Genomic DNA, 115,343 nt, shown 5'->3' on the forward strand with positions numbered 1-115,343 from the left:
TGTGGGAAGTGAAGCAAGAACGTGACCGCATTTATTCACTCGCAGAAATGAGTGAAGAAGACGGCATTAAAGTCGCTGAGCTTGAAATGGAATTTGCTGAGATGGACGGTTATACCGCTGAATCTCGCGCGGGTGATTTATTAATGGGCGTAGGTATTGGTGTAGACCAGCACTTTGGCCTAATGAGTGAAATCGCACCAGGTTTTAAACTGCGTGTACTTTTGGCTCAAGCCTTGTTCTCTGATCCAGATATTTTGCTACTTGACGAACCAACCAACAACTTGGACATCGACACCATTCGTTGGTTACAAGAAATGCTTAACCAACGTAACAGTACCATGGTAATTATTTCCCATGACCGTTACTTCTTGAACTCAGTTTGTACTCATATGGCTGACATCGATTACGGTGAACTACGTGTTTACCCTGGTAACTACGATGAATACATGATGGCAGCGCAGCAAGCTCGTGAGCGTTTACAGTCTGATAATGCTAAGAAAAAAGCTCAAATTGCTGAGCTACAAGGTTTCGTTGCTCGTTTCTCTGCTAACGCTTCAAAAGCTAAGCAAGCAACATCACGTGCCAAGCAAATTGACAAGATTAAGCTTGATGATATCAAGGCTTCAAGCCGTGTGAACCCGTTCATTCGTTTTGAGCAAGAAAAGAAATTATTCCGTAATGCCTTAGTGGTTGAGCAATTAGCGAAAGGCTTTGATAAGCCATTATTCAGCAAACTTGACCTGATGGTTGAAGTTGGCGAGCGTGTTGCTATCTTAGGTGATAACGGTGTGGGTAAAACCACCTTATTACGTACCTTAGTACATGACATTCCACAAGATGCGGGTACTGTTCAATGGTCTGAAAATAGTAACATTGGTTATTACGCGCAGGATCATGAAGCTGATTTTGCCAATGACATGACCTTATTTGACTGGATGAGCCAATGGCGTAAGCCAGAAGATGACGATCAATCAGTTCGTGGCATCTTAGGCCGTATGTTATTTGGTTCAGATGACATTAAAAAATCAGTTAAAGTGTTATCTGGTGGTGAAAAAGGGCGTATGTACTTTGGTAAGCTCATCATGCAAAAGCCAAACATCTTATTGCTTGATGAACCAACTAACCACATGGATATGGAATCAATCGAGTCATTAAACAATGCATTAGAATTGTACGAAGGTACATTAATGTTTGTTTCTCATGACCGTGCATTTGTATCGTCACTAGCAACACGCATCATTGAAATTACTGCTGATGGCATCAATGACTTTAAAGGTACTTATGATGAGTTCCTTGCGAGTAAAGGTGTTGAAGGATAATTAATGTTCTGCATTTGCTGTTAGCAATGTAACTCCATTTTTATCGATATCGTTATTTAAACAAGCCGACAATTTTTATTGTCGGCTTTTTTTTTTTTTTTATATCCGCAAGATACATTTTTAGGCATAATGTTTATCATTTGTTTGCTAACTGTGGCCTATTTGGTTGTAGGTTAAGCAGGCGCTAATTATAAAATTGTATATTTATAAAATACACAATATTAATAATGACTTACAAGGCTTTAGTAATGGATTATGTTTCAGTTAATAAGCATGCTTGGAATGAAAGAGCAAAAGTGCATTTTGATTCGTCATTTTATGATGTGGCCGGTTTTTTGGCGGGGAAGTCGTCATTAACCGAAATTGAAACTGCAGAGCTTACCGATGTTGACGGTAAGACATTGCTGCATCTTCAATGTCATTTTGGTCTTGATAGCTTATCTTGGGCCCGTAAAGGCGCCATAGTTACAGCAGTTGATTTATCGGATGTTGCCATTGCTAAAGCTAATGAGCTGGCATTGCAATGTGAGCTAAAAACCGAGTTTATTTGCGCCGATGTGTATCAATTTGGCGATCAAAGTTTACCTCAATTTACCGATAAGCAGGTCACTGATTTTGAAATTATATTTACCTCATACGGCACCATTTGTTGGCTGCCTTGTCTCGATCGTTGGGCAAATATCATTGCCAAGAGTTTAAAGCAGGGTGGCTGTTTTTATATGGCTGAATTTCATCCGCTACAGGATGTTTTAGAGGGCTATTCATATTTCCATAAAGCAGAGGCTGACGTCGTGGTTGAGGGCAGTTATACCGAATCACACGGTAATTCCGCGTCTGCATCTTCACCGCAATCAACAGCTTCGACACCACAAACTATGCTGACTTGGCCGCATTCATTAAGTGATGTTATTAATGCGCTAATCAAAGCAGGGATCAGAATTGATAGTCTTAACGAGTATCCATTTAGCCCCTATAACTGCTTTGAAAATTTGATAGAGCAAGCGCCTAATCAGTTTCATTCTATTGTTAAAGGTAACTCAGTGCCGTTAGTGTTTACAGTGAAAGGAACCAAAGTCTAAATGGTTTTTGCAAAGGGTAATAAACTTAAGGTCGTTACTGGATGGAGGGCACTATTTGCCAAAGTGTCGATATTATTATGCGGGCTTATTTTATTAATATATTGGTCGTACTTATATCTCAGTCCCAGTTTGACCATCAGTAATCAATCAGCTCAAGGTGTTGAATCCGCAGTGGTAAAACTTCCCCATAGCCGCTTAGACTTTGGTGACATTGCCGCGATGCATACTAACACCCTGTATTATGATTTAGCGCAGTTAGATGGCGCATATCGCTATCACATTGAGTTTGATAGTGGCGAGATCATCGCGGGTGAGTGCGGTTATATTACTAATTTTGAAATTCATAAAAGGGTGGTAATTACAATTTCAGAGGCTACGACAATGAGTTGCAGCGTTAATTAATAGCCATTTCTAACCATCGCGTCTCAACAAGGTTATTAGGTTTGTTACAGGTTTGTTTGTTTCTATGTTCAAAAACATTATGACTGTAAACCTGATGGAGAAATTGCGTATTAAGTGCTTATCTTTAAATGAATTTATTTTTATATTGAGTTTTTTTAATATAAATTTCAGTTTTCGTCTCTACTATGCGCAGCTTGCTATTTTTTGTACAAAATATCAACGCTTTATTGTCAATACACTATAATAGCTAAAGTTGAATTTATTCAGTTTATAGACTATTAATGAATCATGGTCATTTAAGGATATCCCTACATGATGTTAAGAGTTTTATCAGGAATTTTTTTAGGTATTACCGCTTTTGCCACTCAAGCAAACGTTAATGAGTCAGCAAATGAGTCGGTTAAAGAGTCTACGGATGAAGCTATCGAAATTCAGCCTAAATATGACCGCGTTTTTCCTATTTGGGCACAAGATGCCATTGATTTAGGCTATGAGTTACCTAAGCCGTATGGCATAGGGGTGACCTATATGAATATGGATCAGCCATTAGTGGTAGAAAATGTCAGTTTTTCGGGATTAGATCTGCTTGATGAAATTGTCTCAATTAAAGGCAGTGAAGCGATTCAAGAGTCAGAAACAATTACCTTTCGTGCTGATATGTGGGTGCTACCTTTTTTAAATTTATACGGCATTATTGGTAAAACCTCAGGCAGTAGTATTGCCAATGTCACGGTCAACTTAGATCTTCCACCTCCTTTTAAGCCCGTGGAAACAGCTCCTTTTGACTTCGCGTTAAATTTTGAAGGCTTAACCTATGGCGCCGGTGGCACCATTGTTGGCGGCATAGGTAATTGGTTTGCCTTACTTGATGTTAACTACACCAATACCGATTTAGATATTTTAGAAGGTGAAATCAGTTCAATTGTGGTTTCACCGAGAGTTGGCTACCGTTTTGATATCCGTGGTCACGACACTCAAGTTTGGATTGGTGGTATGTATCAAAATGTTGAGCAAACCTTCAGTGGTTTTTTACAAGATATTGGCGTGCCTATTGCTGGTGCTAAATTTGAAGTTAACCAGCATTTAGCCGATAAATGGAATGGCTTAATTGGTGGTCAAATCGAGTTGGGTAAAGGCTTTGATTTACTGCTTGAGGGCGGTATTGGTACCCGTACTAGTTTTATGGCCGGTATTGGATATAGGTTTTAATATTGATGAGACTCATAACCCTCAGTTTTTTTGCGCTATTGCTTAGTGGCTGCAGCATTGTTGCCATGGTAGATGATCACCAACAAAACAATTTGCTCAAAAACGGTTTTGAGCGTCATCAAATGTCATTGACTGAGGGAGGCGAGTTACATTACTGGCAAGGGGGAGATGCATCTAAGCCCACATTATTAATGCTACACGGTTTTGGCGGTAACGGCATGACCAGTTGGTATGAAATGATGCTTGACTTGAGCACTGACTATCAAGTGATAGTGCCAGATCTATTGTGGTTTGGAGACTCATATAGTTTTGCCCCCGTTAACATCAGCAGTGAAACCCAAGCCATGCAGGAATTAATCCGCCAACTAGAATTGAGCAGCGTTAATCTGGTGGGTATTTCCTTTGGTGGTTTTGTGACTTTTGATTTGATGATCCACGAGCCCAAAGTGAATCAGGTGGTGATGCTGGCAAGTCCAGGACTGATATTTTCAGATGAGGATATGCTAGCAATGACTAAGCGTTTTGGCGCCGATGCGCCTGAAGCGGTGTTTGTGCCTAAAAATGGCCCTGAAGTAAGACGCTTACTTGAAAAAACTTTCGTTGATTATCCATGGATGCCAGCGTTCATTGATCAGCAGGTTTATGAATATTACTTTGCCGACTCTTTGCCACAAAAAGAATCTCTTATTACCACCTTGCCGGCTTATCGGGATCAATTAAACCCCGACGAATTTGCCGACTCTTTACCGTCAACCATTTTAATCTGGGGGGAAAAGGACGTGGTGTTCCCATTAGATAATGGGCGTCGTTTTGCTGAGTTTTTAAATGCACCTATCATAGTTATACCTAACGGTGTTCACGGATTGAGTAATGACTTTCCTAAACAAATTAATAAAGAAATCAGGGCTTTTATTCAATGAAAATCATAAAAATTCCCCTAGCGATATCATTTTTAGGCTTAGTTATGACCTTAGGCGCTTGCTCCAGTAATGAGTGGCAAGTGCGCGCATTACCCACAGATATTGCGGTCAGTGCCGCTTTAGATGATATACCTGATAATGCGTTAGTCAGAGATATTACCCTTCCTGAAAATGCAGCACTTTCAATGCCCGCCAGTGTCAGACCTTGTTGTGCTTTTGGTTTTGACCAAAAAGTCGCTATGGGGTTATTACCGATCCCTTTTTATCGTCACGCTAACACAGTAGCACTTGAGGATATTGGCGCACATGCATTTGATGCCGGTACATTTAGTTATGAAAAAGGCTCACCTGATAGCGGTAAAAGCATGGAAAACAATGGCATGCTTTATACCCGTAAAGGCGGCTTTATTGATTTAGCCCATGTGCGTGATACCGCTGATAATGCAATTGCGCTGTTTTATCTTATTCAGCCTAAACTGGGTCAGGCACAGTCTATTGAATTACCATTAGAAATTGGCCATAGAACCATTGAACTCGCCGCTTTTGATGTGAGCCATTTATCGGCAGATGACCGTTGGGAGTTAGCGGCGGCCATGGCGGTACGCTTAGCCTTTACTATGGCTGAAGCCCATGAAATATCCCAGTGGCATGGTTATCGCAGCTTTGCCTTATGGACAGAAGCGGTATCGGCTTACTCGTTAGAAGATTTATATTCAAACATGCTGGGAGCCAAAATTGCGTTAGCAATACTGACCAATAATTTAGCCATGACCAAGCAGCAATATGATTATCATATGACGGGTTGGTTAGCGGCAACATTGGCTTGGTTAGAGCCTTTATCTAAAGAACAAACCAATGCACTCTTTAGGGCAATCGATGGTGACTGGTGGGACTCAAACGAGCCACTACCAAATAAATTCGTATTACTTAAACGTCATTACCTACTCGGCGACAAACAATCACCTTATTTGGTCAGTAAAGCGCAAGCTCAGGCAAGTGAGCAATGGAACAAGGTTGCAGCAGTTTACGACGCGCCAGCATCAGCGCAACACTTGTCATTAGCCGTTGAGCTTTTTGGGATTAACTTCGATGAAGTGGCAGTGCAGCACATTAGTGTAGATAAAAAGTTTGCAGGCTCATTTAGCCACGTACCAGAAGAATTATGGCTTGATGGCTTTACCCATTTGCAGTTTGTAGAGATTGCTAAATATGATGAGCGTGAGGATTATAAGTTGTTAAAGCAGCATTTAGCTGAAAAGCCTCATTTGACCCATCAACAAGCGCCGCTAGCTGACTTACCAGACACTCGCGAACAAACAGAGCCTCAAGGTAATGCAGCAGAAACTGGTGCAGCTATTAATGATGCTGCCACAATTGAACCAGCAATAGGTGCGCTGTTAAATGAAAATAATTAGCCCGTTTGTCACTCGCTTACTGATTGTAAATTGTGCCAGTTTTTTTGCCATTAATGTCGCTGTAGCAGCGCCGTTAACGGCGGCGAATGCTGCTATTGCTGCCAGTTCAGAAGTAAACTCACAAGTAAATTCAACAATAAAGCCTGAAACGTCAGCGCCAAAATCTGCCAGCGAAGACGCGGTATTGGTTGGCGCTGATCAGCTTGAAACCATAACCGATGAAGCTGAAGATCAGGGCTGGTTTGAAAACCTACTGACTAACCTCGGTGCCGATGGTGAGTTTGATCCAGATAAGGGCATTGATTTTAGCTATTTACCTGGGCCATTTTATAACCCAGAAATGAGTTTAGGTGTTGGGATATCTGTGGTTGGGCTATATCAAGTCGACCCAGAGGATACGGTCAGTGATTTATCTTCTTTGGTTATTAATGGTTTAGCCTCAATCAATGGCGCGCTAGGGGTCGGGATTGAAAATAAAACCTTTTTTAATGGCGATAACCAACGTCTTTATTTAAATGCCAATGTGTATGACATACCGGATGTGTATTACGGCGTAGGTTATGAATTTAACCAGCAAGACTTAAATCGGGTTGAATTTAATAGTCAAACATTTCAAGTTAACCCTATGTTCCTACAGCGCATATCCGCCCATAGCTTTGTGGGAGCAGGTTTTGATTTTATCTATGCAAAGGCCACGGATGTGGATGTGGCCTCAATTGATGTGGATGTTGACCCTTTACAAGAAGTTTCTCGCAATGTTGGGGTCAATTTATTAATTAACTATGATACCCGCGATCATGTGCTTAACCCGCAGCAGGGGAGCATTAGCCAGTTTGAGATTGGCGTGTATCGCGAAGATTTTGGCGGCAAGCATGACTTTGAAGTCTATAACGCTCTATACAGTGCCTATTATCCAATCCTTAATGATGACACCATAGCATGGCAAGTACGCGGACGCTTTACCCACGGCGATGTGCCTTGGGATCAGCTATCTAAAATCGGTGGTGGTAATTCATTACGGGGCTACACCACGGGTCGCTATCGTGACAAACAAATGCTGCTGGCTCAGGTGGAGTATCGGCAACATTTAACTGGCAGACACGGCATGGTTTATTGGGTTGGCGCAGGCAGTATTGCAGACAAAGTGGGTGAACTGTCCTTTGATGAGTTACTGCCTAATATTGGTGTCGGTTATCGTTTAGAGGTTAAGCCTAAAGTCAATTTACGCCTAGATTTAGCGTTTGGTGATGGTGATAGCGGCTTTTACTTTAACGTCAATGAAGCCTTCTAGCGGCGCTGAGCAGTGCTAACTCTGTTTGCACTGCTTTAATAAGGCTTCAAAAAAGTCGCTGCCTTTTCTTTCTGCAAAAGCAATATTACGCTCTGGTATGGTTTCAGGCTCGTTATATTCGGCTAAGGCGGCTTCCATACTGGCTTCGCGAATAATATGGATGGTTGGATAAGGCGCACGATTGGTATAGTTTGCTGCGCTGTCTTGGGGCTCACCCTCAAAACAATAGTCAGGGTGAAAGCTCGCTAACTGATATACCCCTTCATAGTCATGCTCAAGTAACTTGTCATTGGCCAAGTCAACAATATCAAGATAGCTGTAAAACCCTTCAAAGCCACGAGGCAAGATAAACAGTGTGGTTTCTGCTTGTGGATTTTCATCCAAATACTGACATTCAGTTAAAAAATCCTTCATTACCTGCTTTACTTTAGTTTGTTCACAAGTGAAATAGCGAATGCTATTGCGTTCGATTTCACGGCGGGCAAAAGGACAAATATTGTATTTCATGATCACTTTAGAAACCCAGTTGGCAGTTTCTAATTCGACTTGGTTAATTTCAGACATATAAACCTATTGTTACTACTTGGGTTAACTATTGGGTAGGATCATCGGAATGATCGACAGTACTAATAACACTGCCATCGAGACATTGAAAATGCGTTGCTGTCGTTGATTTTTTAATAACTTTTTCAGCCCAACCCCAAAACTTAGCCACACAGAGCCACAGGGCAGTGCGATACACAAAAATACCATGGCAATAGTGAGCACTTGAGGTGTTAACGGTTGCTCAATGGTAGTGAAAGTCGCAATGGTACCAATAGCAATAATCCAGCCTTTAGGATTGACCCATTGAAAGGCTGCTGCTTGTATAAAGCTAAAGGGTTTACTGGTTTGTTTACCTTCTAAATTACTGTTGCTGTTAGCAATTAGCCAAGAAAGGTAAAGTAAGTAAGTGATCCCAACAACTTTTATAATTTGGTGCATGATGGGGTAGCTTTGAAATAAGCTACTTAACCCCAGACCAATGGCCAGTATCATGGTCGGAAAGCCCAAAGAAATACCCATCAAGTGGGGAATACTGCGTTTAACGCCAAAGTTCACTCCAGAGGTCATCAACATAATATTGTTTGGCCCAGGGGTTATACCGGCTGAAAAGGCGAATAATGCAATAGTAAAAATTAATTCCATATATGGTTTTGTTTTGGAGTATGAGAGAAAAGATTTTGAACTGCATATTAGCCTTAATTTAAACAGTAACCTAGTGAAAATTAATCCCTGAATGATGCAATTGACAGCGCCAGTATTTTTTTGCTGGTTACATTGGTTTACTAAATGATGAGATTGGGTGGCACTGGCGTTGCGCCTATGTTTTATTTGATAAGTGCTTTGGTGGTGATTACTGGCTATTAAGCTTGTGATCTCGTTGAATTTCAGTCAGGTTAGGTTATGGTTTATATGTTAGTTTTATAATTATTAACAGGATTTCTGTTATGCAGCTTGGTAGGTTCGTCGGCTAGTTAAATAGAAAGTTGAGGCTTAAATGATAAAGAAACAACTGTTGTTATGGGTGAGTGTATTGGCAGTTTTATTGGCGGCTTGTACCAGTAAACCAGCCCCTGATATTCATGCACCAACAAGCATTACTATGGTGACCACAGGTGATTTAACCACAATAACAGCCAATGCAAAAACTTTTGCTTGGCACCCAACTATGTTTACAGTTCACACCAATAATAAGCTAGATGATGAAGAACTAATCCGCCATATGCGGCAGTCAATTACCAAAATTATGGATAAAAAAGGCTATTCTTTGGTGGATGAAAGCCAATTTCCCAATATCGTTGTGGGTTTTGGCATGACCTTGGAATCAGAAATGAGTGACCAAGAAATTTTAGAAAAAGCGGGCTTAGTCGCCGGGTTATCAACAGAAGGTGTTGATGACGAATTCGAAAAAGGCTCAGTGTTAGTTGCGGTGTTTAGCCCTCAGAGTCAGCAGCCTATATGGCGAGTGCTAGCCCAAGGGTTTACAGATACAGATAAACCGGTTAAAAATCGAGAACAACGTTTTGATAAATTAACCACTATGATGCTAAGCGCCATTCCTGCTCGCACAAGCTATTAAACTCATGCATGTAAAATGATGGCTTTGGATATGAGCGCAGTTAACAATCAGTGGCTAAAAAATAAAAACCGCCAACAGTGATGTTGGCGGTTTTTTATTAACTGTCTATAAGTGATTATTTATTAATTACTTGGCTTAATGAATCCGCTATACAGTGACATTAACTTCGTAAGATGAGAATTTACGGATATTGATCACCCCAGTGTCAAAGATTAAATATTGGCCTTTGATACCTTGTAGAGTCCCGCTAACCTCAGGGGTTTTATCAAAGTTATGTGATTTTACTTTTTTAGGAAACTCGCTCATTGGGAAGCGAATACTTTGAATTGCATTATCCAATCTTTCGATAATAAAGTCTGGGTTATCTTGTTTGATCTCCAGTAGTCGCTGTTCAACTTCAGGGATTAACTGCTCAGCCATTTCCACCAAATCAACATCGGCAGCATTGCCCTTTAACATGGCTTGCCAATTAGTTTTATCATTGATGAGTTTAGCAAACTCAACTTCCACTAAACCTGATAATTGGCGAGTTGATACCTTGAAAATAGGTAGCCCTTGGGTGGCACCTTGGTCAATCCAACGCGTTGGTATTTGGGTGTAACGGGTAATGCCGACTTTGATCCCTGACGTATTTGACAGGTAAACAAAGTGAGGCACAAAACAATGAGTTTGCGCCCATTCTGGCTCACGGCAAGTACCTTGATCAAAATGGCAGGTTTCAGGTTTCATGATACATAAATCACAGCTCGCCAGCTTTTGCATGCACACATAGCAGTGGCCCTGAGAGTAACTCTTCTTGGTTTTTTTACCGCAATTACAACAGAAAATATTGCCAGTATGGCTAAGGGTTAGGGTTTTACCAATTAATGGGTTTAGCGCAACGCTATTATCGCCAACCGGCAGTTCGTACTGCACTTCATCTTGTTCATTAAGGTGAGTGCGCATTTTTGATAAGGTGCCTAACATCGATATTCTCTTATATTGTGGTGTTATTGTTGATTATGTAATGCAGTCTACCAGATGAATGCCCGTTAGATTAACCGCTTTTTTAGATTGGCTTTAGGGAGAAATACTCATTAAATGCGCTCAAGCAGGGGATAAAAAAGTCATGGACTTGGCCATGACTCATTATTTAGCATCTCCAGCTTTCAATACTTATGAATATGCCGCTTAAATGCCTTGAAATATATTGATTATTAAGCGCTTTTACTGAGCTTATCTAATACCACATCATCACCTAATTCATACAAAGAATCAGTAAGTTGTTCTTCTTGGCATGGATCAGATAACCCCAAGCCCATTGTGGCTCTGAACAAGGCGATGCCTGTGTGGCCAGCGGTTTCTTGTTTGCTACTAAATTGCTCGATGTTGATCCCAAGGGCATTGATCTTATTTGAGATTTCCAGCACTAAGCCTTCACGGTCATAAGCGACTAAATTGAAGCTGAGACGTTTTATTGGTACAGGGGTTTGGCTGGTTTTATTAAAGCTACAGGTTAGGCCGTCAATGCATTCTAAAGCATCTAATAATGCGTCCCATTTAAGGGCCGATACTTCTAACTGTAATATTGCTGCAAAAATGCCATCAATATGGCGCATTTCTGAGTCCAGCCAGTTACCGTTATGACGACTTATTACATTGGCGATTTGTTCAACTAATCCTTTTCTATCAGGTGCTTGAAGTGTGATCAGGTAACGAAGCATAAAATAAACTCCCAAAATTTTAACAAATAAATCTGCTGTAACACTACTGTCATAAAGACGTCATATAATTCAGCTCAATAAAATATGGCATTTATAGCCTGCCATGAACACAAGCTAAATAGCTGTTTTTAAACTGGCAATTTGCTTAAATAAAAAACAGTTCGCTTAAGTAAAAAGCACAGTTTAGTTAGTAACACAGCGAATCAAACAATCATAGCGAAATATCGTTAACGATTAATTATAGAGGTTCTTAATGGAAAGTCAGGTAAGTCAGCCTGGTTCTGCGGCGAAGAGTTTGTTAGCAAACAGACAAACCAGTCGTAGAGCGTTTATGGATAAGGCAGCTGAAGTGGGTGTAACTGTGGGTGGCACCATGGTATTTGTCGCTTTGTTGCTGATTTTCTTTTATTTATTGTATGTGATTAAACCTATATTTGATGGCGCCGATGTTGAGCCTATTTCAACTATCAGCTATCAACAAACTGACGTCGCGACCTTAATGGTAGGCAGTGATGAGCAAAATGAAATTGCTTATCGGGTATTAGTCGATGGCCAAGTTGATTTTTATTCAGTTGCAGGGCGTCAGTTAATCACCAGCTTTAAACCTAAGCTTCCTAAGGGCGCAACGGTTGTAAGTAGCGCTAAAGCGAAACCTAACGAGCAACGTTTTGCCTTAGGCTTAAGCACGGGTGAAGCATTAATCGTTGGGGTGGATTTTGGAGTCACTTACCCAGATAACAAGCGCACCATTACCCCAAGATTACGTTATCCACTGGGTGAAACACCGATTATGGTGGATGAAGGCCAAGCCCTTAATAATCTGGTTTTTGATTATATCGATAATCGTGTTGGTTTTGCTTATCAAGATGACAATGGCTCGTGGAAGCTCAGTCGTCTTGAAGGCGAAGAAAACATGATGACCGAAGAAATTGAATGGTACTCAGATTTAACCTATATCAAAGATGCGCCCAATAATGCCTTTACGGCATTAATGACCCCCGATCATCGTCAATTGATCCTGCCAACATCGAATAAACTGTTTATTTATGATATTCGCGACAGTGACGAACCCAGCTTGTTGCAAGTTATCGATGTGAAAAATGGTAAGTCAGTGGTGTCTAAAGTGATGCTGCTAGCAGGCGCTAGTTCAATTTTAGTCAGTTATGATAATGGCTTAATTGACCAGTATTTCCAAGTCAGTGGTCGCAGTGGCCGTTTGTATCAAAAAATCAGACACTTTGATAATGACGCTAAAGTGGGAGCCATGACGACCGAGTTTTACCGTAAAAGTTTTGCGGTAGTCAGCCCTGAAGGTGAGCTATCACTGCTTTATACCACCAGTCAGCGCAACTTATTCACTGAAACATTTGATATCGCCAACCCAGGCGCGATGGCATTTAGTCCTCGTTCAAACGCCTTAGTGGTTGAAGCTAATAATAAGCTCAACATTTTCGCGGTTGATAATGCTCACCCTGAAGTGTCTTGGAGTGCTTTGTGGGAAAAGGTCTGGTACGAAGGTTACCCAGAGCCACAATATGTATGGCAGTCAACCTCGGGCTCAGATGACTTTGAAGCAAAATTAAGCTTAATGCCATTAGCTTTTGGCACCATGAAAGCGGCATTTTATGCAATGTTATTTGCCGTGCCACTGGCCATTGCTGGAGCGATTTATACTGCCTACTTTATGTCGCCAAAAGTGCGCGGCGTGGTTAAGCCGACCATTGAAATCATGGAAGCACTGCCGACGGTCATTTTGGGCTTCTTAGCCGGACTTTGGTTAGCGCCACTGATTGAAGATCACTTGCCGGGCATTTTAGTGTTACTCACATTACTGCCTACGAGTATTCTTGTCAGCGCATTTACTTGGAGTCGATTGCCAGCGAAATGGAAGCAACGCTTACCTGAAACCTATCAAGAGATCATGTTAATTCCAGTGATTTTGTTTGTGGGTTGGTTCTCATTTGAGATTAGTCCAGTAATCGAAATTGCTTTCTTTGATGGTAATACCCGCCAGTTCATTACCAATGATTTAGGCATTACATTCGATCAACGTAACGCCTTTGTTGTAGGCATTGCGATGGGCTTTGCGGTTATTCCAACGATTTTCTCTATTGCTGAAGATGCGATTTTCTCAGTGCCACGACATTTATCAAATGGTTCACTGGCACTGGGCGCGACTAACTGGCAGACATTAACCCGCGTGGTATTGCTTACCGCAAGCCCGGGTATTTTCTCTGCCATTATGATGGGTTTAGGCCGCGCAGTGGGTGAGACCATGATTGTATTAATGGCAACGGGTAACACCGCAATCCTTGAGTGGAGTGTGTTTGAAGGGATGCGTACTTTAGCGGCAAATATCGCCGTTGAGATGCCTGAGTCTGCCATTGGTAGTTCCCATTACCGTGTGTTATTCCTTGCGGCATTTGTGTTGTTTGTATTCACCTTTGTCTTTAACACCATTGCTGAAGTGGTACGCCAACGTCTACGTGAACGTTATAGCTCACTTTAAGGAATGAAGATGAACAGAGTTTTTAATATTTCGCCAATCGCCTTGAGAGGTTTGTGCAATGGGTAAGTGGTTTAAATCAGGTTCTCCATGGATTTGGATGACCGGCGGTGCGGTGAGCATTTGTTTGATTGCAGTACTGGGTTTGTTGTTATTGATCGCGTGGCGCGGCTTAAGTTACTTCTGGCCTGCCGATATTTATCAATGGCAGCTAGAAGACAATAATGGCGTTAAAACAACCCTAATTGGTGAAATCTACGACCGTGAAGAAGTGCCCACTGAACGTTTAATTGCAGCGGGTCATCAGTTTGACGAACATCCTGGCGAGTTTGTGACTCGTTACTTAGTTAAAACCGGTAACCGTGAATTTGTTGGCTTAGATTTTCGCTGGATCCTTGGCACCGATATTGTCAGCCGTGAAAAGCCAGCTGATGTGGCCATGCTCGAAAGGACTAAAAATGGTAACTTTTACGGGTATCCAATTGCAGTCATTGAAGACGGTAAGCGCTTAAATATTACCGGCGAGGACATTGAAACTTCGTTAGTCGCTCATATCAAGCGTGCAGTCGATATTGCTGATGAGGCGCTGGCACTGCAAAAGTCTGAAATTGGCTCAGTGAACTATGCCTTAGAGCGTTTACGCCTAAAAGAGCGTAAATATGAACTGGATGGCAAACTCACCCCAGCCATTAAAGCTGAGATGGACGCCCAAGCAGAGCAGTTAAACCAAGACTACTTAGTCATGGAAAAAGACTTATTTGCCCTGCGCGACAAAGCGGCTCGAGATTCAGTGGTTGTGCGTGATATGCGCGGTGAAGAGGTCACCTTAAAACTTGATAGCGTGCTTGATGTTAGCTATGTCAATCACATGAATATCGTTGATAAACTCGGTCATTGGTTTGTGGGCATGGGGCGTTTTATTAGCCAAGACCCACGTGAAGCTAACACCGAAGGCGGCGTGTTCCCTGCTATTTTTGGTACGGTATTTATGGTGATGCTGATGGCGGTTATCGTGACCCCATTTGGCGTAATCGCCGCAATTTATTTACATGAATACGCCAAAAAAGGGCCTATTACTAAGATGATCCGTATTGCGGTGATTAACTTAGCCGGTGTGCCATCAATCGTTTATGGTGTATTTGGTTTGGGCTTCTTTGTGTATATGCTTGGTGGCTCGTTAGATCAGCTGTTTTACCCTGAAGCATTGCCTGCGCCAACGTTTGGTTCACCAGGGGTGATTTGGTCAGCCTTAACATTGGCTATTTTGACTTTACCTGTGGTGATTGTATCTACGGAAGAGGGCTTAAGCCGTATTCCAAGTGCCGTGCGTCAAGGCAGCTTAGCCTTAGGGGCAACCAAATTTGAAACCTTATGGCGCATTGTTATTCCAATGGCAAGCCCTGCGATTATGACCGGACTTATTCTTGCCGTCGCCCGCGCAGCAGGTGAGGTAGCACCATTGATGTTAGTTGGCGTGGTAAAACTCGCACCGACATTACCGATTGATATGAACTTCCCGTTTGTGCATTTAGAACGTAAGTTTATGCATCTTGGGTTCCATATTTATGACGTTGGCTTTCAAAGCCCTAACGTTGAAGCGGCGAGACCATTGGTTTACGCGACTTCATTCTTATTAGTATCTGTGATTGTGACACTTAACTTAACAGCAATTAGTGTACGTAATCACTTACGTGAAAAATTCCGTTCGCTAGAACATTAATTAGCGATATCCTGAGGAAAATACAAACATGATTTCAATTGATCAACGCGCAACTAAATCTGACATTATTGATTTAGCAAACTTACCCGCACAGGATACTGCCCTAGAAATCCGTAACCTTGATTTACGTTATGGTGATAAGCAGGCGTTATATAACGTTGGAATGAAAATTCCTAAAAAACAAGTCACAGCCTTTATTGGCCCAAGTGGTTGTGGTAAATCAACCTTACTGCGTTGTATTAACCGCATGAATGACTTGGTTGAAACCTGTAAAATCAGTGGTGAAATCTTACTGAACGGTCAAAACATCTATGACAAAAAAGTCGATGTCGCTCAGCTGCGTCGAAATGTCGGTATGGTATTCCAGCGCCCAAATCCATTTCCTAAATCAATTTATGAAAATGTGGTTTATGGCCTGCGCCTCCAAGGGGTGAGTAATCGCCGCGAGCTAGACGAAGCTGCAGAAGTGTCATTACGTGGCGCTGCGATTTGGGATGAAGTGAAAGATCGCTTACACGATAATGCTTTTGGCTTATCGGGTGGTCAGCAACAACGTTTGGTTATTGCCCGCGCTATTGCCATTGAGCCTGAAGTGTTATTGCTTGATGAACCCACATCAGCACTGGATCCTATTTCAACCTTAACCATCGAAGAGCTGATCACTGAGCTTAAATCGAAATACACTGTAGTGATAGTAACCCATAACATGCAACAAGCGGCGCGGGTTTCTGATCAAACCGCCTTTATGTACATGGGCGAGTTGATTGAATATGCGGATACCAATACCATTTTCACCACGCCGCAAAAGCGTAAAACCGAAGATTACATCACAGGTCGTTACGGTTAATCATAACGAAGTGAGTAAGCTGGCGCTTATGGCAAGTCATTGGTGCGAAAGTTAGCGATAATTAAGGTAATAAAGTAATGGAAAACAAAAGTTTAAATAAGCATATTTCTGGACAGTTTAATGCTGAATTAGAAGATATTCGTAACCGTGTTTTGGCTATGGGTGGTTTAGTTGAGCGCCAACTTGAACAAGCCCTTGATGCTCTTGGTAGCTTAGATGCCGATCTTGCTCAAAAAGTGATTGATGGCGATCACCGCGTAAATGGCATGGAAGTGTCAATTGATGAAGAATGCACCCGCATTATTGCTAAACGTCAGCCTGCGGCAAGTGACTTACGTTTGATTATCACCATCACCAAAACGATTACCGATCTAGAACGCATTGGCGATGCTTGCGTGCGTATTGCTAAAGCGGCGTTAGATAAACGTTTGAACAATCAGCAGCCATTATTGGTGAGTATCGAAAACATGGGCCGCCATGCCACTCGTACTTTGCATGCCACCTTGGACGCCCTTGCGCGTATGGATGCTGATAATGCCTTAGAGTTACACAAAGAAGATGCCAAACTGGACAAAGAGTATGAAGGGATTATTCGTCAGTTAATGACCTATATGATGGAAGACCCTCGCTCAATCCCTGGGGTATTAGATGTACTTTGGGCTGCGCGGGCGGTTGAGCGTGTAGGCGATCGCTGTAAGAATATCTGTGAGTACATTATTTATTTCGTTAAAGGTAAAGATGTTCGCCATACTTCCTATGAAGAGATGGAAAAAGATCTAAACATGTAAGCTATGCTTACCTGCAAGCAAAAAATAACAGTCTCATTATGATTAATGGGACTTTTTTATTGCTGTCACTTTTATGCTGCTAGTGCTAATGCTGTGAGCCAACTCACAAAAGTTAATTAGCCTTTGCTCAACAAGGGGGCTAGATAGGCTGGATCAATAGCAAACTGTGTTAAAATTTCTGTAATTCCTCGCTCGTTTTGTAGGCTCAATGAAAAACACCCTTTCTCGCGGTTTAACTAACTTATTGCCAATGGCACTGAGTCTGTGGTTATTCTGGTCATTATTTATTTCTTTAGATGGTTTAGGCCATTTATTGCTGGATATTGTTGATTTAGAAAACAGCTTTGTTGGCGCCGGATTTATTTTGGTGGCAGTGCTAGTGTTTATTTCAGGACTGTTATTTTCATTTAGCCCATTTGCTTGGTTATACGCTTGGCTTGAACGTCAATTAATGAAGTTTCCGCTGTTTAAATCTGTCTATGGCAGTATTCGTGATATTGCGAACTTAATGAAACGAGACGGTAAGCCAAAGAATCAAAAAACCGTATTAATCAAGCAAGCCAATGGCGGTTATGTGGTTGGCTTTATCATGAATCAACAGGCGCCTAAGCCGCTCACTGATGCGCTACCGGAAGGTGATTGGGTACCAGTATTGTTTCAGCTTAGCTACCAAATGGCTGGGGTGACGAGTTTAGTCAAGCGTGAAGACTTAATTGAAGTTGATTGGTCATTTGAAGATGCAATGCGCTTTAATTTAACCGCGGGGATCTCGATTGCTAACGGCAATACTAATACAAACGCTAACGGCAATACTGATATCAACACGAATGCTAGCGGCAATGCGACTAGCGATGAAGCGTCAGCTAATGAAACGTTGGCGTCAGATAATCGCACTTCAGCAACTAAGAAATAGTGCTTTAAAATCCCAATGCGCGCGAGTACAAATTTACCCCTTAATGATTACGTTAAACGCAATCCAATAGAACAAGCCTATACTTATGCAATTGTCAGCGCAATTGTTACCTATGTAGCTGTGTTCATTATCCTATTTACAGGTCTCAATCATGTTTAAGAAAGCGAGTATTAACCCTCCGGTTTTCTTCCCATCAGTATTGCTTATTTTTGTCATGGTATTTATTTGTGCCGTTTGGCCAAATGAAGCGAGCCAATTTTTTAAAGCCATTCAAAGTTGGTTAGAAGTTAAAGCGGGCTGGTTGTATATTGTTGGGGTGGCTATTTTCCTCATCTTTATTATTTTTGTCATGATGAGCCGTTTTGGTGACATCAAACTAGGTCCAGATCATTCCGTGCCTGATTACAGCTTTAAAAGCTGGGTATCTATGCTGTTTTCAGCAGGTATGGGTATTGGATTAATGTTCTTTGGCGTGGCAGAGCCAGTGATGCATTATTTAGCCCCTCCTGATGCAACGCCTGAGTCATTGGAGGCTGCAAAAGATGCCATGAAGATTACTTTTTACCATTATGGCATCCATATTTGGTCAATCTATGCCGTAGTAGCCTTAAGCTTAGCGTACTTCTCATATCGCCATAAACTGCCATTACTGCCGCGATCTGCTTTATATCCACTCATTGGCGAGCGTATCTATGGTCCTATAGGGCATGCTGTTGATACGTTTGCGGTGATCGGTACCATGTTTGGCGTAGCAACCTCATTGGGCTTTGGGGTGCTACAGGTCAATTCAGGCTTAAGTTATTTAATCGATGGTTTGCCAAATAACATAACCGTGCAAATTATTATCATTATGGCGATAACAGCCATTGCAACGGTTTCTGTTTTTGCAGGCTTAGATAGAGGCGTTAAACGTTTAAGTGAGCTTAACCTTGCGTTAGCACTGCTATTGCTTGTGGCAGTTTTAGTTCTTGGACCAACGGTGCTGTTACTGCAAGCATTTGTACAAAATACCGGTGGTTATTTAAGTGATATTGTGGGTAAAACTTTTAACTTATACGCTTACGAGCAAAAAGATGATTGGCTTGGTGGCTGGACATTATTGTATTGGGGCTGGTGGATCTCATGGTCACCATTTGTGGGTACCTTTATTGCCCGTGTCAGCCGTGGGCGTACTATTCGAGAGTTCTTAGTCGGGGTGTTATTTTTCCCAACGGGTATCACTTTCCTGTGGATGACAGTATTTGGTAATAGCGCCATTGATATGATCAGAAATCATGGGGCGAGTTATCTATCGGATGCGGTTTCTAATGATGTATCGGTGGCCTTGTTTCGATTTTTTGAGCACCTGCCATTTTCATCAGTCTTATCCATCATTGCCATATTCTTAGTGGTAACATTTTTTGTTACTTCATCAGATTCTGGCTCATTAGTGATTGATAACTTGACCTCAGGCGGCAATGAACAAGCGCCAGTAGGCCAGCGAGTTTTTTGGGCGATACTGCAAGGGGTTGTCGCGAGCGTATTATTACTCGCTGGTGGCTTACAAGCGTTACAAACAGCAGCCATTGCCAGTGCAATGCCAATCATGATTGTGATGCTATTGATGTGCCTTGGCTTGTATAAAGCTTTACAAGATGATCGCTTGAAATTAGAAAGCGTGCAGCAACACAATACCAGTGTGCAATTTGCTAAAGCCAACATGAGCTGGGAAGATCGTATTGATGTACTGGTGTCTCATCCCAGTCAAGAAGATGCCCAGCGATTTTTGGATAACATAGCTAAGCCCGGACTTGAACAAGTCAGGCAAATATTTTTAGCCAAAAATATGCCAGCGGTTATCACCCAAGATGATGAAAGGGTACGTTTATTGATTGGTAATAACGAAACCCTGCAGTTTGCTTATGGGCTGCGTATTCGCGCATTTACCATGAATGGTGCCGATGTCGAAGGCTTTGCTAGTGAGCAAGATTATTATCGGGTGGAAGTATTCTTAGAGCACGGTGGTCAGCATTACGATGTGATGGGTTATACCCAAGAGCAAATTATTGCAGATATCGTTAATCAATATGAGCGCTATTTACACTACCAGCATTTATCTAACTCTGAGTTAGTGACTTACTAGCGACAGCTTGTTTTAAGCGGCGATAGTATTACTCAAGCAGTGTAATTGTGATAGAAAACATTGCCCCAACCGATAACAGCGCTTATCCTTGGGGTAATTTTGTAATGAAAGTAAATTGGAAAGTCGATGTCAGCTACTCAAAGTAAATTAGATAAAGTATTAGCAGAAGCCAGAGATTACAAAGCCACGCGTGAAAAAGGCTACCGTGAACAAGCCTTAAAACTATATCCTTGGATTTGTGGCCGTTGTACGCGTGAGTTTACCCATAAGAATTTATCTGAGCTGACGGTACACCATGTTGACCATAACCATGATAACAACCCGTCAGATGGCTCTAACTGGGAATTGTTATGCTTGTATTGCCACGATAATGAACATTCTCGATTTGAAGAGTTAATTCGTTATGGCAATACCACTGAAACCAAGCAAGAAGCGGCAACCTATAATCCATTTGCTGACTTAAAAGCAATGATGAAAAAGTAGCGTTGTTTGCTGATATTCAAATGAAAAGCCCATATTTATGGGCTTTTTTGTGCTTGGCTGAAAGCTTTATTGCTCCGCTTTACAATTCAAAGCTTTTCAATTTAAGGCTGTTCAATTTCCGCTTGGGCTTTTAACCACTTCTCACGGCTAATGATCTGGCTATTACTGCCGCCTTTCATTTGCGCCTTTCGCTGTGGCAGTTGTTGCCATACCGCTTGTTTTTTCTCTTCACTGGCTTGTCCCCAGCCGACAATTTCATTGATGTGGCGAAAACAGCCCATGCAGTAATCTGCTTCATTTAAGCCGCATTTGGCGACGCAAGGTGAGTGCATTGTTAATCCTTTATCGTGTCTAAAATCTCGCCATTTATTGATTAAACCATATAGACAAATTAATTAAATAAAACTAGGCTGAGACTAGCTGTAGTTTATTGAATTTATTAGGTTGTTTGTAAGTTTAATTGGTTGTAACTATGGCTTTGTTGTCAGTGTTTAGTTGGTTTTTTGCTATAATAAATAGCCAACTTGCTGCTTTATTGTGTCGCTATTGCGTGGAGAGTACCATGAAATCATGGTTTAATTTAGCTGTAAAAAATCTTGCTAGCCTGAGTCGTCATTGCTGGGTGGCTCAGCCTCAACCCCTTATTATCATCTCTAAAAAACTGCTCAGTCTTATGAGTATCGGCTTGTTATCTTTAAGTTTAACGGCATGTTCGCTGTTAGAAGTGAAGCTTGAAAGTGGTGTAGAGCCGTTACCTAAAGAGCAGATAAACATGCGTATGTTTAGCCGTGAATTTAGCTATAGTTTTTATGCTGAAATTGAAGCCACCGCAGACCGCATTGCAGCTAATAGCGATGATGACAACATTAGAGCCAACACCTTAATGTGGAAAATTTACGCTGAGCAAAGCTTGCAGCGAGCGATATTCCAAGCCTCTCCTGTCGCGGCAATGTTAGATACTTGGGTGCTGACCGAGCAGATGAAGCAATTTTATGAAACCGGTGCAGGCAGCGAGTTATTTGGTGAACAACAGCAGTTAGCCATAGATACCAGTGATAAATTAGCAGTTCAATTCGCATCAACGGTAAAAGGCTTTATTAGCAGCCAAAAATTCAAAAATAACCAAGCATTTGTGAGCCAATATGTGGCAGAAAACCCGCTTGAGGACATTACCTTTACCCGTACTACCGCCTTTAATGCCTGGTTAGCTTTTAGCAATATTTCAGAGTTTGAAGCCATTACCACTTTCGGTTCAATGCCTGAGGTGATGAGCGATATGTCTGATCGCATGGCGATGACCACAGAGCAGATGCCAAAAATTCTTGGCTGGAAAGCAGAGTTGTATGCACTGCATGCTGATGTGAGCGCCGCAGATATTGAATTAGCCCTTAAAAATATCAGTGAAACCACTAAAAAATTCCAGCAGTTAATGCAGCAAACCCCAGAAATGATGACCATGCTCGCCAGTGATATGCGCGTAGAGTTAGCGCCATTATTAGATCAACTCAGTGATGTCACAGATGATAAGCTACAGCAGTTATCAAAAGAGCGTGAGTCACTCGCCTTGATTATTGTTCACGAGCGAGAAGCTTTGGTGCAAATGATTGCTGATGAGCGCAGCGCTGCCATTCAAGATTTGGATGCACTAACCCAAAAAACCGTTGAATTAGTGTTTGCCCAAGTGATTGAGCTCATTAAAAGCGTGATTGTGTATTTCATTTTATTCTTAATTGCGATATTTTTTGCGCCCCTAGCGATAGGTGTTTGGTTAGGTAAACGCATGGCGGTTAGAAAGTCTGAGCCTAAATATGACCCTAAATCCAACCCTAAATCAGCTATCAAAGTCGCAGCGAGTGAGTAGTTACTGTGATTGATGATGGTGTAAATCATCAATCACATCAATAAACCATAGGATGCCAATGAGCACACAGATTGCCATGAACTGCGCGACAGACGCTAACAATTGTAGCGACAATAGCGCCAAGCTAGCCCAGCTTAGCGAGTGCTTATTAAAGCTAAATAGTTTGTGGCAAGTTAAAGCCTTTGATTGTCAGCAATTACCTTGGGCCGAGCAGTTTCCTTGCTTAGCCGCAAAGGTTTGGGCCATAGCTGATACTGATATAGAGGCATTAGATGTGGCTCAAGGGGCCTTGGTGTCAGCGTTACTGCCGTCATTAATGCAAGATATGCAGCTCTTAGGGATCAACATTGATGGCTTAGCCACGATGTTAAGTGCATCGGCAAATGGTGATGTATCACTCACGACATCAGAAGCCAAATTGTCTGGAAAAAACTGTGCCGAAATAGGCCTATCAGACACAGAGCTTAGCCATTTCAGCGCCCATATCAAAGGCCGAAAGTGGCAGCAAATAACTGCTTTTTCTGCGCATATCCCTAAAGGAAGCCCGATTGTTGAATGGTGTGCAGGTAAAGGCCATTTAGGGCGTTACATTGCTAAAACCCATCAAGTTAAGGTTAGCAGTTTAGAGTGGCAACAAAGCCTGTGTGAGCAAGGCCAGCAGTTTGCAGACAAGTGGCAATTGTCGCAGCAGTTTCATTGTGTTGATGTGTTTAACTTAGCCAGTAGTGCATTAGGGGCTAACCCGCTAAGTTCAGAGCAACATGCCATTGCCTTACATGCCTGTGGTGATTTACATGTAAGGCTGCTGGAGTTAGCCGCGCAGGCAAACACCAAACAAATCTCGTTTTCACCTTGTTGTTATCATCTTATTCAAGCTGACTACTATCAGCCGCTATCCCATGCTGCAAAAAGCAGTGGCCTTAAGCTATCGCGACATGATTTACAGTTGCCGCTGCAGCAAAGTGTGATTGCCAATGACAAGCAGCAAGCATTACGACATCAAGAAATTGCTTGGCGTTTAGGCTTTGATAGCTTGCAGCGTGATATTAGCGGCACAGATCGCTATCTGCCGATCCCCAGTGTTAAACGAAGCCAGTTATCGGCATCATTTAGCGAGTTTTGTTATTGGGCTGGGGCGCAAAAGCAAGTCAATATTGACGGCGTAACTGACTTTGATGCCTATCTTGCTAAAGGGGTCGCGAGACAAAGGCTAACTCAGCGCATTGATTTAGTCGCGCACCTATTTAGGCACGCTTTAGAGCAGTGGTTATTACTGGATAGAATGTGCTTTTTGCAAGAGCAGGGTTATCAAGTTGCAGCGGTTGAATTTTGTGCAAACGATATCACCCCCCGAAATTGGCTTATTCAGGCTGAAAAATTAACCTAATCAAATAATTCTGTTCGAATAGTTTCCTAAGGTACTGTTAAATAGTTTTTATTTTAAACCCTCTTGATTAACCCCTTTAGTGATACAGTTAATACGCCAGCAATAAACTGTGGCTTTGGTAGATTTATATACTGCTAATTGTGGTTTTGTATTGAATATTGAAGCTTTTCTTGTTCAAATGGCGGGTTAGTAGCAAATACCAATAAATTCGGTTGCCTAAGGCGACCTTAAAGTGAGCGATTGATACGGTTTCATGAAATATTCCCGCGTTTTTATTAATAGTATGGCCTATGAGTTAGCACCCCAAGTGGTGTCTAGCCTTGACCTAGAATCTCGTCTTGCGCCGCTTTATCAAAAGTTTCGTATTCCAATGGGGCAATTAGCCGCTTTAACCGGTATTAAGGAACGTCGCTGGTGGCCAAAAGGTTATCGTTTATCTGACGGCGCTATCAGTGCTGCCCGTAAAGCGGTTGCTGAAACTGGCATCAATGTCAGTGATTTAGGGGCCGTTGTTTACACAGGCGTGTGCCGTGATCAACATGAGCCTGCAACTGCGTGTCGCGTTGCTGCCGAACTTGGCGTGTCTAAAGATACGGCGATTTATGATATCAGTAACGCTTGTTTGGGCGTGCTTTCTGGCATTTTAGATATCGCTAACCGTATTGAGCTTGGGCAAATTAAAGCCGGTATGGTGGTGTCTTGTGAATCGGCGCGCGATATTGTTGAAGTCACTATCGACAATATGCTCAATGAACCGACAATGCAGAATTTTGCCCAATCGCTAGCGACCTTAACCGGTGGCTCTGGCGCGATTGCGGTTATCTTAACTGACGGTAGCTTACCGCTTAAAAATACTCGTAATCATCAGCTATTAGGTGCCAGCCACTTATCGGCGCCTGAGCATCACGAGTTATGTCAGTGGGGCCTACAAGAAACCAGTCAAAAGTTATATCGTGAGTTTATGCGTACCGATGCGGTCACCTTACTTAAAGAAGGGGTTGATCTGGCTAAGCATACTTGGGAGCACTTCTTAACTCAGCGTGAGTGGTTAGTGGATCAAGTTGATAAAGTGATTTGTCATCAAGTGGGCGCATCAAACCGCAAACAAGTGTTAAATGCTCTCAATATTCCTCATGAAAAAGAATTTCCAACTTATGAAACCTTGGGCAATATGGGCACGGTTTCGCTGCCTGTAACAGCGGCGATGGCCCACGACCAAGGCTTTTTAAAATTAGGCGATCAAGTGAGCTTTCTAGGCATAGGCAGCGGGTTGAACTGTATGATGCTGGGCATCAAGTGGTAATCATTTCGCTGGTTATAGAATAAGTATTATAAAAATTGTAGGAAGCATCATGTTAGAAAATCTGTTGCCTTTTGATAGCCATTATTTAGACCGCAGTGGTAATAAACTTCATTATGTTAATGAAGGCCAAGGTGAGCCAGTGGTTATGGTTCATGGTAATCCAAGCTGGAGTTATTACTACCGTAACTTGGTCAGCGCATTAAGCACCAATTATCAGTGTATTGTGCCTGATCACATTGGTTGTGGTTTATCGGATAAGCCTGATGACCCACAATACGACTACACATTAGCAAATCGTATTGATGATTTAGAAGCGCTGTTAGATCATTTAGATGTCAAAGAAAACATCACCTTAGTGGTTCATGACTGGGGCGGAATGATTGGTATGGGCTATGCTGCCCGTTATCCTGAGCGCATTAAGCGCTTAGTATTTTTAAACACTGCAGCATTTCACTTGCCTGAATCTAAGCCTTTTCCTTGGGCATTATGGGTTTGCCGCGAAACTATTTTAGGGACGTTTTTGGTCAGAGGCTTTAATGCCTTTTCATCGATTGCATCTTATGTGGGTGTAAAACGTCAGCCAATGGCCAAAGCAGTGCGCGAAGCCTACGTTGCGCCATTTAATAGCTGGAAAAACCGGATTTCGACCTTACGTTTTGTGCAGGATATTCCATTAAAACCTGAAGATCGTAACTATGAGTTAGTTTCAAATATTGCTGATAGTTTATCTAAGTTCTCTGAAGTGCCAACGCTGATTTGTTGGGGGCTACAGGATTTTGTATTTGATAAGCACTTTTTAGCAAAGTGGCGTCAATATATGCCCCATGCGCAAGTAAGAGAGTTTGATGACTGTGGTCATTATATTCTTGAAGATGCTAGCGAAGATGTCATTGGGCTTATTCAGAACTTTATGGCTAATAACCAGCAAAGCTAAACAGCGATCTTGGGCGTGATGAGATACTGATTAATCACGCCCAAGTTATAAACCAATGACATCAGGCTTATGACATTAAAAACGGCTAACATCTGTCGGCATTTACAAGATGCTGCAAATAACTTTCCTTCTCAATTAGCTGTCGCGGTGCAAACAGCGACATCTGCCAATCAAGCCACTCACGCTTTAACTTATCAAGACGTCGATTTTGGCTCCCTAAACCAACAATCTGATGATATTGCCTATCGTTTAAATGCCTTTGGCCTTCAAGCTGGCATGAAAGCTGTGTTGATGGTGACTCCAAGCATTGATTTTTTTGTGCTGACATTTGCGTTATTTAAAGCGGGCGTCATTCCTATTTTGGTTGATCCTGGTATGGGGGTTAAAAACTTAAAGCAATGCTTTGAAGAGTCACAACCTGATGTATTTATTGGTATCCCTAAAGCCCATATTGCCAGAAGAATATTAGGCTGGGGTAAATCGTCGGTTAAGCTTTGCTTAAATGTGGGCGGCAGTAAGATCCAGCGTTGGTTATCGGGCGCGGTGAGTATTGATGCCTTGCCGCAGCCTGATTCATCGGCGGGTAAAACTTACCCCATGGTCAAACTAAGTGATGATCAAATGGCGGCAATTTTATTTACCAGTGGCAGTACTGGCACCCCAAAAGGTGTGGTGTATTCACATGGCATGTTTGAAGCGCAAATTAGCGCCCTTAAACATGATTACGGCATTAAGCCCGGTGAGCGCGACTTAGCAACCTTTCCATTATTTTCATTATTTGGCCCAGCGCTGGGTATGGCATCGATTGTGCCCGCGATGGATGCCAGTAAACCGATAACGGCTAACCCTGAGTATTTGTTCGCAGCGATTGAGAAATATCAGTGCAGCAATATGTTTGTCAATCCAGCATTGCTGGAGCGCTTAGGCGCCGCTGCTGAAACTAAAACCGCAGCCCAAAACCAAGCATTTACATTACCGAGTGTTCAGCGAGTCATTTCAGCTGGCGCACCAGCAACCATTTCATCAATAAAGCGTTTTAGCAAAATGCTGGCAAGCGCAGTTGAGGTGCTCAACTCTTATGGGGCGACAGAGTCTTTGCCGATCAGCATGATGCCAAGCAGTGAACTGTTTAACACCACAGCCGCAACCGATGCGGGTAAAGGTATTTGTGTGGGCAAAGCCATTGATGGTGTTGAGATCAGCATTATCGATATTACTGAGTCAGTTATCAGCCATTGGGATGAAGCTGATATTTTGCCTGTAGCAAAGATTGGTGAAATTGTCGTCAAAGGACCTATGGTAAGCCGTGAGTATTATCATCGCGATAGTGCAACTAAGCTGGCCAAAATTACTGATGCTGACGGTATTCGACACCGTATGGGCGATGTCGGTTACTTGGATGACTTAGGGCAATTATGGATGTGTGGCCGCAAGGCCCATCGAGTTGATCAAACGGCAAAAGGTCGCCTAAGTAAACGCTACTTTTCAATTCCCTGTGAGCGGGTATTTAATACCCATAAGCAAGTAAAGCGTTCCGCACTGGTGAATATTGACATTAATGGCAATATCGAACCACTGTTATGTGTCGAACTTGATAAAGCCATGAGTTGCTCAAACACTAAAGCGCTATACCAAGAGTTACTGGATATCGCTGAAAAACATACACATACAATGGGTATTTCACGTTTTCTAATTCATCCGGATTTTCCTGTGGATGTCAGACACAACGCGAAAATATTCCGAGAAAAATTAGCTGTGTGGGCTCAAAAACAGTGGAAAGAATAGTGCAAAGCATTGGTAAGATGTTTGCCAACAATCAAATTTTATTAGCGTTCTCAATTAGGTAAATACATGCTTGAACTCGAAATGTTATTAAAGCCAGAACAGGCAGCCTTAGCTGCGCTTAAAAGTCGGGTTAACAAAGTATTTGTCACTGGCGCAGGTGGTTTTTTAGGTAAAGCGATTTGTACTCGCCTGCGAGCTGCAGGCATTGAAGTTAATGGTTTTGCTCGTGGCCAATACCCGGCATTAACGGTGATGGGCGTTAACATGTATCAAGGTGATATTAGCGATTCTGATGCGCTAGCAGCGGCGATGCAAGATTGTGATTTAGTGTTTCATGTGGCGTCAAAAGCCGGGGTTTGGGGCGACAGAGACAGCTATTTTGCCCCTAACGTTAATGGCACCGCGAATATTCTGCGTGCGTGTAAAGCATTAAAGATCAATCATGTGGTTTACACCAGTACCCCAAGTGTCACCTTTGCGGGTGAAGATGAAGCCGGTATTGATGAGTCTTATCCTTATGCCGCGAGTTTTTTAAATTATTATGGCCATTCTAAAGCCATTGCTGAAAAAATGGTGCTAGAAGCCAATGGGCCGCAGCTGAAAACCACCGCATTAAGACCGCATTTAATTTGGGGGCCTGAAGATCCACACTTGGTACCAAGAGTGATCGCGCGGGCGAAAATAGGCAAGCTAAAGCTGGTGGGTAAACAAGATAAGCTAGTTGACACCATTTATGTTGATAATGCCGCTTATGCGCATATTCTTGCGGCAGTAGACTTAACGCAACAAGCCAAAAGTGCAGGTAAGGCATATTTTTTAAGTAACGATGAACCTATCACTATGGCGGCAATGCTCAATAACATTTTAGCCTGTGTTGATATTGCTCCAGTGACGAAACGAGTACCTACAGGTGTGGCGTATAGCGCAGGCGTGGTATTAGAAACCATCTATAAAATACTTGGTAAACAGCAAGAGCCGATTATGACAAGGTTTGTCGCAAGACAATTATCCACCTGTCATTATTTTGATATTAGCGCCGCTAAAAACGATTTAGGTTATGAAGCGCTGATCAGCATTGACGAAGGTATGTTGCGCTTAAAAGCATCACTAAATTAAGTCGCTAAATTAAGTCGCTAATTTAAGTTGATATTTAAATTATCAAACGGGATTACCAGTATACATATTGTTGCTGGTGATCTTGTTTCACCACATCAGTTGTATGTTATCTGTCATTATCATTAAATCGCTGTGTAAATCACTAATCACTAATCACTATAACCACTATAACCACTAGAATCCTCGTTGAGCCATTGTTTATAACCGCAGTTATAATCTATTACTTTAATCCTTAAAAACAACCTCTTGCGCCCCATGCTTTGTTGTGATGTAACATTGTGTTTACAATGTGAGCAATATGAATAATCGCTAAACTATTGGTTAAAATTTTCAGCGCGCTATCTTAAATTCCTGTCCACACACATAGTAAAAATAATTTAAATTCATATGTGGACCTGGGAGAGCGAGATGCCAGAACAATGGAAACCTGCCACAGTAGCGATTCATGGTGGCCATATAAAGGAAGCTTTTGGCGCATTAGTCACGCCACTTTATCAAAGTGCCACCTTCGTGTTTGATAATGCCCAGCAGGGCGGTGCTAGGTTTGCTGGTGACGAGCAAGGCTATATTTATACGCGTCTTGGTAACCCAACTACCGCAGAGTTAGAACGTAAAATGGCCTTACTTGAGGGGGCTGAATCTGCCGCTGCATGTGCCTCTGGCATGGCTGCAGTTTCAGCGGCATTAATGACTCATCTAGAAGCGGGCGATCATTTAATTTCATCAAATGCGGTGTATGGCTGCACTTTTGCTTTGTTGAGTACCCAGTTAAAACGGTATAGCGTGGATACCACATTTGTAGACTTTTCAGATCCCTTAGCAATTGAAGCGGCAATTCAACCTAATACTAAACTGATATTTTGTGAGAGCCCAGTCAATCCGCATTTACAAGTATTTGATTTAAATGCGATAGCAGCTATTGCAAAGCGCAATAATTTGATAAGTATTGTTGATAACACCTTTATGACGCCTTTATTGCAACAACCGCTGACTTTAGGAATTGATATGGTGATCCACAGTGCAACCAAATACTTAAATGGTCATGGAGATGTGATTGCAGGCATTGTTTGTGGAACAGAAGCGCATATTCATCAATTAAAATACCAAATTCTTAAAGACTTTGGCGGCGTTATTTCACCCCATGATGCATGGTTAATTTTAAGGGGGTTAAAAACCTTAGATGTCAGATTAAGCCGTCATTGTGACAATGCTGAAAAGTTAGCTGATTATCTTAATCAACATCAAGAAGTGAGCCGTGTTTTTTATCCCGGACTTGAAAGCCATCAAGGCTTTAAATATGTCGGCAAACAAATGCGCCGAGCGGGTGGGGTAATCGCCTTTGAATTAATAGGCTCCAAACAAGATGCGATTAATTTTGTAAATCAATTAAAACTGTTCACGATAGCCGTGAGTTTGGGCGATGCGGAGTCACTTATTCAACATCCTGCATCAATGACCCATTCGCCCTATACGCCCGAAGCGAGAGCAGAAGCGGGGATAACCGATAATTTATTACGAATTTCTGTTGGGTTAGAAAATGTAGAAGATTTGATTATGGATATTGAACAAGCTTTATGATTTTTAATGGCAAACAGCGTTTCGAGAAACTGAGGATCTTAAAATAGACGCAATAACATTTTTGTTAAAATAAGTTTGAAATATAATTCTGAAATTTTAGAAGAGTAAAAAAATTGAAAGGTTTATTTAATGGTTGCGGGAGCTGGATTTGAACCAACGACCTTCGGGTTATGAGCCCGACGAGCTACCAAACTGCTCCATCCCGCGTCCGATTTAAATATTTTATTTACTTGTCATTGTGAAAATTGGTTGCGGGAGCTGGATTTGAACCAACGACCTTCGGGTTATGAGCCCGACGAGCTACCAAACTGCTCCATCCCGCGTCCGATTTAAATATTTTTATTTACTTGTCATTGTGAAAATTGGTTGCGGGAGCTGGATTTGAACCAACGACCTTCGGGTTATGAGCCCGACGAGCTACCAAACTGCTCCATCCCGCGTCCGATTTTAATGATTTTTACTATGACACATTGACTATAACTATAATACTAATTGGTTGCGGGAGCTGGATTTGAACCAACGACCTTCGGGTTATGAGCCCGACGAGCTACCAAACTGCTCCATCCCGCGTCCGATTATATAGTTCTATTAAGTCAAGTGGTTGCATTTGCTCTATTAGAGCCAATGAACTTTGCCGATTTATATGAATTGAGCCCGACGAATTGTCAGCTTAATCAAATAAATTGGTTGCGGGAGCTGGATTTGAACCAACGACCTTCGGGTTATGAGCCCGACGAGCTACCAAACTGCTCCATCCCGCGTCCGTACTTAATAGTTTGTTGTTTTTATTGGTTATGAATACTGATTTGAGTCAATAATATACTTCAATTTCATTAACTAACTGAATTAATCAATTCGCTAATTTATTGGTTGCGGGAGCTGGATTTGAACCAACGACCTTCGGGTTATGAGCCCGACGAGCTACCAAACTGCTCCATCCCGCGTCCGAATAAAAACAAACGTGCTTAAACTTCTTTTGCAACCAAGATTAATTGGTTTTGGGAGCTGGATTTTATCCAACGACCTTTGCCAGTTTATATTAGCTGAGCCCGACTATTTGTCTGCTAACTAAGATTAAATGGTTGCGGGAGCTGGATTTTATCCAACGACCTTTGCCAGTTTATATTAGCTGAGCCCGACTATTTGTCTGCTAACTAAGATTAAATGGTTGCGGGAGCTGGATTTGAACCAACGACCTTCGGGTTATGAGCCCGACGAGCTACCAAACTGCTCCATCCCGCGTCCGTTTAAGCGGGGCAGACTATAACGGCCAATCATGTTGTTGGCAAGTCATAATGACAACTTTATTACTGCTTGCTGACTTACTGAGCACCAATAGCAAAAAATAGCGGGTTTATATGGCAGATAGCCCTGTTATAGCCGTAGTTTTGAAACAGAAATGAAAGTTTACTCACCAATACAGGGCTATATCGGCAATGAATTGTATAAAATGTGGCAATTAACAGACATTTTCACACCTAATATCGGTTTAGGTATATAATGCATGCTTAATTATATCTGTGAGTTGATGACTGTCTATCCATGTTAAATTTTTTTGCTGCTGCCCCAAAGGGGTTTGAATATAGCTTATCCAATGAGCTTAAAGAGTTTGGTGCTACTGATGTTAAGGAAAGCGTCGCTGGTGTGTATTTTTCTGCGCCCTTAGAACTTGCCTATCGAATTACATTGTGGACTCGACTTGCTAGCCGCATTGTTGTGGTTATCTATAAAGGGGCTTGTGAATCTGCTGAGCAACTTTATAACGCAGCTTACAGTATTGATTGGCCGTCTCACTTTTCAAATGATAGTACCTTTAGTATCGATTTTCACGGTACTGGCGGCTTTATTAATAATACCCAGTTTGGCGCTTTAAAAACCAAAGATGCGGTAGTGGATCGTTTTCGCGATGATGGTCTAGATAGACCTGATGTTGGACGCGTCAATGCTGAATTTAGAATTGATGCCCATTATCGTAATAATCAATTAACCCTTTCAGTTAATTTTTCGGGCCCTTCTTTACACCAACGTGGCTACCGCTCAATCACCGGTGAAGCGCCTCTGAAAGAAAACTTAGCAGCTAACATGCTTATCAGAAGTGGTTGGCAAGCAAACCCTATTACGTTGTTAGATCCATTTTGTGGCAGTGGTACCGTTGTTATTGAAGCGGCATTAATGGCTGCAGATATTGCCCCAGCTCTTAAGCGCGCCCGTTTTGGTTTTGAACATTGGCATCAACATGACGATAGCCTATGGCAAGGGATTTTAAATGAAGCAAAAGCTCGAGCCAGTCTTGGTAAAACTCGCTGTGCATTGAAGTTTTTTGCCTCTGATATTGACGGTCACCTTGTGGCGCTTGCTAAACAAAACGCAGAAAACGCCGGTGTTGCTGATTTAATTGAATTTAGTGTTTCAGATGCACTTGATGTTACCCCACCAGTAGAAGCTGGTTTCTTAATCTCAAACCCACCATATGGTGAGCGTTTAGGTAGCATCACTGAATTATTGAAACTGTATTACAAGCTTGGCGATAAGTTTAAGAAAGACTTTGGCGGTTGGAAAATTGCTATGTTGTGTAGTGATATTGAATTGCTCTCAGCATTAAAGCTAAAAGCCGATAAGCAAATGAAGATGTTTAACGGCGCACTAGAGTGTGGCTTTAACTTATATACTTTGCATGCTAAAAGCACTCGCCGTGAAATGCCAGTGTTGCCTGAAGGCGTCGATATATCAGATATCTCACCAGCTTTTGCTAATCGTATTAAAAAGAATATGAAGCAACTAACCAAGTGGGCTAAAAAAGAAGGTATTGATAGTTACCGCATTTATGATGCTGACTTACCTGAATACAATGTAGCAGTTGATAAATATGTCGATTACGTGGTTATTCAAGAATACTCTGCGCCGGCGACTATTCCTGAAGCGGTGACAAAGCGTCGTTTAACCGATGTATTACTCTCATTGCCTGCTGCGTTAAACATGGATCCTGAGCGCGTTACATTAAAGACCCGTGAAAAGCAAAAGGGCACCAATCAGTATCAAAAGCTTGATCAACAAAAGCTGGAGATCATTACCCAAGAGTATGGCGCTAAGTTTAAGTTAAATTTAACCGGCTACCTTGATACGGGTTTGTTCTTAGATCATCGTTTGACCCGTAAATTAGTGGGTGAAAAATCCGCGGGTAAAAATGTGCTGAATTTATTCTCATACACAGGTTCTGCATCGGTACATGCGGCATTAGGTGGGGCTAAATCGGTCACTACAGTCGATATGTCAAACACATACCTTGCTTGGGCAAAAGAGAATTTTGATTTAAACAACTTATCAGGTAAGCAATATCAATTCATCCAAGCTAACTGTATTCAGTGGGTGAAAGATTGTGAAGAGAAATTCGACCTGATATTTATCGATCCGCCAACTTTTTCTAATTCAAAAAGAATGGAAGATAGCTGGGACGTTCAACGTGACCATGCGGCAATGCTGGTTGATTTGATTAAAGTATTAAGCCCTAATGGCGAAATTATTTTCTCAAATAATAAGCGTAAATTTAAAATGGATATCGAGCTTTTAAGCCAATATAAAATGGACATTAAAAATATCGATAACCAAACATTACCATTGGATTATAAGCGTAATCCGCACATCCATAATACCTGGTTAATTACCCATGCTAAGTCTCCTTACGCTAAATAAGCTTTAAGGCAAAAGCTATGAGTGCTAACCCAACAACAGACAGTGCAGGCCTAATTTTATATCACACAGATGGTTGTCATCTGTGTGAAATTGCTCAAGCGTTAGTTGAGCAATTAGGCATTGACTATCAACATATTGATATTTGCGATAATGACACACTGGCAAGCCGTTATGGCATTTCTATACCAGTGTTAGTTATGGATGAAAAAGAATTGTTTTGGCCCTTTGATGCCCAGCAGTTAACAGAATTTATTAGGAGCGTCGCTTGAGTTTAGTTCGTATTAATAATGGCTCTTTAGCCTATGGCTATACCCCGTTATTGAAAAATGCTGATTTCACTATTTTACCTGGTGAGCGAGTGTGTATCGTAGGCCGAAATGGTGCGGGTAAATCAAGTTTAATGAAAGTGCTGTCAGGTGATGTACTACTTGATGACGGTGAATTTAATATTGCCTCTGATGTGAATGTCAGCCGACTACAGCAAGATCCGCCTAAAGCTGAAACCGGCACAGTTTATAAATATATCTCTTTAGCATTAAAAGAAATTGGTGAAATGCTAGAGCGTTATCATAAGCTTTCACATGACGTTGCTACCGCTGAACCTGATGAAATGAACAAGATGCTCAATCAAATGCAGCGCTTGCAAGAGTCATTAGATCATAATAACGGCTGGCATTTAGATTCTCGTATTATTCAAAATTGTGAATTGTTAGGCTTAGATCCCGATAAACCCCTTAGTGAGTTATCAGGTGGCTGGCAGCGTAAAGTGGCATTAGCAAGAGCCCTAGTGAGCGAACCGGACTTATTATTGCTTGATGAACCGACCAACCACCTTGATATTGATACCATTGAATGGCTTGAAGAGTTTTTATTAAACTTTAAAGGCGCTATCGTGTTTGTCAGTCATGACCGTGGTTTTATTCATCGTATGGCAACACGCATTGTTGATTTAGATCGCGGCGTAGTGACATCGTGGCCGGGTAATTACCATGCTTATTTAGAAGGTAAGCAAGAGTGGTTGCGCGTTGAAGCGGAACAAAATGCCCATTTTGACAAAAAATTAGCAGAAGAAGAAACTTGGATCCGTCAAGGGGTAAAAGCCAGACGTACCCGTAATGAAGGCCGAGTGCGCGCCCTTAAAGCATTAAGAAACGAACGCAGTGAGCGCCTGAATCGTCAAGGTAATGCCAAGATGAACGTCAGTGATACTGAGCGTTCTGGTAAGTTAGTATTTGATATTAATAACCTTAATTACAATTTACCTGATAAAGATTTAGTTAAAAACTTCAGCTCAACGGTTATACGTGGTGACAGAATTGCCTTAATCGGGCCAAACGGTTGTGGTAAATCAACATTAATTAAGCTATTAATTGAGCAGCTTACGCCGCAATCAGGTGAAGTTAAAGTTGGTACCAAACTCGAAGTTGCCTATTTTGACCAATACCGTGAAGCGTTAGATCCAGAAAAAACTGTTGAAGAAAACGTCGGCGACGGTAAGAAAACCGTTACGATTAATGGTCAAGACCGCCATATATTAAGTTACTTACAAGATTTCTTGTTTTCACCTATGCGTGCACGTACCCCTGTTAAGGCGTTATCAGGTGGTGAGAAGAACAGATTGCTATTAGCACGCTTGTTATTGCGACCTGCAAACTTAATTATTCTCGATGAACCAACCAATGACCTTGATATTGAGACCCTAGAATTGTTAGAGTCCTTACTAACTGATTTTACAGGGACCTTATTGATTGTAAGTCACGACAGGGAATTTATTGATAATACCGTGACCAGTAGTTGGTGGTTTGCCGGTAATGGTAACTGGCATGAGTATGTTGGCGGATACAATGATGCTGTCTCTCAGGGCGCTAAATTTTATTCTGAGGAACAAGCAGCAACATCTGTTGTCCAAACTCCTGCGCCAGTAGAAACTAAGCCTGTAAAGCAGACGAAAGCTGCCAGTACAGCACCTAAAAAATTATCGTTCAAACTTCAACGTGAACTCGAACAACTACCGAGTAAAATGGAAAAGTTAGAACAAGAAGTAGAAGAAATACAAAATACTGTGGCTTCAGCTGATTTTTATAGCCAACCACAAGATACCGTCAACTCAGTGCTTAAAGCATTGGCGACAAAAGAACAGGAATTGGACACTTGCTTCGAGCGTTGGGAAGAACTCGAATCACTGAAGTAAGCGTATAATAATAATAGGAATTATAATGAAGTCGAAGTTTGATAAGGCATTATCTGTCGTTGCCTTGAGTGTGCTTGGTGCTATCGGAAGTGTGCATGCCGCTCCAGTATATGAAATTGTAAACATTGAAGATTTTGATCTTAAAGGCACAGTAGACGGCACCCGAAGTGGTTACGCTATGGGTGTTAATGCCAACAATGAACTTGTTGGTGTTTCTAAAGGTAAGAAAAAACTATCGGTCGATGATGACGAAGATGACAATGACGTTATTGATGTTGAAGACGGTATCGCACCTGAAGAAACCATTATTTATTCAGTATTCTTGCCCCTTGTGGCAAACAACTTTTCTTTCACCGCAGAAGAAAACGATGCTGAGTCAGCTTGGTATCCGAACTTCTTTAGTGTTAATGGCACTACAGCACCAACCGATGTTGATGATGAAGGCGAGTTAATTATCAACTCGGTTGATACCTTTTTCTATGGTATGAATGACAACAATTACAAAGTTGGTTCATATACCGCGCCTGAAAAAACGATCGACTATGTCGGTAGTGATGAAGACCAAGAGTTTTGGTACTACCGTGATTTTGAGCTTCGTGGTGTCGCTGTCACGCCTGACGGAGAAGAGCTTGAATTAGTACCATCTTACGAAACTTATATTCGTGAAGATGATGGTTTTGAAGTTGAGTTAGGTGGCTGGTCTGCGGCTGCGGCAATTAACAATAATAATTTGGTGGCAGGTTATGCCAGTACTGACATTATTGAATTCAGCTCAGATCGTATTGATAGTTGTATTGACGCTGATTTAGACGCAGATGAAGATTCGCCTGCGCCAGTTGAAATATGCGTTCAGGCAGATCAATTCCCATCAAATGGTCGTCGTAACATTCAGTATCAAACCCGCGCCCATGTATGGCAAATTGCTGATGATAATACTATTCCTGCAGAAAACGTGATTGAGCTAGAGTTAGGTTTAACCCCTGATGAAGACTCAACCTTAGTGTATACCGCTCAGGCTTTAGGTATTAACAACAATGATGTAGTGGTAGGGCGCTCACACGTTTACCGTAATGGTAAAGAAGATGACCTTTATCAAGACGCTGCCTATTGGGTGAAAAATGCCCAAGGTGAATATGAGTATCAGTGGATTGATACCGATATATTCAAAGATGATGTTTATAGTTCAATAGCTCGTGATATTAACGACAACGGCATCGTCATCGGTACTTTTTATAAATATGTCAGTGGATTTTTACGAGATAAGTTCTTCTATTACGATATTAACAACCCATCTGCTGAAATCGTAGTACCTAGTGACTTTCAAGATTCAGGTATTTCAGAGCTAAGTAGTTACCCGAAAGCCATTAATAATGCTGGTCAAGTGGTTGGTAATATTGAGGTCACTTACGATAAAGATAAGCCGCGTCCAAAAGCAGGTTTTCTTTATAACATCGCTGATGATGAATTTGTGAACCTTAATGCGACTTTAACCTGTGAGTCAAAAGGCTATGAGCAAGATGCTGATGGCGAGTGGACTCGTTATCCGGTTGAAGTTATTGATGGTGACGGCTCAATTTTAAGCTATGACAGTGAAATATATGTGGTTGAGGCCAATGACATCAATGAAGACGGCACCATTGTCGGTACAGCATTTATTCGTAAACCGTTATACCAATTTGATACCGATGGTAATTTGATTCTTGATGAAGACACTAACCTACCGTTATTTGAAATAAATGGTAATGGCGACCCTGTAACATCTTACTTACCGCGTATGGTGGTAATGAAACCGGTATCAGGTAATGAACAAGCCTGTACTGAAAGTGATGACGTAGAAGATGAGCCCTATGTCAGAAAAGGGGCGGCTAGCTTTGCTTGGTTATTCGCTCTGCCGTTACTTTGGTTACGTCGTCGCAAGCTTAAGTAGAGAGCATTTTTTGAACTAAAAGTCGAGGATTATTCCTCGATTTTTTTTTGCTTTTTATCTCAATATCTTAATCAAAAACACATAATTTTGTCATATTTTAGCATTGATCTTGGCTGAAATTTCACCTATTCCTAATGCTGAAGCGAACGCTTCTTGATTAACAAAATGAGGATGTGTTAATGAAAAGACAAAAAAGAGATAAGTTAGATAGAGCTTTTTCTAAGGGATTCCAGGCAGGTATTGCAGGGCGCTCTAAGGAGCTTTGCCCTTACGGAACTTTAGATTCTAAATCTCAATGGCTAGGTGGTTGGAGAGAAGGCGTAGATGGACGTATGAGTGGTTTGTTTAATAAATAAATGAAAAGGCATCATATTAATATTTTTGCCCTCAGGGTGTTGATTGAGGGCAAAATAATGCCGTTTAGCTAAGTTAGCCAAAAGCAACATTAGCTAACAGTGATTACTATTCATATTCAGTGAAATGCTTAAAAGGTCGAGGTATCCTTAAAAATACCGACTTTCAAATCAGTAGCCGAGTAAATCTCACGGCCATCCACTTCCATAGTGGCATCAGCAATCCCCATAACCAGCTTACGGTGAATCTTTCGTTTTAAAGTGAGCTTATAGGTGACTTTTTTTGCTTCGGGTAATACTTGCCCAGTGAACTTTACTTCGCCAACCCCAAGTGCACGCCCTTTACCTTCAGCGCCTTCCCAGCCTAAATAAAAGCCAACCAATTGCCACATGGCATCTAAACCTAAGCAACCGGGCATCACAGGATCGCCATTAAAGTGGCAGTCAAAAAACCATAAATCAGGGGTGATATCGAGTTCAGCGACTATTTCGCCTTTACCAAATTCACCACCGTCAGCATTAATTGTCGTGATCCTATCTATCATCAACATATTATCGACAGGTAGACGTGGAGAGTTAGGCTCAAAAAGGTTGCCATTGCCACATGCGATCAGCTCTTCTTTAGTGAAACTGTTAGCTCTTTTCATTTAAATATTTACCACTTTATTACGAATAGGCTGACAAGATAGCGAACACGTGTAAGCTAAACAACTCCGATCACTATAATATCTTTAATTTCATTAATATTTTTTGTAAAAAGCTTAATTCTAGCTCTTCATCATCGTGGCCAGCCATTTTTTCTAAACGGGTTTGCACCTGACCATAAATTGATTCAGCAGGAAAATCATTGTCTTCGTTTCTGACCCCTGCAGGAACTTTCATTAATAAATCGATAGCTTGATCCATATGCTCAATTGCATGAATATGAAACAAGCCTTTTTCAACGGCTTCAATGACTTCGGCTTCAAGGTTTAGTTGTAGCACATTCGATTTAGGAATAATAACGCTGTGCTCACCTGTTAGCCCACGTCGCTTACATAAATGATAGAAGCCTTCGAGCTTTTCATTCACGCCACCAATGGCTTGCACTGCGCCAAATTGATCAAGTGCGCCGGTAATGGCAAATGCTTGGTTAATTGGCTTCTCAGCAATGGCAGACATTAAGCAACAGTACTCCGCTAAAGAGGCGCTATCGCCATCAATCTCTTGATAAGACTGCTCAAATACTATATTGGCATTTAAATGCAAAGGTACATCGCGGCCAAATATACGGTACAAGGAAGCTGAAAGGATCATCATACCTTTAGTATGAATATTACCGCCCAACTCTGACTTTCTCTCAATATCAATTACTTCACCGTCACCATAATGGACAGATGTGGTGATCCTTGCTGGCTCGCCATAACTTGAATCATCAGTATCAATGACAGTTAAGCCATTAATTTGACCGATTATTTCACCGCTCGTTTGTAGGTTAATGAAATTATCATCAAAGTTTTGTGCTGAATAAACCTCAGAGCTGTCATGGCGTGACTTTGACTGTCTAAGGGCTTTTGCTATGGCAGTAGAATTGAGCGAAGCACTATTAGAGTATGCTTGAGCTTGTGTCAGTAGCTGAGCTATTTGCAGCATGGATAAACTCAATCGTTGCTGATGCTCGGTAAGTTTGGCGCTGTAATTAAATAGCGGCATTAAGCTTGATGGCTCTAATTGAATCTTATAGGCATCAGCCAAACTAGTTAGCCATTGCTGGTACTGAGTTTCATTATATTTCGTTAAATCAATTTCAGAGTTTACCTCGCCAAGCAGTGGGAAGTTTTTATAAAAAACTCTGTCATCAGCTCTTAAATGAGTAAACAAGTTAGCTGAGCCCATCAGCACAATTTTACAATTGAGTGGGATTGGCGCTATATCATTGCTAATTTTATATTGTTTATGCTCGAGGATTTGCATGACAAAATCCCACAGGCCTTCACGTTTCCATAAAGAGTTAGCATCAATAAAAACGAAATGGTTTGAGGCTAAAATGCCAGCTTTATACTGACTAGACTTGTCCGTCTTGTGCATTTTTCCGACTAGATCAGCGCGGCGAATAGAGCCACTAACATAGCTGTAAAGGTTTTTTTGATGCGCAACAGTGCCAACATTCTCTGCCGGTAACTCAGCCTGCCAGCGGAAATTAAAATTGTGATTTTCATCTTGGCTTTTCGTCGCAACCAAAAAAGAATCTGATGGCGTATCAGCCTGACTCACGAGGGCTTTAATAAACAGTTCACGCTCAATACCCGCAAAATCAGCGACAAATAAATGTTGGTGTGCAAGTTTAGTCATTAAATTAAATGCATCTAAACAACGCTCTTGTCCCAACAATAAATGGCTTAGATAAGCAGTAGAAGGTAAAGATTGAGGTAACGTAAACTGAGGTGCAAGTTTGGGTGTAGAAATTAAAGTTGTGGTCATAGCTTTAAGTATCAGAAATAGTTAAAGCGATTTTAGCATATATTATCGTCATATCATTGAAATGTTCGACGCTTTGCGGATTATCTATGGGCTTGCTGGAAAAATATGACGCTGGATTGCTCTATTCAAGGCCATTGCTGCTTCTGATTTGGGGGTTAGTGTAATCCTTGCAACGAAATATCATCACCAAAAGCGTGTTTGTTGATAGAAAGCTGAGTGAATACCAGTGGTGTAGAAGGTGATTTTTACTAACCTGATTAGCAAATGAGCCAACAAAGGTGGAAAAATGTCTTAAAAGCTTATTTGATGAGCATTTGAATATTTTTTTAAAAATTCCGGTTTACAACGAGGCCTGATACTTATATTATTCTCGGCGTTCGGAGAGATGGCAGAGTGGTCGAATGCACCGGTCTTGAAAACCGGCATGGGTTTGTAGCCCATCTAGGGTTCAAATCCCTATCTCTCCGCCATATTCAAGACGAAAGGCTCATCAGCAATGATGAGCCTTTTTTCGTTTATATGTGTCGTTAAAATCGTTTTAAATTCTACTATTCCTAATCTATTCCTATCTAATCACTGCAGTATCTTAAAATCCTTTTAAAAGTAGGCTTTTGGCTATCTGAAATGTTTGATTTTCTACAACTTTCGATGGAAAAATTTTTCATTTGTCGTTGTTGTTTTGCTCTAATTAAATTGTCATGTATTGTTAGGTAATTTAATCCGTCACTTAGTTGTTGAATATATTAACTTATATAGATAAACCCTAAAAAATTACCAAAGTTTTGGCAGGGGCGACTTGAGTTAACATAGAGAGACGATTTCATGTTTGGCAGGTTTTGCTCCTAAGGTTGGATTCGAGCCTGGTTAAAATTAGGTTAATATTGAACCTGGTTCAATGAAATGTGATGATTTGCGAATATCCGAAACTGACTTAGACTTAAATTTGTCATTTTTATGGCTTATTTTAATACTGGTTAGTATCTGTCTGATTCGTCTGTGGCTATCAATCAAATACTCTTAAATTGAATAAACATAAATTGAATAAACTTAGCTTGTCATGGTTAAAGGTAACTAAGTAAATTTTCAATTAAAAATTTGAATAGCTACTAAAAATGGACCTAAAAACTGCCTAGTTCCTTAGGTGTCGATTGAATAAGGCAGGCCAATGTCTGTGGTGGTTTTTTAGACTAGAATTTATCAAAACCTTTATAAAACTTAGTTATTTAAGGGTTGAACCTTCAAAGTGTATGTTTTGAAGCCTTAGACCATAATTTGTAAACATCGGAGGTTGCTATGAATTATAAGTCCTTTTGTGATTTGAGTGATGATATTAAAAATAATATTCACAAAATCAATCAACAAGACTTCGATTTGATTGTAGGTATTCCCAGAAGTGGAATGGTACCTGCATATATGGTGGCGTTATTGCTCAATGCTAATTGTATCGATTTACCTGCTTTTATTCGCAATGATAAGTTAGGTAAAGGCATTACTCGTGATGCTAAAAAAGCCTTGAACTTTCCCCATGAAGCAAGCAACATTTTAATTGTCGATGACAGTATTCTTACTGGCGGTTCGATGATAGATGCCTTAGCCAAAATACCTAGTAATTTCCAAGGCAAGGTGACAACAGCGGCGATTTATACCACTGCGCTTGTCAGTGACAAAGTCGATATCTTTTTTGAACATGTGGACTTTCCACGGGTTTTTGAATGGAATTTATTTCATCATCCTATCGTGACAGAGGCTTGTGTCGATATTGATGGCGTCCTTTGTCAGGATCCTACCGAGGAACAAAATGATGATGGCGAGAAATATATTCAGTTTCTCGCTGAAGCGACTCCTCGATTTATTCCAACCATGAAAGTTGATGTGCTGATAACTAATAGGTTAGAAAAATTTCGACCACATACTGAGCAATGGTTAGCAAAACATGGTGTTAACTATAACAAACTAGAGATGTTAGATTTGCCGTCAAAAGCCGCAAGACGGGCTCAGGTAGATTATTTTGCCCATAAGGCAGACTACTTTAAGCGAAGCCCAAATGTGTTATTTATCGAAAGTGATTATCAGCAAGCAATTGAAATTGCTAATCGGTCTAACAAGTTTGTTTATTGTGTTGATACAAATCAAATGATTGCGCCTACTGGTCTTAAGCGGTTTAAAAATAAAAAATACCTTGGCGAGACGATTAGAATGCAATTTTCAAAAATTAAGCCATTAAGAGCGATATACAAAAAAGTGAAAAGTCTGGCTAGGGCTTAATCTATAAGCTTTAAACCTTTATGTGGCGTGGAAAATGGGCAGACTATTACCAGCTGAAGATGTTAGATTTTTAGTGGTGAAATTAAGGTCTTAATTTGTCTAATTAGTATTTTTCATTCTGTAGAAATGACGTTTGAGTTGTTTTTTTTACTTGCTTTGCTTTTTTAATATTAGCTAATTTAAGCCAAAAAGCTTTTAAAGGATAAACTCAATTTAAACAAATGCTTGAGTAGTAATGGTAACAATATACATCGCAATTTAATGGTATTCCCCCAGCAAAGGGCCTTCTCAAACGGCCTTTCAATTCATTAGTTAAAATCAAAATGTTAAATCAATAACTTAAGTTAAGGGCTTAAACACAGCTGTCTTGCTTGTTAATTGAGCTAGAGTGTTGAGTTTTGAGCAAAAATAATCCTATACTGAAGTTAATGTAACAACTCTACTATTTATTAACATTATCAGCTCATGCAAGCCGTTAATTTAAAAAGTAATGCAATTGAATTCAATGCAAGGGAAGGGTATGGCAGATAAGCATAACGATATTTCATCCACTGAATTACCGGCAAATACAGCGGAGCAAGCCGTTTTAACAACGCCTTCTGATGACGCTAATGGCACAGCGGATAAGTCCAAAAATCAGAAAATAAGAAAAGCGACCAATATCATACTGATAGTGGTCGCTTTTTTGTTTGTATTCCATCTTATTGCCGATCGCTATATTCCTTCAACAGATCTCGGTCGTGTGCGCGGTTTTGTGGTCCCCATTACCCCGCAAGTCTCAGGGGAGGTAATTGAAATTTTAACCACGCCAAATACCTTGATACGTAAAGGGCAGGTGCTTGCGAGAATTAACCCACGAGATTATGAGATTGCATTATTTACCGCTGAGCAAAATGTGACTCAGGCTGGGCAAAATATGGGAGCTTTAACCGCTAATGTCACCGCTGCAAAAGCAAAGGTTGTTAATGCGGAGGCAAATTTTACTAATGCAAAAGTACAATCTAAGCGTATTTTCACCATGGTTGAGCAGCAGGTGATGTCAGAGGCTGATGCCGATAATGCTAGAGCAGAACTGGCTAGCGCAGAAGCGGGTGTCGCGAGCGCTAAAGCGGATTTAGCCAAAGCAGAAGAGAGATTGGGCTCAGAAGGTGAAAACAATACCGCGGTAAAATCAGCCTTATTGGCCTTAGAGCAAGCTGAGCTCAATCTTGCGCGCACCGAAATTAAAGCGCCCACTGATGGCGTGGCATCCAACTTTCGTTTAAAAGAAGGCTTTTATGCTAACGCAGGTCAACCGGTAATGACCTTTATTTCATCTGAAGATGTGTGGATTGAAGCTAACTTTAGAGAAAATAGCCTAGGCAATATGCAAGCAGGCGATAAAGTCGAGTTTGCACTGGATTATGCTCCGGGTGAGGTTTTTTCTGGCGAAGTGGCCTATATCGATTATGGTGTGGATTGGGGGCAAAGTGAACAAACCGGTAAGCTGGCCCAAACCACAGGTCAAACAGGTTGGTTAAGACAATCTCAGCGATTTCCTGTAACCATTCATTTTGATGTCGAAGAGGCTAAAGGGTTGCGACGTGTCGGCGGTCAAGCTGATGTCATGGTGTATACCGAAGAAAGTTCACTGATGAACTTATTTGGCAAGTTTTGGATCCGAGTCGTTAGCTGGTTCTCCTATGTCAGATAGCGAGCTCGCTTCTAAAGCTATGAATGCTCAATTTACTGAGGCGATATTTACCCGTCGAGTATTACGCTTCACTTTGGGCATAGGCATTGCAGTGGCCATAGCTGCGGTGTTTGATTGGCAATTAGCGTTCATACTGCCGGTGTTTGTGGCTAAGTTTTTAGTTGATCGAGTGGCGCCAACAGTGCAAACCATTTACGAATTGCTTATTTCAATGGTGGTCACGATTGCCATTGCGTGGATGGTGAGTTTTGGGCCGGTTCAATATCCATTTGTGCTGCTGCCATTATTAGCATTAATGATGCTATGGGCTTATTACTTGTTTTCTGATCCCAAATGGAATTTTTTCGCCACCATCTTAATTATCTCGACATTAGTATTACCCTATTTAGGAATTTTACATCCAGGTGCGGCGATATTTTTTGGGGTTGGCTTAAGCTTTTCGGGCGTGGTGGCGGTCATGATTTTTACTTTGTTGCATATTTTGTTGCCTGATTTAGCGCCAGAAAAAGAAACTCATTCTGAGTCAGAATTATCTAATGATGAGCGGCTTTACGAGTCCGTTAGGGCATTAATTATTTCATTTCCGGTGATCACCTTTTTCTTTTTATTTGAGGTGACGGGCGCATTATTGACCATGATATTTATTGCAATTTTATCTTTGCAAACGGCCGGCACAAAGAGCGTTAAAGTGAGTTTGTTTTTATTACTCACTAATGGCATAGGTGGTGCGCTGGCGATTATTTTTTATAACATGTTAGTTATCGTGCCTGAGTTAGCGTTTTATATCGGACTCACTATGATAACCGCGTTATTTTTTGCACAAAAAATTTATGATGATCCTGCTAAAGCGCCAATTTTTGCGGGGATATTTTCAGCCTTGCTGGTCGTTGTCGGCTCGACGGCTTCGTCAACAGATGCCGATGTCGCAACCAACTTTTATATTCGTATTGCGCAGTTATTTATTGTCGGTGTTTATATGGTTGTGGCTTCGTTTTTTTTAGAAACCAGAAATTGGAAGTTCTTACAAACTAATCATGATTAGGCGGTTTTTTTGTGGCCGCTAGGCTATATTTTATTGAACGCTAAGTGTTGATTTAATGGCGGAAATTAAATTTGCTCGTTTATCAATACTAGGTATATTAAAGCTAGGTTATTGAGCTAGGGTTACTGGACTAGGTTTCTGAACTAGGTTTACTGAAAAATCACCCATTGTTGTGATGGCTATTTACTGCAATAAGTTCGATGTTCATAAAGGTGTTAATACATAAACTAAGGTTTTATTTTAAAACGCAACAGCATTTAATTAGGGATAGATAAGTTATGAGTGATAAACCAATATCAACCTCGAAAGAGTTTACTCATGCGGCAGTGGATGCCGCGATTAAAATAGCCCTGATTTTTATCATGGTCATTTGGTGTTTTAAGATTATTCAGCCTTTCATTATGCCGATTTTATGGGGCGGTATTATCGCTATTGCGCTGTATCCAGTAGTGCTATTTATCAGTAGCAAGCTGCGATTGTCGGTGAGTAAATCTAGCCTGTTAATTACCTTGCTGGCCTTAGCCATATTATTGGTCCCTACCTACTTATTTTCTGGTGCGATTGTTTCAAGTACGCAGGACTTTGTCGCAGAAATACATGACGGCACCTTAGTTATCCCCGCGCCGAAAAGCGCTGTAGCTGAACTGCCGATTGTTGGTGAGAAACTCTATGATTTTTGGTCAGACCTCTCTGCAGATCTCGAGCATGTGGTAAAAACCTATGCAGATGAAATAAAAAGTTTTTCGACTAAGGCTGCCAGTGCTTTTGGTAGTTTTGGTATGACGATTTTGCAATTTTTAATTTCGATCATCATTGCTGGCGTATTTATGGGTAAAGCATCTGGTTCAAGCCAAATGTTCCATAAAGTCTCAGTCAGGCTTGCTGGCAAACATGGTGAAGAATTTTCGACGTTAGCTGTAGCAACGGTCAGAAGTGTGGTTCAGGGGGTTATTGGGGTGGCCTTTATTCAATCAATATTAGCCGGTGTTGGGCTTGCTTTAGTCGGGGTGCCAGGAACGGGGATTTGGATGTTACTGGTGCTAATACTCGCGATTATTCAATTGCCACCGATTTTGGTTTTAGGTCCTATTATTGCGTATGTATTTTCTGTTGAATCATCAACCACCGCGATTATTTTTATGATTTGGAGCATTTTAGTGAGTGCCAGTGATGCATTTTTAAAACCGATGTTGATGGGTCGTGGCGTTGATATACCGATGTTGGTGATTTTGTTAGGTGCTATCGGTGGGATGATCCTCTCGGGTATTGTTGGCTTGTTTGTTGGCGCGGTGATTTTAGCGTTAAGTTATAAATTATTTTCAGCATGGCTAGTGGTTGAAACGGCTGAAGTTGATGAAGTATTACCGAACTCAGAGAACTCACAAGGGTAGTTGTTGCAATGGTTAAACCTATGTCTGAAGAAGATAACTTTAGCTACCTACTGGGGTCGTTGGTGTTAGTGCTGTTGAGTTCAGCATTTGTGGAACAGTTTTTTGAACAGGGCCAGCTCATTGTTGTTTCGACAACTGTGATGAGTTTGTCTATTTCAGTGATTGGATTAGGCGCGAATAAACACTGGTTTCGCTCAAGTTTCGGGGTGATGTTTACTATCTTAGTGGTAGCCAGTATCGGCTCAGCTTTTGAATTGTTGAACCTTGATATTATCGCGTTATTTACCATTTTAACTTTTTTTATCATGGCCACCTGGCGCGCCGCTAAGCAGGTCTTGTTTAGCGGGGTTATTTCAACTAATCAAATTATCGGCTCTATTTGTATATTTCTGTTATTAGGGCTTATTTGGGCATTTATTTATCTATTGTTGATTGAGATTTTTGGTGTGGCTTTCAATGGTATTGAAGCCCAAAATTGGACCGATAATTTAACGACTGTGATTTATTACAGTTACATCACTTTGACCACAGTCGGTTATGGTGAAATATCACCAGCAGTGCCAATGGCGCGTTTTTTCGCTTTTTCTGAAGCGATTACAGGTCAGTTTTATATGGCGATCATTGTTGCTAGTTTAGTTGGGGCCAAAATGTCCAACCACGAACTGAAATAACCTGGAGTGACTTATCATCAACAGTAGGCAATATTTATCGCGATAACTGCAATAAAGCAGAGAGATTACACAACTCACTATTACTCAAAAGCATTCATTGCTACGTAATATTCAAGGTCAACCGTCTCGCGCAACAGTATGGGGAACAATAAACATGAATCTACTATTAAGCCTCGCCATTGTTGGGCTATTGCTATTACTAGGTTGGTGTTTTTGGCGTTTAAAGGCGCAAGTTAATCATGATATTGCCCGCTATTTTGAAGGCGATAAAAATAGGATTTACTTTAGCCTCATCATTGTTTCTTTCTTACTGCTCATCTCATCTATCGCTGCAATTAGTTTGAATGTTGCTCATAAGCATGACTTGCAAAAAAGTGGCTTAGCCTTAGAGTCGGTGTCTAAAACCACTGATGCAGCCTTGGCATCTTGGTTTTTAGGCTGGCAAAACCGAGTGAGTGCAGTGGCTACCAATCCTTTATTGCTTAAGCGCACCGAAATGTTAGCTAAGTTAGACTCAAAAAAAGCGCCACTTGTCGGAAATCAACATGTGCTTTGGTCTCGCGAAGCTTACGGGCGTTATAGTCAGGCCTTTGGCACCTTAGGCTTTTTTGTTATCTCAGTTGATGGAGTCAATATATCTTCAAGTCGTGACAGCAATTTAGGTCAAATCAATATCGTTAAACAACAGTATCCAATGCTATTTAATCAAGTATTGGCCGGTAATATTGTTATTACGCCACCTATGCCATCAGAAGTGGCGCTATCAAATCCATTTGGGTTGAAGCAAGCTGAAACACTCACCATGTTTGCCTTAAGCCCCATTACTCAAGATGATGGCAGTATCAGTGGCATATTGTCACTTCGTATTGACCCTTACATTGAATTTGCCAAGCTGACTCAAAGTGGCGCGGTGGGTGACACTGGTGAATCTTACTTTATTGATGCCCAAGGAAGAATGTTGTCTCACAGTCGCTATGAAAATGACTTAGTGTCAGTGGGTTTATTAGAAGCAGGTCAGGTATCAGTACTTAATTTGACTGTGACTAATCCGCAACGGTTACTGTCAGAAAAGCAACCTGCTAATGGCCGTCGGGGCAAGGGAGCGTTAACCCTAGCAGCTAAAGAAATTAGCCTTAAACACGATGGTTATAGTTATCAGCCTTATCGTAATTATTTGGGTCAATATGTTATCGGTGTCTGGAAATGGGATGAGCGCTACGGTTTTGGTGTTGTGACAGAAATGACCCTTGAAGAAGCCAGCCGAAACTATTTATTTTTTAGAAATATTGTCGTAATGCTGATTGGCATTATTGCCATTTCTTGCTTGCTTCTAACATTTGGTGGTTGGTGGCTGAGTCGCCATGTACATCGGCGCTTTAAAGCTGACAATGAAAGGCTAGAAAAAACTATTTCAATACGAACCCAAGATTTACAAGAGCGTGAAGAGCGCTTATGGGATTTATATGAAAACTCTGCAGTAGCTTATGCCACATTAGATCTTCAAGGCCGCTTCACTAAACACAATAAACAATTTGCACAGATTACTGGTTATGACCGCAAAGACTTCTCGTCGTTAACGTGGCGTGACGTACTCGCCACTAAGCACGCTAAAGGTGAGCAAATCTTTAGCCAAGCGTTGCAAGGCATTGATACGTCTGATGCACGTGTAGAGCTTGTTAATCATTCGGGCCATACCTTAATTGTTTCATTGTCGACCCGTATTGAAACCGATGTAGCGGGTAAATTTAGCGAGATCCGAGTATCACTATTAGATATTAATGAGCAGGAAACCGTTCGTGCTGAGATGTTACAAAATCAGCAGCAATACCAAACATTGGTTGAGAATATTCATGGGGCAGTATTTAGATATAAAGTCACCGATTTTGACATTGACCATTATCAGGTGCAGTACATTAGCCCTAATATTGAACCTATCACAGGGTATAAAGTTGAGGATTTTATAGGTGAGCACCCGGTTAGAACCCTTGGTGATATCGCCTATGAAGATGATGTAGAACATTTGAAAATGATGGTAAAACAAACCATCAAAGAGCAAGCTAAAGTGGTTGCAGATTTTAGAATTGTAAATCAATCTGGTCAGTTACGTTATTTACAAATGATAGCTCAGTTTGACTTTGATGACAGTAAAACATCAGGTTTTTTTGATGGCATAGTGTTTGATATTACCGAGCAAAAAATTGCTGCCAATCGGTTGCTCGCATCAGAAGAAAAGTTAGAAGTCGCCAGTGAAAGTGCCCAAATGGGGATGTGGGATTTTTATCCCAACGAGCAGCGAGTTGTGGTTAACCGTATGTATTCTAAAATGCTAGGTTATGCGCCGACAGACTTGTGTCAAGAGGATGATAAGTGGGCGCCATTAATAAATGGTGCGCAAACTTTTATTGGTTTAGTCCACCCAGATGAGCAAAACTTGATCTCCAATCCGCAACAAGCATTGGCTGAAAGTGACAATAAAATTTTGCGCCATGAACTGAGAATGCGCAGAAAAGATGGCAGTTACGACTGGATTTTAAGTGTCGGACAACCTTACTCTTTTGATAAGAATGGGGTCCCCGATCGGATCAGTGGGGTTCATATCAACATTAATGAAGCTCGAGCATTACAAACTAAACTTGCCGCGGCTATTTCAGCCGCAGATAGTGCAAATCAAGCAAAAAGTGACTTCTTAGCCAATATGAGCCATGAAATTCGCACCCCAATGAATGCCATTATTGGCATGTCTCATTTAGCCTTAGAAACGCAGTTAACCCGTCAGCAACGCAATTATATTGAAAAGACTCATCGCTCAGCACAATCCTTATTGGGGATTATTAATGACATCCTCGATTTTTCTAAAATTGAGGCAGGCAAGCTAGCGTTAGAAAACATCGAATTAGATATCGAAGCAGTACTTCACAATGTTAATAACCTCATTGGGATTAAGGTCGCCGATAAAGGTTTAGAGCTGCTATTTGATATTGATAATACTATTCCTAAAAACCTATTAGGAGACCCACTTCGCCTAGGGCAAGTGCTCATTAACCTCGCCAATAATGCAGTAAAGTTTACTGAACGTGGCAATATTATTATTGCAGTTAAACTCGAAAGATTAACCAGCCAACAGGCTTTCATTCGCTTTTCAGTAACAGACTCCGGTATCGGAATGAGTCAAGAACAACAATCAAGATTGTTTAAAGCCTTTTCCCAAGCTGATGCTTCAACTACCCGAAAATACGGCGGCACAGGTTTAGGTTTAGCCATTTGTAAGAATTTAGCCGAATTAATGCAGGGCAGCATAACGGTAACAAGTGAGCTTGAGCAGGGAAGTACGTTTAGCTTTTACTGCCCATTTGAGTTAAATATTTCACACCCTGTGACTCATACCGCCGTGGTAAACGAGCCTTTTGAAGGCAAAAGCGTATTGCTTGCAGATGATAACGATACCGCACGAGATATACTGGCTAATTTATTGGGCTCAATAGGTCTAAAGGTAGTTGCTGTTGCAAGCGGGCGTGAGGCGATTGATTACCTTGCTGCTGGAAATAAGCCCGATTTTGCATTAATCGATTGGCAAATGCCTGAGGTTGATGGTGCGGATGTTGCTAAATTTATTAGTGAGCTTACACCGGAGCTAAAACCTAAACTCATTATGATCACCGCTTTTGGTAAAGAAGAGCTATTGATGAGCCTCACCCACGTCCACATCGATAATATTTTAACTAAACCTTTAACCTTAACGACGTTAACTCAATGCCTATCTGCATTAGTTTCAGGCCATCATTTAGCAGATACTCGCACCAAACTGCAGAGTCAATTTACTCAGGCGCTCTCGGCTTTGGCGGGCTCTAAAATACTGGTTGTTGAAGATAATGATTTAAACCAAGAATTAATCGAAGAGTTATTAAATAATCAGCAAATTGATACGGTTATTGCGGCAAATGGCCAACAGGCGATTGAATGTCTATCGCAGCAAGATTTCGATGGGGTGTTAATGGATTGTCAGATGCCGGTGATGGATGGTTACACTGCCACATCTAGGCTGAGGCAACAGCCACAATTTAAAAGTTTGCCTATTATAGCCATGACTGCCAATGCGATGGCTGGGGATCGTGAAAAAGCATTAGCTGCGGGGATGAATGATCATATTCCCAAACCTATTGATGTGGAGTCGATGTTTATCACCATGGCTAAATGGATAAACCCTGCTGATACAGCAAAACCAATTAAACCATCTAAACCCATAAGAGCGGCTAGCGATGAAGGCCTAATTCAGTTTGAGTTAAATCTAAATTCGATTGCCAGCAAGCATATCGATTTAGTCCAAGGGCTGAATCGAACTCAAGGCGATTTGGGCTTATATCAAAAACTGCTGATCAGGTTTATTCGAGGGCAAAAAGCCTTTGTGCAACATTTTGAACAAGCGGATATCGCAAATGATACAGAGCTCTGTCAGCGTTTGGTGCATACCTTAAAAGGTGTTGCAGGCAGTATAGGCGCACAAGAGCTTGCTAAATTGGCTGAGGAATTTGAGCAAACACTTGGTGGCTTATCCAAGGCGCGATACGAGCAGACTTTTACAAAGCTATCCAAAGAATTACGACGGGTATGTGATGATATTGAACAGCTATTGTCAGAAACCCCGCAAGTAGCTGCGCTGCAGCAGATTGAACCACAGTTATCAAAACCAGCAGTGGCTGAGCAGCAAAGCTTGAATAAACCATTGGCGATTGAAACCTTAGCAGTGTTGATCTCAATGCTAGCGGATTTTGATATGAAAGCCACAGAGTATTTAATTAGCCATGGGCAATGCTTAAACATAAATCCGCTAAAAGCGGAGTTTCAACAGCTTGAGTATCAGTTATCTGAGTACGAACTGGATCGCGGCCTTGAAATCGCCAAACAAATGCTCGAAAAAATAACCGCGATGTAATTTAGGATCTAATAACAAAAATTCGATGTAATAGGAGTTTATATGGAAAGGCAAACCATTTTAGTGGTCGATGATACCGCTGAAAATATCGATGTGTTAGCCGGTGTATTAAAATCTGACTATCAGATTAAAATTGCCAAGAACGGCGAACTCGCGTTAAAAATTGCTAAGGCAATGACATTAGACCTCATTTTGCTCGACATTATGATGCCCGGTATTGACGGTTTTGAAGTTTGCAGGCAATTGAAACAAGATAAACGCACCCGGCACATTCCGATTATTTTTGTTACCGCAAAAATATCTGCGGCAGATGAATTAAAAGGGCTCGAGTTAGGGGCGGCAGATTACATCACCAAACCTTTTAATCCCCCCATAGTGCTTAGGCGAGTGCAAACCCAGTTAGCCTTAACCAGCCAAAGCCGCTTGTTGGCCTTACAAGTAAGGCAAAAAACAGCTGAAATTGCCCAAAATCAATTGAACGTGATCCGCCGTTTAGGGCGCGCTGCTGAATATAAAGATAACGAAACCGGCATGCATGTTATCCGCATGAGTTATTACACCCATATATTGGCCCTTGCAGCAGGGTTAAGCGAAGACGATGCAGAGCTGCTAATGCACGCGGCGCCCATGCATGATGTGGGCAAAATTGGCATATCGGATGCCATCTTAAAAAAAACCGATAAGTTAGATTTTGACGAATTTGAACAAATGAAAAAGCACTGTGAAATCGGCGCTGAAATTCTAGGTGAGCAAGACTCTGAATTAATGGATGTAGCGCAAATCATCGCCTTAACTCATCATGAAAAGTGGGATGGCAGTGGTTACCCCAATGGTTTAAGCGGTGAAGATATTCCGCTTTATGGCCGTATTGTGGCGGTGGCAGATGTGTTTGATGCGCTCACCAGTAAGCGTCCTTACAAAGAGGCGTGGCCCGTTGAAAAAGCCCTTGAATTACTTGAAAAAGAAGCTGGAACACACTTTGATCCACAGCTTGTGCCACTTTTTGTTGAAAAATTAGATCAAATTCTTGAAATAAAGGCTAAATTTAATGAAAGCGATAAATAATCTCAGTTTAAAAGTTTAGTGACTATGTGAACGAAACTGATGGATTGGGGATTATTTATCATTATTTTATTATGAATTTAGCGCTATTACCGCCAAAGTTAGGTGGATTCAGAAGCAGTTATTGGCCAACGGAGCCATTTGTGATTTTCTTCTAACAATAGCGAGTATCATCGGAGTATAACGCGCCTCATATGCTTGAGGTGTTGTTCGTCATAATCATTAAATATTATCGTTAAGTGCTATCGTTAAATGCTGTCGCTAAATGCATATTGCAATACTTGTTCAACAGAGGAAAAATCAATGTCTAATACGTTTTTCAGTAAAAAAACGCTGCTTGCTGCGGTAATGGTTCCTGCACTGTTAACCGGCTGTGCTACAGGTGATACGCCCGAGGCTAAAAAAGCCAATGCCCGCAAAGAAACCCAAGCAGCATTGCAAGAAATTTATGCTGAGCACAATGAAGCTAAAGCTGCGGTTGCCAACTCTGTGGGATATGTCGTCTGCACTGGCAGTAATAGTTACTTATTTGCATTATCAACTGGTGGCGGTGTTTGCGTACTCACCTCTAAAGGCCAAAACTCCTATTACCGTTTTGCAACCGGTGGCGTCGGTGCTGGTATTGGCTGGAAGCAAATGGCATTCGTGCAAGCATTTATGAATAATAATGCTATGACACGTTTTAAAGAGTCAGGCTATGAAGGCCAAGCTCAAGCAGAAGCGAGCGCTAAGTATGAAGACAGTGGCGATCAAGCTTCAGCTAACCAATCAGTTGATGTAACTGGTGTAAAAACCTATCAAGTTAACTTAATGGGCGCAGCAGCTCAGGCAACCGTACAAGGTTATAAGTATTGGGAAACCGATTTTTCTGATGATTTCATGGAAAATAGTGAAGACTAATTTTTCCTAATGGGCTGATGCTCGAATAAATTTAAAGCCGTAGCAGGCAACTGCTGCGGTTTTTGTTGGTGTTATCTTTGTACATCGCAATAGTCTAATAATTAACCGTCGACAGCGGTTAGTTGTTAGTGTTGCATAAGGAGTGAACAATTATGCCATTATTGTGGTTAATATTGCTTTGCGATACTCGTTCAATAGGCTAAATTACAACGGTAAGGATATGATAAAAATTCAGGAAGAATACGCTTAAGGTGGGTTGAAGTTGATTTCAGTATATTTAGTTGATGATCATGAGCTAGTGAGAACCGGTATTCGACGTTTATTGGAAGATGAGCGTGGTATAAAAGTGGTTGGCGAAGCGCCGGATGGCGAAACCGCCGTGCAGTGGTCACGTCAAAATGAAGCCGATGTTATTTTGATGGATATGAACATGCCCGGTATGGGCGGTTTAGAAGCGACCCGTAAAATTTTACGCTATCAACCTGAAGCTAAAATCATAGTATTAACCGTACAAACTGAAGACCCTTTTCCTACCAAAGTCATGCAAGCTGGCGCGTCTGGTTATTTAACCAAAGGGGCAACACAGCCTGAGGTATTAAGAGCCATTCAGCAGGTATCTCGGGGGCAACGCTATTTATCTCCAGAGATTGCCCAGCAAATGGCCTTGAGTCAGTTTAGTCACACAGACGAAAACCCTTTTAGCAGCCTGTCAGAACGTGAGCTTCAAATCATGTTGATGATCACCAATGGTGAAAAGGTCAACGATATCTCTGAAAAGCTCAATTTAAGCCCGAAAACAGTCAACAGTTATCGCTATCGCCTATTTGCCAAATTAAATATTGGTGGTGATGTAGAGTTGACCCGTTTGGCGATTCGCTACAAAATGCTTGATGCCAGTTCTTTTTAGTTAATAGGTGTTGAATCAAACTGGTATTTCACACCTATTTTAGGATAGTTGATGCCATCTCGTTTTAATCCAAAGTTATTTCTCAAGAATGTTTCTTCTTCGCCTGGTGTTTATCGGATGTACGATGACAAGGGCGAAGTCATTTATGTTGGTAAAGCAAAAGATCTTAAAAAGCGCTTATCATCTTATTTTAGAGCCAATATTCCCCATGTAAAAACTCAAGCATTAGTGGCACGCATTGCCAATATTGATGTCACTTTGACCCACAGTGAAACCGACGCGTTACTGCTCGAAAATGATTACATCAAGCAATACATGCCCAAATACAATGTATTGCTGCGTGATGATAAATCTTATCCTTACATTTTGCTCAGTGGCCATAAGCATCCTCGACTCGCTTATCATCGTGGCCCTAAGCGTGAAAAAGGCCATTATTTTGGCCCATATCCAAATGGTGGTGCTGTTAGAGAAAGCTTACATCTGATGCAAAAGCTGTTTCCCATTCGTCAGTGTGATGATCTTTATTATAAGTCGCGCTCTCGACCTTGCTTGCAGTATCAATTAGATCGCTGCAGTGCCCCCTGTGTTGGCCGCGTAAGCGATGATGAATATGCCGAGCAAGTGAAATTAGCCAGCCTGTTTTTAAAAGGCAAAGATCAACAAGTGATCAGTGAGCTAGTGGTGAAGATGGATAAGGCTGCCAATGAGCTAGAGTACGAACATGCAGCGCAATTTCGCGATCAAATCACCGCCCTAAGGCGAGTGGCTGAGCAGCAAGAAGTGTCTAATCACAAAGGCGATATGGACGTGATAGGGGTACATTACGCATCAGGTATCGTTTGTTTTCATTTATTATTTATTCGAGATGGAAAAATCTTTGGCAGTCGCAGCTATTATCCAACTGTGCCAGCACAAACTGAGCTTGAAGAAGTGCTCGTCTCTTTTATGGGGCAGTTTTATTTAAATGCCGACATCCAGCGCACAATTCCTAAAGAAGTATTATTAAGCCACTCCTTTGAAGAACTCGCGACACTGCAACAGACTATTTCAGCAGCCTTGGAGCGTAAGTTTGAAATCAAAACACATGTTAGAGGTGAGCGAGCAAACTTCTTACGCCTAGCACTAACCAATGCCACCAATGCGGTTAATACGCGCCTGTCTCACAAAAATACCGTTGAGCAGCGCTTTCAATTATTAGAAGAAGCATTAGAGCTAGGTCACCCAATCCAGCGGATGGAATGTTTTGATATCAGCCATACCATGGGCGAAAGTACCGTTGCCTCTTGTGTAGTGTTTAACCGTGAGGGGCCCCACAAGTCCGATTATCGCCGCTACAATATTAATGGCATTACCGGTGGTGATGACTATGCCGCCATGGAGCAAGCACTCAGCCGCCGATTTGATAAAATTGATAACAAGGGTAAAGTGCCAGATATTGTATTTATTGATGGTGGCTTAGGCCAGTTACGTATTGCGCAGCAAATAGTAGATGAAAAATGTGTGCATTTAGATAATGCGCCTTTACTGATCGGGGTAACGAAAGGCGAAGGGCGTAAAGCAGGGCTTGAAACCTTTGTGTTTGGTGGCTCAGAAGATACCTTTGAATTACCCAGTGATTCACCAGCATTTCATTTAATTTTGCATATCCGTGATGAGTCCCACCGCTTTGCAATTACAGGCCATAGAAATAAGCGCCAGAAAACCCGAAATACATCGACGTTAGAATCCATTGCAGGTGTGGGGCCTAAACGGCGCAAACTATTGTTACAACATTTGGGCGGTATTCAAGAAGTGAAGGGCGCAAGTGTCGCTGAATTAACAAAAGTTCCTGGAATTAGCCTAGAAATGGCACAAACAATCCATGATGCATTGCGAGGGGGATAAAATTAAGGCAAGATTGGCGCTGCTTCTGACTATTTGGTTTCGTTCATGCCTTTTAATTTACCTATAGCATTAACTTTATTTCGGCTTGTTTTATTGCCGGTATTTGTTGTTGTGTTTTATCTTCCCTATTCGTGGGCCCCTTTTGCTTCGGCATTTATTTTTTGGCTTGCTGCGGTAACTGATGCGTTAGACGGTTATGCGGCGCGAAAATTAAAGCAGTCGACTCGCTTTGGTGCTTTTCTTGACCCGGTTGCCGATAAAATAATGGTGACCACGGCGTTAGTATTGCTAGTGCAGCAAAATGATAATATTTATCTAACCTTAGCGGCATTATTCATGATCGGCCGAGAAATTGTGATCTCTGCGCTACGTGAATGGATGGCAGAAATCGGTAAACGCGGTGTTGTCGCAGTATCATGGATTGGCAAATACAAAACGGCGGCGCAAATGGCGGCGATTGTTGGTTTGATCTGGCAGCCGAATGAATTTTTGACCGATGTGGCTTATGGCTTGTTTTATATTGCTGCAGTGCTGACTTTCTGGTCGATGATGAGCTATATTTCAGCAGCATGGAAAGACTTAACGGCTGAGTAGCGCAATAAAACTTCAATAAGTTTATTTAGTGTTCACTCAGTTAATTTTGTTGAAAACAGCAATTGACACCGACACTGAAATCGGTAGAATGCACCCCCGTAGACAAGGATGCTTCGGCTTATAACCAAAAGGTTTGAGCTACAAGACATCAGGTTTATTTGAAAAGATAAACAAATGATTTACGCGACATTAGCTCAGTTGGTAGAGCGATACCTTGCCAAGGTATAGGTCATCGGTTCGAACCCGATATGTCGCTCCAAATCATGTTTATATCGGCGCGATGGCAGAATGGCTATGCTGCGGATTGCAAATCCGTCGACCTCGGTTCGACTCCGGGTCGCGCCTCCACAAATTTTGTTTAGTTGTTATGTTAACAATTAAAACAACACTTATGCCCGAGTGGTGGAATCGGTAGACACAAGGGATTTAAAATCCCTCGCTTAATAGGCGTGCCAGTTCAAGTCTGGCCTCGGGTACCATCATTTACATACGACTTTTAGTATTAAAGAGTATGGTGCGAAAAAGCCTCAACATTAGTTGGGGCTTTTTTGTGTCTGAAATTTGTTGTAATGAAAAGTTCTATTAGAAAATCCCTCGTCGTTTTTAAATACGGCGTGCCAGTTCAAGTCTGGCTTACACTTTTGCTTTGATCATTTCGCTCGCCTGTTGTCCCCAGTGGGCATAAATAACCTCACTGGGATGAAAACCGTCAATGGCCATTGGCGCGTCTGCTAGCGTCTGTTCCATATTAAGTTGTTCGCATGGCAGTGAGCTGGTGGTCACCCAATTAGAAAGAGCGAGATTGAACTCTCGACACCTTGCACCTAAAAACCACCTAAAAGGCTGCGGTAGCGCTGGAAATCTATCCATTGGAGGCACATTGGTTATGATAATTTGTGTGCTACCTAGCTCTGCCGTGATTAATGCACACAATTCACTTAATTGCTGCACCCATGTTTTTGCCGATATTGGGCTTAACACATCATTTACGCCTAGGGAGATCACAATAGCATCAGCTTGTGGTAGTCGATTTTGACGGAGCAGATGTTTGACTTGATTAAGACAATTTTGGGTGCTGTAACCACTTTGGGCAACCAGCTGCCAATTGAGCTGGTAATCTGCCGATAACCGTTTAACCATGTTTCCTGCGAGTGCTTGTTGCTGGTGGTTAACTCCAACACCAGCAGCTGCAGAGTCACCTATGATCAATAAAGACAATTGTGGCGTAAGGCATGAAGCATTCGCGCGCTCGCCGCTTGGCTCTGGTAGTTTAACAGTGGTTTTTTTTACCCAAATCGCCTGAACTAAATAAATAGGCCATAAAAATATTAGTGTTAGATAGTGCAATGTTACATTCCTTTGTTATGCGCTTATTTAAGGGGTTACGACCTTAAATTTGATTTCATAAAGCTGTTCAATCCCCGGATACACTTCCTGTATTAAGGCTTTTAATACTGCCAAGGGCATATTTTCTTGCTGAGCATGCAAGTCGGTTAATTGTGTAAATGGCACTGTATTAACCGAAATAACCTTGATGTCGCAAAACCATTTATCTTCCTCAAAGGTGGACACGGTTAACGTTTCACCTGCAATAAAGTGTGATTCACTGTCATCGCGCAAGGTAATTGTTTTAGCGCCTGACAGAATGTCTGTTTCAAAGCGGCTGAAAAAAGTGATGCTGTTAAGTGCTGACATAGTGGCTTTGAGCCTTTATTAATTGAAGGTTTATTGTGCGTTATAGTAAATCAGTTTACTGAGGTTTGCCTTAACTTGTTTATCGGTTTGGCTTATCATGAGCGCCATTTCGGCTTACTGCTTATTTTAGGATATTTCCATTGCATACTTTGGCTCAATTACAGTCTGGTGAATTACACCAAAACAAGATAACACGATTACAAATAGCTGAAGGGTTAACCAGCTTTCCCATGGAAATTATTGCGCTCGCAGATTCCCTTGAAGTGCTTGATTTGTCGAACAACCGTTTATCATCGCTACCTGATGAGTTTGAGCAGTTGCAACAGCTTAAAATTTTGTTCCTCTCGTTTAATTGTTTTACTGACATCCCAGCTGTCATTGCCAAATGCCCAAAGCTTGAAATGATCGGTTTTAAAGCTAATCAAATAACCACAGTTGCCGAAGACTGTTTTCCTGTCGATACCCGCTGGTTAATTCTCACTGACAATAACATTGCCCAATTACCTCAATCCATTGGTAAGCTGCATCGACTTAAGAAGTTTGCCATGGCAGGCAATAAGCTCAGCAATTTGCCGCAATCAATGAGTCAATGTACCTCACTCGAACTATTGCGTATTTCAGCCAATGAATTGACGGATATTCCCGATTGGTTATTCAAGCTGCCCAATTTAGCTTGGTTGGCATTTAGTGGTAACCCTATAACAGCGCCTGTTATCAATAGTGATGACGCTGCTGTTAATAGCGGTTGTGGGTTAACGCCAATGGCGCAGTTATCATTAGGGGAGCAATTAGGCCAAGGCGCTTCAGGGGTGATTTATCAAGCACAATGGCAGCAAGACTCAGGCACAGCACTGGACGTAGCGGTAAAAATGTTCAGAGGTGCGGTGACATCAGATGGTTACCCAAAAGATGAATTACATTGCTGTTTACAAGCAGGCTTCCATCCTAATTTAATTGGTGTGCTTGGCTTTATTGCTGAGGCTGACAATCTTGGTTTAGTCATGGAGCTCATCCCTCAGCGTTATTACAATTTGGGCTTACCGCCGTCACTGGAAACCTGTACTCGCGATACCTTCTGTGATGACATGGAGATATCCTTAAAGCAAATCGTCACCGTCATGAGTAGTATGGCAGCGGCGTTAGCTCATTTACATCAACACAAAGTCAGTCATGGCGATATATACGCTCACAACACCATGATTGATAGTGATGCCAATATGCTATTTGGTGATTTTGGCGCCGCAACGGACTTGTCTGCGTTATCAGCAGTGCAAGCAGGGTTTATGCAAGCCATTGAGGTTAGAGCATTAGGTAATATGCTCGATGACGTATTGGGGCATTTTAATGAACTCACAGCCCATGATGATAACCAGCTAAGGTTAGCAACTGCAGATAGTCAGATTATTAGTCAATTAAGCCAAATAGTGTCTAGTTGTTTGCAGGCTGACGTAGCAATGCGACCTCAGTTTAGTGATATCCAGCAGCAATTAGCCACCATTGAACGGCAGTTATTGAATTAACAATCGCCGCTTATATTGAGGTCTCAGCTTACGTTTAAACTCAAGTTTAGCTTTAGGCCCAGAGAGTAAAACTTATAAATAGGATAGGGGAGCGTTATGCCAGCAGCTTCATTAACGTCGTTAGTTGCACAGGTGCGGCAATGCCAACTTTGCCAGCATGCGTTGCCCTATGGCGTTAATCCTGTGATTCAAATTAATCAGCACGCGCGCATTCTCATTGCCGGACAAGCACCAGGCCTTGCAGTACATAAGTCTGGCATCCCGTTTGATGATAAAAGCGGTGACAGGTTGCGAGATTGGTTAGGCATCGACAAACACACCTTCTACGACCCTGAACAAGTTGCAATTTTACCCATGGGCTTTTGTTACCCCGGAAAAGGAAAAAGTGGTGATTTAGCGCCAATGAAAATTTGCGCCCAAACGTGGCGGCAAGCTTTACTGAATCACTTAACCGATGTGAAGTTAACTTTGCTTATCGGCAAGTATGCTCAAGACTATCATTTGCCAAACAGGCAACAAACGCTGACAGAAACGGTTAAACATTGGCGTAATTTACCTGCGGGCACCATTGCATTACCTCATCCAAGTCCTCGCAACAATATTTGGTTAGCAAAAAATCCATGGTTTGCTGAAGATTTATTGCCAGTATTACAATCGACAGTGCAGAATATTTTGCGGGCTTAAGTAAAATATTTAATTGAAAGGGCTAATTTAGCTATGTTTTTAGACGAATTGATTGCAAAGTCAGCACTTGAACAATAAGTTGCATTTTTTTATTGATCCATTCTGAAAAACCAGTAAAGTATGCACCAAGTTCAGCGGCAGCAAGCAATTGCGCTAATTGACATAGATTCTATAACTTGTTTCGACGAGTTATCACAAGTTTGCCCGAGTGGTGGAATCGGTAGACACAAGGGATTTAAAATCCCTCGCTTAATAGGCGTGCCAGTTCAAGTCTGGCCTCGGGTACCATCATTTACATACGTAAGTATGGTGCAAAAAAGCCTCGACATTAGTCGGGGCTTTTTTGTGTCTGAAATTTATGAAAATAAGGATATTTGCCTGCTTAACTCAATAGCCCTTGAAAGTGACCAGAGAAAAGTATGCTTTTTCTAAAAGCTTCGTGATCAGTTAGTCGGGGCTTTTTTGTGTCTGAAATTTACTGGAAAAATGATATTTAAGTTCAAGGCCGGTTTTTGCTGCACTACAATTGCCATATCTACTCGTATTAATAGTCCTTGATACTGTCCTTATAAAGGCCTAGAAGGCTCTATAAGCCTCGCCACTATTGAATCGGGGCTTTTTTGTGTCTGAAATTTATTGGGAATATGATATTTAAGTTCAAGGCCGGTTTTTGCTGAACTACAATTGCCATATCTACTTGTATTAATAGTCCTTGATACTGTCCATATAAAGGCCTAGAAGGCTCTATAAGCCTCGCCACTATTGAATCGGGGCTTTTTTGTGTCTGAAATTTGCGAAAATGAATAATGATATATAGCAGAAAAAAACTCGTGGTGTTTAAATAGGGCGAACCAGTTCAAGTCTAGCCTCTTTAGATTGAGACTTTGTGTTGAATTTCGTTCCGTATCAGGTGGTTTAAAACGACGTCATTAACAAGCTTCTTAGTCTATTTATGACGGACTCATTTGAATTTTTAGTATGATTTATTCCTGAATTTATCTATTAAATCAATTGGCCATATCGCTTATTTTACCAATGAAAAAACCTCATCAATAAATGTATTTAAGCCGTAGGGAGCTGTGTTAGCTATACCTCCGCATATTTGACAGTGCACATGCCTCTGCTAAGCTTTTTTAATACCCTGAAAGTAAACAAGGAATTATTTACAGGTATGGGAAAACATAGGAGCGACTTAAGTTACCTAGAACGCTTAATGAGAATTTTTACTCATGTGCAACCGGGAGAAGGTAAGTCCACCTTGATGCTCTCAGCCTACGCTTGTTTGCTACTGCTGCTGTACTACATTTTAAAGCCTATCCGTGAAGCTCTCATTCTCTCTGAACACACCGCTGAAATGCGCAGTTATACGATAGCGATTCAAGCTTTGGTATTAATGATATTAGTTCCATTATACGCCAGCTGGATCAGGACTCAGGGCGCAAATGAAATATTACCCAGAGTAACCTTAGCGGTGGCAATGAGCTTGTTGTTATTTTTGGGGCTCTATTTGTTTAAGGTGCCTATTTCAATTCCTTTCTTTGTTTGGCTAGGCGTGATTAATGTGTTGTTAATTGCCCAGTTTTGGGCTTATGCGGCAGATATTTACACTCCTGATGAGGGCAAACGTTTGTTTGCTTTTATTGCTGCCGGAGCATCTATGGGCTCATTACTAGGTGCACAAATTAGCAAACATTTATTTAAGCTTGTTGGCGCAGAAGGCTTGATGCTAGTGGCTGCGGTTTTACTGTTCGCGACGATGTGGTTACCCAAATTAGTTGGACTTAAATCTAAAAAAAAAAGCCGAGTGGCTATCATTGTCATTCATTCAAAGCAGGCTTTGATACCGTACTGAATAATCGTTACTTATTGGTGATTGCAGGGTTTGTGGTGTTACTCAACTGCGTGAATAGCACAGGAGAATACATTCTAGCCAAATGGGTACAGATTTATGCGCAGCAGGGAGTTGATGTCAAACTTATTATTGGTGAGTTTTACGGTGACTTTTACACTTGGGTAAATTTGTTCAGCATGTTAATTCAGTTATTGCTGGTGTCTAGAATATTCCAATGGATCCATATACATGGTGCCATTCTAATTTTGCCATTTGTCGCTTTTTTAGGCTACGGCTTAGCGACTTTTATCCCTATGTTTACCTTATTTAAGCTAATAAAAATTGCTGAAAATAGCATAGATTATTCGTTACAAAATACCGCTCGGCATGCGCTTTTTCTGCCTTTAAATCAGCAACAAATCTTTGAAGGTAAAACGGTAATAGACGCACTTTGTTGGCGTTTAGGAGATTTGGCTCACGTAGTGATCATCTTTATTGGCCTTAAAGTATTCAAGCTTGATCACTACGAGTTTGCGGCAGTTAATCTGGTTATTTCCCTATTTTGGATAATTTTGGCATTTAACCTTGCTCGCAAGCATAAACAGTTGGTCAATGAGCATGCTTAATGATTAAAAGGTGTCGATATTAATAAAAATGTTATTAGAAATATATTTTTGACAGCGTGTTAACTCATCGATTGAGTAGAAGGAGCGTAATATGCCATATTTGAAGATGACTTTTTTATTTACGATATTTCTAATCGCTTTTTTCTCTCATGCTGAAACAATTCCTTTAATTCGAGATGAAAAGATAATTTTTGACTTATTGTACACAGGGGATCTAAATCTTTCTAAAAATGTCGCTAAAGCGTTTGCTAAAAAAGAAAGTATTATGGAAATTAGAAGGGTTGGTTTAGTCAAAAATAGCCTACAGATACGTGCCGCCTTTCGAGATAAAGCCGTAAAAGGCAATGCTAGGGGAAGCATGAAGTTAGTATATTACGATAGCTACTACAACGAAGTGGCGGCATATATTATTTCAAAATATCTCGGCCTCAATATTATTCCTGCGACTGTGCTTCGAAGTATGCCTATAGGGCCCAAAGGACTAGTGTCGAGCAAACAATTGAGAAAAGGCAGTTTGCAACTATGGGTAGAAAATACGGTAGTGCTGTTCGACTTAACTTCTAGTAAGTTGTCTTACCCGGGTTCTGTCGAGTATAAAAAGCACCAAATAAGAGAAATCAAAGCATTCGATTGTATCATTGGCAATGTTGACAGGCATGCCGGTAACCTATTAGTTGATCTAAATGAAAGATTTGAAGCGTCAAATGAACTGACTGGAAATAAAAATGCTTATCTTGGTAAAATTTGGGCCATAGATCACTCGAGAGCTTTTTATCGAGGTCCTCGGCTAGACTCGCGAAGCTGTAAGTTAAGTAAGCTAAAGTCTCAGTCTATTAGCATACAATTTATGCAGGGAATGAGAGCATGGAAAATTGAAGAACTAGAAAAGAGGCTCCGAGCGAGTGGTTTATCGGAGCAACAATTAGCTCGTATAGAGCTGGACGCTCTTGAGCATCGCCTTCAAAAAGTTAAAAAACATTTTGAGGACGAGCAGCGAAATAGTGCTCTGGCTGATGAAGAATATTTTAGCTCAGGACTTTGGCATCGGGTTTGGTGAAAGTTAACCCAAGCTGATACATATAACCAAACTGAGGCGTTTCACTCGTTCTGCCAGCGTTTTAATAGCAGATCACGGCGTTTGAGTAGCGCCTTGAGCTGTTTTCTCTTAAGTAGGCCATCAGTGAGTTTATCTAGGCTTCGATAGTCTAGGTTTTTTAATTGTTGTTCAATTTTTAATGAATGACGTAAACGTGCGGCCTTTAAATATTTTGGTGCTTGTTTGCCAGTTCTAAAACTTCGAGAGTGATCTATCATCCACATCATCCACATCATCCAATCCGCTTCACTATAGAGAATATTACTTTGGGTTCTATCTTCATTGAAAATTAAAATATCAAACATATTCATCAGGCTGGCTTGGTAGGACAGGACGCAATGCTCACTTGGATAACGTTCATTCTCGATACGATTTTTTTCGTTAAAAGTGTCATCTATCCACAATTGTAGCGAGCCCTGCTTACTTTTGATGGTGCGAAGTACTGTTGGAGGGATCATATTCAATCCAAGATGACGGGCTATTTTGTACGCCGCTATTTCGTATTTATAACTGTCGGTATTGCGATATTTCTCATTTGAGGCAGTTCTAGGGATGATATTTTCAGTTTTAAAAATAGCTTTGAAACGCAGTCCGTTATGTTCTAAATAAGCTTTTTTCGACTTTGTCACACCAGCCCCTATAAGCTCAAGTTTAGTGATACTTGCCTGTGTTAATAGTTGTTCCCACTCCGGATAACTGTGGCCTTGGTACATTTCACGGTATTGACCATCATCAACTTCAAAAGGGCGCCAATCATTACCGTCAAATTGTTCAAGTTGGTCCTTGTTAATGGCTAATAACATTGGATTGCCCTGATAATATTTTCGATATAGCCCTGTGTCGGTATTGATCACCTTGCCCTTCATTCTGCTTTCAAAAACTCGGCTGCCAGTTGTAGTGTGGCCAATCACTAATTGGTTGGCCTTATAGTGTTGTAAAACGCGATCAAGTATTTCTTCCTCAAAGATAGGATGACAAAGGGCTGAGCCTCTATACCAGAATTGACTTTCTCCATCGAGATAAAAAGATTGGCTGAGATTAAGGAAACTTTGGTATAAGGATTTATGTTTGTCAGCTCCTGCGGATTGTAAACGGCGTGCTATTTTTTCTTGGCGACTAAAGAAATCATCATGGTGACTTAATGCACCTTGTAGTTTTAATTGTTCAAAGGCTTCCATGTAATCATGTATTACCTTCGTTGATTCATTGTTTACTTGGGCTAAGCTTGTCAGTGGGAACTTGGCAGAGAGTCCACCATGGAGAAATAGTACCTCATTAATCTTTAATATACTGGGCTTGCTTAGCAGCCATCGACCGTATTTACCCTTGGTAGAAAATAGCTGCATATGACCAAAGTAGCCGGGAGGGTATTCAGTGTTAAAGGTCGATAATAGAGAGTTCTGGCTAATTTCGGTATTGGATTCATTTGCATGTGAAAGGTATTGTTGCAAGTAATTTTCGCGTATGGCAGCAGATTCGTCATTCAGATAATGCTTATATTCATCAGTGGGTACGTAGTCAAGTTCACGGATAAGATTCATCAATTCGTGATTGCCTAACACAAGATGGACAGCGCCTCCTGCATCAGCGGCCTGTTTCTCTAGGCGCATAAACAAGTCCATCACTTTACGGGAGTCAGGGCCTCTATCCAGCAGATCGCCGACACTGACTAGCTGAGTATCGCCTGCTTGCCAGTTTTGTTGGTCATCGATAATTCCCGCTGCACGAATTAATTTTTCAAATTCACCATAGTCGCCATGGATGTCACCAACAACTATAATTTTTGCGGTTGTTGATAGCTCAAAGCTCTCGTAGGAGGCTGAGGCTTCCTGTAATGGAATAAAAGTGCATAGCAGTAGAACCACACTTATCACAACATGGTTAATGTTCATGGTTGAGCGCTGGGTAAGGTGACTTTGACTTTAAGTTTAGAAGATGATTATGAAATGGTGTAGTTATTGGTAAAAGCCTTGTTGCTATTGCTAGTCAAACAAGGCCTTTGAAATGAGGTAGGGGCTTTATTACTGGTTGATGAGTTTTTTCAATCCAGGTGCAGCTTTAAAGCTTGGTTGGTTGAAACCTGGGATTTCCATCGCTTCACCGGTTTGCGGATTGTAGCCATTTTTCGCTAAATGGTAGCGTAATTCAAATGTGCCAAATTGCGGAATGTACACTTTCTCACCTTCGGTAAGTGCTTTATGGATCTGAGAAACAATTTGATCGATTTGAATTTTAGCTTGAGATTGTGAGATACCGATGTCGGAAGCCATCACTTGCATGAGTTGTTTTTTATTCATATTAACTGCTGTGAAATTAACGTAATAAGTATTGCGGGGCCTGTTTATAGCAGTTATGCCAATCGTTTAACAGAGCTCAACTGACCGCGGTTCAACCATTGTCGAATCACTGTGCAAAATCTGCCATTTAACTCCAACTTTCGTATTATCTTTTAACAGTGTCATATTTTATGTAACACATGAATGGGTTTTCTTTGCCATACTCAAAAGCTCGTAGTCAGTATTTAGGAGGATAATTCATGGTGAGATGTTGTTGTCATCGAGTCGCGTTATCTTTTGCAGTGATATTATCCTTGTTTGTTATGCCGATCTCTAAGGCTGCGGCGTCAGATGTGGCTTATAACACCCTTGCACAACATGTATTGCTGATTTCGTTGACTGAGCCCAGTGTTCAAAGGCAAGCGTATTTAACGATTTTGCGCCAAGGTACAGAGTCAGAAAAGCTTGAGTATATCGACACAATACAAAATGAGGTCGATAGGTTTTGGGCTGATAAGTCTGTTGAACTGCAGTATCGCAATCTGGCTTCCAACGCTTCACTTCAAAACAAAGTTTTTGCTTTAGAGCCTCAGGTAGATGATTACTTAAGAGTCCTTAACCATATTAGGCGATTAATGTGGCTTGATAACCGCCATGAATGGCAGCCCATTGTCCCCGGCGGTTTTTTACGGCCTGGCGATAGTCATAAGACCATTAGTGCCATTTCACAGCGTTTATGGTTACTCGGTGACTTGTCATCCCGTTCAGAAGCGCAACATATTTTCGATGACACTATTGCGAGCGCAGTGGTGTCATTTCAGCAGCGTCATGGCTTAAAAGCCGATGCTGTGATTGGTCCCAATACCTTACATTGGTTAAACCAAACACCTAAACAACGCGCCATATTGCTTGCCAGTAATTTTGTGGCTAAAACCAGTTATCAACATCTACTCTCAGAGCGTTATTTATTGGTAAATATTCCTGCCTTTGAAATGGTGTTAGTGAATGATAATCAAATTGCCATGACCTCTAGAGTCATTGTCGGCAAGGCCTATCGAAGAACACCGGTAATGGCAGGGCAAATATCCAATGTGGTCATTAACCCTACTTGGACAGTCCCTAAAAAGCTGGTACGACGGGATATCTTGCCTAAAGTGGCTAAAGATGGTGATTATTTTCGTGCGCGACAATTTGATGTGTTTGATCGCACTGGGAATAAAATTGATAAAACCGCTGATGAATGGCAAATGGCCGCAACAACAGCCTTTCCCTATCGTTTAGTGCAGCGGCCCGGCGAGATTAATGCCTTAGGACGTTATAAATTTCATTTTAAAAATGATCTGAATATTTACCTGCATGATACCCCTGATAAATGGCTTTTTAATAAGTCTAATCGAGCACTGTCTTCTGGCTGTATTCGCATTGAAAAAGTGCAGCAGTTAGCTGAGTGGTTCGCCGAGAATGTGGTGATTGATAAACGCACTTGGGCGAGAATGCAGTCTAATCAAAAAAATACCCAATGGTTTTCCTTGTCGCAAACGATTCCTGTGCATCTGGTGTATTGGAATGCTTGGGTCGATGAAGATAACTTAGCGCAATATCGCAATGACATTTATCATTTAAATAACATAGATAAAACCGTGGTAGCTAATAATGCAGCAAGTTCGTCACAATTGACCTCGCGTTAAGTGTTTGACCTTATTAGTAGTTGCTAAATTACAGATGAATTCTGCAGCTTTTATGTGTTGTTGCGGTTGCTATTGTTTGCCATAAGCTTTAAATTCATTCTCGTTTGTGTGAAAAATGCACAGTTTGAATTTTTAGAAAGTGGTGAGTTAATGTCGTTAGTTTGTCCAGCACGTAGGCAGTTAATCCTTGGTATTAGTGGGGTGGCTGTCGCTTCAATGTTTTCCAATTCTGCTCAAGCAAGTCGTTCTACATTAGGGCACCGTGATCTGAGCTTTTACAACCGTCATACCGGTGAGCGCGGCCAAGGCAGTTTTTGGGTTGATGGTGAATACAGCAGTGATACCTTAACGCTTTTTAGCAATGTATTACGTGACCATAGGCAAAACCAAGCGGCGCCGATGGATAAGCGTTTATATGAAATCCTGTATAAGCTTCAACAGACACTGAATAACTCAGATGAAATTCATGTGATTTCCGGTTATCGCTCTCCGATCACCAATAATATGTTAGCGGCCAACAGTAATGGTGTTGCCAAGAAAAGTTATCATATGAAGGGAATGGCAATGGATTTAGCCATACCCGGCGTTGATCTTAAAACCTTACGTGATGCGGCAATGTCGTTAAAAATGGGCGGAGTTGGTTATTATCCTCGTTCTGGTTTTATTCATGTGGATAGTGGCCCGGTAAGAAGTTGGTAAACCCCGCGGGCTGATATTTAGCCTGATTTAAAGGCGATATAGTTAGTTCATGTGGATATAATCGCGGGGTGATGCTTGTTGACGCTATTTAGCTGTGTTAGAATCCGCGCGCTTAGTTTTATAACGAGCACGAGTTGTTATTGGTCGAAAATAACAACAAAAATTATTTTATATAAGTGAGAATTACATGTCTTATACTATCAATGCTGAAATCCGTACTGAAATCGGGAAAGGTTCGAGCCGCCGCCTACGTCATGCGAATTTAGTTCCTGCTGTAATTTACGGTCCAGGTAAAGAGCCTATTTCTATCAAATTCGCTCAAAAAGATATCATCAACCAACAGTTGAATGAAGATTTCTACACAAGCGAGTTAACTATCGTAATCGATGGCAAAGAAATTAAAGTTCGTGCACAAGCTGTACAGCGTCACGCGTACAAAATGCTTATCGAACACATCGATTTCAAATTTGCTTAATTGCTAATTTGAATGAAAAAAGCGCCTTAAGGCGCTTTTTTTGTAACTAAAATTTGCTTTGTAACGCTTAATCAATATCAAAGCTATAGTAAATATCTAAGGATTGATTTAAGTTGCCGGATACGGTTTCTAGGTAAAGCTGAGAAAAAATATAATACCTTACCGTCATTTCATAGCCGGGGTTAAAAACACCAATACCGTATTTCACCATCAAGTTTTCGCCAATATAACCACTTATGGCAAAACGTCCTTCATCGTTGGCATCAAGTTGCACATTAGAAAAGCCCATTTTTTCAATTAAGCCAGTCGCTGTTGAGCCAATGTTGTTCATTGCGCCGCCGCCAAACTGTGAGCCTAAGCTTAACGCCGCGCTCATCATTAAGGCATTATTTTGATCATTTCCAGAGTTTGCAAAGCCTGTGCCTGTGACTATGTAGGATAGAATTTCTGCTTGCTCTTTGGCAGGGCTTGAAAACAAGGTCACTACCGGCTGCATGGCTGTGCCTGTGACTCTCACGCCAGCGGTGAGATCTTCATCTTTGATTTCTTTTACCGCTTCAATATTTAAGTTGGGTACTGAACTTGGGCCAACAAACTGCACTTCACCGGTACTAATGGTTAGGGTTTGCCCCATAAATTTATAACTGCCGTTATTCACTTTAATATCACCAAATAATAGCGGTGGTTTGAAGGCTTGTTGCTGTAGCAATAATGTTCCTTCTAACTTGCCGTTTAAGCCCATGCCATCAATGTTAAGGTTCTTGCCCACATTAATATTGAGATCGGCCACAATAGCGTAAGGGCTGACTCTTTCTTCTTGCTCTGAAATTGAGTCTTTAAATACCACGTCGCTAGATATCGCTACGCCACCCTCAGCCAGTTGCACTAATGTAATTTTCCCGCTAGGAATATCGACATTGCCCGTAATTGCCAGCTGATTTTTACTAAAGTTAATTTTCACATCAGGAGTGATATCCAATATCGCGATAGGCGGTTGAATAAAAGCAAGCTTTTCGCCTTTTATATCTATGTCGCCATTGAAATTGCCTTCAGGCCAAGTCAGTTTGCCATTGATATTTGCCTGGCCTTTACCCATGGTTAAATCACCTTTGACATTGCCCTGTTGACCCGCCAACGCCATTACTAAATTGATATTTTCAATCAGAGTAGGGTTGTTTGTGGTGGCAATAGCGGCTTGCGATAATGTCATGTTACCGGCGACTTCAGGGTCGTTTAACGTGCCTAATAAGCTTAAATCAGTTGAAAACAGTCCTTGTAATGTCGCCAGCTCAGGGAAGAAACCCTGTAAGCCAGTTAAATCTAACTCGTCAATATTGATATGTCCTGACAGCTCTCTTGAAGGCTGGGTGCTGATGTTAACTTGGCTGCTGATATCTGAGATGCTATCTGCTTGCACTGATAATTGACCCGTTAGTTGCTGCTCATCTAATGTGACATGTAAGTTAACTAAGTCGTAAATGATATCGATGCGATCATTCTCTGAGCGCTTTAATTCTAATTTGCCCTCAGATAAGGTTAAATCAACATCTGCTTGTAACTTTTCAGCCTCAGACCAATTCACCTTGCCATCGAGGCTAGAGTCTCCGCTCCATTGTAAGCGCTCGGGTAATATAGGCTGTAGCAGTAGTCCCGGAGTACCTTTGGCAGTAATATGAATATCCCCTTGTTTGCCAAAACTTGCAGGTTCAATCAGGCACAGGCTATTGCTGGGGTGATTAATGCAAAAAGGACTGGCACTGCCAAGTTGATTGAGTTGATCCCAAACGATAGTGATGGGCTTATCTAACTGCCAATCTCCGAGCATATTGGTTAAGGATAAGGCGTTAACTTCAGTATCAAAGCGCTGTGTATCGGCCGTGTATCTATTGCTCAATTGGGTGTTAATAGCTAGCTCGCCACCCGTAGACAGTTGCAATATTTGCTGGCCAAGATCCCCCGAGGCGGTTAGCTCTACGTCAGTTAGGTCCAGTTGGCTCCAGCTAAATGCAGTACTGGCGAGATTAGCGCTAAATTGATGCCCACTTAATGGTAAGTAGTGACCCGTTAATGTCAGCCTGTCGAGCTTCATATCAGCAAAATCAAAATCGGCCACTTGGGAGCTAATATCAACGATAGGTTGTTTGGCATCGCCAGTGACATCGATTTTTGCGGTAATTGACCCTTTACTATCAGGTAGCCACTGGCTGATGTCGGGTACGTCAAGTAATGCATCTACATCCCATACTTTATCTGCTTGACCATTGATAAGTAGGGTGGTGCCGAGGGCTTGTGCTTGTAGGTCTTTGGCGTTGATGGCGAAGTTATTATCAAATTGCAGCTGACCTTTAACGCTAAGAGGGTACTGATTTAAACTGCCGCTTAAATCACTGTCTGCAATATTAACTTCCCAGCTGGTATCAGTAACCTTACCTGTGGTGGTTAATGCCCCACTGATGTTGCTGCTAAGCTCGGTGAGTTGATAAAGATAATCGATTTTTTCTAGCTGTAAATCAGAGGTGTCTAGCTTGGCTTGCCAGCTAAAATCATTGCCCCAATCAAGGCTCGCTTGACCGCTAATATCACCTGCATCTGAGCTAATGACCATATCTTCGATATCCACATTGGTATGTGATAACTGCAGTGCGGCATTGACAGCAAGCTTAGGGTGATAGGGGCTGAGGAATTGCCCATCAAGGACAATATGTTGTTGGTTGAAGTCGCCTGTACTTGATAATGTTTTGATATCAGTTTCATAGTCAGGCTTAATTAAAGGCCATTGAATCTGGGCGCGACTTATCTCAATTTGGTAAGGCATTTCAGGCTTACTCAAGGTGATATTTGATTCAAAATCAATGGTAAAGTCACCTTCAGCGGCAAGGGTAACGGCTAAATCATCAAAGCCGTTATGAGCACTGATTTTGATTTTTTGCTGGGCTAGATCAGGGATTTCGGACACATTGTTAAGGTTAAAATCAGCGTTAATATTCATTGGGTAATCGTGATTTAGACGGATATCACCCTCTAATGTCGCTTCACCATAATCATGAGAGACGGCAAGTTGCTGCACATCAATTACGTCATCAACATAGCTGCCGGTTAAGGTGATTTTGGCGAAATTATCGGTTCTTGCTCCCAAGACCATCACGCTGTTATTGCTGATCAGTTGTTCAAGGTAAATAGGGAATGACATATAAACCACAGGTAATGCTGCCATAGCCCAGTCGTCATTTACCTCAGTCTCGTCAGTGCTATTGTTCGGCGCTGCAATATCTTCAACATCATCACTGCCAAGAGGAATATCTACCAGCAAATCGTCACTATAAAGGTAATTAACTCTTAAGCCTTTGCTATTCCATAGCGCTTTGCCTTGCAAACGACTGGCGTTATAGCGCATGTCATTTACGCTGACTTCAACTGAATTTAAGTCTAATTCGTTAAGGCCAATAACCACAGGTAAAATCAGCGCTTCAGGTACTTCATCTTTTTTGTCATTAGCTTTATTAGTATTGGTATTGGTATTGGTTTTATCTGTGTTAGCCAGCTGATTATCTGCTAATGCAGCTTGAGTGTTTTGAGCGGTATTTTCACTGGGCGCGTCATCGGCAAATTCATCAGTCGCTACTCGTACCCGCACGCCACTTGCATGTAACTTATCGACGCAGATTTGCTTATTGAATAAACAGGTGGGGAGCCAAGAAAGACTTAAATTATCGACCTCGACAGCCACGCCATCCATTGACCAGCTTGCGTGGTTAAATTCAAGTTGCTTATTGATGGTGCCAGAGCGTAAGTCTAATGCCAGATTGGGCACAAACTGATTGGCTAACATCACCGACATACGTGCGCCGAAAGGCGTGCCAATGAGCACTGCCAGCAAAATCAAGATCAGCAGTGGGATATAGATAATCACTCTGGTGGTATGTTTAAAATATTTCCACAACCGAGCCCCAAGGGTTAATGGCGGCTTTGCTGGCACTTTATCTAGTGGCATAGCGTCATGGGCTTCATGGTCGTTATGAGGCTGGGGCTGCTTGGATTTTTCTGTCATTACAAATCCGTCCCCATGGTTAAATGAATTCGCCAAGATCTATCGACCGTTTCTGTTTCTTTCAAGCCGACACCTAAATCAAATCTAATGGGCCCGATAGGGGAGATCCAGTGAACGCCGCCGCCGACGGAGGCGATAGGTTCAAATGTTTCTGTATCAAAAGCGTTACCCGCATCCACAAAGCTGGCAAGTCGCCATGTGTCAGTTAAATAAAATTGATACTCTAAACTGCCCACCATCAGATAACGACCGCCGACAACCTGACGTGAGGTGCTGCCGTCTTCGTTGGTGTATTCAATGAATGGCCCTAGCTCTTGGTAGCCATAACCGCGAATACTCTGATCGCCACCGGTAAAATAACGCAGCGACGGTGATATTTGGGCGATATTGTCACTGTCAGCAATGTTGGCGCCTAAGTCGAGCCTTGCCACAAAACGATGCCGCTCGAAAAAGGTATCAATCCATTTAAAGTTAGCTTCAAATTTTAACAGTCTAATTTCAGAGCCTAAATTGGGGTCACCATATTGCATACTGTAAATATGACGGTAGCCCGACTTGGGGTCTAAGGTATTATCACCGCGAACAGTTTTGCCAATACCAAAGCCTGCAAGAAGGAATTTTGAATCGTAATCAATATTGGATTGATTATAAAGCTCTTGGCTATATTCAAGTGAATAACCAAATAGCCATTGATCGGCTAGGGTTTGTTGTCTGATCACCCCGAGTAAACGTTTCTCTGACTCTAATTGGCCGGTGTAATCGTAGCTTCTATCTTCTTCATTATAATCTTGGGTAACGCCATATTTATCCCGCAGTAAGCCAATCTTAAATTGTAGCTGATCATCTAACGGGTGCTGTAACGGAATCGTATAGGTGGTTAAAAACTTAGGCCTGTCAGGTGACCATTCCATGGTGGTTTCTTGAGTATGGCCATAGCTGTTAATTTGCGGCATCCGCCAAGTGAGCCTGACCCTTGGCTCAATGGTTTTTTCGGCATTGGTGCCAATATCGGCACCCAAACCTAATTCAAATGAGTGTGTTGGTCTTGGGCTTAAGTCAACTCTGATGGGGACATCGACTTCGGTCATGGCGTCAACTTGTGGTAATACTTTGATATTACTAAAGTAGCCGGTATCGATAAGATTGCGGTTCAATCGATTTAATCGCCGGGTTGAATAATTTGAATTTGGTTCAAACGGGATGAGTTTTTTCATGAACTCATCATTGAGAGTATGACCATGAAACTCGACGTTACCCAGTTGATAGCGCCTACCTGAGTCATAATGCAAGTGGATTTTAGCGGTATTCACATCGCGATTAACCACCACTTCAGCCCGTGAGAATTTGCCATCGAAGTAGCCTCTGGCCATGGCTAATGTAACCAGCTGATTTTTTAACTCTTGATATACGCCGTGATCTAATACATCGCCAGGTTTGATAGTTAACTGATCAAGCCAACGATTAAAGCTGTTATCTTCAATCATTTGCTCACTGAATTTAATGTCTATCCACTGGACAATGGTAGGCGCACCTTCATCGATATCGATGTTAAGTTTCCAAGGGCCTTTGGCCGCTTCTTCAACGTTAATCGATACTTTTGCGTGATAATGGCCGATGGATTCCAGCGCGGCGTTAACATTGTCTTCTACAGTAAATAAATAGGCTCGGCGCTGTACTTCAGAATCAGGATTATTGCCTAAATGCGCTTGGATATTTTTGGTTAACCGTTTTGATGCGCCCGTTACCTTGACCCTTAACCAGTCATCTTTTGCCCAAGCGAGATTGGGAACCATCATGACAATGGCAACAAAAGTGATAACGCAAAATTGAAAAAATTTGAATAACAATTATAGAATGCTTATAAAGGCCATAAACTCATACTATATTGTCGCTAGAATATGTGAAACAGGCAAGTTGTGGAGTGAAATTAACTATTGGAAGCTATAGAAACAATCGCAGTATTTGGCAGTTAGCTTAAAAACAATACTTTTAATTACTTAGATAGAAGATATTTGGATGCTAGCCATGTTAGTTGCTATGTTGTTAGTTGTACTTGGAAAGTATCGTTTATTTATATCTAGAGATGCCGCAGCAACGGGTGTCATTGGCGACTCATATCCCCTATAAAATAGCGAATAATGTTAGTGAACAAGACAAAAAAGCAGACTCAAATATGTTTTGTAATCGTCATGGTCTTATCTGCGGTAATCACAACAATGGCACTTTATTTTTAGATGAAGCGGCTTAATTTAAAGTAAATAATACCTTCATTAATCTAAACGATTTAAGGATTTCTGTGATTTCAAAATTACCTCGTTGGGTGGAATATGGCGCATTTGTGCTGGCATTGGTGGCAGGATTTATTAATTCGGTTGGTTTTTTGGGCTTTAGCCATCAATCGATTTCGCATCTATCCGGCATAGCGACCATGATTGGTACTTCAATTGCTGATGCTTCCTTTATCAGCACTTTGCACTTACTGGGGGTGATACTTAGCTTTTTAGCGGGTTCAACCTTATCGGGATTTTTTCTACGTGGTGGCGCTTTAAGATTAGGCCGAAATTACAGTCGACTTCTGTTGCTGGAGGCGTTATTTATTTTAGGCGCCATTTATTTTTTAACAAAGGATGCCTTGTTTGGTCACTATTTAGCATCGGCGGCTTGCGGATTACAAAATGCCCTAGTGACGACTTTTAGTGGCGCTGTAGTGAGAACGACCCATGTTACTGGTATTTTCACTGACTTAGGTTTGATGATCGGGGCAAGGTTAAGGGGTGAGGCATTTGATAAGCGTAAAGCGCTATTGTTTATGTTAATCATATCAGGGTTTATTCTGGGTGGTGTGTTCGGCACATTTGCTTATAGTGCCTTGATGTTTGAAGCCCTATTTATACCAGCGGCTATTTGTTTAGTCTTGGCTGTTGCCTACTCAATCTTTAATGCCAAAGCTGGCAAACAGCATTCACAACATGAATTGTAAAATAGGATATTGAGCCATAAATTACATTACCAGCGAGATCCATGGGTTGTCAGCGAAGTTGATAATCGTGCTAGCACTTAAGGGATTATAATTATGGCTTAGTCACTATCATTATCTCAAACTGATGAGTTGCAGCTTTGATTAATATTACTTTTCCCATAGAATCAATTCAATTAGAGCATCATTCAGCGCTATAACTTAGCCTATAAGCCCCTTGATAAATATGAGAATAACAATGAATAAATTAACCATGTTGTCATGTATAACCTTGCTGGTTTCGTCTTTTGGCAGTGTTGCCAATGACAAGCCGTTTGCTATTGCGATACATGGCGGTGCAGGCACGATAAAGGCCAGTAGTTTTACCCCTGAACAAGAACAAGCCTATCGCGCTAAATTAAAAGAGGCCGTTGATACAGGTTATGTGGTGTTAGAAAAGGGCGGTTCAAGCCTTGAAGCCGTTACCAAAGCGATCAATATTTTAGAGGATTCGCCATACTTTAATGCTGGAAAAGGGGCGGTTTATACCCACAATGAACAGCACGAAATGGACGCCTCTATTATGGATGGTAAAACCATGAATGCAGGCGCTGTATCGGGTGTTAAGCACGTTAAAAGCCCCATCGATTTGGCGCGTTTGGTGATGGATAAATCAGTACATGTGATGCTCTATGGCGAAGGGGCAGAAGAGTTTGCCTTAAGCCAAGGGGTGCCGCTGGTTGCTAATGAGACTTTTAATACTCAACACCGTTATGAATCATTGCAACGGGCTAAAGCAAAAATGGAGCAAGCTAAGGCAGACAATAAAGACTATATAGCATCTCATAATGCACTTGATGCCGAATTTAAAGTGGGCACAGTGGGCGCGGTAGCGCTGGATAAAAGTGGCAATATTAGTGCGGGTACATCAACAGGCGGCATGACCAATAAGCGTTATGGTCGTATTGGTGATGCACCTATTATTGGCGCAGGCACTTATGCTGAAAATGGCGTCTGTGCAGTTTCAGCAACCGGCCATGGCGAATTTTTTATACGCTACCATGTGGCAGGTGATATTTGCGCCAAAGTGAAATACCAAAGTAAATCCATTATTCAAGCTGCTGATGAAGTGATTAATCAACGGCTTATTACTGCTGGTGGCACCGGCGGGGTTATCGCCATTGATCATCGCGGCAATATTGCCACACCATTTAATACTGAAGGTATGTACCGTGCGACCCGTAAAAAGGGTGAACAAGCCCAAGTGATGATCTGGCGCGATAAATAGTCGCTTAGGCTCAAGCATTCGCTTGGTGCCTGTTGATTTCAAGCCTTGTTTATTTCAAGTTTGTTTATTATAAGTATTATTTATTTAAAAGCTTAACCTAGTGATGCTTTTGCTTAATCAGCAGTCTGCCTCGTCATGGCGTTTTATTCTTATTGCCGTTCAGGTTTTGGATGGTAAATTCTGGATATTGTCTGTATTTCAAAAGGTTAATTTATTTCGGCTTTTTATCATCAACAAGTAATATAGATTAAATGCTGCGTGACAAGTACGAACTTGAAGTGGGTACACTTTACACTTAAGCTTTATAAGCTTGATTGAGTATCGAGCTGTTTCTTTATTTTTCACGGTGGAATTGAATGACTGTAACTGTGGCTTGGGTAAAAAAGACTGTCCGACTGATAGTGGGACGCAGGGAGTGAGTGACGCAATAATAAGGATTTAAGTTGCGATTTTTGGACCTTAAGGATTATTAAAAGGAAGTAGTTATATGAAAGCAGTTAAAGATGGTGTTTACGAAACGTCAAAAATGAAAGTTGTGATTGAAGCTAGCTCTGTCATTAAAACATTTAAAAAGGTGAAGGATTACAACAGGCGCTACTCAAGAGAAAAAATAGCCTTGCAACGATTAACCGGGCTCGATAATTTTCCCAAATTGCTACATTTTGACGATAAAAATACCACATTAACAATGAGTCGTTTAAAAGGTACTGCACCAGAAACCTTATCTGTTGAACAAACTATGATTTTACGTAGCATATTCAGCAATATGCTAGCTCAGGGGGTTGCGCGCCATGCAATGCCTATACGTGATTTACTAGCAGAAAATGACCAAGAACTAGCCATGGTTGATTTTGAAAGAGTAACGTTACGCAGTTTTGAGTGGTCGCCAATTTGGTTGATTGCCAAAAAGGTCAGCAATTACAATTTATATCGTTTAATACGAACCTATCAGCCACTGCAGTTATCTGAACAAGAACAAGTTTATCTAGCAAAAGCAGACACTATTCGTGATTACTTAATGAAGCTAAAACCATTAAAGGTAAAGCTAAAAAACATGTTTAAAAGCCGCAGTAATGAGTAAGTATTAACTTGCCCCGTGATATAGCGATTTATGCCAAGCTTTAGGTTTAATAATAGCGTGTCAGCAATAGAGGAGTCATCATGTCAGGTATGACAGAATTAAATGCACTATTAAAGTCTATGGAGCCACAATTACTCTCACCAGAGTTTGTGTTTTGTACGGTTTCAGGTGTGTTAGCTGATTATATCTGCCTTAATCCAGTGGCGACATTTTGTGAGGCAGAAGGATTAACGTTAGTGTTAGAAAAAACTGCTGCCCAGCAAGCGGGTTTAGCATTTGAAGGCGCATTTCGCCAAATCACTTTAACGGTGCATTCCAGTCTTGAAGCGGTAGGGTTAACCGCGGCGATATCAGCCAAATTAACGGCTTATGGTATTAGTGCTAACGTTATAGCGGCTTATTATCACGACCATATCTTTGTACCATCAGCTAAGGCCGAGCTAGCGCTTTCAGCGTTAAAAGAGTTTAGCGCAGTCACTTAAAGCAATGCTATCAACTTGCTTTAAGTGAATAGCTCATCGCTACTATAGTTAACTTAGCTGTAGTATTTAATTTAGCTATAGTATTTAACTTAGCGATAGTACTAAACTGTCGTGATAGGTTTTCAACAAACTGCAGCTAAAGTTGCAATTTATGATCTAGCTGCTAATGTTATTTTTCAATATTTGATTGGTATAGACCATAGCTTGAATTGTGATCATTCGAGCTTTGTTAAAAATGGATGAAGGCTGAGAAGACATCTTGCTTAGACGTTTTATCGCTTGTATTTAACTAAAGGATTAAGGCATTAATGATAGGTAAAGACAATAAAATGTCAGGGAATGATTATTTTCTTTTCTTTTTAGAAAGCAGCTCAGATTTTATTTATTTTAAAGACAGGGATTTTCGATTTACCTATGCCAGCAGACCTTTTCTGGATCTTCTGCAATTAAAAAACCTTGAAGATATTGTCGGAAAATCAGACTTTGATATTTTTGATGAGCAGCATGCCGCTCATTATCGACGCGTTGATGAAGAAATATTAGCGGGTAAAGTTATTGATTCATTACAAGAAACTTATTTTGATCAACATGGAAAGCTGTGCTGGATAAGCACCAGCAAAACCCCGATTTTTAATGACTCTAACGAAATAATAGGCATGTTTGGTATTAGCCGAGATATCACCCGAATAAAAGAATTAGAAGCGGAAACAACCAAGCTTGCTCAAACAGATAATTTAACCGGATTATGTAATCGTAACAGCTTTTTACAGCAGTCAATATATACACTCAACGCTTGCCCAGCGTAGCGGGAACCATGCTTATTTATTCTTTATTGATGTGGATAGGTTTAAAGGCATCAATGACACCTATGGTCATCCATGTGGCGATGTTATTTTAAAAGAGATAGCGAGTCGCTTGCAGCTTTCATGTCGAAAATCAGATTGTATTGCGCGATATGGCGGTGATGAATTTTTAATATTGGTGACCGAAAATGATAGTTTTGGCATCCAAACTTTAGCCCGCAAAATTCATGGGCTCAACAGTGAAACAATTACATACGAACAAACTAGTTTTAATTTGTCATGCAGTATTGGGGTAGCAAAATTCCCAACAGATGCAGAAGATATAGAAGGTTTAATAAAAGTTGCCGATGATTTGATGTATGAAGCTAAGAAATCTGGAAAAAATCGAACGGTGTTTTCACCTAAAATCGACTTTACTGCAAATGATAACTAATGGGACTTTAAAGTTATTGGTTGTTCTACCATAAATAAACGCTTGAAATAAAAGCTTGAAATAGAAAATTAAAAATAAAAGCTTGAAATAACACAGGCAGTCTTTATTAAAACTGAATAAGAAAAAGCAGATACCATAAATGAGATCTGCTTTTAGCTATAACTGACTATTAGTGGTAACTAGCTTTGAGGTGTAATTAAATACTTCTCTCCGGTCGCTTGTTTTGCATAGCCCGCAATCGTTTTTAAGTTTAATGCCTGCGCTAATGACACTTCATGTGTGTAGTGGCTAGCAAATGTGGTAGTGATTTCATCAGCAACACGCTTACGCATAGCAACCACAGTTTCAGTGCCTAGTTTACCTAGTGCATTGAATAATAAGAATCCATTTACACCCCAAGCAAAACCAAAGTTACGATTTAGCGTAATAGGACCACGGTCTAATGCGCCATAAATGTAAACTTGCTTGAAGGTGTCAGAGCCATAAACGCTGTGCTCTTTCATATCACGAGCGGCAGCCACTTCCATGCAGTTAAGAATATCACTGGTTAATCTACCGCCACCGATAGGATCAAACGCAATTGTGGCACCAGTTTCAATAATTGCTGCAGTTAAGTCAGCAAGGAAACTATCACTACTTGAGTTAACCACGTATTTTGCACCCATATCACGTAACAGTGTTTCTTGTTCAGTTTTACGTACGATGTTAATCAAATCCACGCCATCGGCAATACAAATTCGGTTTAACATTTGCCCAAGGTTAGATGCCGCTGCCGCGTGAATGATGGCTTTGTGGCCTTCAGCACGCATTGTTGCAACCATGGCTAACGCTGTAAGTGGGTTAACAAAAGAAGATGCGCCTTCTTTTGCCGTGGTGCCTTGTTTTAATTCTAAGCAGCTGCGCACATTAGCACTTATATATTGACGATAAGTGCCACCACCAATCACAGCAACAGTTTTCCCCATTAATGCTTGTGCAGCAGCGGATGAGCCCGCAGCGACAGCGGTTCCAGCACCTTCATTACCAACAGGAATTGCTTTACCAACACGGGTTTTAACTGCAGGCATAAACTTAGCAGGAACAGCCGCAGTAATGACAGGATTTTGCTCAGTACCTGATTGAGTCGCCGTTGTCATATCCGCTGCGCTGAACAGAACCGCTAAGTCTGAGGGATTTAATGGCGCAGCTTCAATGCGAATAACAACTTCATCGGCTGATGGCTGTGGCATATCGATATCGCGCAAAGTCAGGGTTAACTTATTGTCTTCGCTGATTGTTGAAGTCAGTTGGATATTGGTATCTGTCATGTCGTTTTGATCCTGCAAATAATTAAAACTGTTGCGCCCGCAATCTGTTGTATTGGCTGCTTTCATTGTCAACAGCATGCAATCTAAGTTGACGCATTATTACTGGTTTTAATTGGCTTATATATAAGGCTAAATGTGTATCACTATTGCTTTAAAGACAATAATGGGGCGAAAGCTCAGATTTTTTATATGCAGTCTCTATATCAGCAATTCATGCTATGACTGTTAGAGCCAGTCAGCGCTTAACTCAGCGCTTAACTTAGCGCTTAACTTAGCGCTTAATCGGCCTGATCCATTAACTGCTCCATGCTATTGCCAATTAATTTAAAAGCCCTATTACCGCAATCTAGTTATTCAATCTGCTGATGTTGTTAAATTTGACTACACTAAATAAGTAAACCGACAAATAGCAGTCACTGACGATATAATTTTAGCCTGTTGATTTTAATGAATTAAGCCTCAGTGGTTCGGTAAAGCGTAAGCGCATAAAAATGATTTAAGGGGTAAATATTATGGATTCAATAAAAATATCTGATTATATGGATCGACAACCCGTACTGTTAAAAGCCGATATGTCACTGGCTACAGCGGTGGAGCATTTATTAAGCAACAAAAAAGCGGGCGCCGCCGTGATTGATAATAGCGGCGCATTGGTAGGTTTTTTATCTCAGCAAGATTGTATGTCGGTAATGCTTAAAAGTAGTTATCACTGCGATATGACAGAAACCGTGAAAGATTGCATGCAAACAGAGGTACTAACCGCATCGCCCGATGGCAGTATTTTACAACTCGCAGAGCAAATGCTGGGGGCGAAACCTAAAATTTACCCCGTGGTAGAAGGCGGAAAAGTGATTGGCACCATTAACCGAACCAATGTACTCAGTGCGATGAATTTGTATATGCAGCAATGTTATTTAACCCCAGCATAGGCAGGAAAAGCCTAAACTAATACCATTCAGTCTAGTTCCTTGCTAGGATCGCATTTTTTGAAATACTTGCTAGGAATTAGATTTGAATTCAGATCAACACCCGCTCTCTAAAGCATACCTAAACTCATGTTATCAAACCGATGCGGCTAAAATTCGTCGTCGGTTGTTTCAGTTGAAAAAAGAGCCGCAATCTGAAAAGAAAGATCAACTCCTGGCTAAGTTATCAGAGCAAGCCGTTAAAGCGTTTGATAAAGCGCAATTTAGGCTCAATAACATTCCAAAAGTGAGTTACCCAGACTCGCTGCCAGTGTCGCAAAAACGTCATGATATTGCCTCAGCCATTGCTAATAACCAAGTGGTAATTGTGGCAGGTGAAACCGGCTCAGGTAAAACCACCCAGTTACCCAAAATTTGTTTAGAGTTAGGCCTTGGTACCCGTGGCTTAATTGGTCATACCCAGCCAAGACGACTGGCCGCAAGAAGTGTGGCAAACCGTGTCGCTGAAGAGATAAACAGCCCGCTTGGCGAGGTTGTTGGCTTTAAAGTCCGTTTTGCTGATGCCATTAGTCCAGACAGTTACATCAAGCTAATGACCGACGGTATTTTATTAGCGGAATTGACCTCTGATAAGTTCTTGAATCAATATGACGCCATCATTATTGATGAAGCCCATGAGCGTAGCCTCAATATCGATTTCATTTTAGGCTACTTAAAACAAGTGCTTAAAAAGCGTCCTGATTTAAAAGTTATTATTACCTCGGCAACCATTGATGTTGAGCGCTTCTCGAAGCATTTCAATAATGCTCCAGTCATTGAAGTATCTGGGCGTACTTTCCCGGTTGAAACCCGCTACAGGCCATTAGTCCGTGATACCGATGCAGACCTAGATGTCAGTGACGGTATTTTTTCTGCTGTTGATGAGTTAATGGCCGAAGGCCCAGGCGATATCTTGATTTTCATGAACGGTGAGCGCGAAATTCGCGATACCGCTGAAATGCTGCGTAAGCAAAATTATCGCGATACTGAAGTGCTGCCGCTATATGCACGTTTATCCTATGGCGAGCAATCTAAAGTCTTTAAAAGTCATGTAGGCCGCAGAATAGTATTGGCTACAAACGTGGCAGAAACCTCATTAACGGTACCGGGCATTCGCTATGTGATCGATCCCGGCACGGCGCGTATCAGCCGTTACAGTTACCGCACTAAGGTGCAGCGTTTACCCATTGAACCGATATCCCAAGCCAGTGCTAATCAGCGACAAGGTCGTTGTGGTCGTGTTGCGGCGGGTATTTGTATTCGTTTATATGACGAAATGGATTTTATGCAGCGTCCGGAATTTACCGACCCTGAAATCCTGCGTACTAACTTAGCATCGGTTATTTTGCAGATGTTAGCCATTGGTTTAGGCGATATCGCTGGATTCCCGTTTATTCAGCCGCCAGAAGAGAAACACATCCGTGATGGTTTCTTATTGCTTGAAGAGTTACAGGCTGTTAAAAAGCAGCGCAAAGACCTTGTACTCACCAACTTAGGTCGCAATCTCGCTAAAATCCCGTTAGATCCTCGCTTAGCCCGTATGGTGCTTGAAGCAAAAGATATGGGCTGTTTGCATGAAGTGATGGTCATTGCTGCTGGATTGTCGATTCAAGACCCACGCGAAAGACCCATAGAGAAGAAGCAAGCGGCGGACGAGTGTCATAAACGCTATAGCGATAAAGACTCTGATTTTGCCAGTTGGGTTAATTTGTGGAATTACATTAAAGATCAAAAAAGCGAGTTGTCGGCGAGCCAATTTAGAAAGCAGTGCCGTGAAGAATATTTAGCGTATTTACGGGTACGTGAATGGCAAGATCTATACACACAGCTTAAACAAGCCGTGCATGACTTAAAGTGGCGTTTAAATGATACCCCAGCAAGTTATGACAACCTGCATAAAGCCTTATTGTCGGGTTTGTTGAGTCATATTGGTTTTAAAGATGCCAATAACGAGTACCTTGGTGCCCGCAATCGTAAGTTCTTTGTGTTCCCGGGGTCGCCACTGGCTAAAAAAGGCCCTAAGTGGATCATGGCAGCAGAGCTAACTGAAACCTCGCGTTTATTTGCTCGCTGCTGCGCCAAAATTCAGCCTGAATGGTTAGAGCCTCTTGCTGCGCATTTGATTAAGAAAAATCATATTGAGCCGCACTTTGAAGCCAAACCCGCCAGTGTTATCGCTTTTGAAAACCAAGTGCTTTACGGCTTAACCGTGGTTAATCGTCGCCGTGTGCAATATGGCCCGATAGAGCCCGTAGAAGCGCGGGAGATCTTTATTCGTAGCGCCTTAGCAGAAGGGCAGTTACAAACCAAAGAGCCGTTTTTTGTTAAAAATCAGCAGCTACTTAATGATATTGAATCCCTTGAGCACAAATCACGTCGCCGCGATATTTTAGTTGACGAACAAGTACTGGTGGATTTTTACGAGCCGATAATTCCGCAAGGGATTTATAACGCGCCACTGTTTTTTAAATGGTGGAAAGAAGCCCGTAAAGCCTCACCTGAGTTACTGGACTTTAACCAAGAGCTGTTAATGCAGCGCAGCGCCGATCATATTTCTGCTTTAGATTTCCCAGAAGTGTGGCACAAAGCCAACTTAGGCTTAAAAGTGAGTTATCACTTTGAACCCGCCGCAATTGATGATGGCGTGTCTATTCATATTCCTGTGGCGTTAATTAACCAAATTGATACCGCAGACTTTGATTGGTTAGTGCCGGGATTACGCGAAGAAAAAGTGGTGGCGCTGATTAAGTCATTACCTAAAACCCTGCGTCGTAACTTTGTCCCCGCGCCAGATTATGGCCGCGCTTGTGTACAAGCGATGGAGCCGTTTGCAATGCCAATGCTTGATTCTATGTGCAAACAGTTATTAAGAATGACAGGGACCCGCATTAGCGCTGATGATTTTGATTTAAGCCAGTTAAGCGCGCATCTGACAATGAATTTTAAAATTGAAGATGATAAACATCGCTTGGTAGATCAAGGTAAAGATCTCGATGCCTTAAAAGATAAACTGCAAGGTGTGGTGGCTAAAGCCATTCGCAATGTGGCTGAAGATGGCATTGAAAAGAAAGAAATTACTACATGGTCATTTGGCGACTTACCTAAGCAATATCAAAAACGCAGGGGCAACTATGAAGTTAAAGCCTATCCAGCGCTAATTGACGAGAAAAGTCAGGTGTCGATTAAACTGTTTGATGATGAATTTGAGGCAGAGCGGCATCATAGAGCAGGTTTAAGACGCTTATTGCAGATTAACATTCCGTCACCGGTGAAGCATTTACAAAAAGCATTGCCTAACAAAGCCAAGCTTGCGATGTATTTTAATCCGTTTGGACAAGTACAGTTGTTAATTGACGATATAATTTCGGCATCAGTGCAGCAACTACTTGATGAAAAACAATTAGATGTGCGCAATGAACAGCAATTTGAGCAAGCTAAAGATTGGGTTAGACAAGAACTTAATGGTTATGCTGAACAGATCTCACTGCAAGTGGAGCAAGTGCTGACTATCTATCAGCGGATCAAAAAACGCTTAAAAGGCAAGATCAGCTTAGATATTGCCTTTGCGATGAGTGACATCAACAACCAGCTTGATAAGTTAGTGTTTAGAGGTTTTGTTGAGCATTGCGGTTGGAAACGGCTTGCTGATGTCGGTCGCTACCTTAAAGCGATAGAGAACCGCCTTGAAAAGCTGCCTGTTGATCCAACCCGTGATCGCTTACATATGGTGAGTATTAGCAAACTTCAGGACTTACTTTCAGCGCAATTAGCCAAGGTACCTAAAACTCAGCCAGTACCAGAAGCACTGCTTGAAGCCCGCTGGATGATAGAAGAATACCGAGTGTCTTGCTTTGCGCAGGTGCTAGGTACTGCTTATCCTATTTCTGAAAAACGGATCGTCATGCATATCAAGCAGGCATGATGGCTGATTAATCCTGTTTGTTAAGCTTAAATAGCAATAAAAGCGCGTAATTTATTACGCGTTTTTTTATGGGCAAATTTTGCGTTGCCGCGAGTGACAAGCGTTTAAATGCCCTGACAGTGAAATCTGTTGTTGAGGTTAAAATTTTAACGATTTAATGCTGAGTCGTGATCTTTTATGAAAGACTTTCAGTTTTAGGTGCGTGAAAACCGTATATAAACGAATATCTTGTATATTCAACATACAATTTGGTAAGTTTTTAGTAATTATTGGTATCATTAAAAGTATTAGCTTGCTACAATTAGCCTTAAGAAGACAGATGGTTACGCTTCTCTGTAATGGTAAATGTCACCCTAAATTATAGACATGCCATGCACCTTACAAACGACCTAAGATTGATAGGAGTTATTATGGAAGTTCATGAATATGATAATGCTTATTACCAAGTAAAAGACGATGTTTTAGAGTCGTTACCTACTGAAGAAGAATAAGCGGATCGAACTAATAGTATTAGCTCTTTCACAAGCATAAAAAAAGCAGCCTCAGCTGCTTTTTTTATGCTTGAAATTGGCGAGTCTAGCTAGCTTAACTCACTCTAGCTAAACTCAGTTTGGCTAAAGTCCGCTTACAGATCAATGCGGCCTTTTTCGGTTAATACGCCAGTGATAGTCCAACTGTTACCGTTTTTGACGAGTTTAATGGTACGGTCATCAACCCACGGGTTGCCGCCTTTTAAGCCTTCCATTTTAACTTTTACATCAACTTCATCGGTAAATTTGCGGAAAAAGTCGATATTGATATCGTCAACACGCATATTAACCTCTGTCATGGACAAGCCCAACACATGGCGCTGTACTGCTGAGGCAATATGGTAATGAGAGATGATATCTTTTAATTCTTGATTGACATAAATCATGGCTTGATTGATATCTCTATCAACATAAATAGCATTAAAGAATCCCAATGATACTTCTTCAGGGGAGAGTGGTTTTTCTAATCGGCCTTGAGGGTTTTGTTCTGAAGGACTGCAGGCACTTAAAAGTAATAGACAGATAATAACAACGATTTTATGCATGATGAGTTGATAAGGTAAAATAAGATGATTGAGTATCGCTATTTAATGGCTCAGACACAAGAATAACGCAAATATTCCAGAAAATATTAAATAGTTCTTGACTGAAAAACACAGCCGTGGCATATCTTAGTAACTCAATACATCGACTGCTATGTATAACTTCATGTTATCCACAAAATCTGTGGACAACTATGTTGAAGACTATAGTCGACCTACGTAACGTTATGAAAATTAACAGTTATTGGTGCTGGTTAAAAAATGACACCTTGATTTTGCCCTCGAATCTTTTTGCTTTTCTCCTGCTTTTATTATCATTTTATCCTTGCATTTGAGTAATAAACCCTTTTAGGTCGTTGAAAATTCGCCCCTTGTTTGATGCTAAAACCCTATGCAGATTCATGTCATAAATGCAGAGTGAATAGCGGCGTTCTTGCTGGGGATATTTAGTGGCTTACAGGCCATAACATACTTTTATTACTCGATGATGTATGACGTGCATGGATGAGCAATTTACTGATAATGGCATAGGGTTTTTACCATAGAAGGTTACTGAGGTATTTTTAAGGCGGTAGCGGTTAATGGCAGGGTATTTGAAGCTGGGGAATTGCGCCCAGCAAGTTGTAAACTAGCCTGCCTGTTAGCTTAAATTGTTAGCTTAAATTGTTAGCTTAAATTGTTAGCTTAAATTGTTAGCTTAAATTGTTGGCTTAAATTGTTGGCTTAAATTGTTGGCTTAAATTGTTGGCTTAAATTGTTGGCTTAAATTGTTAGCTTAAATTGTTAGCTTAAATTGTAGGCTAAAATTTTAGCTTTACAGCCTAGTAAAAGGGCTGTCACTGTTCAGCTTTTGTCATTACGGCTTAGTTTTAAATGAATTTGCCGCAAAAAAAAGCACTAGCGTTAAACGTTAGTGCTTTTCGACTTAAAACTTAGTGCGGCTTACATCGCGCGCCTTAAAGTCATTAAGCTTGTTCGTTTTGTTTAGCTTGAATCGCAGTCAATGCGATGGTGTAAACAATATCATCGACCAATGCGCCGCGTGATAAATCGTTTACTGGTTTGCGCATACCTTGCAGCATTGGGCCAATACTGATCAGGTCTGCACTACGCTGTACCGCTTTGTAAGTCGTATTACCAGTATTTAAGTCTGGGAATACGAATACAGTCGCTTTACCTGCTACAGGGCTGTTAGGCGCTTTAGAACGGGCTACATTCTCCATCACTGCCGCATCATATTGTAATGGACCGTCAATGACTAAGTCAGGGCGTTTTTCTTTCGCGATACGGGTTGCTTCACGTACTTTATCAACATCCGAACCGGTACCTGAAGTACCCGTTGAGTAGCTGATCATGGCAACGCGTGGCTCAATACCAAATGCAGCAGCAGATTCAGCTGATTGAATGGCAATATCTGCTAATTGATCAGGGTTTGGATCTGGGTTAATCGCACAGTCACCATAAACAAGTACTTGATCAGGCATCAACATAAAGAAGATAGATGACACTAAGCTTGAGCCCGGCGCAGTTTTAATTAACTGCAGCGGTGGGCGAATGGTATTGGCGGTGGTATTCACGGCGCCAGAAACGATACCGTCAACTTCATCTTGTGCCAGCATCATGGTGCCTAACACCATGTTATCTTCTAACTGCTCTTTAGCAACAACTTCAGTGAGGCCTTTGTGACGACGTAAATCAAGCATACCTTCTACATAGCGCTCACGTGCTTGCAGTGGTTCGATGATTTGTACGCCTTCACCTAATACTACATCTTGTGATGCAGCAATACGTTGAATTTCTTCAGCATTACCTAAAAGTACACAACGGGCAATGCCACGTTCAGCACAAATAGCGGCAGCTTTAATGGTTCTTGGCTCTTCACCTTCAGGCAGAACAATAGTCTTTTTCGCAGCGCGAGCAAGTTCAGTTAACTTGTATCTAAATGCTGGTGGCGATAAACGATGCTCTCTTGGCGAGTTTTCAGTAACGCTTTCAATCCAGCTTTGATCAATATGACTGGCAACATATTCTTGAACGTAGTCAATACGCACAGCGTCATCAACCGGCACTTCATGGTCAAAACGTTGAATATTAAGCGATGTTTGCCATGTGTTACTGTCGACTAGGAATACGGGTAATCCTGTGTCAAAGGCACGTTCACACAATGCCATGACTTCTGGTTCAGGCTCGTAACCACCAGTCAGTAATAAGGCACCAATTTTCACGCCGTTCATGGCGGCAAGACAGGCTGCGACAATCACGTCAGAGCGATCGCCAGAGGTGACCAATAATGAGTCGGTGCGCATATGAGTAACCATGTTTGGAATACTACGGGCACAGAAGGTCACTTTACGTAAACGACGGGTGTTCATTTCACCGGCATTGATGATTTTAGCATGTAAATGCTTGGCTAAATCAGATGCACGCGGAGACACTAAGTCCAAGTTATATGGCACGCTACCTAAAATGCGTAGTGGGCTCTTACCTGGCAGTTGGAACATCGCTGATGAATCAGCTTTGTTAATGTCGGTGTGATCAAATATCTCTGATAAGTCAGGACGTGTTGCGCCTTCTTCATCAACAGGTGCACCAATTTTATTGATGATAGAACCAATAAGACGTTTGTTTTTAACGCCGCCCCAAGAGTTATAAGCGATTTCTAAGCGGTTCATTAGACCGTTAGGTGAATCGTTACCTGGAGTTGCGATGAAAATGATATCCGCATCTAATGCTTTAGCAATTTCAAAGTTAATGTCGTCTGAGAAAGGGTGGTTACGCGTTGGCACTAAACCTTCAATAACGATGGTCTCAGTGTTTGATGCACATTCACTCGCGCGAGCAATGATTTGCTCCATAAGTACATCAATTTGCTCTGAACGGATCAGGTTCTCAGCATGTTCCATTGAAAATGGCTCAAGCGGGTTAACCGTTGGCGAATGACTTAAAATGGTGGTTGAACGTTCAGGGCCAGTATCGCCGTTACGGATTTGCGCGATAGGCTTGAAAAATTGAACCTTAACACCTTTGCGCTCTAAGGCACGTACCATCCCAAGGCTTAATGAGGTTAAACCTACACCGGTACCGATTGGAATTAACATGATATTACGAGACATAAAAACCTCTAATATAAATTGAACAAAGCCTGTTTAATAACAGGCTTTAAAAAGAATTAAGCATTTAACGATTAAGCAGTGATCAGCTTGATTGCATCTTCTGCGATAACCCATTCTTCGTTAGTTGGGATAACCATCGCCACAGTGCTGCCTTCTTCAGTGATAACGCCTTCATTACCGAAACGCGCTGCAGTGTTCTTTTCTGCATTCACTTGGAAGTTGAAAATTTGCAGCATGTTAAGTACTTTTTCACGGATGACATCTGAGTTTTCACCGATACCACCAGTGAAAATAACAGCATCTAAACGGCCCAATGGCACAGTGTAAGAAGCAATGTACTTAGCTAAACGGTAGCAGAAAATCTCTAATGCTAAGGTTGCGCCTTTATGGCCGTCTTTATAACCGTCTTCAATACCGCGGCAGTCGTTAGTCAGCTCTGAAATACCTAATAAACCACTTTGCTTATTGATTAAGTTATTAACTTCATCAAGGGTGTAACCTAATTGGTTTACTAAATGGAACACGATTGAAGGATCCATATCGCCACAACGAGTACCCATTACTAGGCCTTCAAGTGGTGTTAGACCCATTGAAGTATCAACGCTTTTTCCGCCTTTAATGGCTGTAACTGATGCGCCATTACCCAGGTGAGCAACGATAACATTAGTATCGGCAACGTCTTTGTTTAATACTTTAGCGGCTTCGCGGCTAACAAATAAGTGGCTAGTACCGTGCATACCATAACGACGAATACCATGTTCACGGTATAATTTGTAAGGAAGCGCATAAACGTAAGCACGCTCAGGCATGGTTTGGTGGAACGCTGTATCAAATACCGCAACTTGTGGAAGTTTTGGGAATGATGCAATAGCAGCGCGAATACCAATTAAATGTGCAGGGTTATGCAGTGGTGCCAGTGATGCACAGTCTTCGATACCTTTGATCACATCTTCAGTGATGATCACTGAACGAGAGTATTTCTCACCGCCATGAACAATACGATGACCAATTGCTTGGATTTGAGCAGCAAGTTCTGGCTGACCTGCAAGAATATCTTTAACAATAAATTCAACCGCTTCACGGTGAGCAGTAAATGCGCCTAAACTTGCTTCATTTTTAGCGCCGTTTACTTTCCATTTAATACGTGAATCTTCTAAACCGAAACATTCCGCAAGACCAGAGATATAATCATCACCTGAAACGGCATCAATAACGGCAAATTTTAAAGAAGAGCTACCACAGTTGAGAACCAATACGAGTTTTTCTGACATGTTGAGACCTTTATAATCTAAGCGAACAAAATTTTAAATTGATGTGAAACGGTGTTATTTCAACTATCAATCATAGTTAATGATTTACAAATCAGCCGATAAATTTAGCTGAAATTTGGGGCTAAATAGGGCTGTGTGCTATTGTGCATGTATCTATTAATTGATTTAGGGCATACCGTTGAACGTAAAAGTATTCAAAATCATCGGCGATGGTCGACGTTATATGAAAACGTGGCCAATGATCCGACAACTTGGGTTTTATTTCCCTGAATACCGCGTTGTAAGGGCAACCCATTTAGGCATCATGTTTATGCCTTTTTTTGCTATTTTGGCTGCAATGAGCCAAGTGTATGTCAATGGATGGGCGTTTTTGCCCCAAGCCATTGCCATTTTATTATTCTTTATCAGCTTACCTGTTCAAGGCTTGCTGTGGTTGGGCTGGCGTGCAAGGCACCCATTGCCACTGACCTTATTTGATTGGGGTAACCAACTTAGTGCAAAGCTAACCGCAATGGGTATTAGCAATAAACCGTTGGGCCCTAAAGCGTGTTACTTAGATATGGCAGTGATTTTAAAAGTGGCCTTTGACCGTTTAGATCGCAGTTACTGGGAAGAGCTATAGCCTTCAAGGTTTACACACTTTAAAAATGACTGAGATAATCGTAAGTTAGCGAAACTTAATAATTGGCACTTATACCACGCTCGACGAATACCGCTTTAATGGCTTCCATCGTTTCTTTACTTGGCGGCTCTACACCTTCTAACGGATAGGTTTCACCGAAAGCTTCCCACTTATGGGTACCAAGCTGGTGGTAGGGCAGTAATTCAACTTTCTCAACGTTTGTCATCGGCTTGATAAAATCTGCCAAGGCAATGGCTGAGTCAATATCTTCAGTAAAACCGTTAACCACTACATATCTAATCCAAGTTTTTTGCTGACGCTTGGCAAGGTGCTGTGCAAATTGCAGTGTGCGTTGGTTACTCACTTTGGTTAAATCGATATGTTTGGCATCATTCATTTGCTTGATATCAAGCAATACTAAGTCGGTGTTATCGAGTAGTTCATCGATAATCGGCGTGTATTTTCGAACGAAACCATTGGTATCGAGACAGGTATGCAAATCGTTTTGTTTACAAGCTTTAAAGAGCTCGTTTACGAAATCCGCTTGAAGAATCGCTTCTCCACCGGTTGCAGTGACGCCACCTGATTTTAAGAAAGGTTTGTAGCTGATGATTTGGCTCATGAGTTCATCAACAGTGACCTCTTTACCACCATCTAAATCCCAAGTGTCACGGTTATGGCAGTATTGACATTTCATTAAGCAGCCTTGCATAAAGGCAACGAAACGAATGCCTGGGCCATCAACTGTGCCAAAAGATTCGATTGAGTGAATGCGACCTGTGGTCATGAGAACTCCGAACAAACAAATGAAAAAAAGGTTGTGCTAATTAGCAATAGTGACATTACTTATATTAGCACAACCGATTTTAGTTGATATTACATGCTTTTAGTAAAGGTACGTGTAATAACATCTTGTTGCTGTTCAGGTGTTAACGCATTGAAACGTACCGCATAACCAGAAACACGAATGGTTAGTTGTGGGTATTTTTCAGGGTTAACAATCGCGTCTTCCAGCATTTCGCGGTTCATGACGTTAACGTTTAAGTGTTGACCACCTTCACTGTTAGCGTTGCTCATGAAGTAACCATCCATCAATGATGCAAGGTTAGCACGACGTCCTTCTTCATCTTTACCTAGTGCATTTGGCACGATAGAGAAAGTATAAGAAATACCGTCTTGTGCGTGAGCAAATGGCAGTTTAGCGACTGATGTTAATGAAGCGATTGCGCCATTTTCATCACGACCATGCATTGGGTTAGCACCCGGAGCAAATGGTGCGCCAGCTGGACGACCGTCAGGTGTAGTACCTGTTTTCTTACCGTATACAACGTTAGAAGTAATAGTAAGGATAGACTGTGTTGGGATCGCGTTACGGTACATTTTCATGGTACGGATCTTAGCCATGAAACGTTCAACTAAGTCACAAGCGATGTCATCTACACGTGGGTCATTGTTACCAAATTTTGGATATTCACCAGAAATATCAAAATCAATTGCAATGCCGTCTTCGTCACGGATTGGTTTAACAGTACCGTATTTAATTGCAGATAGTGAATCAGCTGCAATTGAAAGACCGGCAATACCACATGCCATAGTACGACGTACGTCACGGTCATGTAATGCCATTAATGATGCTTCGTATGAATACTTGTCATGCATGTAATGGATAGAGTTAAGTGCTGTCACATATTGTGTCGCTAACCAATCCATTAAGCCGTCTAAACGACCCATAACATCATCAAATTCTAATACTTCTGATGTAATTGCATCTGCTTTAGGTGCAACTTGGATTTTCAGTTTTTCATCAACACCGCCATTGATAGCGTAAAGCATGGTTTTCGCTAAGTTGGCACGTGCGCCGAAGAACTGCATGTGTTTACCCACAATCATTGGGCTAACACAACAAGCAATTGCGTAATCATCTGATTCGAAATCAGGACGCATTAAGTCATCGTTTTCGTACTGGATTGAGCTAGTATCGATTGATACTTTTGCACAGTAGTTTTTGAAACCTTGTGGCAGCTCATTTGACCATAATACGGTAATGTTTGGCTCAGGGCTTGGGCCCATGTTGTAAAGCGTGTGTAAGAAACGGAAGCTTGATTTAGTTACCAAAGTACGACCGTCTAAACCCATACCTGCAATTGATTCAGTTGCCCAAATTGGGTCGCCTGAGAACAATTCATCGTATTCAGGAGTACGTAAGAAACGCACCATACGAAGTTTCATTACGAAATGGTCAACCATTTCTTGTGCTTGTTCTTCAGTGATAACGCCGTTAGCGATGTCACGTTCAACGAAGATATCGATGAAAGTAGAAGTACGGCCCAATGACATTGCTGCGCCATTTTGGCTTTTAACAGCTGCAAGGTAACCAAAGTAAGTCCACTGGATAGCTTCTTTTGCATTAGTCGCAGGAAGAGAAATATCACAGCCGTATTTAGCGGCCATTTTCTTGATTTGACCCAATGCACGATGTTGCTCTGCAATTTCTTCACGCAGTTGCATTGTGTAAGTTAAATCTTCGCCAGCTTCAAAACCTGCTTGAAGTGAAGAGAACTGAGCGTATTTATCTTGCATTAGGTAGTCAATACCGTAAAGCGCGATACGACGGTAATCACCAATGATACGACCACGGCCATATGCATCAGGTAAACCGGTTAAAATACCAGACTTACGACAAGCCATAATTTCAGGAGTATAAATGTCGAATACACCTTGGTTATGGGTTTTACGTAATTCAGAATAAGTGTATTTAACGTCTGCGTTTAATTCGCGGCCATAAGCTTTACAAGAGCCTTCAACCATACGAATACCACCATTTGGTAGCATTGAACGCTTAAGCGGCGCATCTGTTTGCAAACCAACGATAGTTTCTAAATCTTTATTGATGTAACCAGCATCATGAGAAGTAATGGTCGAAACCATTTCTGTGTCGAAATCAACAGGTGCGTGAGTGGCATTTTCTTGCTTGATGCCAACCATCACTTTTTCCCAAAGTGATTCAGTCGCTGCGGTTGCGCCAGCTAGGAAAGATTCATCACCTTCATATGGGTTGTAGTTTTTCTGAATAAAGTCACGAACGTTGACTTCTGTTTTCCAGTCGCCAGCTTCAAAACCTTGCCACGCATTTGCAAATAACTCTGTTTTATCGGTCATGGTAATTTACCTTCTCGTCAATTAACTGCTGCTGAACTGCGACTTGATGTTAGTTGATGTCTATTACAAACAAGTTAGCAGAACAAAAATTGAGATCCCTATTGATGGATGATCGCAAGGGCATCTAATCCGTTGGCTTAACCGTTATCATAATAGCGATTAAGCTAAATTTCCCATTTATCTAAATTGGTAAGACCAATTTACCCTGCAAAGATTAACATAGCTTTGGGTTAACTTCACTTAAAAAAATAAAATTTGGCTATGTGAACAGTGAAACTGTTAAGTGCTTAACAGTTTTTGAGCAAAAAGTTTTTTATTTAATCAATTGGGTCTACTCTTGCTGACCTTTTGCAAGCTTACTGTGGTTGCCTGCTTAGCCCTATATTGCTTGCTATACTGATTTATAGCACCTTTTAGAAAAGCTGATACTTAATTAGTGGCTGTTAATCTAACTTAGTTATGTTGCTGGTTGATTTTTAATCTTTATTCTTGGTCATACCAATTTAATTTATAGTTCTACTCGGGGTTTTTATGAAAAATTCATCTGGCGATCAACAGCAAACTGCTGCTACGCCAACCACCTTCCAAAATGCTGAAGCATTTGGTTTAGCTAAAGTTGCTAAAAGCCCTTGGCAATCATTTATATTATCGATATTTGCCGGTGCATTTATTGCGATTGCCTTTGTGTTTTACATTACAGTGACTAACGGCAGTACTATGGGCTGGGGCATGACACGCTTTATTGGCGGTATTGCCTTTAGCTTAGGATTAATTTTAGTGGTGGTGTGCGGCACTGAGTTATTCACCAGTACAGTGTTAACCTCAATCCCTTGGGCGCAGAAAAAAGTCAAAACAACAACCCAATTACGTTGTTGGGCCAGAGTTTATGCGGGCAATTTAGTCGGCGCACTGTTGATGGTGTTTCTGATCATGAGTGCGCGCATGTTTGAACTCAATGATGGGCAATGGGGGCTAAGTGCAATGAAGCTTGCACAGCACAAAATTCATCACACTTGGTCACAAGCATTTACCTTAGGTATTTTATGTAACATGTTAGTGTGTTTAGCGGTGTGGATGACTTTTGCTACCAAAGATATTCTGACGAAATCCTTACTGATGATCCTGCCTGTAGCCATGTTTGTTAGCAGCGGTTTTGAGCATAGTATCGCCAACATGTTTATGGTGCCAATTGGGATTGCTATCCATTCATTTGCCCCGGATAGTTTTTATGTCGCACTTAACCTAGACCCGCAACAATTTGCCGATCTCACTGTGAGTAACTTTGTGTTTCATAACCTGATCCCTGTAACCTTAGGTAATATAGTGGGTGGCGGGGTGTTTGTTGGCATCGGCTTTTGGTTAGTTGAGCAAGGGAAATTAACCCTTGGCACTGACGGTGCAAGCCATGGCACTATTACAAGCCGTGTTGAGCCTAAAAACGATTAAGTATTGTAGAGGGGCTGCATAGAACTGCAGTCAGTCTTACTGTTAACGCCCAGCCTTTGCTGGGCGTTTTTGTAGCTAGCCATTGTTACCAAAGCAATTTCAAACTCAGCAGCGTTTGATATCAAGCACTAATATAATCAGGCTGTTATTGTTGACGGCTTTTTATTCGATTTTACTTTTTTAATAACAAACTAATATGCGTTAAGGCTACTTTTTAGGCGCTAATATATTGTTAAGTTGCCATTTTTAGATATTTTAACTAAAAGTCTGCAATATTTAAGACTATTTAAATGCTAGTATTTTATAAATAAATCCTACCTGATAATAACAATAACAGCGGTAATGAAATGTTAGAGCAACAAATAGCCAGTAATCCCTCCAAAACAACCAAAGCAATGCCTGATACCTTAGTGATCATATTCTTTGTTGCCTTTGCGGCAGCACTGTTGACCTATGTGGTACCCATTGGCTCCTTTACCACCCAAGAGGCGCATTATGTTGTCGATGGTGTGGAAAAGACACGCAGCGTTGTCGACCCTAATTCGTTTAGCTATGCCACAGATGAACAAGGTGAGCCACTACTTAGCCCAATGGGGCTATTTAAAGGCGATGGCGGCATGGGCTTTTTTAACTTCGCCTTTGAAGGATTAGTTTCTGGCTCTAAGTGGGGCAGTGCCATTGGCGTGATCATGTTCATGTTAGTGATCGGCGGCTCATTTGGGGTAGTGATGGCCACTGGCACCATTGATAACGGTATTTTGCGTTTAATTGATAAAACCAAGGGTAATGAGCAGTTATTTATTCCGGTTATCTTTAGTTTATTTTCTTTAGGCGGGGCGGTTTTTGGTATGGGCGAAGAGGCAATCGCCTTTGCAATTATTATTTGCCCGTTAATGATCCGCCTTGGCTATGACGGTATATGTACCGTGATGGTGACTTACGTTGCCACACAAATTGGTTTTGCCAGCTCGTGGATGAACCCATTTAGTGTGGCGATTGCTCAAGGCATTTCAGGGGTACCGGTATTATCTGGAGCCGGGGTGCGCTTTGGGCTTTGGGTTGGCTTTACCCTCATTGGTATTATTTTTACCATGCGCTACGCCAGTAAAATTCAAAAGCAACCCAGCTTGTCGTTTAGTTTTCATAGTGATCAGTATTTTAGAGATAATCAGCAAGGAACAGTAAAAGACAGTCGCTTTAATGTTGGTGACATATTGGTATTGCTAACCATTGCCGCAACCATAGGCTGGGTTATCTGGGGCGTGATTGCTCATGCGTGGTTTATTCCTGAAATTGCCAGCCAGTTTTTTACCATGGGCATTGTGGTCGGTATCATCGGCATTTTGTTCAACCTAAACGGCTTAACCATGAATAAAGTCGCCCAAAGCTTTAAGCAGGGCGCAGGCACCATGCTAGAGCCCGCACTATTAGTGGGTTTAGCTTCTGGTATTTTATTATTAATTGGCGGTGGCGGGGCAACAGAACCGAGCGTACTCAACAGTATTTTACACAGTGCAGGTAGCGTGATTGGCCAGCTACCGAATGCCTTATCTGCTTGGTTTATGTTGTTATTCCAGTCGGTATTTAATTTCTTCGTTACTTCCGGCTCAGGCCAAGCGGCGTTAACCATGCCATTGATGGCGCCACTGGCAGATCTTGTGGGTGTGACTCGTCAAGTATCAGTACTGGCGTTTCAGTTAGGCGATGGCTTTACCAATGTGTTAGTGCCGACTTCAGCGTCATTGATGGCGACTTTAGGGGTATGCCGAGTGGATTGGGGTGATTGGCTTAAGTTTATTTGGCGCTTTATGGTGGCGCTAATGGTGCTTTCGAGCATTGCAGTGATTACGGCGCATTACTTCGGCTTTAGTTAACGTAAGTCGTTAGGCAAACCATAAAAAACGGCATCAATATATTGATGCCGTTTTTCTTTTATTGTGCTAACTACTGAGCTAAGTGATTAACTGTAAAATTGACTAACAAGGCTTTTTCTTACAGAAAAATAGGGTATGACCTAGTCCGATGTTATCGATATCTTCATCTACATAAAGACCCGCTTCACTGATCATTTTTAGCATATCTTTACTGTGATACATGCGGCTATTACCATTCGCTATTGCAGTAAAATATAGTGAGGTGGCGTTAACACAGTAGGCACCTGCTTCATAAGGCTGTCTGTCCCAATAGGTCTCTAAAATACACAACTCGCTATCAGGGCGCATTGCAGCAGCGGCGCGCTTTAAAATAGTGATAATTTGTTGTTTGGAAAAACAATCTAAGAACTGGCTCATCCAATATAAATCAGCGTGTTGATAAAAAGGTTTTTCACTATCAAGCAAGTCGGTTTCAAGCGGATGCACTCGATCGGCAACCTTATTTATTTTGGCATTTTCCATCGCGACATTTAATTGACCTGGCAAGTCCATAATGGTGATGTTGACTTGATCATCATAGCCAGTGCAAGCAAACGCCCATTTACCAGTATTGCCACCCACATCAACAATATGTTGTGGTTTAGAGCGAAAGATCAATGGTAAAAGACTATCAAAAGCATGATCGGAGTAATAATGGTCAAACTCAAACCAGCTACGCTTTACTTGCTCAGGTAATTGGCTCAATCCCGGATAAATGGTGTCCCAATCACCAAGGTATTTTAGCCCTTCAGCTTTACCATTACGAAGTGATGCTTCCAATTCAAATAAACCTTGGTAACAAACATCGTGAATAAAATTTAGATTCTTAGCTGCCATATCGTCATGCAATAAGAAATGTCTGGTTTTATCTAGGCGGTAAAGTTCATCTTTACACCAAAGCAGCCCCATACTCAGGCCCATATCAAGCAATACATGAATTGCATACTCAGACACATCAGCATCATCGACTAACTGCGCTAAGCTAATACCTTGATCGCCAGCAGCATCAATTTGTGCTAGTAGACCGAATTGACTGAGGCAACGGGCCACTTGAAAACTAACTGGTGCGAAAGCAATTTTTTGTGCTTCAAATTTAGCATCGTAGGCGGATATTTTTTTAGGGGATTGATAAAAAGACATAGAATGGAGATTGCTCTAGCAGCAGGGAAAAAAGTGCATCGATATTAGCAAACACGATTAAATAAGAGTTTGATCTAGCTCTAGATGTTGAGTTTTTTAATCACAAGTTTAGCCAAGATATACATTTTTGAGACACAAGACATCGATGTAGCGGAGCGTTGAATGAAAACTGACTTTTATGAAGAGATTTTCGTTTGTTTAAGCCAATAAAAAGCTCTGCGAATGCAGAGCTTTTAAAGTGTTTAGCGTTTTAGCAATCAAAAACTAAATATGATTACTGCACGTTCTCGCTGTCGCTAAATTCGCCAGCAAATAATGCTGATGATAAGTAACGCTCTGCAGCAGAAGGCAAAATAACAACAATATTTTTGCCTGCATACTCAGGTAGTTCAGCAATACGATTCGCTGCAACTACAGCTGCACCAGAAGAAATACCCACTAAGATACCTTCTTCTTTCATTAAGCGGCGCGCCATATCAATTGCATCTTCATTGCTAACGGCTTGCACAAGATCAACCAAATCTAAATCTAAGTTGCCAGGGATGAAACCTGCGCCAATACCTTGAATTTTATGTGGCCCAGGTTGAAGTGGCTCACCTGCTTTAGCTTGAGCAATAACTTGTGAATCAACTGGCTCAACTGCCACAGAGACAATGTCTTTGTTCTGACTTTTTAAGTAACGGCTCACACCGGTAATAGTACCGCCCGTACCAACACCTGCTACGAATACATCGACTTTACCATCGGTGTCATTCCAGATTTCTGGGCCTGTGGTTTTTTCATGAATTTCTGGGTTAGCAGGGTTACTGAATTGACCAAGAATAAGGTACTTTTCAGGATCTGATAAACGAATTTCTTCTGCTTTATCAATTGCGCCTTTCATGCCTTTAGCGCCTTCAGTTAACACAAGGTTAGCACCTAATGCTTTTAGTAATTTGCGGCGCTCAAGGCTCATGGTATTTGGCATAGTAAGTGTTAGCTGGTAACCGCGCGCGGCAGCAACATAAGCCAGTGCAATACCGGTATTACCTGAGGTTGGCTCAACTAATTCGATACCAGCTTTTAGGGTACCTTTCTTTTCGGCATCCCAAATCATGTTGGCACCGATACGACATTTAACGCTGAAACTTGGATTGCGTGCTTCTATTTTTGCTAGCACATTACCATTGCTTACTCGATTAAGGCGCACTAGTGGGGTATTACCTAGCGTATATGAATTGTCTTCGTAAATGTTGCTCATGGTTTAGCTCCTTGTTTGCATTGTCTAATGATAATCGGTTTAGGTGGCTTTAACAGTGACAGTTAGTTATTCGTTATTCCTTTTAGTTATTAAAGTAAACTCTACTATAATAATAAAGCATCTTCTTAATTAACAATCATTTACTTTTGCTGCAACAGTTAAGCACATTATAACTCGCTTAGATGGTCAGACCTTTAGCAAATCGTCAATTAGTGCTTAGCGAAAATGCCAGAACCCAATAGACTTGTTTTAATTGTAAAATTTTCCCCGTATTAGCCTGATGACCAAAAGTTAGCAGTATGGCAATGTCGAAGTGGGAAACTTGTTACTCCCCAATACCTTAATGGCGGATATAATATGAACAAAGTGGTGATTTCAGGAAGTGGACTTTACACCCCACCCCATAGCATTAGTAATGAAGAGCTGGTAACAAGCCTTAATAGTTACGTCGACCAATATAACAGCCAGCATGCCAGCTCAATCGCGAATGGTGAGCTAAACGCATTAGCCCACTCATCAGCAGAATTTATCGAAAAAGCCTCAGGAATTAAGCAGCGTTATGTGATGGTCAAAGAGGGCATTTTAGACACAAACATCATGATGCCTTTGATAAAAGACCGCCCAAGTACTGAATTATCTATGCAGGCTGAAATGGGTATCGCGGCGGCGAATAAAGCCTTAGCTCAGGCTAAACTGCTCGCCAGTGACATTGACTTAGTGATTGTTGCCTGCGCTTATACTCAGCGCTCATACCCTGCAATCGCCATCGAAATTCAGCAAGCCATGGGCACAAAGGGCTTTGCCTATGACATGTTGGTGGCGTGTTCGTCAGCCACGTTTTCCATAGTCAATGCCGTCAATGCGGTGCAGTCAGGTACAGCGTCTAGGGTATTGGTGATCAACCCTGAAATATGTTCGCCGCAGGTTAATTATCGCGATCGCGATAGCCACTTTATTTTTGGCGATGTCGCCACCGCTGTGGTGGTTGAAAAAGCGAACAATGCGCACACCGAGTTTGCTTTTAATGTGTTGTCGAGCAAATGCGTGACTGATTACTCTAATAATATCCGCAGTAACTTTGGTCATATGAATCGTTGTGATCCTCTCAATGCTAACAGCAGTGATAAGTTGTTCCATCAACAAGGGCGTAAGGTATTTAAAGAGTTGCTGCCGATGATTTATCAGCATTTAGACAAGCAACTCGAACAAGAGCTGATACAAGCCAATGAATTTAAACGCTTGTGGTTACATCAAGCCAATATCAATATGAATCAGTTTGTGGTGCGTAAACTGCTCGGTGACAATGTGGATGCAGCGCAGGCACCAGTGGTATTAGATGAATACGCAAACACGGCTTCTGCGGGATCGATTATAGCTTTTAATAAATATAATCAGGACTTTAAAACTGGTGATTTAGGTCTGCTTTGCTCGTTTGGAGCAGGCTACTCTGTTGGCAGTATTATTTTAGAGAAAACCTAATTTTAACTGTGTGTACTTTCAGCTAAATCAAAAAGACTGCCAAGGCAGTCTTTTTGATCATCAATGGGTAAAACCTTGAGTAACTAAGCAACTAACGGCTAGCAACTAACAGCTAGAGCAACCAGGCATAACTTACTTTCATAAAGTAGGTTTTATCTTTTTGGGTTAATGAATCGATTTCATCGGTAGCGATCAAGCCGTCAGAGTAACCCAGATAAAATACACTTTGTGGATTTAGCTTATAGCCATATAAAATTTCATTGCCTAAATTCTGACTTTGCTTATTCGGCGATTGGTATTGATATAAACTTGGATCGCGCTCAATATCGGTATAGACACTGCTTAAACGTAAAAAGCTATTTAAGCTGATTTGCCAATTGAGACGTAAATCAGTCAGGTTAGCGGTAAACAAAGTACCTTCATCAACATCAAGGGTTTGGTAGCGATGATTCACATCTAAGATGATTGACTCAGTCACCTTCCACTCCACCGCCGGGTTAAACATAGTCACAGTCGCCGCACGGTCGTTGGCGTAATCAATATCATCGCCGTAGTTCATATCAATTTCTAATTTTAGTGACTCTATGGGGGTAAAGTTGGCATACAACCAATTGAAATTAATATCGTACATGGTGGTATTACCATCAATGGCCAATGTTGAGCCATCAAGGCGTCTACCTACGCGGTCCTTGTGAACAAAACCGGTTGATATATAACTTTGTAAACCGCCGTTAAATTCAATATACACCTCAGCTTCTTGTTCAATTTTTTCATTATTTTGATTGTGGGTAATGTCCCAATCGCCGCCAAATACCACTTTGTTGAAAAAGTTTTCCATTGGGTACCAAACATAATTACCGCCGGCGACAAACTTACTGGCATCAATTCGGTCAATAAAACCTAAGTCAGCTCTAAAGTCTTCACCAATGGATTCATAACGGCTAAAGGCGCGCCAGTTACGACGTATATGGTCATAGCTTAACCGGTACATACTGTCGGAAAAGTTATCTTGCTTGTTGGTGCGCAGTACGCGTTCGTTATATTCACAATTACCCAACTCACAGCTTTGTGGCGGGGCGCTGCAATCCTCGCCTTGGCAAAACTGCTGAAATAAGTCATCAGGGTATTGCGTGTCTGAAAATACATATTGCCCGGTAAAGGTATCTTGCTCAGTGGGCTGATACTTGATATCAACACTGGCAATATAGTTATGGTAATTCTCAGAGGTTTTAGCGGTAACCAGGCCACCAAAAGAGAGCTTTTTGTTGGGGTCAAAGCGGTACCTTGCGGCAAGGTTATAGCTTTCTTCATCAATACTGGCGATATCTGAACTTAAGTTACCCGGGATTAAAAACTGGGTGCTTTCGTCATTAGCCGCTAACACAGCTAAAGTATGATCATCAGTTTTACTGGTAAGCTTTAGCCCATAATCAGGCGAGGCAATATTACGAGTGTGCAATAGGCTTAATTGGGTATCAAAATAATCTTTGTTATCTAAAAAGAAAGCACGTTTTTCTGGATAAAACAGCGCAAAGGTATTGTTAACATCTAGCTGACCAGAATCGGCTTCTACTTGGGAAAAGTCAGGATTAATCGTGGCATTTAATAGAGTGGTGGGGGTAATGCCCCAACGTAAATCTAGCCCTGCTTCAATGTGATTATCATCTTCCCAAGGCTGATTTGGAACAAGCTCTCGTTGATTATTACTGGTTGCCACCACTGATGGCGTGATTTGAATGTCTTTACCTTGTTTAGCGCCAGCAAGCCCTGTTACGGTGCCGAGCTGGCATAATTGACATGACACATTACGATCAATTTTATGGCTTGATATACGGTGGGTTTCATTTCTTGGGTAAAAACGAATTAACTCAATGCCCCAAGTTTGCAGGTCTTTATTGTCATCAAAGTTAAATAGTCTTAATGGCAGCTCTAATTCAACTTGATAACCTTGGGCTGTGATCTGACCGCTGGCATACCAAATGCCATCCCAAGCATCACTTTCTTCACCTGTTAGCTCGTTTTCAATGGAGTCATTTTGAACCCCATAAGGGTTGATAAAAAACTGATAGGCAAGGCGAGCATTATTAAAGGTGTCGAGCTTAATACCGACTTGATCATCACCCCATGAGCTATCACGGTCTCGAAGATTGCTGCGGATCTGTTCAGGGTTTGGGTCATTAGCTAAAAAGGCAACAAACAAACTGGTTTCTGTGGCAAAGATTTTTGCTTCCGTGCTAACGGGGGCGGCAATATTTTCACCCGGTGAGGTTTCATATTTAAGCTGCATAGTGGCAGCTTGTTGCCACTGTGGCTCATTCAACTCGCCATCGATTTCTACAGCCTCGGATAAGGTTGGAATCGCAATATTAAATTGACTTGCATCACCAGCGATAACAGAAGCAGGGAGCAGAAAAGTGCTAAAAAACGCGCTTAAAATAGCTGCGCTTCTAATGGTGGAATGTGATAGAAACAAAGGTGTTGTCAGGTATTTATTCACAATATTTCTCATGATGGATCTGTAACTTATTGTTAGTTTGCGAGATTGTCGCAGAAAGTCATACTAAAGTCGTTAATTTTATGTGATTAAAATGTTTTTATTTGTTGCTGATTTTGAGGCGGTTGAGTTTACAGGCTTGGGTTAAAGACTTAAGTTTTAGAGCTTGAGTTAAAGACTTGAGTTTAAAGGCTTAGCTTGAGGGCTTGAAATTAACAATGGCTAAATATTTACTTGTAAACAACTGGGGTGACTGTTCGATAGGGCGCTTTCTATAGTTAGCCTCACATGAATACTTAAAAAAAACTATTAATCAGAGCATTAGTCAGAGGTCTCAGTAAGAGACAGATATGCAATAAAAAGCCTCAACCAAATGTCGAGGCTTGTTGATATCGATTCAGCACAATTAACAACGATATTCTAATTGCGAAATTATTCAGGCGCTATTTCTGGATGCTTATAAGCATCACGGTATTTATCAACCCACATGGCGGTGGCGCCGCAAATAGCGACTGGCATGACGATAAAGTTCACAATCGGGATCATTGAAAACAGCGTTACTGTGGCGCCAAAGGTGTAGCTAGTGCCTTTAGTTTGATTGAGGGCAAACTTCATATCCTCAAACGGCACCTTATGGTTATCGAATGGAAAGTCGCAATACTGAATTGCCATCATCCACGCACTGAATAAAAACCATAAAACGGGGGCGGCGGTTTGGCCAACAACAGGCACGATAAATAACACTAAAAACAGTAATGCTCTTGGCAGGTAGTACTTTAATTTAGTCCACTCTCGGCCCATTATTCGCGGCAAATCTTTAATTAAATCTACCGTAGTGCCAGAGTTAAGTGACTTACCCGTTAAGTGCATCTCAACTTTTTCAGCCAGCAGGCCATTAAAGGGCGCAGCTATCCAGTTCATCACTGAGCTAAAGATAAATGACATCACCACTAATAAGCTCACTACCGCCAGTGGCCACAGGAAAAAATTTAACCATGTGAGGTATTCGGGGATTTGGCCGTTCATCCAAGCAAACATTTCATCTAATTTACCAATGGCAAAATAAATGACCGTTGAGAATAAAACTAAGTTAACCATTAATGGAATGAAGACAAATGTTCTTAGCCCCGGTTGTTTTATGAGCTTAAACCCATCCATAAAATAATTAACACCACTTTTCATTGGTTTAATTGGCATCGATTACATCCTTGAAAAAACTAGTTATGATGATTGTGGTGATGCATTGAGCGGAAAACAAGCCTTAAAGTGTGTTTAAGTCATAAAAATCGTTACAAAATGCAGCGCGATTGGTAAAGTTGTACTTTATCCGTCTTACGCAGACCAGATGATTATTCATCGACGCTTCTTATTCAATCTCACTGGAACAACTTCACAAGCATAATGCGATTAAAACAAATAAAACTTGCTGGCTTTAAGTCGTTCGTTGACTCCACCAAAATTCCCTTTAACCAACCTTTAACGGCCATTATAGGCCCCAATGGGTGTGGTAAATCCAATGTGATTGATGCCGTGCGCTGGGTGCTAGGCGAAAGCTCTGCCAAGCATTTGCGTGGCGACTCGATGATGGATGTGATTTTTAATGGCTCTAGCGCCAGAAAACCTGTGTCAGTTGCCAGCATTGAGTTGAGCTTTGAAAATCTCGATGGTCGATTAGCAGGCCAATATGCCAGTTATCAAGAAATATCGGTAAAAAGACAAGTCAGTCGCGATGGTGACTCAAATTACTTTTTGAATGGTCAAAAGTGTCGCCGTAAAGATATTACTGATTTATTTATGGGCACAGGTTTGGGCCCTCGCAGCTATGCCATTATCGAGCAGGGGACGATTTCGCGTCTTATTGAATCTAAACCCCAAGAACTGCGGGTTTTTATTGAAGAAGCCGCAGGGATTTCCCGTTATAAAGAACGCCGCCGAGAAACCGAAAACCGCATTCGTCATACCCGTGAAAATCTAGAGCGATTGGGCGATATTCGCTTAGAGCTCGGTAGCCAAATCGACAAGCTTGAACAACAAGCGCAGGCCGCCAAGCAATATCGTGAGTTTAAGCAACAAGAACGCGACTTACATGCGCAATTGTTGGTGATGCGTTATCAAGAACTTAAAAGCCAAAGCGACAATATTGCCCAAGAGATTTTACAACTTGAAGTTAATTTAGCATCAGCCAATGCTGATGGTGAAACCACTGAATTAACCCTTACTCAGTTTAAAACCCAAATTGCGGAGTTAACTGCAGCTGAGCAACAGTTGGTGGCCGAGTATTATCAAGCAGGCACTGAAATCGCTAAGCTTGAACAACAGCTTAAACATCAACAGCTACAAGATAATCAGCTGGAAAAACAATTAGCAGATCTCATTTCGCAGCAGCAAGTTGCCAGCAATGGGTTACAAGCCTTGATGCTGCAAGAGCAACAGTTGACTGCACAACTGGCTGAGGGCAAACCTGAACTTGTTGCAGCAGAACAAGCGCTGGGCATTATTGATGCTCAGCTGCAAGATGTTGAGCAAAAAGCGGCAGACTTACAGCAGCATTTATCGGTGTTATCTGATGGCGCGGCGAATGCCAAAATGGCAGCGGCATTAACCCAGAGTAAATTGCAGCATCAACAACAAATGCTGTCGCAGCAGCAAAAACAGTTAATCGAACTTAGCGCTGAGCAGCAGCGAAATACTGAGTCTGACTCACAAGCTGAATTAACCGCGCTTGACCTCAAGTTAGCCGCCCTTAAAGAGCAACTTGAGTTAGAAGATGAAATAAAACATCAACTCACTGATCAGCTTGAAGATAAGCAACAACAGCTGGCTCAGGCAAGTGAAGATTACCAGCAGCAAAAACAGCAGTTATCGTCATTAAGCGCCAGAAGTGAGCTGATTGAGCAATGGCTAACCACCAATGACGATGAGCAGCAAGCCTTGTGGCAAACCATTGAGGTGACGCCAGGCTGGGAAAAGGCTGTTGATGTATTACTGCAAGGCATTTTAGCCACCAAAGTGATTGATGCCGGTGAAGCAACTGACCCATCAGTGAGTGGTTTTATTGCTACCGCTGAGGTGAGCGCGCTCAATCACCAAATTAGCGCCGCGGTCAATTTATCCCCTTGGCTTCACCATGTAAGCTGGTGCGCCAGTGTTGATGAGGCAAAAGCGCAGCTTAAGCAGATAAGCTCAGATGGCATTATTGCCACCCAAGATGGCTATTTAGTCGGCCATGGTTTTGTCTTTAAAAAAACCGACTCAAAGCAATCACAGCTGGCTCTTAAAAATGAGTACCAGCAATTACAAATACAAATTAGCCAATTAAATGAGCAACTGTTGCAGTTGCAGCAGCAAGTGAGCTTACAAACTCAGCAAGTTGGCGATGCTCACGCGCAAATGAGTCAATCTCAGCTCAAGCATCATCAGTTGCAATTAGATTGCAGTAAGCTTGACGCCCAAAGTCAAAGCTTAATGCAGCAACAACAAGACAGATTGCGCCGCCAAAAAAGCCTTGATGAACAAGTGACCCAGCTGCAAGGGCAAATTGGCGCAGGGCAACAAGCCATTGAGCGATTAACTGCTGAGCTTGAGTTATCCCAGCAAACGCATCAACAGCAGTTGGCAACCCAGCAGCAAGTAAATCAAGATTGGCAAACCGCCAGTCAGCAGCTACGAGATTATAAAGCTAACCGCAGTCAGCAAGAGCGTGACAGCAATAGTTGCCGGCAAAAAATGCAACAGTTGCACACTCAAGCGGCAGTATTACAAGCCAATATTAGCCAGCAAACCCAGCTGAGCGAGTCCACCACAGCGCAAATCAAGCAGCTGCGGGAATCTCAGCGGCAAACTAATGCCAGTTTAGGTGAGCAACAATTACAACAGCTGCAAACACAATTAAACGCGCAACTCGACATTCAGCAAGCAAAGCAACAATTGCTTAATTCAAATCGTACCCAGCAGGCAGAGTTACAAACTCGGCTCGATAGTGCGGTATTGATTCAAAAACAACAGCTTGGTGCACTGCAAAACTTGACTCAGTCTCTCAGCGGGTTAAAGTTACGTCGTGAAGGATTAAAAGGTCAGGCCGATGGCCAATTTCAGTTACTTGAAGAACAACAGATAAATATTCAAGATGTGATAGCGCACATTCCTGAAACGGCTAAAGTCATTGTATGGCAGCGAAACCTTGATAAAGTAAGGGCTCAAATCAGTCATTTAGGGGCCATTAACCTCGCGGCAATCGAAGAGTTTGAGCAGCAAAGTGAACGTAAGGCTTATTTAGATAATCAAGATAATGATTTAAATAAAGGCTTAGCCACACTTGAAGAGGCCATTCGTAAAATTGATAAGGAAACTCGCACTCGGTTTAAAACCACTTATGATGCGGTCAATGCGGACTTATCAAAGTTATTCCCTAAGGTCTTTGGCGGTGGTAAAGCCTATTTAGCCTTAACGGATGATGATTTACTTGAAACGGGTGTGACCATTATGGCGCAACCACCGGGTAAGAAGAATAGTACGATTCACCTTCTTAGTGGTGGAGAAAAAGCCTTAACCGCTTTATCATTAGTATTTGCCATATTTAGACTAAATCCAGCACCATTTTGTATGCTTGATGAAGTTGATGCACCCTTAGATGACGCCAATGTTGAGCGTTTTTGTCGCTTATTAAAAGAGATGTCACAGAGTGTGCAGTTTGTTTATATCAGCCATAATAAAATTACTATGGAAATGGCAGATCAATTAATAGGTGTCACTATGCATGAACCGGGCGTTTCACGTATAGTCGCAGTAGATATCGAAGAAGCGGTGGCACTTGCCGACGCTGAATAAATAGAATAAATAGGATTACAGGGTCACCAATGGAAGATTTTCAACTGGTTTTGTCAATACTAGGCGCAATAGCGATTATCGCAGTATTGGTACATGGGTTTTGGTCTATTCGTAAACAACAACCTAAAACGTTAAAAGACAACCCAATGACGGGCTTTTATAAAGGCCAAGCAGAGCAGCGTGACTCACAGGGGTTTGACGCTGATGGTATTGGTGAAGTGAGACGGGTTAAAGCTGATGACGTTTCAGTTGAGCCTGTTATGGGACAGTCAAAAGTTAGTCCACATTTAAAGCCTAATGTAAGCAGCAACAGTCAACTTGATACTGCAGAGCTAGAAATTACTGAAGCGGGTTCAAAAAAGGGCATTGGCCTGCAAAACCAATCAGCAGTGAATGCACAAGCGCCAAGTTATCATCCGGGTAGAAAAGATCCCGTAATGACTACCGCTGCAACTAAGCCAGAGCCAGAGCCAGAGCCAGAGCATATACCAACCCAGCAAGCGCTGTTTGGTGAAGACTTTAATGATGAGTCTAATGAACCGTTTATTGACAACCCTATTGAACAAACGCCAGCAGCAACAACCGCTAAAGTGAATGTGAGCCCAGCAGGGCGCACGGCAACAGCTCATCAGCCAGAAATTCAAACTCAGGCTCAAGCATCGCACACGCCACCCGTGGCTGAACCTGTAGAAGAGCCACTTGGCGAGCCACAAGATGTATTAGTACTGCATGTGGTTGCCCGTGACGGTGAACAATTACATGGCGCCGAGCTATTACCTTGTTTGTTATCGCTTAACTTTAAATTCGGCGAGATGGATATTTTCCATCGTCATCAAGATAATGCCGGTAATGGCAAAGTGCTATTTTCCATGGCTAATATGTTAAAGCCAGGGGTATTTGACCCTGACAATATGGAACAGTTTGCCACTCAAGGTGTGGTGTTATTTATGACATTGCCTTGTCATGGCGATTCGTTAATGAATTTTTCAATTATGCTTAATTCAGCTCAGCAACTGGCTGATGACTTAGGTGCTGAAGTGTTAGATGACAAGCGTACTGCCTGGACCGACACCAATAAGCAGGCATACTTAAGCCGAATTCGAGCCGTTTCTTAAATTTTATTATATTTTACAATGAGGCCGCACTTGCGGCCTTGTTTGCTTTTTAGATGAGTAATTTTATGCAAGACATTAAAACAGAAATACAGCAAATTAGCAGTGAACTACACCGTCATAATATTCTTTATTATGTGGATGATGCGCCGAGTATTCCTGATGCCGAGTATGACCGTTTAATGCAGCGGCTTATCGCGCTTGAAACGGCTCATCCTGAGTTGATTAGCATTGATTCTCCCACCCAAAGAGTCGGCGGCGCACCACTGGCCAAGTTTGATCAAATTACCCATCTAAAGCCGATGCTCAGTTTAGATAACGCCTTTGAGCAAGCAGACTTTGAAGCCTTTAATAAACGTATTAGCGATAAAGTTGATACCGTCAGTTACTGCTGTGAGCCAAAGCTTGATGGTCTAGCGGTGAGTATTTTATACCGTAATGGCGTATTAGAGCGCGCAGCAACACGAGGTGATGGCAGCGTTGGTGAAGATATCACTGATAATGTACGTACCATTAACTCGATTCCGTTAAAGCTGCGTGGTGATGATTTCCCAGAATTAATGGAAGTGCGTGGCGAAGTGATCATGCCTAAAGCGGCATTTGATGCGCTTAATCAGCGTCAACAGGCCAAAGGCGACAAGACTTTTGTTAACCCACGAAATGCAGCCGCTGGTAGTATTCGTCAATTAGACAGCAAAATTACCGCCACGCGCGCATTAGGCTTTTACGCTTATGCTTTGGGTGTGGTCGAAGGTGAAACCTCGCCAATGGCCCAGAGTCACTTTGGTCAGCTTAGCCAATTAAGACAATGGGGCTTACCTGTCAGTCAAGAAGTTAAAGTCTGTGACAGCTTACCTGAAGTGTTTACTTACTATAGCGATATTATGACGCGCCGCAGCAGTTTATCTTACGAGATAGACGGGGTGGTAATTAAAGTAAATGATATTGCCAAACAAACAACCTTAGGTTTTGTGGCTAGAGCGCCGCGCTGGGCAATAGCCTATAAGTTTCCCGCGCAAGAAGAGATGACGCTACTGGAAGAGGTTGATTTTCAAGTAGGCCGCACCGGCGCAGTCACGCCGGTTGCCCGTTTAAAACCTGTGTTTGTTGGCGGGGTAACCGTATCAAACGCCACGCTTCACAATGCTGATGAAATTGCGCGTTTAGGGGTAAAAGTCGGCGATACAGTGATTATTCGCCGCGCTGGTGATGTTATTCCGCAAATCGTCGCCATTGTGCCTGAAAAGCGCCCTGATGATGCTAAAGAGATTACCTTCCCGACAGCTTGCCCAGTATGTGACAGTTTAGTCGAGCGGCTTGAAGGCGAGGCGGTAGCACGTTGCAGTGGTGGCTTATTTTGTGAAGCCCAGCGTAAAGAAGCCATTAAACATTTTGCTTCACGTAAAGCGTTAAACATTGATGGCATGGGCGACAAAGTAGTTGAACAACTGATTGATAAAGAATTGGTTCAAAGTCCTGCAGAGTTGTTTACCCTTACAGCATCGATGATCACCATGCTTGAACGTATGGCAATGAAGTCGGCGACTAAGCTGGTTGCCGCCATTGATGATGCCAAAACCACTACCTTATCAAGATTTATTTATGGCTTAGGTATTCGTGAAGTTGGTGAAGCCACCGCAGCCAATTTAGCCAGCCATTACAAAACCCTTGATGCCATTAAAGCGGCCAGCATTGATGAGTTAATTGAAGTGGATGATGTCGGCGCGATTGTCGCCAAGCACATAGCGCACTTTTTTGCTCAGCCCCATAACCTTGAAGTGATTGATAAGTTAGTGGCGGCCGGCGTGAATTGGCCA

84 protein-coding genes, 12 tRNA genes and 1 pseudogene (2 of these 97 cut by a window edge) are annotated in these 115,343 nt (G+C 41.6%); 67 read left to right on the forward strand and 30 right to left on the reverse strand.

All coding sequences use genetic code 11. From position 1 onward, the window contains the following. The 7 genes from BM739_RS09125 to BM739_RS09155 form a co-directional block, all read left to right on the forward strand. A protein-coding gene (locus tag BM739_RS09125; RefSeq protein ID WP_076539857.1) for an ABC-F family ATPase crosses the window boundary here: on the forward strand, positions 1-1,319 show its 3' portion. It extends 274 nt beyond the left edge of the window; 1,319 of the gene's 1,593 nt are visible here — the last part of the coding sequence; its start codon lies beyond the left edge, outside the window; the stop codon is at positions 1,317-1,319. A gap of 248 nt (positions 1,320-1,567) precedes the next feature. After that, positions 1,568-2,398, forward strand: a complete 831-nt coding sequence (locus BM739_RS09130) for a class I SAM-dependent methyltransferase (RefSeq protein ID WP_076539859.1) — start codon at positions 1,568-1,570, stop codon at positions 2,396-2,398. Continuing rightward, positions 2,399-2,800: a hypothetical protein gene (locus tag BM739_RS09135; RefSeq protein ID WP_076539860.1), complete on the forward strand. Its 402-nt coding sequence runs from the start codon at positions 2,399-2,401 to the stop codon at positions 2,798-2,800. Positions 2,801-3,112: 312 nt separating this feature from the next. Continuing rightward, a complete protein-coding gene (locus BM739_RS09140; RefSeq protein ID WP_175609508.1) occupies positions 3,113-4,009 on the forward strand; it encodes a virulence protein in 897 nt (298 codons plus the stop codon). 5 nt (positions 4,010-4,014) lie between these two features. Further along, the gene (locus BM739_RS09145) at positions 4,015-4,929 is read left to right on the forward strand and encodes an alpha/beta fold hydrolase (protein ID WP_076539862.1); all 915 of its coding nucleotides are present in this window, start codon (positions 4,015-4,017) and stop codon (positions 4,927-4,929) included. Further along, positions 4,926-6,344 (forward strand): DUF4056 domain-containing protein, encoded by a 1,419-nt coding sequence (locus BM739_RS09150; protein WP_076539863.1) that lies wholly within the window; start codon positions 4,926-4,928, stop codon positions 6,342-6,344. Before BM739_RS09145 ends, BM739_RS09150 begins: the two co-directional genes overlap by 4 nt. Next, the gene (locus BM739_RS09155; RefSeq protein ID WP_083698112.1) at positions 6,331-7,635 is read left to right on the forward strand and encodes a BamA/TamA family outer membrane protein; all 1,305 of its coding nucleotides are present in this window, start codon (positions 6,331-6,333) and stop codon (positions 7,633-7,635) included. The genes BM739_RS09150 and BM739_RS09155 overlap by 14 nt, the downstream gene beginning before the upstream one ends. 15 nt (positions 7,636-7,650) lie before the next feature. On the opposite strand, the gene BM739_RS09160 is transcribed toward BM739_RS09155, so the two are convergent. Together BM739_RS09160 and BM739_RS09165 are read right to left on the reverse strand one after the other, a co-directional pair. After that, positions 7,651-8,199, reverse strand: a complete 549-nt coding sequence (locus BM739_RS09160) for a DUF1415 domain-containing protein (protein WP_076539865.1) — start codon at positions 8,197-8,199, stop codon at positions 7,651-7,653. A gap of 24 nt (positions 8,200-8,223) precedes the next feature. Next, positions 8,224-8,823 (reverse strand): LysE family translocator, encoded by a 600-nt coding sequence (locus BM739_RS09165; RefSeq protein ID WP_076539867.1) that lies wholly within the window; start codon positions 8,821-8,823, stop codon positions 8,224-8,226. A 352-nt stretch (positions 8,824-9,175) separates the two neighbouring features. On the opposite strand from BM739_RS09165, the gene BM739_RS09170 reads away from it, so the two are divergent. Further along, positions 9,176-9,757 (forward strand): DUF4136 domain-containing protein, encoded by a 582-nt coding sequence (locus BM739_RS09170; RefSeq protein ID WP_076539869.1) that lies wholly within the window; start codon positions 9,176-9,178, stop codon positions 9,755-9,757. Positions 9,758-9,904: 147 nt separating this feature from the next. Here the strand turns inward: BM739_RS09170 and BM739_RS09175 are convergent, their stop codons facing one another. Next, positions 9,905-10,723 (reverse strand): DUF2797 domain-containing protein, encoded by an 819-nt coding sequence (locus tag BM739_RS09175; protein WP_076539871.1) that lies wholly within the window; start codon positions 10,721-10,723, stop codon positions 9,905-9,907. Between the two features lie 230 nt (positions 10,724-10,953). Then, positions 10,954-11,460, reverse strand: coding sequence for a glycine cleavage system protein R (locus BM739_RS09180; protein WP_076539873.1), 507 nt, complete (start codon positions 11,458-11,460; stop codon positions 10,954-10,956). A gap of 253 nt (positions 11,461-11,713) precedes the next feature. Here BM739_RS09180 and BM739_RS09185 point away from each other — a divergent pair, with 253 nt between their 5' ends. From BM739_RS09185 to BM739_RS09215, 7 genes and pseudogenes are all read left to right on the forward strand, one after another. Continuing rightward, positions 11,714-13,969, forward strand: coding sequence for an ABC transporter permease subunit (locus BM739_RS09185; protein WP_076539875.1), 2,256 nt, complete (start codon positions 11,714-11,716; stop codon positions 13,967-13,969). A 58-nt stretch (positions 13,970-14,027) separates the two neighbouring features. Further along, entirely contained in the window at positions 14,028-15,686 is a 1,659-nt protein-coding gene (gene pstA / locus BM739_RS09190; protein WP_076539877.1) for a phosphate ABC transporter permease PstA, read from the forward strand. A gap of 28 nt (positions 15,687-15,714) precedes the next feature. Next, positions 15,715-16,533 carry a phosphate ABC transporter ATP-binding protein PstB gene (gene pstB / locus BM739_RS09195; protein WP_076539879.1) on the forward strand — a complete coding sequence of 273 codons (819 nt, stop codon included), beginning with the start codon at positions 15,715-15,717 and terminating at the stop codon, positions 16,531-16,533. A gap of 77 nt (positions 16,534-16,610) precedes the next feature. Further along, positions 16,611-17,321 (forward strand): phosphate signaling complex protein PhoU, encoded by a 711-nt coding sequence (phoU, locus tag BM739_RS09200; RefSeq protein ID WP_076539881.1) that lies wholly within the window; start codon positions 16,611-16,613, stop codon positions 17,319-17,321. Between the two features lie 208 nt (positions 17,322-17,529). Continuing rightward, positions 17,530-18,093 (forward strand): annotated as a pseudogene (locus tag BM739_RS09205) (DUF502 domain-containing protein); the annotation flags it as partial. Positions 18,094-18,385: 292 nt separating this feature from the next. Beyond that, the gene (locus BM739_RS09210) at positions 18,386-20,356 is read left to right on the forward strand and encodes a BCCT family transporter (protein ID WP_076539883.1); all 1,971 of its coding nucleotides are present in this window, start codon (positions 18,386-18,388) and stop codon (positions 20,354-20,356) included. A 126-nt stretch (positions 20,357-20,482) separates the two neighbouring features. After that, a complete protein-coding gene (locus BM739_RS09215; protein WP_076539886.1) occupies positions 20,483-20,839 on the forward strand; it encodes a YajD family HNH nuclease in 357 nt (118 codons plus the stop codon). Positions 20,840-20,940: 101 nt separating this feature from the next. Here BM739_RS09215 and BM739_RS09220 read toward each other — a convergent pair whose 3' ends face one another. Next, on the reverse strand, positions 20,941-21,171 hold the full coding sequence (locus BM739_RS09220; RefSeq protein ID WP_076539888.1) for a DUF1289 domain-containing protein: 231 nt from the start codon (positions 21,169-21,171) through the stop codon (positions 20,941-20,943). A gap of 230 nt (positions 21,172-21,401) precedes the next feature. Here BM739_RS09220 and BM739_RS09225 point away from each other — a divergent pair, with 230 nt between their 5' ends. The 7 genes from BM739_RS09225 (at position 21,402) to megL (ending at position 30,803) form a co-directional block, all read left to right on the forward strand. After that, entirely contained in the window at positions 21,402-22,700 is a 1,299-nt protein-coding gene (locus tag BM739_RS09225) for a chemotaxis protein (protein WP_368483155.1), read from the forward strand. A gap of 58 nt (positions 22,701-22,758) precedes the next feature. Continuing rightward, on the forward strand, positions 22,759-24,087 hold the full coding sequence (locus tag BM739_RS09230; RefSeq protein WP_254843524.1) for a methyltransferase: 1,329 nt from the start codon (positions 22,759-22,761) through the stop codon (positions 24,085-24,087). 253 nt (positions 24,088-24,340) lie between these two features. Then, positions 24,341-25,390 (forward strand): 3-oxoacyl-ACP synthase III, encoded by a 1,050-nt coding sequence (locus BM739_RS09235; RefSeq protein ID WP_076539890.1) that lies wholly within the window; start codon positions 24,341-24,343, stop codon positions 25,388-25,390. 49 nt (positions 25,391-25,439) lie between these two features. Beyond that, complete coding sequence (locus BM739_RS09240; protein ID WP_076539893.1) at positions 25,440-26,324, forward strand: alpha/beta fold hydrolase; 885 nt, start codon at positions 25,440-25,442, stop codon at positions 26,322-26,324. Between the two features lie 69 nt (positions 26,325-26,393). After that, on the forward strand, positions 26,394-28,109 hold the full coding sequence (gene oleC, locus BM739_RS09245; protein ID WP_076539896.1) for an olefin beta-lactone synthetase: 1,716 nt from the start codon (positions 26,394-26,396) through the stop codon (positions 28,107-28,109). A gap of 66 nt (positions 28,110-28,175) precedes the next feature. Further along, a complete protein-coding gene (oleD, locus tag BM739_RS09250; RefSeq protein WP_076539899.1) occupies positions 28,176-29,225 on the forward strand; it encodes a 2-alkyl-3-oxoalkanoate reductase in 1,050 nt (349 codons plus the stop codon). Positions 29,226-29,633: 408 nt separating this feature from the next. Beyond that, the gene (gene megL, locus BM739_RS09255) at positions 29,634-30,803 is read left to right on the forward strand and encodes a methionine gamma-lyase (RefSeq protein ID WP_083698114.1); all 1,170 of its coding nucleotides are present in this window, start codon (positions 29,634-29,636) and stop codon (positions 30,801-30,803) included. A 130-nt stretch (positions 30,804-30,933) separates the two neighbouring features. Here megL and BM739_RS09260 read toward each other — a convergent pair. From BM739_RS09260 to BM739_RS09290, 7 genes are all read right to left on the reverse strand, one after another. Further along, positions 30,934-31,010, reverse strand: a tRNA-Met gene (locus BM739_RS09260). Positions 31,011-31,049: 39 nt separating this feature from the next. Beyond that, positions 31,050-31,126: transfer RNA gene (locus BM739_RS09265), tRNA-Met, on the reverse strand. 40 nt (positions 31,127-31,166) lie between these two features. Continuing rightward, positions 31,167-31,243, reverse strand: a tRNA-Met gene (locus BM739_RS09270). A gap of 53 nt (positions 31,244-31,296) precedes the next feature. Next, positions 31,297-31,373 (reverse strand) — tRNA-Met (locus BM739_RS09275). Positions 31,374-31,487: 114 nt separating this feature from the next. Continuing rightward, positions 31,488-31,564 (reverse strand) — tRNA-Met (locus BM739_RS09280). Between the two features lie 106 nt (positions 31,565-31,670). Then, positions 31,671-31,747 (reverse strand) — tRNA-Met (locus tag BM739_RS09285). Positions 31,748-31,968: 221 nt separating this feature from the next. Continuing rightward, a tRNA-Met gene (locus BM739_RS09290) sits at positions 31,969-32,045 on the reverse strand. 300 nt (positions 32,046-32,345) lie between these two features. Between BM739_RS09290 and rlmKL the strand changes: the two genes are divergently transcribed. The 5 genes from rlmKL (at position 32,346) to rmf (ending at position 38,967) form a co-directional block, all read left to right on the forward strand. Beyond that, on the forward strand, positions 32,346-34,493 hold the full coding sequence (rlmKL, locus tag BM739_RS09295; RefSeq protein WP_076539904.1) for a bifunctional 23S rRNA (guanine(2069)-N(7))-methyltransferase RlmK/23S rRNA (guanine(2445)-N(2))-methyltransferase RlmL: 2,148 nt from the start codon (positions 32,346-32,348) through the stop codon (positions 34,491-34,493). A 17-nt stretch (positions 34,494-34,510) separates the two neighbouring features. Continuing rightward, the gene (locus tag BM739_RS09300; protein ID WP_076539906.1) at positions 34,511-34,762 is read left to right on the forward strand and encodes a glutaredoxin family protein; all 252 of its coding nucleotides are present in this window, start codon (positions 34,511-34,513) and stop codon (positions 34,760-34,762) included. Next, positions 34,759-36,684, forward strand: coding sequence for an ABC transporter ATP-binding protein (locus BM739_RS09305; RefSeq protein WP_076539908.1), 1,926 nt, complete (start codon positions 34,759-34,761; stop codon positions 36,682-36,684). Before BM739_RS09300 ends, BM739_RS09305 begins: the two co-directional genes overlap by 4 nt. A gap of 25 nt (positions 36,685-36,709) precedes the next feature. Continuing rightward, positions 36,710-38,611: a DUF3466 family protein gene (locus BM739_RS09310; RefSeq protein WP_076539910.1), complete on the forward strand. Its 1,902-nt coding sequence runs from the start codon at positions 36,710-36,712 to the stop codon at positions 38,609-38,611. Between the two features lie 179 nt (positions 38,612-38,790). Then, a complete protein-coding gene (gene rmf / locus BM739_RS09315; protein WP_076539913.1) occupies positions 38,791-38,967 on the forward strand; it encodes a ribosome modulation factor in 177 nt (58 codons plus the stop codon). Positions 38,968-39,095: 128 nt separating this feature from the next. Here the strand turns inward: rmf and fabA are convergent, their stop codons facing one another. Further along, the gene (gene fabA / locus BM739_RS09320; protein WP_076539915.1) at positions 39,096-39,611 is read right to left on the reverse strand and encodes a bifunctional 3-hydroxydecanoyl-ACP dehydratase/trans-2-decenoyl-ACP isomerase; all 516 of its coding nucleotides are present in this window, start codon (positions 39,609-39,611) and stop codon (positions 39,096-39,098) included. Between the two features lie 73 nt (positions 39,612-39,684). Further along, positions 39,685-41,424: a S16 family serine protease gene (locus BM739_RS09325; RefSeq protein ID WP_076539917.1), complete on the reverse strand. Its 1,740-nt coding sequence runs from the start codon at positions 41,422-41,424 to the stop codon at positions 39,685-39,687. Positions 41,425-41,803: 379 nt separating this feature from the next. Between BM739_RS09325 and BM739_RS09330 the strand changes: the two genes are divergently transcribed. The 15 genes from BM739_RS09330 to BM739_RS09400 all read left to right on the forward strand — a co-directional run bounded on the left by BM739_RS09330 (position 41,804) and on the right by BM739_RS09400 (position 59,242). After that, positions 41,804-41,894 (forward strand) — tRNA-Ser (locus BM739_RS09330). A gap of 823 nt (positions 41,895-42,717) precedes the next feature. Beyond that, on the forward strand, positions 42,718-43,689 hold the full coding sequence (locus tag BM739_RS09335) for a phosphoribosyltransferase family protein (protein ID WP_076539919.1): 972 nt from the start codon (positions 42,718-42,720) through the stop codon (positions 43,687-43,689). Positions 43,690-44,209: 520 nt separating this feature from the next. Further along, positions 44,210-45,382: an HlyD family secretion protein gene (locus BM739_RS09340; protein ID WP_083698115.1), complete on the forward strand. Its 1,173-nt coding sequence runs from the start codon at positions 44,210-44,212 to the stop codon at positions 45,380-45,382. After that, positions 45,372-46,424, forward strand: a complete 1,053-nt coding sequence (locus BM739_RS09345; RefSeq protein WP_217697836.1) for a DUF2955 domain-containing protein — start codon at positions 45,372-45,374, stop codon at positions 46,422-46,424. The genes BM739_RS09340 and BM739_RS09345 overlap by 11 nt, the downstream gene beginning before the upstream one ends. 278 nt (positions 46,425-46,702) lie before the next feature. After that, a complete protein-coding gene (locus BM739_RS09350) occupies positions 46,703-47,815 on the forward strand; it encodes an AI-2E family transporter (RefSeq protein ID WP_139326858.1) in 1,113 nt (370 codons plus the stop codon). Between the two features lie 20 nt (positions 47,816-47,835). Beyond that, positions 47,836-48,486 carry an ion channel gene (locus tag BM739_RS09355; RefSeq protein ID WP_175609509.1) on the forward strand — a complete coding sequence of 217 codons (651 nt, stop codon included), beginning with the start codon at positions 47,836-47,838 and terminating at the stop codon, positions 48,484-48,486. Between the two features lie 154 nt (positions 48,487-48,640). Next, the gene (locus tag BM739_RS09360) at positions 48,641-53,416 is read left to right on the forward strand and encodes a response regulator (protein ID WP_076539923.1); all 4,776 of its coding nucleotides are present in this window, start codon (positions 48,641-48,643) and stop codon (positions 53,414-53,416) included. Between the two features lie 42 nt (positions 53,417-53,458). Further along, complete coding sequence (locus tag BM739_RS09365) at positions 53,459-54,481, forward strand: two-component system response regulator (protein ID WP_076539925.1); 1,023 nt, start codon at positions 53,459-53,461, stop codon at positions 54,479-54,481. Between the two features lie 300 nt (positions 54,482-54,781). After that, on the forward strand, positions 54,782-55,378 hold the full coding sequence (locus tag BM739_RS09370; protein ID WP_076539927.1) for a hypothetical protein: 597 nt from the start codon (positions 54,782-54,784) through the stop codon (positions 55,376-55,378). A 262-nt stretch (positions 55,379-55,640) separates the two neighbouring features. Then, complete coding sequence (uvrY, locus tag BM739_RS09375) at positions 55,641-56,285, forward strand: UvrY/SirA/GacA family response regulator transcription factor (RefSeq protein WP_076539929.1); 645 nt, start codon at positions 55,641-55,643, stop codon at positions 56,283-56,285. A gap of 51 nt (positions 56,286-56,336) precedes the next feature. Next, positions 56,337-58,169: an excinuclease ABC subunit UvrC gene (uvrC, locus tag BM739_RS09380; RefSeq protein WP_076539931.1), complete on the forward strand. Its 1,833-nt coding sequence runs from the start codon at positions 56,337-56,339 to the stop codon at positions 58,167-58,169. A 45-nt stretch (positions 58,170-58,214) separates the two neighbouring features. After that, positions 58,215-58,763, forward strand: coding sequence for a CDP-diacylglycerol--glycerol-3-phosphate 3-phosphatidyltransferase (pgsA, locus tag BM739_RS09385; protein WP_076539933.1), 549 nt, complete (start codon positions 58,215-58,217; stop codon positions 58,761-58,763). 183 nt (positions 58,764-58,946) lie between these two features. Next, positions 58,947-59,022 (forward strand) — tRNA-Gly (locus BM739_RS09390). 15 nt (positions 59,023-59,037) lie between these two features. Further along, a tRNA-Cys gene (locus BM739_RS09395) sits at positions 59,038-59,111 on the forward strand. 45 nt (positions 59,112-59,156) lie between these two features. Further along, positions 59,157-59,242 (forward strand) — tRNA-Leu (locus BM739_RS09400). Positions 59,243-59,396: 154 nt separating this feature from the next. Here BM739_RS09400 and BM739_RS09405 read toward each other — a convergent pair. Then, positions 59,397-60,110, reverse strand: a complete 714-nt coding sequence (locus tag BM739_RS09405; RefSeq protein ID WP_076539935.1) for an SGNH/GDSL hydrolase family protein — start codon at positions 60,108-60,110, stop codon at positions 59,397-59,399. A 27-nt stretch (positions 60,111-60,137) separates the two neighbouring features. Further along, positions 60,138-60,458 carry a N(4)-acetylcytidine aminohydrolase gene (gene yqfB, locus BM739_RS09410; RefSeq protein WP_076539938.1) on the reverse strand — a complete coding sequence of 107 codons (321 nt, stop codon included), beginning with the start codon at positions 60,456-60,458 and terminating at the stop codon, positions 60,138-60,140. Positions 60,459-60,598: 140 nt separating this feature from the next. Here yqfB and BM739_RS09415 point away from each other — a divergent pair, with 140 nt between their 5' ends. The 6 genes from BM739_RS09415 (at position 60,599) to BM739_RS09440 (ending at position 66,176) form a co-directional block, all read left to right on the forward strand. Next, positions 60,599-61,978 carry a leucine-rich repeat-containing protein kinase family protein gene (locus tag BM739_RS09415; RefSeq protein ID WP_076539941.1) on the forward strand — a complete coding sequence of 460 codons (1,380 nt, stop codon included), beginning with the start codon at positions 60,599-60,601 and terminating at the stop codon, positions 61,976-61,978. A gap of 96 nt (positions 61,979-62,074) precedes the next feature. Then, positions 62,075-62,662: a uracil-DNA glycosylase family protein gene (locus BM739_RS09420; RefSeq protein WP_076539943.1), complete on the forward strand. Its 588-nt coding sequence runs from the start codon at positions 62,075-62,077 to the stop codon at positions 62,660-62,662. Positions 62,663-62,864: 202 nt separating this feature from the next. Then, a tRNA-Leu gene (locus tag BM739_RS09425) sits at positions 62,865-62,950 on the forward strand. An 883-nt stretch (positions 62,951-63,833) separates the two neighbouring features. Next, the gene (locus BM739_RS09430) at positions 63,834-64,514 is read left to right on the forward strand and encodes a hypothetical protein (protein ID WP_139326859.1); all 681 of its coding nucleotides are present in this window, start codon (positions 63,834-63,836) and stop codon (positions 64,512-64,514) included. Between the two features lie 50 nt (positions 64,515-64,564). After that, positions 64,565-65,119, forward strand: coding sequence for an Npt1/Npt2 family nucleotide transporter (locus BM739_RS09435; RefSeq protein WP_139326860.1), 555 nt, complete (start codon positions 64,565-64,567; stop codon positions 65,117-65,119). 91 nt (positions 65,120-65,210) lie between these two features. After that, complete coding sequence (locus BM739_RS09440) at positions 65,211-66,176, forward strand: hypothetical protein (protein WP_076539950.1); 966 nt, start codon at positions 65,211-65,213, stop codon at positions 66,174-66,176. 41 nt (positions 66,177-66,217) lie between these two features. On the opposite strand, the gene BM739_RS09445 is transcribed toward BM739_RS09440, so the two are convergent. Continuing rightward, on the reverse strand, positions 66,218-68,107 hold the full coding sequence (locus tag BM739_RS09445; RefSeq protein WP_076539952.1) for a metallophosphoesterase: 1,890 nt from the start codon (positions 68,105-68,107) through the stop codon (positions 66,218-66,220). A gap of 129 nt (positions 68,108-68,236) precedes the next feature. After that, positions 68,237-68,512, reverse strand: coding sequence for an HU family DNA-binding protein (locus BM739_RS09450; RefSeq protein ID WP_076539954.1), 276 nt, complete (start codon positions 68,510-68,512; stop codon positions 68,237-68,239). 239 nt (positions 68,513-68,751) lie between these two features. Here BM739_RS09450 and BM739_RS09455 point away from each other — a divergent pair, with 239 nt between their 5' ends. From BM739_RS09455 to rplY, 3 genes are all read left to right on the forward strand, one after another. Continuing rightward, positions 68,752-70,179, forward strand: a complete 1,428-nt coding sequence (locus BM739_RS09455; RefSeq protein ID WP_076539956.1) for a murein L,D-transpeptidase — start codon at positions 68,752-68,754, stop codon at positions 70,177-70,179. A 150-nt stretch (positions 70,180-70,329) separates the two neighbouring features. After that, positions 70,330-70,878 carry a DUF882 domain-containing protein gene (locus BM739_RS09460; protein WP_076540103.1) on the forward strand — a complete coding sequence of 183 codons (549 nt, stop codon included), beginning with the start codon at positions 70,330-70,332 and terminating at the stop codon, positions 70,876-70,878. 187 nt (positions 70,879-71,065) lie between these two features. Then, the gene (rplY, locus tag BM739_RS09465) at positions 71,066-71,353 is read left to right on the forward strand and encodes a 50S ribosomal protein L25 (protein ID WP_076539958.1); all 288 of its coding nucleotides are present in this window, start codon (positions 71,066-71,068) and stop codon (positions 71,351-71,353) included. A 67-nt stretch (positions 71,354-71,420) separates the two neighbouring features. Here the strand turns inward: rplY and BM739_RS09470 are convergent, their stop codons facing one another. Both BM739_RS09470 and BM739_RS09475 read right to left on the reverse strand, forming a co-directional pair. Further along, positions 71,421-75,401: a translocation/assembly module TamB domain-containing protein gene (locus tag BM739_RS09470; RefSeq protein WP_076539961.1), complete on the reverse strand. Its 3,981-nt coding sequence runs from the start codon at positions 75,399-75,401 to the stop codon at positions 71,421-71,423. After that, positions 75,401-77,197 carry an autotransporter assembly complex family protein gene (locus tag BM739_RS09475; protein ID WP_083698120.1) on the reverse strand — a complete coding sequence of 599 codons (1,797 nt, stop codon included), beginning with the start codon at positions 77,195-77,197 and terminating at the stop codon, positions 75,401-75,403. The genes BM739_RS09470 and BM739_RS09475 overlap by 1 nt, the downstream gene beginning before the upstream one ends. A 257-nt stretch (positions 77,198-77,454) precedes the next feature. On the opposite strand from BM739_RS09475, the gene BM739_RS20120 reads away from it, so the two are divergent. The 7 genes from BM739_RS20120 (at position 77,455) to BM739_RS09505 (ending at position 82,444) form a co-directional block, all read left to right on the forward strand. After that, on the forward strand, positions 77,455-77,649 hold the full coding sequence (locus BM739_RS20120) for a hypothetical protein (protein ID WP_139326861.1): 195 nt from the start codon (positions 77,455-77,457) through the stop codon (positions 77,647-77,649). 48 nt (positions 77,650-77,697) lie between these two features. Further along, complete coding sequence (locus tag BM739_RS09480; RefSeq protein ID WP_076539965.1) at positions 77,698-78,381, forward strand: YoaK family protein; 684 nt, start codon at positions 77,698-77,700, stop codon at positions 78,379-78,381. Positions 78,382-78,604: 223 nt separating this feature from the next. Further along, positions 78,605-79,645 carry an isoaspartyl peptidase/L-asparaginase family protein gene (locus BM739_RS09485; RefSeq protein WP_076539967.1) on the forward strand — a complete coding sequence of 347 codons (1,041 nt, stop codon included), beginning with the start codon at positions 78,605-78,607 and terminating at the stop codon, positions 79,643-79,645. A 487-nt stretch (positions 79,646-80,132) separates the two neighbouring features. Next, positions 80,133-80,726 (forward strand): hypothetical protein, encoded by a 594-nt coding sequence (locus BM739_RS09490; protein ID WP_076539969.1) that lies wholly within the window; start codon positions 80,133-80,135, stop codon positions 80,724-80,726. Positions 80,727-80,806: 80 nt separating this feature from the next. After that, positions 80,807-81,208, forward strand: coding sequence for an ACT domain-containing protein (locus BM739_RS09495; protein WP_076539971.1), 402 nt, complete (start codon positions 80,807-80,809; stop codon positions 81,206-81,208). Positions 81,209-81,516: 308 nt separating this feature from the next. Beyond that, on the forward strand, positions 81,517-82,014 hold the full coding sequence (locus BM739_RS09500; RefSeq protein WP_076539973.1) for a PAS domain-containing protein: 498 nt from the start codon (positions 81,517-81,519) through the stop codon (positions 82,012-82,014). A 31-nt stretch (positions 82,015-82,045) separates the two neighbouring features. Then, positions 82,046-82,444, forward strand: coding sequence for a GGDEF domain-containing protein (locus tag BM739_RS09505; RefSeq protein ID WP_076539975.1), 399 nt, complete (start codon positions 82,046-82,048; stop codon positions 82,442-82,444). 179 nt (positions 82,445-82,623) lie between these two features. On the opposite strand, the gene BM739_RS09510 is transcribed toward BM739_RS09505, so the two are convergent. After that, entirely contained in the window at positions 82,624-83,751 is a 1,128-nt protein-coding gene (locus BM739_RS09510) for a zinc-binding dehydrogenase (protein ID WP_076540106.1), read from the reverse strand. Positions 83,752-84,263: 512 nt separating this feature from the next. Between BM739_RS09510 and BM739_RS09515 the strand changes: the two genes are divergently transcribed. Together BM739_RS09515 and hrpA are read left to right on the forward strand one after the other, a co-directional pair. Continuing rightward, positions 84,264-84,680, forward strand: a complete 417-nt coding sequence (locus BM739_RS09515; RefSeq protein ID WP_076539977.1) for a CBS domain-containing protein — start codon at positions 84,264-84,266, stop codon at positions 84,678-84,680. An 82-nt stretch (positions 84,681-84,762) separates the two neighbouring features. Then, on the forward strand, positions 84,763-88,638 hold the full coding sequence (gene hrpA, locus BM739_RS09520; RefSeq protein WP_076539979.1) for an ATP-dependent RNA helicase HrpA: 3,876 nt from the start codon (positions 84,763-84,765) through the stop codon (positions 88,636-88,638). A gap of 625 nt (positions 88,639-89,263) precedes the next feature. Here the strand turns inward: hrpA and BM739_RS09525 are convergent. From BM739_RS09525 to ackA, 3 genes are all read right to left on the reverse strand, one after another. Continuing rightward, positions 89,264-89,713 carry a hypothetical protein gene (locus BM739_RS09525; RefSeq protein WP_076539981.1) on the reverse strand — a complete coding sequence of 150 codons (450 nt, stop codon included), beginning with the start codon at positions 89,711-89,713 and terminating at the stop codon, positions 89,264-89,266. A gap of 962 nt (positions 89,714-90,675) precedes the next feature. After that, on the reverse strand, positions 90,676-92,823 hold the full coding sequence (pta, locus tag BM739_RS09530; protein ID WP_076539983.1) for a phosphate acetyltransferase: 2,148 nt from the start codon (positions 92,821-92,823) through the stop codon (positions 90,676-90,678). A gap of 71 nt (positions 92,824-92,894) precedes the next feature. After that, positions 92,895-94,094: an acetate kinase gene (ackA, locus tag BM739_RS09535; protein ID WP_076539985.1), complete on the reverse strand. Its 1,200-nt coding sequence runs from the start codon at positions 94,092-94,094 to the stop codon at positions 92,895-92,897. Between the two features lie 178 nt (positions 94,095-94,272). Here ackA and yfbV point away from each other — a divergent pair, with 178 nt between their 5' ends. After that, positions 94,273-94,716: a terminus macrodomain insulation protein YfbV gene (gene yfbV / locus BM739_RS09540; protein WP_076539987.1), complete on the forward strand. Its 444-nt coding sequence runs from the start codon at positions 94,273-94,275 to the stop codon at positions 94,714-94,716. 55 nt (positions 94,717-94,771) lie between these two features. Here the strand turns inward: yfbV and pflA are convergent, their stop codons facing one another. Then, positions 94,772-95,503, reverse strand: a complete 732-nt coding sequence (gene pflA / locus BM739_RS09545; protein ID WP_076539989.1) for a pyruvate formate lyase 1-activating protein — start codon at positions 95,501-95,503, stop codon at positions 94,772-94,774. Positions 95,504-95,592: 89 nt separating this feature from the next. Then, positions 95,593-97,875, reverse strand: a complete 2,283-nt coding sequence (pflB, locus tag BM739_RS09550; protein WP_076539991.1) for a formate C-acetyltransferase — start codon at positions 97,873-97,875, stop codon at positions 95,593-95,595. A 531-nt stretch (positions 97,876-98,406) separates the two neighbouring features. On the opposite strand from pflB, the gene focA reads away from it, so the two are divergent. Beyond that, on the forward strand, positions 98,407-99,321 hold the full coding sequence (focA, locus tag BM739_RS09555; protein WP_076539993.1) for a formate transporter FocA: 915 nt from the start codon (positions 98,407-98,409) through the stop codon (positions 99,319-99,321). A 347-nt stretch (positions 99,322-99,668) separates the two neighbouring features. Further along, complete coding sequence (yfcC, locus tag BM739_RS09560) at positions 99,669-101,195, forward strand: putative basic amino acid antiporter YfcC (protein WP_076539995.1); 1,527 nt, start codon at positions 99,669-99,671, stop codon at positions 101,193-101,195. A 102-nt stretch (positions 101,196-101,297) separates the two neighbouring features. Here yfcC and BM739_RS09565 read toward each other — a convergent pair whose 3' ends face one another. Both BM739_RS09565 and cysK read right to left on the reverse strand, forming a co-directional pair. After that, positions 101,298-102,374, reverse strand: coding sequence for a methyltransferase (locus BM739_RS09565; RefSeq protein WP_076539997.1), 1,077 nt, complete (start codon positions 102,372-102,374; stop codon positions 101,298-101,300). A gap of 274 nt (positions 102,375-102,648) precedes the next feature. Continuing rightward, positions 102,649-103,614 (reverse strand): cysteine synthase A, encoded by a 966-nt coding sequence (gene cysK / locus BM739_RS09570; RefSeq protein ID WP_076539999.1) that lies wholly within the window; start codon positions 103,612-103,614, stop codon positions 102,649-102,651. Positions 103,615-103,971: 357 nt separating this feature from the next. Between cysK and BM739_RS09575 the strand changes: the two genes are divergently transcribed. Continuing rightward, positions 103,972-105,093, forward strand: coding sequence for a beta-ketoacyl-ACP synthase III (locus BM739_RS09575; RefSeq protein ID WP_076540001.1), 1,122 nt, complete (start codon positions 103,972-103,974; stop codon positions 105,091-105,093). Between the two features lie 112 nt (positions 105,094-105,205). Here BM739_RS09575 and BM739_RS09580 read toward each other — a convergent pair whose 3' ends face one another. Next, positions 105,206-107,602 carry a carbohydrate binding family 9 domain-containing protein gene (locus tag BM739_RS09580; RefSeq protein WP_083698117.1) on the reverse strand — a complete coding sequence of 799 codons (2,397 nt, stop codon included), beginning with the start codon at positions 107,600-107,602 and terminating at the stop codon, positions 105,206-105,208. 417 nt (positions 107,603-108,019) lie between these two features. Further along, positions 108,020-108,784: a sulfate transporter CysZ gene (gene cysZ / locus BM739_RS09585; RefSeq protein ID WP_076540003.1), complete on the reverse strand. Its 765-nt coding sequence runs from the start codon at positions 108,782-108,784 to the stop codon at positions 108,020-108,022. 204 nt (positions 108,785-108,988) lie between these two features. Between cysZ and smc the strand changes: the two genes are divergently transcribed. The 3 genes from smc to ligA all read left to right on the forward strand — a co-directional run. Next, positions 108,989-112,414, forward strand: coding sequence for a chromosome segregation protein SMC (gene smc, locus BM739_RS09590; RefSeq protein WP_076540005.1), 3,426 nt, complete (start codon positions 108,989-108,991; stop codon positions 112,412-112,414). A 29-nt stretch (positions 112,415-112,443) separates the two neighbouring features. After that, a complete protein-coding gene (gene zipA / locus BM739_RS09595) occupies positions 112,444-113,529 on the forward strand; it encodes a cell division protein ZipA (RefSeq protein ID WP_076540007.1) in 1,086 nt (361 codons plus the stop codon). A gap of 65 nt (positions 113,530-113,594) precedes the next feature. Next, positions 113,595-115,343, forward strand: partial view of an NAD-dependent DNA ligase LigA gene (gene ligA / locus BM739_RS09600; protein ID WP_083698121.1) — the 5' portion only. The gene runs 258 nt beyond the window's last position; the window shows 1,749 of its 2,007 coding nt (coding positions 1-1,749); it begins with the start codon at positions 113,595-113,597; its stop codon lies beyond the right edge, outside the window.

The organism is Shewanella sp. UCD-KL21, assembly GCF_001957135.1.
Lineage (GTDB): Bacteria > Pseudomonadota > Gammaproteobacteria > Enterobacterales > Shewanellaceae > Shewanella.

Bases quoted from the DNA above. Each gene is read 5' to 3' on its own strand.
- BM739_RS09130 (WP_076539859.1), top strand. From the start codon at position 1,568: ATGGATTATGTTTCAGTTAATAAGCATGCTTGGAATGAAAGAGCAAAA.
- BM739_RS09135 (WP_076539860.1), top strand. From the start codon at position 2,399: ATGGTTTTTGCAAAGGGTAATAAACTTAAGGTCGTTACTGGATGGAGG.
- BM739_RS09140 (WP_175609508.1), top strand. From the start codon at position 3,113: ATGATGTTAAGAGTTTTATCAGGAATTTTTTTAGGTATTACCGCTTTT.
- BM739_RS09145 (WP_076539862.1), top strand. From the start codon at position 4,015: ATGAGACTCATAACCCTCAGTTTTTTTGCGCTATTGCTTAGTGGCTGC.
- BM739_RS09150 (WP_076539863.1), top strand. From the start codon at position 4,926: ATGAAAATCATAAAAATTCCCCTAGCGATATCATTTTTAGGCTTAGTT.
- BM739_RS09155 (WP_083698112.1), top strand. From the start codon at position 6,331: ATGAAAATAATTAGCCCGTTTGTCACTCGCTTACTGATTGTAAATTGT.
- BM739_RS09160 (WP_076539865.1), bottom strand. From the start codon at position 8,199: ATGTCTGAAATTAACCAAGTCGAATTAGAAACTGCCAACTGGGTTTCT.
- BM739_RS09165 (WP_076539867.1), bottom strand. From the start codon at position 8,823: ATGGAATTAATTTTTACTATTGCATTATTCGCCTTTTCAGCCGGTATA.
- BM739_RS09170 (WP_076539869.1), top strand. From the start codon at position 9,176: ATGATAAAGAAACAACTGTTGTTATGGGTGAGTGTATTGGCAGTTTTA.
- BM739_RS09175 (WP_076539871.1), bottom strand. From the start codon at position 10,723: ATGTTAGGCACCTTATCAAAAATGCGCACTCACCTTAATGAACAAGAT.
- BM739_RS09180 (WP_076539873.1), bottom strand. From the start codon at position 11,460: ATGCTTCGTTACCTGATCACACTTCAAGCACCTGATAGAAAAGGATTA.
- BM739_RS09185 (WP_076539875.1), top strand. From the start codon at position 11,714: ATGGAAAGTCAGGTAAGTCAGCCTGGTTCTGCGGCGAAGAGTTTGTTA.
- pstA (WP_076539877.1), top strand. From the start codon at position 14,028: ATGGGTAAGTGGTTTAAATCAGGTTCTCCATGGATTTGGATGACCGGC.
- pstB (WP_076539879.1), top strand. From the start codon at position 15,715: ATGATTTCAATTGATCAACGCGCAACTAAATCTGACATTATTGATTTA.
- phoU (WP_076539881.1), top strand. From the start codon at position 16,611: ATGGAAAACAAAAGTTTAAATAAGCATATTTCTGGACAGTTTAATGCT.
- BM739_RS09210 (WP_076539883.1), top strand. From the start codon at position 18,386: ATGTTTAAGAAAGCGAGTATTAACCCTCCGGTTTTCTTCCCATCAGTA.
- BM739_RS09215 (WP_076539886.1), top strand. From the start codon at position 20,483: ATGTCAGCTACTCAAAGTAAATTAGATAAAGTATTAGCAGAAGCCAGA.
- BM739_RS09220 (WP_076539888.1), bottom strand. From the start codon at position 21,171: ATGCACTCACCTTGCGTCGCCAAATGCGGCTTAAATGAAGCAGATTAC.
- BM739_RS09225 (WP_368483155.1), top strand. From the start codon at position 21,402: ATGAAATCATGGTTTAATTTAGCTGTAAAAAATCTTGCTAGCCTGAGT.
- BM739_RS09230 (WP_254843524.1), top strand. From the start codon at position 22,759: ATGAGCACACAGATTGCCATGAACTGCGCGACAGACGCTAACAATTGT.
- BM739_RS09235 (WP_076539890.1), top strand. From the start codon at position 24,341: ATGAAATATTCCCGCGTTTTTATTAATAGTATGGCCTATGAGTTAGCA.
- BM739_RS09240 (WP_076539893.1), top strand. From the start codon at position 25,440: ATGTTAGAAAATCTGTTGCCTTTTGATAGCCATTATTTAGACCGCAGT.
- oleC (WP_076539896.1), top strand. From the start codon at position 26,394: ATGACATTAAAAACGGCTAACATCTGTCGGCATTTACAAGATGCTGCA.
- oleD (WP_076539899.1), top strand. From the start codon at position 28,176: ATGCTTGAACTCGAAATGTTATTAAAGCCAGAACAGGCAGCCTTAGCT.
- megL (WP_083698114.1), top strand. From the start codon at position 29,634: ATGCCAGAACAATGGAAACCTGCCACAGTAGCGATTCATGGTGGCCAT.
- rlmKL (WP_076539904.1), top strand. From the start codon at position 32,346: ATGTTAAATTTTTTTGCTGCTGCCCCAAAGGGGTTTGAATATAGCTTA.
- BM739_RS09300 (WP_076539906.1), top strand. From the start codon at position 34,511: ATGAGTGCTAACCCAACAACAGACAGTGCAGGCCTAATTTTATATCAC.
- BM739_RS09310 (WP_076539910.1), top strand. From the start codon at position 36,710: ATGAAGTCGAAGTTTGATAAGGCATTATCTGTCGTTGCCTTGAGTGTG.
- rmf (WP_076539913.1), top strand. From the start codon at position 38,791: ATGAAAAGACAAAAAAGAGATAAGTTAGATAGAGCTTTTTCTAAGGGA.
- fabA (WP_076539915.1), bottom strand. From the start codon at position 39,611: ATGAAAAGAGCTAACAGTTTCACTAAAGAAGAGCTGATCGCATGTGGC.
- BM739_RS09325 (WP_076539917.1), bottom strand. From the start codon at position 41,424: ATGACCACAACTTTAATTTCTACACCCAAACTTGCACCTCAGTTTACG.
- BM739_RS09335 (WP_076539919.1), top strand. From the start codon at position 42,718: ATGAATTATAAGTCCTTTTGTGATTTGAGTGATGATATTAAAAATAAT.
- BM739_RS09340 (WP_083698115.1), top strand. From the start codon at position 44,210: ATGGCAGATAAGCATAACGATATTTCATCCACTGAATTACCGGCAAAT.
- BM739_RS09345 (WP_217697836.1), top strand. From the start codon at position 45,372: ATGTCAGATAGCGAGCTCGCTTCTAAAGCTATGAATGCTCAATTTACT.
- BM739_RS09350 (WP_139326858.1), top strand. From the start codon at position 46,703: ATGAGTGATAAACCAATATCAACCTCGAAAGAGTTTACTCATGCGGCA.
- BM739_RS09355 (WP_175609509.1), top strand. From the start codon at position 47,836: ATGTCTGAAGAAGATAACTTTAGCTACCTACTGGGGTCGTTGGTGTTA.
- BM739_RS09360 (WP_076539923.1), top strand. From the start codon at position 48,641: ATGAATCTACTATTAAGCCTCGCCATTGTTGGGCTATTGCTATTACTA.
- BM739_RS09365 (WP_076539925.1), top strand. From the start codon at position 53,459: ATGGAAAGGCAAACCATTTTAGTGGTCGATGATACCGCTGAAAATATC.
- BM739_RS09370 (WP_076539927.1), top strand. From the start codon at position 54,782: ATGTCTAATACGTTTTTCAGTAAAAAAACGCTGCTTGCTGCGGTAATG.
- uvrC (WP_076539931.1), top strand. From the start codon at position 56,337: ATGCCATCTCGTTTTAATCCAAAGTTATTTCTCAAGAATGTTTCTTCT.
- pgsA (WP_076539933.1), top strand. From the start codon at position 58,215: ATGCCTTTTAATTTACCTATAGCATTAACTTTATTTCGGCTTGTTTTA.
- yqfB (WP_076539938.1), bottom strand. From the start codon at position 60,458: ATGTCAGCACTTAACAGCATCACTTTTTTCAGCCGCTTTGAAACAGAC.
- BM739_RS09420 (WP_076539943.1), top strand. From the start codon at position 62,075: ATGCCAGCAGCTTCATTAACGTCGTTAGTTGCACAGGTGCGGCAATGC.
- BM739_RS09430 (WP_139326859.1), top strand. From the start codon at position 63,834: ATGGGAAAACATAGGAGCGACTTAAGTTACCTAGAACGCTTAATGAGA.
- BM739_RS09440 (WP_076539950.1), top strand. From the start codon at position 65,211: ATGCCATATTTGAAGATGACTTTTTTATTTACGATATTTCTAATCGCT.
- BM739_RS09445 (WP_076539952.1), bottom strand. From the start codon at position 68,107: ATGAACATTAACCATGTTGTGATAAGTGTGGTTCTACTGCTATGCACT.
- BM739_RS09450 (WP_076539954.1), bottom strand. From the start codon at position 68,512: ATGAATAAAAAACAACTCATGCAAGTGATGGCTTCCGACATCGGTATC.
- BM739_RS09455 (WP_076539956.1), top strand. From the start codon at position 68,752: ATGGTGAGATGTTGTTGTCATCGAGTCGCGTTATCTTTTGCAGTGATA.
- BM739_RS09460 (WP_076540103.1), top strand. From the start codon at position 70,330: ATGTCGTTAGTTTGTCCAGCACGTAGGCAGTTAATCCTTGGTATTAGT.
- rplY (WP_076539958.1), top strand. From the start codon at position 71,066: ATGTCTTATACTATCAATGCTGAAATCCGTACTGAAATCGGGAAAGGT.
- BM739_RS09470 (WP_076539961.1), bottom strand. From the start codon at position 75,401: ATGACAGAAAAATCCAAGCAGCCCCAGCCTCATAACGACCATGAAGCC.
- BM739_RS09475 (WP_083698120.1), bottom strand. From the start codon at position 77,197: ATGATGGTTCCCAATCTCGCTTGGGCAAAAGATGACTGGTTAAGGGTC.
- BM739_RS09485 (WP_076539967.1), top strand. From the start codon at position 78,605: ATGAGAATAACAATGAATAAATTAACCATGTTGTCATGTATAACCTTG.
- BM739_RS09490 (WP_076539969.1), top strand. From the start codon at position 80,133: ATGAAAGCAGTTAAAGATGGTGTTTACGAAACGTCAAAAATGAAAGTT.
- BM739_RS09495 (WP_076539971.1), top strand. From the start codon at position 80,807: ATGTCAGGTATGACAGAATTAAATGCACTATTAAAGTCTATGGAGCCA.
- BM739_RS09500 (WP_076539973.1), top strand. From the start codon at position 81,517: ATGATAGGTAAAGACAATAAAATGTCAGGGAATGATTATTTTCTTTTC.
- BM739_RS09510 (WP_076540106.1), bottom strand. From the start codon at position 83,751: ATGACAGATACCAATATCCAACTGACTTCAACAATCAGCGAAGACAAT.
- BM739_RS09515 (WP_076539977.1), top strand. From the start codon at position 84,264: ATGGATTCAATAAAAATATCTGATTATATGGATCGACAACCCGTACTG.
- BM739_RS09525 (WP_076539981.1), bottom strand. From the start codon at position 89,713: ATGCATAAAATCGTTGTTATTATCTGTCTATTACTTTTAAGTGCCTGC.
- pta (WP_076539983.1), bottom strand. From the start codon at position 92,823: ATGTCTCGTAATATCATGTTAATTCCAATCGGTACCGGTGTAGGTTTA.
- ackA (WP_076539985.1), bottom strand. From the start codon at position 94,094: ATGTCAGAAAAACTCGTATTGGTTCTCAACTGTGGTAGCTCTTCTTTA.
- pflA (WP_076539989.1), bottom strand. From the start codon at position 95,503: ATGACCACAGGTCGCATTCACTCAATCGAATCTTTTGGCACAGTTGAT.
- pflB (WP_076539991.1), bottom strand. From the start codon at position 97,875: ATGACCGATAAAACAGAGTTATTTGCAAATGCGTGGCAAGGTTTTGAA.
- focA (WP_076539993.1), top strand. From the start codon at position 98,407: ATGAAAAATTCATCTGGCGATCAACAGCAAACTGCTGCTACGCCAACC.
- yfcC (WP_076539995.1), top strand. From the start codon at position 99,669: ATGTTAGAGCAACAAATAGCCAGTAATCCCTCCAAAACAACCAAAGCA.
- BM739_RS09565 (WP_076539997.1), bottom strand. From the start codon at position 102,374: ATGTCTTTTTATCAATCCCCTAAAAAAATATCCGCCTACGATGCTAAA.
- cysK (WP_076539999.1), bottom strand. From the start codon at position 103,614: ATGAGCAACATTTACGAAGACAATTCATATACGCTAGGTAATACCCCA.
- BM739_RS09575 (WP_076540001.1), top strand. From the start codon at position 103,972: ATGAACAAAGTGGTGATTTCAGGAAGTGGACTTTACACCCCACCCCAT.
- BM739_RS09580 (WP_083698117.1), bottom strand. From the start codon at position 107,602: ATGAGAAATATTGTGAATAAATACCTGACAACACCTTTGTTTCTATCA.
- cysZ (WP_076540003.1), bottom strand. From the start codon at position 108,784: ATGCCAATTAAACCAATGAAAAGTGGTGTTAATTATTTTATGGATGGG.
- smc (WP_076540005.1), top strand. From the start codon at position 108,989: ATGCGATTAAAACAAATAAAACTTGCTGGCTTTAAGTCGTTCGTTGAC.
- zipA (WP_076540007.1), top strand. From the start codon at position 112,444: ATGGAAGATTTTCAACTGGTTTTGTCAATACTAGGCGCAATAGCGATT.